We start from the raw sequence: 82538 nt of genomic DNA, 5'->3' as shown, positions 1-82538 counted from the left end.
GTGCTCTACGAATTCCTTTTGCATACCAATTATCTGCTTTGCGAAACATTTTGAAACGCTGATGAATAAAGATATCGTGTACCATAAAATAAGCGAGTCCGTAAGCAAAAATTCCAACACCAATTGGCAATCCTGCCCAAAAAATATCAAATTTCCATAGCAGGAAACATCCAATACTTACTACAGCATAAAAGATGAAGAAAGCATCGTTACGTTCAAACCAAGAATCGTGATCTTTATGATGGTGATCTTTGTGTAATGACCATAAAAAACCATGCATTACATACTTATGCGTTGCCCACGCCATAAACTCCATCATACAAAATGTGCCTAAAAATACGGCTATCCAAATAAGGGTTGTCATGTTTAAAATTTATATCAAGTTTAACTGATAATTTACATATGATTTTGCTAATAACGCCATTTTTTGATAATTAGGAATACGAATTCTCGCATTTTTTATCTTAACAGAAGGCGTTCTTTTTAGCTTTTTCAATAATTTAAAATAATACTTATATGCAGTAAATACGCCAAACTTCGCTTCAATTGGTAATTTAGAAATTCCTTCCAAGCCAAGTTTAAAATCGTGCTCAATTTCTGCAATAATTTTTTGTTTTGATGCTTCATCTAAATTTTTCAAATCAGCATCTGGGAAATAGGTACGATCTAAATCTTCAAAATCAGCTTTTAAATCGCGTAAAAAGTTTACTTTCTGAAAAGCAGAACCTAACGACATCGCTGATGATTTTAATTCTTCATATTTTTCCACATCACCTTTTACAAACACTTTTAAACACATTAAACCAACTACATCTGCCGAACCATAAATGTATTCGTTGTATTCTTCTTGTGTTAAATATACTTTTTTGTCTAGATCTTGACGCATACTTTTCATAAAAGCATCGATCAAATGTTTTGGAATTTCATATTTATGAACCGTGTATTGAAACGCATTCAAAATAGGATTCAGACTTATTTTATTCGCCATAGCACAATCCAAATCGGCTTGAAATTTATCTAAAAGATATTCTTTATCAAAATCGTGGAAAGAATCTACAATTTCATCTGCAAAACGAACAAATCCATAAATATTATAAATGTCTTGTCGTATAGATGGTGATAACATTTTGGTAGCAAGTGCAAAAGACGTACTATACGACTTTGTAACGACCGTGCTACACTTGTATGAAACAGAATCAAATAGTGCTTTCATGTGTGTTCGGTTGGTGTTTGGTGATTAATTCGGCTACTAATTTCCCAGAAATCAATGCTGGAGGAACTCCAGGTCCGGGAACTGTCAATTGTCCTGTAAAATATAAGTTTGACACCTTTTTACTTTTCAAATTGGGTCTTAAAAATGCAGTTTGAAGTAGCGTATTTGCCATTCCATAAGCATTTCCTTTATAAGAATTATATTCTTTTATAAAGTCATTTACACAAAAAGACTCTTTAAAGATAATATGATTTGTGATATTTTGCTGTGTTATTTCCTGAAATCTGTCCATAATGATGTCAAAATATTGCTCACGGAGTGCTGGCGTGTCTTCCAAACCAGGAGCAATTGGAATCAAGAAGAAGCCGCCTTCTTTTCCTTCGGGTGCTGCCGCAGGATCGGTCATGGAAGGAAAGTTGGCATAAAATAACGGTTCTTTTGGCCAAGAAGCTTCGTCATATATTTCGTGCGCGTGTACATCAAAATCGACATCAAAAAATAATGTGTGATGCGATACGTTTTCAATCTTCTTATCAAAACCAACATAAAAAAGTAGGGAAGAAGGCGCAAATGTTTTCTTTTCCCAATAATTTTCAGAGTATTGGCGGTATTTTGGATCTAGCAAAGTTTCGGAATGATGGTAATCTGCTCCAGAAAGCACAATATCAGCTTCATATTCGTTCGTTTCAGTAATAACTTTGGTCGCTGTTTTCCCTTGAACGTCTATTTTTTGAACATTTTCATTCGTTTTAATGGTTACGCCTAATCGTTTTGCTAAGGTTTCCATTCCTTGAATAATGCTATACATTCCTCCATCGGGATGCCAAGTTCCCAATCCGAAATCGGCATAATTCATGAAGCTATAAAAAGAAGGAGTATCGCTAGGTTTTGCTCCTAAAAATAGTACAGGGAATTCTAATATTTTAATCAACCGGTCGTTTTTAAATTCTTTTCGCACATCGCGTTTGATGTTGCTAAAAAACTGACCAATTTTTTTAATGGTTTTCGCATTGACTAATTCCAAAGGAGAAACTCCAGGTTTGTATACCAAATCTTTGATAGCCACATTGTAATTATCTTCTGCATTGGCAATAAACTTTCTGAGTTTAATACTGCTTCCTTTTTCTTCTTCTTCAAATGCGGTACAAATTTTTTCCAATGTATCTTCTATACGAATAGAATCATCTTTTCCGAAATATACTTCGTACGCTGGATTTAATTTTTCTAAATGATAAAAATCGGAAGGTTTGGTGTTGAAGTCGCTAAAAAAACGTTCAAATACATCTGGCATCCAATACCATGACGGACCTAAATCGAAGGTAAAACCGTCTCTTTTTAATTGTCTGGCTCTCCCGCCAACGGTGGAATTTTTTTCAAGAATAGTTACGTCGTAACCCGCTTGTGCTAAATAACAAGAAGCTGATAAGGATGAAAATCCAGAACCTATAATTATAGTTTTTAATTTCATTGTTTAACAAATGTAGTGAAAAGTTAAACAAAAATAAAATCGAATCTTAGATTTCTTCAACTAATTCAATTATAGACTTAAAAACACGAAGATTTTTATGGTTTTTCTTGTTTTTTACATGTCTAGCTTGATATCCTAAAAGCCATAAATAGTTGTTATCGAAGCCTACTTTATCACTAAATTCCTGAAGATAATCTTCTATTTTATCTTCTGGTGGTGTGACTGTAAAGTAAGAAATAAAATGCAATTCTGGAAAAAAGTTATTGATATTTGTCAAACTATCAATTGGAATTGTTTGCCCAAGATAAATAGTATGATATCCTTTTAACTGTAATTCGTAATTTAAATACAGCAATCCAATTTCGTGAATTTCATTTTCGGGTAAGAACAAAACAAAGGTTTTTGTTTTATTTGGTTTTTCTAATGACTGAATACGTTCGGTGTTTAAAATGATTTTTTGCTTCACTAAACTAGAGATAAAATGCTCATGCGCAGGATTTATCGTTTGCGTATGCCATAAAACTCCTAATTCATTTAAGAGTGGAATAAACGTATCATAGAAAATTTCACGAAAAGATTTTTCCGCAAGTAATTTGTTGTAAGTATTGTAAAATAAACTGTAATCAAAATTCAGCATTGAGAGTTTGAAAGAATTCAATGCTTGGTTGTGAATATTTTTTTCAGTTGCAATCTCACGAACTAAGATGTGAATTTTGTCTTCAGGTATTTCAGCAATCTTAGAAATTTTATAACCATTCTTATAAAGTAAGGTTATATTGAGTAGCTTTTGTAAGCTTTTTATATCGTAAGTTCTTATATTTGTGTTAGTTCTGTCTGGCGCTAGTAAATTATATCTTTTTTCCCATATGCGTATTGTGTGCGCTTTGACTCCTGACAGATTTTCTAAATCTTTAATACTAAATTTCGTCTTTACACATTCCATCTGTTTAATCTTTTTCTCTAGACAATAAACAAAAATAACATTTTTTATCTACTTAACTCAATGTATTTTCATTTTTCTGCTAATAAGAATCGTTAAAAATAAAGAAAAGCTACCATTGCTGATAGCTTTCCAAAGAATTGCAATGTTTTATTTAACACTTAACTAACGAATTACATCTGTATAATTGTGAATAAATGTTGCACACAGCAGGCTGAACTGTAAGTGCTATCGTACAGTTTCCGATAGGTCTAGCACAGGTTTGTGTAAAAAAGTCTGTTTTATCAGATCCACCGACAATGGTTTGATTTAAAGAAGAAACGGTTTTCTTTTTAAGACTTAGTGAGGTTAATTTTCTTTTTTTCATGATTAAAAATTTATGTTGATTAATAATATTAAAGATAACAAGAGAAAAAACATCTTAAAACAAAAATGAGTCGCTATTTATAAATAACGACTCATTTCTCTTACAATCTCTCGCGGTTTTTTCTAGAACGGAGAGCAATCATTAGACATACAATTGATAATTCCACAAGTATGTACTGGCGAATCACATCCTGTATTACAAATATTTAATACAGAAACTTTAATTGGAGCTTCTTTACCACCTTTTAATGCAGAGATTGATTTTTTGTTTAAGTTCAGATTTTTTAAGTGCTTTTTTTTCATGGTTGTGAATTTTAGTTAAATTTATGAATTCAATTTAAGAAAAAAAGCTGTTTCTAAGAAAAATGAGTAGTTATTATTTATAAATTGCGACTAAGGGTTGTAAGTGAAATAACCTAAAGAAACACTACAATTACTTAGTTTTTTGCTGTTGAAAGATGATGCCTTTTAATTTGTCTAAGAATCGGATCAAAATAAAAAATAGCAACGCTCCAAAAAGTCCGCTTAGAAAGAAAAGTGCAATATCAAAAAAGAAATCACTTCGGTAACTTTTCATGTATAGATTAGCATATGCATCAAAATTTAAGAATGTAAATACCCAAGAAGCACCAAAAAGAGCGGAAATAACTAATGCCTTTAAGAATACAAGAATATATTTAAAATAATACTGCATGAAGTAAAAGTAAAAAATTAATTTTTCTTGTGATAAACAAATGTCTAAAGATTGTTTTTTAAGTAATTTTTAAATTTTGATTATCTGTTTGTTAATTTTTAATTAACTGATTTTTAGTGGATTAACGTATTTTTAAATGAAAAGTATTAAAAAAATATAAAAAAGTTTTTTCAACACATTTTTTTACTATGTTTGCTCTGTAAATGAGTTCATAAAAAGAACGCATTGCCTATATAAATGAATCTTTTTTTCAGATTTGGGCTCAGGAGAATAAAGAAGTCTACTCCGAAAGTAGTCTTACGAATAAGACACCAAATTTTCAGGCTGACTTCTGAAATTGCACATATATTCAGGCGTTTATATAAACGTACTTTGATACCATTTTTGACAATACTCACTTATTACATATTTATAACATAAACTGTTAATACACAGTAAAAGATACCAGTTTAATAAATCAACTTAAAAATAAAAACTATGAAACCCGTAGTAAACAATTTAAAACGCGTTATTGTTGACTTTAAAAAATTGACTCCAGAAATTTTAGGACTCTTAGTAGAAAAATATCCTTTTGGTTATGACACAGAGCACATCGTAAGGTTTAAAAATGCCAAAGGCGAATCTGTAGAAGCTGTAGAGGTCATCTCGGGCGATACCAAATACTTAGTGAAAGTTAGTGTAAAGCTTGAATTAACAATGGAAAATTACGACGAAGATGATTATGAAGACTTCGATGATAACGATCCGAATGCAGTACAACCGCCAAGTCAGTTAGATGAAGATTATTAAAAAAACAACTATTAACAACAAATTTATTCTATAAAATCAGTGAACGAAACAACATTAAAAATAATAGGAAGTGAAGAATGGTGTGCATTCAATGCATTAAAAATTCCTGCGGTAAAAGCACGTGTAGATTCTGGTGCTAAAACATCTTCAATTCAGGCAAACAACATCAAGTTAATTCAGAAAGGTAATGAAGAATGGATTTCTTTTGAAGTAAATCCGATTCAAGAAAATCGTAGCATCGTTGTAAAATGTGAAGCTAAGATTTTTGACAAACGTATGGTAAAAAGTTCTAGTGGAATTTCTGAAGAACGCTTTGTCATCAAAACGCCTGTAACCATTGGAGAAGATACTTTTGAAATTGAACTCACACTTGCCAATCGTGATGCAATGGAGTTTAGAATGCTATTAGGGCGTGAAGCATTGATGAATCGTTATGTGATAAATCCTTCAAAAGCGCTCATGGAGCAAAATTTTTCGGTCACTGATATTCAAGAAAAATACAAACATTTAATCAAGGAAAAATCAGGCTTAAAAATTGCTGTTTTGGCGAGCAATCCCAACTTGTTTAGCAATAAACGAATCATGGAAGCAGGAATTGCTAGAGGACACGAAATGGTCTTTTTGAATGTGGAGCAAGCCTATATGAAATTTGATGCCAAAGAACCACAAATTCGTTATCGCGGTGGAAATATTGTAGGTATTTTTGACGCGATTGTTCCTAGAATCAAACCATCAGTTACCTTTTATGCTTGCGCTTTAATCCGTCAATTTGATGCCATGGGCGCGTACTGTTTAAATTCTGCGGAAGCGATCACACAATCGAGAGATAAATTGCTTGCCACACAATTATTTGCAAAACACGATTTGCGTATTCCCATCACAGGATTTGCAAATTCGCCATTAGATACAAAAGATTTGATAAAAATGGTCAATGGAGCGCCACTCATTATCAAATTACTCGAAAGTACGCAAGGAAAAGGTGTGGTTTTGGCAGAAACGACAAAGGCAGCAGAAAGTGTAATCAATGCTTTTAAAAGTGTAAAAACGAACATATTGGTGCAAGAGTTCATTAAAGAAGCCAACGGACAAGATATTCGTTGTTTTGTAGTGAACGGAAAAGTAGTGGCTTCCATGCAACGACAAGCAGCAAAAGGAGAATTTAGAGCAAACATTCATCAAGGTGGAAAAGCTTCAAAAATTAAAATTACTTCGGAAGAACGCAAACTCGCCATCAAAGCTGCCAAAATATTGGATTTGCCTGTGGCTGGCGTTGATATCATTCGTTCAAACAAAGGTCCGTTGTTGCTTGAAGTGAATTCTTCTCCAGGCTTGGAAGGAATTGAAGGCGCAACAGGCTTAGACATTGCCAACATTATGATTGAAGCTATTGAAAAAAAGTTGAAATTTAAGCGTAATTAGCAAATTTGAATTAAAAAATAACATACAAAGCGGGCAAATTAGCTCGCTTTTTTAGTTTGTCACTATTTTGAATTATGAAGTTTTGTAATTTCTGATATATTTGTCTTCACACTAAAACAACCAAAACTTATGGTAAAACTTGAAAAAATACTTGGAGTAATTATTAGTAGCATCATGATGTTAATGTTACTCTTTTTACTTCCTTTAGGAGCATTGTTACTGACACTTTCAGTATTAATCCTAATATTGCTTCATTCCGTTTTTGGGTTTGCATTGTTTAACAAAATTCCATTAAAAAACTTAGGAAAAAAGGAAGCGTACAAAGGTGTTTCTACTATGAGAATTATAGGAAGTATTGGAGCAGGATTTGCTTTAATGACGCTAGTTGTTGGAATATTATTTGTCTTTCTAAGATGGCCGTTCGGATATGTCAATCTCACTAATGGCTTGGTAATGGCGGGAATTGTATTGTTGATTTCCATCATAAAAATAGGAACTACCAAAAACGATGCTTCGTTTTACAAACGCATGATAATTCGTGTCGGTATTATTAGTTTTATTGGATTTTTGCTACGGTTTACACCAACGGAAACACTGTTTGAGTTGAAATGCCATGGTTGTCCTGAATCATATATTGAAGCTGAAAAAGCATTGATGAAAGATCCAGAAAATCCTGAATTAATCAAAAAGGCAGACGAAGAATCCGAAAAGTATTATCAACAGCAATAAATAGTATAAAAAGAAGCTATCTAAAAAGATAAATTGTATCAGTTGATTATAATTCTGATTTTAGATAGCTTCTTCGTTCTTTTTTATCCGCAACAACCTGTATCACAGTCATTATCCATAGAATCAGATATTGGTCCAAAAGGACATTTTACACCACAGGAAAAACGGGTTTCTCCACCTTTCAGTGCGTTGCCGTGTAAATCAGATATACGCTCTTTATTTAATTTTAACGTTTGTAAACTTCTTTTTTTCATAATTATAAATTTTAAGATTATGGTAGTAAATTAGTAGATTTTTGCAAAAAAGAAATACGGTAATACCTTACTTAACAAATGCTTAACGGTTGTTAAATTATGTTTGCAGACAGAAATATCTTAAAAAGCAATCACCATTGAAAAACAACCAAAAACACAATTTTTGAGTGATTTTATAAAGAAATGACTATTTCAACAGGATTATTTTACCAAAAAGTTTGATCTTAGCTTTTTATAAGTTTTGGAATAACTTTACGATGACAATACAAAGACGCGATATAATACATTATAAAGATGATAGTTCGTTTCTCTGTATAAATATATTAAGTCCGTATTTTGAAGAATTTCCTGAACGTTTGGTGCATTGCAGAGGCGCAACTACTTCATTATGGCGTGGTTATTTTGCAGAATATACCATAACAAAAGGAAGTTTATATATCACTTCTTTAAAAAGATATGTAGGTTTTGATCGAGAAAAGAGAGACTTTATTGAAGAAAGTACGCTTGATATTTCTTTTCCAGACACAAAAAAATGTAGTTTCTTTTCTGGTTGGATTGAAATAAATATCTATCCTGAAACTTTTGAAGATGGGAAAATCAAACTTTTAGAAATACAAAAAGGCGATGTTGTACAAGAAATGCTTTTAACTGAAGCCGAATTCAAAACATTGAAAGAAACCGAAACGTACAAAGAATTCGACAGCAAACATAGTTTTATGTGGTATTAAGAATAAACACCTAATTTTAAATTATTAATGTTGAATTTTGAATAAAAAAGATAGTTTCAAACAACAAACAACAAACAACAAACAACAAACAACAGATAAACAAAAAACAACAAAATGAAACACATCAAAGCAATACTTTTAGTCGTAACGATATTTAGTTTTTTATCATTTCAAACTACCGATTCAGTAGAAGGAAAGTGGGAATTGTTTAAACTTGAAGATGGTAGTGGCGAAGTAAGAGAAATGAGCGGACGCTGGATGGAATTTATAAAAGGCGGCACACTAAAAGGTGGAAATTCACTAGAAACTACCAACAGAACAGGAAATTGGTCGTACAATACTGAAACGAAAGAATTAACCATTGGATCTGAGCAAAATCTATCGGGAGAAGGAACTTTTAAAGTAAGTTGGATTGATGCAAAAACCTTTAGTCTTGAAGTGCAAAAAGGTAGAAAAGTATATCTAAGAAGAATTGAATAAGCATAAATCTGTGCCAATTTGGTACACATAAGTAACAAAATAATGAAAACGATCTTAGTCGTCAACGGAGAAAAGTATTGGAAAGACATTTTGCCTGCGTATAACGTAGTACAAAAATCGATTCAGCACACTTCTTGGATTCTCAAATCAGGAAAATTGCATGTAGCTGACGCGGAAAGCGTGGTGCAACCTGATGCCATTTTGTGGCGAGTTGGCGCTATAAAACCAACAGAACTTCAACGAACAGCGTTAAACCTCATCGAATTGGCAGGAATTCCTTGTGTAAATTCGCCAGCAACGTTAAAAATTGGTTACGATCGTTTGTCCATGCTAGCAACAATCAAAAGCTTGGGTTTGCCTGTCATCGATTTTAATGTCGTAACAAAATCTACACACTTAAAAAACATTAAAATTGACTTTCCTTTTGTGGTAAAAGTTGGGAATTACCACGGTGGTTACGGAAAAGTGTTGGTAGAAGATGCACAGAAATGGCAAGACATCAAAGATTTATTATTTGTGACAGAATATTACATAACTATTGAACCTTACATCAAATATGTACGCGATATTCGATACATTGCTATCAATGATAAAGTTTGGGCAATGTCGCGAAAAGGAAAGTTTTGGAAAGCAAATATTGAAACAACAGATTTTGAAGAATTTGCCCCAGAAGAATCTTTGGTAAACGATTTAAAACGCTTGCAAAACGCGATTAAAGCAGACATTATTGCCATTGATATTTTGGAAGAAGAAAACGGAAAACTTCACATTGTAGAATACAATGACATTCCAGGGTTATCAGGTTTCACAGACGAGCTAAAGTATGAATTGGCAGCTGTGCTAACGCGTGCATTGGAGCACTAGGAAACAAAGCGTTCCTTACAAAATTTCCAGTTATTTTAGGAAGTAACTATTCGAAACATGTCGAAGCAATTTAGTATGAAATTTTTTACCAAAAAAACAACACCAAAAACCCAAAAACCAACAGAGAAAAATGTTCACAGCAACAGTAAAAAGTAGGATAGGAGAAGATATTGCAATTATGGTGCGTCCAGACAATCATCCGTGGAATTACCTTTGTGAATGTGGTGATGCGATGGATATCACGGTAAAAGAATTTCAAAATGCAAACGCCATATTTATAAGTCACACGCATATTGACCATTTTGTGAATTTCGATTCTGTGATTCGTCACCAATTGGGAATTCAGCGACGTATTGTGATTTGTGGACCAGAAGGAATTGCCCAACAAGTACAATCAAAAATAAAAAGTTACACGTGGAATCTCATTCAGGAAGGCGCGATTTGCTATGAAATTAGGGAGATGGTTTCTGAGAATGAAATTGTAGTTTACGAAGTAAAACCGCCAATTTGGGAGTTAAAAAAGCTCAAAACTATTAGTGGAAACATCATTTTTGAAGAAAAAGATTTTTTTGTGAGCGCGATTTTGTTAGATCATAAAATTCCAACACTAGCATACAGATTTCAAGAATATGATACCGTGAAAATTGATATTCAGGGAAGTGGTTTTAAAGGTGGAAAATGGGTAAAAGAACTCAAAGATGCTTTTGAGCAAAATGATGGAGAAAAGATTATTCAGATGGAAGACAAAGCTTTTAAGGCAAATGAGTTGTTTCAATGGTTGCACGTACAAAAAGGTGATACTGTAGGAATTATTATGGATCATGCAGCAAACAAAGCGAATCATTCGAAAATCAAAGCGCATTTCGCGAAAGCGAGACAAGTATTTATCGAAAGTTTTTATAAAGATGAAGACAAAGAATTGGCAGTAGCAAACTTTCACAGTTACGCATCAATGTCAGGAAAAATTATGAAAGAAAGCAACGTACAAGAAGCAGTTCCTGTGCATTTTTCACGAAAATACAAAGAAGAAGACATTGCACAATTGATACATGAATTTAATGCTGCTTTGCAAGATTCATAACGTTCCCTAAATCAAAATGAGCGTTGACTCATTAAAAGTTTTATAGGATTGAAACGTGTAGTAATTTTATGTGTAAACTTGATAACTTATAAGTTTATGAAACATTACCCTATCATTTTATTGTTATGCTATGTTGGATTGAACGCACAAAATATTTCAAAAATCAACAAGGATTTAAAACTATCAAATTCGTTAACACATTCAACAGAAATTAGAATTTATCGTGGTGGCGGAATCACCAATTATAGTACGCTTTTTAGAATGTACAAGACAGACATGAATATTTGGAAAGCAGAATTTTATGAGCATTTTGATGAAGTTCTAGGGCATAGAGGAAAATTAGTCTTAAGAACGAAAAAGAAAAAAATAAGCTCAAAAAATGATATGGCGCTTGTGTATAAAAATTTGCTTCGCAGTTATATTTTAGAATTGCCAAGTATAGAAACTATTCAGTGGAAACTTAAAAAGAGAGGAGGAATAGAGCGAATAGTGTATAAGCATAAGGGAGAAAAATATGTTGAATATGAAACGGTATCTTCACAAATAGCATTTTTAGACGGACAAAAATATACAGTGCAAATACAAAGCAAAGCTTGGAAAAAGAAGCATGCATTTACGTATAATAATCCTGAAAGTCATTTGAAACATTTTCCAGAAATTGACGAAATTGTATACATGAATGAAATTTTAAGTACTATTAAAAATGAATTTGATATTTGGAAGGAATAAGAACTTTTGGAATAGTAAATTATTAAGGTGGTTTTAGTAAAAAAAACTTGGTTTGATACTTATCTTTTCCGCAGTATAGCATAAGTTTTTCGTTAAAAATTTTTGAAACCTTGGAGAAATGTTAATTCATGAACTCCATAACTGAAAATAGAGCATGGTGAACTAAAATTTAGAAAAACTCATGCGGTTTTAGTTTTTCCCTAAAAGAAAAACTAAAAATACCTCTGGAAAAGTTCCCTTTCTTTTGTTTCTTTTCTTTGGGTAAGCAAAGAAAACGAAAATAAAAAAATATAAATGTGTTCAGAAACAGAAGTCTTCTAAGCTTATTCTGAACTCAAATTGAATTAGTCATACTGAAATAGTAAATTATCAATTAAAAATAAATATTTATTGTTTATCAATAAAAAATTACCGTTATTTGATATGTAATTAAAAAACATGTTATGAACTTAAAAACGGAAAAACTACTCAAACTCATGCGATTTCTTGCATGGATTGCTTTTATAGGACTTTTAATTAAAGCAGGTGCAATCATCATGTCATTTGGCGTAAGTGTTCAAAATCCTGAAGCAGCTACCAATTTGTATCAAGGAATGGATTTGTCTCGCTACGCGAATGCGAGTTTTGCACATTATACGATCATTGTATTTTACTATATTTTATTGTACTTGTTGCAAGCGTATATTGCATTGTTTATTACGAAATTGTTGAGTGCGATCAATATCGAAAAACCGTTTACACAAACTGTGGTAGACTTGTTAAACAAGATTGGCTATACCATTCTTGCGGTGTGGATTTTGTCAATAATACACAATGCGCACGTTATCGGATTGGAAAAATATGCTGAAATTGACGCAGCACCTTTTGCAAATGAATATATTTTCTTAGCAGGAATTGTTTATGTATTAGCACAATTATTCAAAAGAGGTGTTGTGATGCAAACAGAAAACGAACTAACGGTATAAATATGGCAATTATAGTACACTTAGACGTCATGATGGCAAAACGTAAAATGTCGCTCAACGAACTTTCTGAAAGGGTAGAAGTGACACTTTCCAATTTATCAATCTTAAAAAATGGCAAAGCAAAAGCGGTTCGTTTTAGTACATTATCGGCAATTTGCAACGCTTTAGACTGTCAGCCTGGCGATATATTGGAATATGTTGAGTAACTTGTTGAAAATTTTAAAAGCATGACAGCCATCAATTATAATAAATGGGCATTTCACTTTTCTATTTGGATTGTGATTATTTTTATTGTTCAAACATACCTAACAATCGATTACAATGCATTTACATACAATGTAGAACGTTTTGTGCAAGTAATGGGATATTTAAGTATCATTTCGTTGGTTCTTTTTTTGCTTACGTTTATATTTCTGTTAGTAAGCATCATTAAAAAATTACCCAAAAACTATCAATTTTGGATTTCTTGGGCGGTTATTTCGCTTTATTTTATGCAGTTTGTTATTGCATTCATTACAATGTTTATTCAATCGTAAAAATAGACTTTATGATTTCACTAAAACAGCAGCATATTAGCAAAGGATTTCTCATCGCAGGTATTATGAATATCTTCGGTGTGTTGATCTTTTCAAGAGTTTTTACGAACGAAGTAATTTCTGAATACGACGCAATTGTCATGTCAAACTTTGGTTTATTGATGATTATCGTTTGGGGATTTGCTTATATTTCTGTGGCAAAAAATTATAAAAATGTTCCTTGGTTGATTGCTGTATTTGCGGTAGAAAAGCTAATTTATGGATACGTGTGGATTCAGTGGCTACTGAACAATAATCTTTCAGAAGTATATGAAAAAGACATGATGGCTGGCATTTTTTACACAATCTACGGAATAAATGATTGGCTTTTTTGTATCTTTTTTAGTGTTGTATTTTGGAAAGTATATACAAAAAAACTGCCTAAACAGTAAAATTATTTAGGCAGCTCAAAAATTAATTTTGTTTATTGATGATTGCATCCACGACAAGAATAATTGTCTGTTGTCATACAAGCATCGGAATCAAAAGTACACGTTTGCATTCCTGTACACGTCTGATTTACAGATTGTCCTGTACCACCAACAATAGTTGTAACTTTGAAGTTTGAAACTAATTTTTTGTTTAAATCTAATGATTTTACATTTTTCTTTTTCATAATTTTTCTTTTTTAAGCTATTTTTTTCTTGAAGTAAAATTACAAATTGTGCTATTCATTTTGTTATGGTTTTCGCATATAAAATTTACGTAAATAATTGTTTTTCAAATATTTAACTTATATTTAACATAAATAAATTAACAAATAAAGGCGGTTTTTTAAACATTTTGTTAAAAATTACAACTTCGGAACAGTTACAGTTCCGCCAATCCAACAATTCATGTCAATTTTTTCGCCGCCATTAAATCCTTTGTTAAATACTGCAGGTTTATCGGGCGCCAAGCTCATGTAACGCGCTATCCATTCGGTAGCTTCTTTCTTTGCGGAAGCATCTACACTTGCAGCTTTTCTCGCCATTTCGGCGGCTTTCCAATACACTGCTTTTTTGGTAAATTCATCAGTTCCGCAGGCATTTGCGCTTGTAGCGTACAATTTGGCGAGCTTCAAATATGATCTTCCTGAATTCGGATTCGCCTTTACAGCTGCCAAATAATATGTACGTGCTTTGGCTTTCTGTCCTTTTTTAGCGGCTTTGTCTCCTTCCTTATTCAATATTTTTGCTTTTTTAATTCTATCTGTTTCTAGAGCTAAATACGCATCTAAATAAGTTTTCGCTTTCGCGGAATTGCCTTTGCGAGCGTGAATCTTATGCAAATACAACTTGGAGTTTGCACTTGGTTCTAGCGCATCAATAGTTTCTACGAGTTCTATGAATAATGCATCATTTTTACATGCTTTTGCGTCCAATTTTCCAGCGGCTTTTCGCATCCATTGCAGATCACTTTTATGTGTTTGAAACTCCTTTTCATACATCGGAATCAGCGTTTCGCAAGTTGCTTCTTTTTCAATAATAATGTTCATATTTTTTGTAAACTGATCGATTCCTGAAATAGTTTTCGTTGCTCGATCTATTTTTTTCTGTTCTTTAGAAGTGTTTTGAATGTTGATAAGGCGTGTTTTTTCGGTAGCAAACTTCTTTGAAACAACTTCATACTTTTCTATCAGGTTTTCGAGAGAAACGCCATAATTCTCTGATTTGTACATTTTGTAATACAACTCAAAATAATGATATAAATGCCGTACGTGTTTAAAATTTGTTTTATCAGTAGTAAAAGCTTCGTGAAAGAGCTTGTATTGTGCTTCCGTAGTTCCAATCTCATGATTAATCATTAATGCGCCAATTCTTGGTAAAAACGTTCCTTTCTTAGTTTTTTCAGGATACAATTTCAATCGGTCTTCATACAAAGTAATCAGTTTTAGAGCGACCGTTTTCTTATCGGAAGCTTTCTTCAATTCATGTTTCAGCAATGTTTCGCCACGAGCGTAAATTCCGTAATGTAAAGTTGCACAATTTTCCCGCAGAAAAGCCAATTGCGGTTTGGCTTGTTCAAAGCGTTTTGTTTTAACATTTTCATCAAAAAGTGACAAAATTTCTTTGCAATTGTTTTGCGCTTTCGAGGTAACGCTCACAAACACACACAAAGTGGTAACGAGTAGTGTGGTCATTGTTTTCATAATTTCAATTTAATCGGTTTATCTATATAAACGCACAAAATTTGTACCGAAAACGAGATTCAATTGTATTCTACGACCAATAAAAAAATCTCAACATTGCTGCTGAGATTTTATATTTTATAAGTTGAAATAGATTTTTTGTTTAATTTCAATCTTTTCAATATTCTTTTATTAAAATGTGTTTTGATTCGATTAAAATTAAAATAGTTGCCAATTTAACAGGGTTTACTGCTTTGGTTTAGGATCTTGTAGGTCACAAACTATTCCGTCTTCACAATGAGTATTAATGCAAGTTCCTTCTGTTTGTGCACAAATTATTGGATTAACAATAGATATTAATGTACCACCTTTAATTGAAGAAGCGTTCAAGTTAGAAATAGATTTTTTGTTTAATTTCAACGTTTTTAAAGTTTTTCTTTTCATAAGAATATGTTTTAATTTCGATCAAAAAATTAAAAAAATAAATTGAGAATCTTTTACGGTAACTCCGTAATTCTTGTAAAAACAGTAAATTAAGGAATATTTTATATAAAATTCAGCACATGCTAAAACTCTATAAAACGGTAAACGGAAAATTGCATTATTGGGAAACTTGGGAAGATAGTCGTAAAACAGCAACTATTCATTGGGGAATTGTTGGCGACGAAGGTGAATTTAAGGAAATCACAGTTGGTTTTTTTTCAAGTCTTCAAAAATCGATTCAAAAACTCATCGATCAAAAAATAAAAGAAGGATATCACGAATTTGAAGATGATGCAAAAACTATACTCGAAATTGTGTATACGGTTGATGGTTTTGGCAGCGAAGCAGATTTGGATAAAAGATATCTTTTAGAAGAAAAACTAGATCAAATTTTAGGCTGGACAGGACTTGGGGAAGTTGATGGAGGAAGTATTGGTAGCGGAACAATGGAAGTCGCTTGCTTGGTTGTTGATGCTGAAATTGCCAAAAAAGTCATTCAAAAAGAATTAGAAAATACCGAATTCGCAGATTATACGCAGATTCAAGAAATGAAATAACTAATCTTTAGTGTGACATCTAAAGATTAGTTATCGTTAAAGATAAAAGATGTTTCTAAAAATCACTTTGACTTTCACTGTTTCCGCCGTCGCTTCCCACGCCACCTTGTAAAAATTGAGCATTTTCTGTTTCGTACTTTTTAAGATTTTCTAACATAATATTTGATTTTAACAATTAATAATTGCATCAAATAACTATCAATTGGCTACTGAAAACAAGCAATATTACCCTAAATCATCAAATTTAGGATGCTAAAAAAGCATGTCGCTACACTATTTGTAAACTTATCAATATTAATTCATTATTAAAACTTAATGTAGGTGTTAACTTATTGTAACCGTAGATAAAATACTATTTTTCCATACGTTTGCCTGATGATGTTTGGATAAGTTTGGAAAACCAAAAAAATATTCAACATGAAAAAAAGTAAATTTTTATTAATAGTTATGGTATTCTTTGCAATGTTTAGTTGTAGTACGGATACTATTGAAACTGTAGAGGAAAGTAGTGTCCTTGAAGATCAATCTGAATTGGTATTAAAAGAGATTATCAACTTAGGATTTTCTGAAAAAGATATCTTAGACATGGGTTCGTATTTCTTAGTTGGAGATGATATTATGTTTTCCAAAACTGGAAGACCACAACGCACGGATGATAATATGACGCCTAAGCAACGAAGAACAACCTATTTGGTAGACCATAATACAATTGGTGTTCGTATTGATCCTTCTTTACCTTCTAATTGGAAGACAGCCACTAGAGATGCAATGAATCATTGGAATGCAAATTCTGGTAGTTCTATATTCTTGTATGAAACTGATTACTATTGGCCGTATAACGGTGGATTTTTATTCAATCCTGAAATTGAAGTGATGAGCGACAGTTCTGATCCGTTACCAAGCAGTACAATTGCTGCAGCAGAATTTCCAACGTCTGACGGAATGCCAGGTTATAGAGTTCGAATCAATTTGGACTTTAATCCATGTACCTTAACCAATAATTTGCGTTTTTACAACATGATTCATGAATTAGGACACTGTTTGACATTTGCACATACCAATACTTCATTCGGAACTCACATTGCAGGAACACCTACGAGCGATTCTAATTCTGTAATGAATGGCGGAACAGCTTGTACGTTGAGCAGTGGACTTTCTACAGGTGATAGAACTGCTGTGGATACATTATATCCATTAGGAATCACTGCGCCAACTAATGTACAAGCATACCACGATGGCGATGAGGAACTTACAATGACTTGGAATGCTGTACCAGGCGCGATGAGTTATAAAATCTACAATAATATTAAAGAAACAGGAAAAACAGGTTGGTATCATTATCGTACCAGAACATCCAATAGTTATAGTAGAGAATTAAAACGTAAGTTTCGAAGCGGATATAAAATGATGGTCACTGCTGTTGATGCCAATGGTAACGAAAGTAAGATGACTGAAGCAAATTACAATTGGTAAAAATGATTGTAAAAATTTCTCTATAAAATTAAAATCCCAACATGATTTACATGTTGGGATTTTTGTTTTAAATATATTAAAAAAGTGTACCGAAGTTCACATTTTATTTGATGTAAAATCAAATTATTTAAAAGTAATTGTACGTATGGTAGTTGGACAATCACAAATTGACTCATAATGAGTTCCTCCTCCTTTAATCACAGGAGTGTCAAAATTAGAAACTAATTTTTTGTTAAGTGCTAACGATTTTAAATCTCTTTTTTTCATAATTAAATAATTTAAAGGTTTATAATGTATCAAAGTAAGCCATAAAGAATTATGAAAGCAAAAAATATATATCTTGATTTATATATTTCATGTAATACTTATTCAATTGATTTTAAATATATTAAAAAAAGCGAACCGAAGTTCGCTTTAATTAGAATTTATATCTTCATTTTGAAGAAGACTAAATAAATTGTTTAACGCATTAATTGCAATTAAGAACATTTGATTGACAAAGTCTAAGCCCACTATTATCAACACATGTACCAGGGTTTTTTGTATCAGGGTTTGGTGGCGGCACACAAAGCATATTACCGCTTTCTCCTCCAAATATCCTTGATTCTGAAACATCTAAATTAGAAATAGACTTTTTGTTAAGATTTAACGATTTAAGATTTCTTTTTTTCATGAGTAATCATTTTTTTTAATTAATAATATAGCTAAGAAACAAAAACAAAATGAAAATAATATTAAACAAAAGTTAAAGTAGTTTTATATATAAAAAATCCCAACATTGCTGTTGGGATTTTGCTTAAAAATAATTTCAGTACCGAAGATGGGAGTCGAACCCACACGCTCTAATGAACACATGGCCCTCAACCATGCCTGTCTACCAATTCCAGCACTTCGGTAAAATGTGCTTTGCAAAAATAAAAAAAGTTAAGCAATTGCTTAACTCCTTTTGTGACCTGGCTGGGGCTCGAACCCAGGACCCTCTCCTTAAAAGGGAGATGCTCTACCAACTGAGCTACCAGGTCATAAGACCTTTGTGGTATAATTTGTGACCTGGCTGGGGCTCGAACCCAGGACCCTCTCCTTAAAAGGGAGATGCTCTACCAACTGAGCTACCAGGTCATTCAAAAAGAATAATAATTAATTCCCTGAATGCGGGTGCAAATATAACATCATAATTTTATTTTTCAAGTGTTTTTTAATATAATTTCATCTTTTTTTTTCTGATTTTTGTAAGCACTTAAAAATAAATTAATTATAATACACAGATGACAATCGTACTTTTAGGATATATGGCAAGTGGAAAGAGTTCAGTTTCAAAATTGTTGGGAAAACTGTTAGCACTTCCTGTGATAGATTTAGATACTTATATTGAGATAAAAGAGGAAAAAACCATTGCAGAGATTTTTGAAACGAAAGGAGAAATCTATTTTAGAATGAAAGAGCACCAATATTTAAAAGAGGTTTTGGAAACTAAAGAAGCGATGATTTTATCTTTAGGTGGCGGAACACCTTGTTATGCGAATAATATGAATCTCATCCATGAATACACGAAAGATACATTTTATTTACAGACTTCCATTCCAGAGATTATCAATAGAGTGAAGGACGAAAAAGCAAAACGACCATTGATTCGAAACATTTCTGATGAAGATTTGCCAGAATTTATAGGAAAGCATTTGTTTGAACGAAATGTTTTCTACCAACAGGCAACACATCATATTTTTACAGATAATAAAACGATAGAAATATTGGTTGAAGAAATTAGAGAAAGTTTACACTAAATACGCAGTGTCATTTTCTTTCGCAAAAACAACATCAATGTGTTCTTGAATAGAAGTAGACAGTGAAATTCCTTTAAAATCTGCCTTTATAGGATATTTCTTGTGATTTCTATTTACCAATACTGCTGTTTTAAAATTCTTTAAAGGCACGTCTAAAAAGTGTCTTACACCATAAATGAGTGTTGTACCTGAGTTAAGTACATCATCAATTAAAACCAAAGGTTTGTTGGTATAGTCTTCTTTGGATAATGAAGTTGTGATGTTTTGCAACGGATTTTGCTTGTCAACCTTTACTTCGCACAACGTAATGGTAGCATCTGTAATTTTTTCTAATTCCACTTTGATTTTTTGAGCGAATATAAATCCGTTGTTGGCAATTCCTGCGATGATAATTTCTTCTTCATTTACATTCGATTCCAAAATTTGATACGCAATACGACGTGTTTTGTGCTGAATTTGTTGGTGATTTAATATAATATTTCCCGTTACGGTCATAAGTTCAAAATTTAAATAAACGACTACAGTGAAAACTTGTAAAGTAGCTGTGTTTGATTGCAGGGTAAAATTTAAGCTTTTATATGCTTGATAATGGAGTAAAATTAAGAATTACTTTCATCATCATCAAGATTATCATCTAGATATTCATCAATTTCCCGACGATCTTTCTTCGTTGGTCTTCCCATTCCTTTCTTTCGATAATGATCTTTTGAAAACTTCAATAATTCAAGATGTTCAAAGTTTTCTTTTGGAGTTGTATCTACTCGGTAAATATCAACTAATTTAGCGCCAACACGACTCGGCGGAATATCTAACACGGTTAAATGTCTTGTAATTTGATCTTTACGAACTTCTATTTTATCGGTTGCATATACATCTCGTGATGGTTTTACAGTAGCGCCATTTATCTTTACATGTCCCTTCTTACATGCAGTTGTTGCCATGTTTCGGGTTTTATAATAACGCACACACCAAAGGTATTTATCTATCCTCATACAAAATCTCTAAAAACTACGTTAAAGAATATACAAAAGTAGGATAAAATTGTATCTTGCAACCCAAAATTTAAAAACAATGATGAAGTTTGTAAAATTTACATTCCTAATGACAGTCGCGTTTGCCATTATTTTTTCGTGCAAAAGTGATGATGATGTCGCAACTTTTGCAGAATTGCGCGATAGAGCAGAACAACAAGTAGAAGATGATGCCGCGCTGATAGAATTTTTAAGCACACATTTTTATAATTATGATGATTTCGATTTAACGAATCCTGAAAGTGCCGCAAATGATAATTTTGTAATGGTTTTAGATACGATTGCAGGCGCAAATGCGGATAAAATTCCATTGATAGATCAAGTTGAAGTAAGAACAACTACGTATCTTGATGTTGATTACAAATATTATGTATTGAAACTTCGTGAAGGTGGCGGAAAAGAATACACTAGCTTTGATGCAGTTGAGTTGACGTACAGAGGACAATTGTTAAATTTGGATACTTTTGATGTTAGAATTACACAAGAAACAATTCCTTTAGTAGGTGCTACGGTAAGTACTGTAAGAGGTTTTCAATTAGGATTGCCTGAGTTTCATACGGCAGAAGATATCGTAGAAGGTTCTAATGGTTTCTTAGAAGCTAGAAACGGTGGAATAGGAGCGATCTTTATTCCATCAGGTTTGGGGTATTTTAGTGTATTACAACCTGGAATTCCTGCGTATTCTCCATTAATTTTCACTTTTAATGTATTTGATGCAGATTTTCTAGATACGGATGTTGACGGATTGTTGTCTTCTATGGAAGATTTAGATGGAGATAATGATGTGTTGGATGATGATACAGATGGTGATGGAATTGCAAATTTTAGAGATTCTGACGATGATGGCGATGGAACGATTACAGTAAATGAAGTTGTTCAAAATACGTATACATTAAATCCTGGCGATGCTGAACCTGTTTTGGCTTCTAATGAGTTTGAAAAAACACGTGATACCGATGATGATGGTGTAACAACAATAAGAACTGTTGTGTTGACAGATACTGATGGTGATGGTATACCAGATTATTTAGATGCAAACTAAAGCAAACTGAAATATAACTACTGAAAAGCACTTCGAAAGAGGTGCTTTTTTTGTGATTGGATTTCTTCTTTAGAAAGTATTTTAGCAGTTAGGAATCGTGTGTAATTTTCGCTTAAAAATAGTAAGTAACGTGAGTTCGACTTAACAAATCACTATATAGTTCATAATTCACTGAAAAATAACTAATTGTCAGTTCGAGCGCAGTCGAGAACACTATAAAAAATAAAATTTCGATTGAATCTCGATAGCTACGCTAGGTATCTTCAATTAAAATATATTTTAATTTCAATAATGCTCGATTTGACATTAAGTATAATCTGCTGACAATCAATTTTATAATGAAATAGTTATATCGAACTGACGTTAAATAACTTATGTATCAGAGACGTTTCAATAGTTTTAGAAAACACCTGATGCATCTGTTTTGATGTAGAAACTGTTCTAGTAAGATTCCCCGAAATGATTTTTGAAAATAGATCAATTCTCCCGAAAGGGAACAAAAAAAAGCACTTTCCGTAATGAGAAAAGTGCTTTTGTATTTTTTATTGAAATATAGTTTACAATCGTAATGAAAGACTGAAAATAAGTTGACTCGGTCTAGAATCTAAAGTTCCTATTTGCACATTATTTGAGTCTAAAATATTCGCTTCATTTTCTGTAAAACCTCTTTCATAGCGCACATCCAATCCGATATTTCCAAATTTTACCGCAGCTCCAAAGTTGAAACCAACCGTAATATCATTTTCTACATCTGAAATGGTTGCATCTTCCAAATCATTATCTAACGTGTACTGAAATGAAGGTCCGGCAAATACACTAAGCGGTCCGATAACGTCTAATCCTAATAACACAGGAACATCAATTTTTGACATGTCGTACGCGCTAGAGCCGTATTCACTTTTCGTTTTTGTGTAGACAACTTCTGGTCGTAAATACAATTTGCTAAAATTCAATTCGTAGTATGCACCAATGTGATAGCCAATTTTTGCATCACCGCTGTCTTCAATAATATTTTCTCCAGCCGTAACAATTTCACGCAATTCTCCGTTTGAGTTAAAATTCAATCCTGCTTTCACTCCAAACTGTGCAAAACACGTTGCAGAAGCCAACAGAAATACGAAACATAATAGGTTGTTTTTCATGATTTTAATGTTTTTGTTATACTAAAGAAACGATTTTATTTCAACATTTATTATTTTCTGCTAATTACTTTTTTCGTAGCTTTTACAATTGAAGCGGCATTTAAACCATATTTTTCCATCAATTGTGCTGGCGTTCCAGATTCCCCAAAGGTATCTTGTGTGGCAACAAATTCTTGTGGAGCAGGTGTGTTTAATGCGAGTGTACGTGCAACACTTTCGCCCAATCCTCCAAGGAAATTATGTTCTTCTGCAGTAACAACACAACCAGTTTTTCCAACTGAAGTTAAAATAGCTTCTTCGTCTAAGGGTTTAATGGTGTGAATATTGATTACTTCTGCAGAAATTCCTGCTGCTTCTAAAGTTTCAGCAGCTTGCAATGCTTCCCAAACCAAATGTCCTGTTGCCACAATTGTTACATCAGTTCCTTCGGTAAGTTGTACTGCTTTTCCAATTTCAAATTTTTGATCTTCTGGAGTAAAATTCGCTACTTTTGGACGACCGAAACGCAAATACACAGGTCCGTGATGTTCTGCGATTGCTAAAGTTGCCGCTTTGGTTTGGTTGTAATCACAGGTGTTAATTACTGTCATGCCTGGTAACATTTTCATCAAACCGATATCTTCTAAAATTTGGTGAGTTGCACCATCTTCACCTAATGTAATTCCTGCGTGTGAAGCACAAATTTTTACGTTTTTATCAGAATACGCAACCGATTGACGAATTTGATCGTATACACGACCTGTAGAAAAGTTAGCAAAAGTTCCTGTAAACGGAATCTTTCCACCAATCGTCATTCCTGCGGCAATTCCGATCATGTTAGCTTCTGCAATTCCAATTTGGAAAAAACGTTCTGGATGATTGTCTTTAAAAGCATTCATTTTCAATGATCCTGTTAAATCAGCACAGAGTGCTACGACATTTTCATTCGTTTTTCCAAGCTCAGTTAATCCGTCTCCAAACCCTGAACGTGTATCTTTATTTCCTGTATTTGTATATTTTTTCATCTTTAAATGCCCGAGAAATCGGGTAACTTTTTGTAGTTAAACTTAGTTTTTAGAACATTAGGAATTAATAATCGCCTAACGTTTCAGGGTTTTGCGCCAAGGCGCTTTCTAGTTGTTCGTCGTTTGGTGCTTTTCCGTGCCAAGCGTGTGTATGCATCATAAAATCAACACCATTCCCCATTTCCGTGTGTAATAGCACACAAACAGGTTTTCCTTTTCCAGTTCTTGATTTTGCTTCTGCTAATCCATCTTTAATCGCTTGAATATCGTTTCCGTTTTCAATGGCTAATACATCCCAACCAAAGGCTTCAAATTTTGCAGTAAGTGAGCCTAAAGGTAACACATCGTCTGTTGCGCCATCAATTTGCTTTTTGTTATAATCAATCGTAGCAATATAATTATCAACCTTATTTCCGGCAGCATACATTGCAGCTTCCCAAATTTGTCCTTCTTGCAATTCGCCATCACCATGTAAAGAATATACCAAGTGATTGTCTCCGTTTAATTTCTTTGTTAATGCTGTTCCAATAGCGACCGACATTCCTTGTCCAAGCGAACCAGAAGCAATACGAATTCCTGGCAAACCTTCATGCGTTGTTGGATGTCCTTGCAGACGAGAATCTAGCAAACGAAATGTGTTTAATTCTTCCACAGGGAAATAACCTCTACGTGCCAAAACGCTATAAATTACAGGGGAAATATGACCATTTGACAAAAAGAAAACATCTTCTTCTTTTCCGTCCATTGCGAAACCGTCATTCAGTTTCATTATATCATTATACAGTGTGACTAAAAATTCAGCACATCCTAAAGAACCTCCTGGATGCCCAGAATTTACTTTATGTACCATTCTCAAGATATCTCTACGAACTTGAGTGACTAAATTTTCTAATGATTTGTTATCAGACATTGTGTGTTTATTAGTAGTTTTTTAAAGTCCCAAAAGTAAGTTATAAAACGGCGTTAACAAAACAAGTTTGTAGGCTTTTATTAACGAAATGCTGTGAATAAACCTAAAAGTGAAAGATGATAGGTAAATAATTGAAAATGAATAGGTAATGACTTTGTTGAAACTAAAAAAAGTGAATAAGAAAAAAGAATCAACTGTGAATTCCCAAATTTTAATTTTTTATTAGTAAAATCATCAGTGAATCTTACCTATATTTGCCAACTGATGACGCCAAATGTATGTTGTATAAAAAATGATACTTTTACGGCTTTCGCCAGAAGTGTCTCTCGGAAACATACAAACAAAAAACAGGCAATAGCGACTCGATAATGAAATTTGAATTACAAGGAAAAGACCCATTAAGCAAGGCAAGAGCGGCAACGCTTACTACCGATCACGGAACGATTGAAACACCCATTTTTATGCCTGTGGGAACCATTGGAACCGTAAAAGGTGTGCACCAACGTGAACTAAAAGAAGACATCAATCCAGATATTATTTTAGGAAACACCTATCATTTATACTTACGTCCACAAACTGAAATTTTAGAAAAAGCAGGCGGATTGCATAAATTCATCAATTGGGATCGTAATATATTGACAGATTCTGGCGGATATCAAGTATATTCGCTTTCTGCCAACAGAAAAATAAAGGAAGAAGGTGTAAAATTCAAATCACATATTGACGGTTCGTATCATTTCTTTACACCAGAAAATGTCATGGAAATTCAACGTACTATTGGAGCTGATATCATTATGGCTTTTGACGAATGTACGCCATATCCGTGTGATTATCGTTATGCAAAGCGTTCGATGCACATGACACATCGTTGGCTAGATCGTTGCATTGCACATTTAGAAAAAACACCCTATAAATACGATTACAGTCAAACATTTTTTCCGATTGTTCAAGGAAGTACGTACAAAGACTTACGTAAACAATCAGCAGAATTCATTGCTTCTCGTGAAGCGGAAGGAAATGCCATTGGCGGATTATCTGTAGGAGAACCAGCCGAAGAAATGTATGCAATGACAGATGTTGTATGTTCCATTCTTCCAGAAGACAAACCACGTTATTTAATGGGCGTTGGAACACCTATCAATATTTTAGAAAACATCGCTTTAGGCGTCGATATGTTTGACTGTGTCATGCCAACACGTAATGCCAGAAACGGAATGTTATTTACGGCACACGGAACCATCAACATCAAAAATAAAAAATGGGCAGACGATTTTTCTCCAATTGATGAAATGGGCATTACTTATGTCGATTTGGAATATTCAAAAGCATATGTACGTCACTTATTTACAGTAAATGAGTTACTTGGAAAACAAATTGCAACCATTCACAATCTAGGATTTTACCTTTGGTTGGTTAGGGAAGCAAGAAAACATATATTAGCAGGAGATTTTGACGCTTGGAAAAATAAAATGGTCAAACAAATGGATAAACGTCTGTAACAAACAATACAAAGTGAGCAAATGAAAATACTAGATTGGTATATCATTAAAAAATATCTCTTAACGTTCTCTGTAATGTTATTACTATTTGTCCCAATTGGGATTATGGTAGATATTTCTGAAAATATTGATAAAATGTTGGCATCAAAAGCGCCAACAGACGAAATCGTTCTCTATTATGTAAACTTTGTCATTTACTTTGCCAATCTCTTATTTCCCATATTCTTATTTCTTTCGGTAATTTGGTTTACGTCTAAGCTTGCCAACGACACCGAAATTATCGCGATCTTAAGTTCGGGAGTTTCGTATTTACGTTTCTTACGACCATTTTTAGTAGCTGCATCCATTGTAGCAATTGTAGCTTTTGTCATGGGAATGTATATCGTTCCAAACGCTAGCAAAGGTTTTAACGAATTCCGATTCGAATACATCAAAAAAGGACGAAAAAAAGTACGTGACAATTTAGAAATCTACAAGCAAGTCACAGAAAACGATTTTATTTATCTAAAAAGTTTCAGTTTTGATAGCAAACGTGGAGACAACTTTACGCTAGAGCATTTTGAAGACAATGTATTGGAATACAAAATACAAGCTCGTAGTATAAAATATAATGAAGACGATAGTACATACACCTTGCGAGGTTTTAAAAAACGTATTGTTGGTGCTATGAATGATAGTCTTGTCAACCAACGAAAATTTGACACCATATTTCCGTTTGAAGTAGACGATTTAACGCCAGTAACCTACATGGCAGAAACGTTAAACTATCAGGAATTAGACAAATTTATAGCCAAAGAAAAACAATCAGGTTCGCCAAATGTTAACAAGCATTTATTAGTAAAATACAAACGTTGGAGTTTGCCAATTACGGCTTTTATCCTTACGATTATTGCAGTTGCAGTATCTTCTATGAAGCGTAGAGGCGGAATGGGATTCAATCTCGCTTTTGGTATTGCCATTGCTTTTATTTACATCTTTTTTGATAAAATATTCGGCACCATGGCAGAAAAATCTGGTTTCTCTCCTATGTTAGCGGTTTGGGTACCTAATCTTGTCTTTGGAGTATTAGCCTTATATTTACTCTACAATGCTAGGCGATAAACTCAAAAACTATTTGCATCTACACATATTGGTCTTTATTGCTGGTTTTACGGCAATATTGGGCAAACTTATCAGTATCAAAGCAATTCCGTTAGTTTGGTTTCGCATGTTACTTGCAGGAATACTCATGTTTGCATTTATCAAAATATCCAAAATCAAACTCAAAATAAGCCTGCAAACATTTTTCAAATTTGCAGTAGCGGGAATAGTAGTAGCATTGCATTGGATTACTTTTTTTGGAGCAATTGATGTTTCTAACGTTTCCATCACTTTGGTTATGTTTTCTACAGGTGCGTTTTTTGCTTCCTTCATAGAGCCTATAGTTTACAAGCGAAAAATAATTTGGTACGAAATTATCTTCGGAATCATTGTTATTATTGGCGTTTCAATCATTATCAAAACAGAATTCAAATACATCTACGGGATCATTTTAGGTGTTTCTTCGGCGTTTCTATCATCATTATTTGCAGTATTAAACGGAAAATTTGTTGAAAAACACGACGCATCTACCATTTCGTTTTACGAATTTATTTGTGGAGTTTTATTCATATCTGTCTATTTAGCGTTTGCCGCAGATGGTTTCCTAAAAGAAGATTTCTTCCTGTTAAGTCTAAACGATTGGATATACATTTTCATACTCGCATCGGTTTGTACAGCCTATGCTTTTATTGCATCTACACACATAATGAGATACATAAGTCCGTATACAGTCGTATTGACCTATAATTTAGAAATTATTTACGGAATTATTTTAGCCTTATTACTATTTCCGATAGACGAAAAAATGAGCACAGGATTTTACTCAGGAAGCTTGCTCGTAATTGCTACGGTACTCGCAAATGGAATCCTAAAAAACAGCAGAAAAAGAAAATCACAAGAAGGTATTGAAATATCCTAAATTAAAATTTTATATTTGTAAAGTGAAACAACTAAACACAACCTCAAAAGCATGGAATATTTAGATTTTGAGCTACCTATAAAAGAATTAGAAGAGCAACTGACAAAGTGTGTAGCGATCGGGCATGAAAGTGATATCGATGTTACTGAAACTTGTCAACAAATAGAAAAGAAGTTAGAAGATACCAAAAAAGATATCTACAAAAACCTATCGGCTTGGCAACGTGTACAACTATCACGTCATCCAAACAGACCATATACGCTAGATTATATCGAAGCACTTTGTGGCGATTCTTTCCTAGAATTACACGGTGATCGTAATGTAAAAGACGATAAAGCGATGATTGGTGGACTTGGTAAAATTGGCGATCAGTCATACATGTTTATCGGTCAGCAAAAAGGATACAACACAAAAACACGTCAATACCGAAACTTCGGAATGGCAAATCCAGAAGGATACAGAAAAGCATTGCGATTAATGAAATCCGCTGAAAAATTCGGAATTCCTGTCGTAACCTTAATTGATACTCCAGGAGCTTATCCAGGATTGGAAGCTGAAGAACGCGGACAAGGAGAAGCAATTGCGAGAAATATCCTAGAAATGACACGCTTAAAAGTGCCAATCATCACCGTAATAATTGGTGAAGGTGCTTCTGGTGGAGCCTTAGGAATCGGTGTTGGAGACAGCGTACTCATGTTAGAAAACTCGTGGTATTCAGTAATATCTCCAGAAAACTGTTCGTCAATCTTATGGCGTAGTTGGGAACATAAAGAAAAAGCAGCAGAAGCTTTAAAGTTAACCGCTACCGATGCAATGAAAATTAAAGTAATTGACGAAATTATCAAAGAACCTCTTGGTGGAGCACACACAGATCGCGAAGGAACATTTATTGCCGTTCGTGATGCCATTGTTGCAAACTATGACAAATTAAAAAACTTATCACAAGAAGATTTAGTCAGTTCTCGCATGGACAAATATTCTAAAATGGGAGAATTTAAAGGATAACCCTATACTACATAGGAACATTGTAAAATCCGAAGTGAAGACTTCGGATTTTTTTTCCGCTTATCAACAAAAAAAAGAACTTATCAACAATAATTTTGTTGAGATTCTAGTTTAAAATAAAAACCTCAAAGTAAAAGTATTTTTTACTTTCGCAGTCATGGAAAATGTAAACCCTAAGCAAACATATAAAACTGATAAAAGTAATCTAATAAGTCTTGAAAAAGGTAAATTACCACCGCAAGCTGTCGATTTAGAAGAAGTTGTACTTGGCGCAATGATGATTGACAAAAAAGGTGTCGATGAGGTCATTGATATCTTAAGTCCAGAAGCATTCTATAAAGAAGCCAACAAGCTTGTGTATGAGGCAATCTTTCAACTCTTTGAGAACTCTGAACCAATTGACTTATTAACGGTTTCGTCGCAATTGCGTAAAAATGCAAACCTCGAAATTGTGGGTGGCGATTTTTATCTTATCTCACTTACGCAGAAAGTATCTTCGTCTGCACATATCGAATTTCATGCACGTATCATCTTGCAGAAATTCATTCAACGTAGTTTGATTAAAATCTCAAACGAAATCATTGAAGATGCATATGACGAAACAACCGACGTATTTTCATTATTAGACAAAGCAGAATCACGATTATACGAAGTAACACAGGGAAACATTAAAAAATCGTCAGAAACGGCGCAAAGTTTGGTAATTCAAGCCAAAAAGAAAATTGAAGAAATCTCAAACAAAGAAGGTTTAAGTGGAATTCCAACAGGATTTACACAGCTAGACAAACTAACTTCTGGATGGCAACCAAGTGACTTAATTATTGTAGCGGCGCGTCCTGGTATGGGAAAAACAGCCTTAACCTTATCAATGGCTCGAAACATAGCTGTAGACCAAAATATTCCGGTAGCTTTCTTCTCGTTAGAGATGGCTTCCGTACAGTTAATCACACGTTTAATTTCTTCAGAAACAGGATTGTCTTCCGAAAAATTACGTACGGGAAAACTAGCAAAACACGAATGGGAACAACTCAATGTAAAAGTAAAAGGACTCGAAAAAGCACCTTTATTCATTGATGATACACCTTCCTTATCCATCTTTGATTTACGTGCAAAAGCAAGACGTTTGGCATCGCAACACGGCATCAAAATGATTATGATTGACTACTTGCAGTTAATGACCGCAGGAGGAAGTCAAAAAGGAGGAAACCGTGAACAGGAAATTTCGACCATTTCGCGTAACTTAAAAGCTTTGGCAAAAGAATTAAACGTTCCTGTAATTGCCTTATCACAGTTATCACGTGCGGTAGAAACGCGTGGAGGAAGCAAACGTCCATTACTTTCAGATTTACGTGAATCGGGAGCGATTGAGCAGGATGCAGATATTGTATCATTCATCTATCGTCCTGAATACTATAAAATTGAAGAATGGGATGATGAAGAACGCTCGCCAACAGATGGACAAGCCGAATTCATTGTTGCAAAACACAGAAATGGTGGTTTGGACAACATTCGACTCAAATTCTTAGGACATTTAGGTAAGTTTGACAACCTAGAAACCTTTGATTCGCCATTTGAATTCCATTCAAAAATGAACGACGCCGCAAACGATGACACGTTCAAAACAGAAAACTTGCCAAGTGCCGACGAAGCTTTTGGAAGTTCCATGAATGATGATTTTAATCCAGACGACAACGAAGTTCCGTTCTAGAGTAGAATTCCGTATTTTTGTAAAATACATGTCAAATCGAGCGCAGTCGAGATTCCTATGAATGTTACGTATCAAATACTTCTTGGTGTCTATGATAATGATCGAAGTGACAAAAACTAAATATACTCCATGAAATATGACTACATTATTGCTGGATCAGGTTGCGCAGGATTGAGCTTGCTTTACCGAATTTTAAAAGATTCGCAATTATGCAAAAAGCAAATATTAGTCATAGACAAAGCGCAAAAAAATAAAAACGATCGTACGTGGTGTTTTTGGGAAAAAGGACGTGGTTTGTTTGAAGAAGTTGTCACACATCAATGGGAAACGTTGGAGTTTCTATCAGACGATTTTCAGCGTAAATTTCACATGAAGGAGTATCGTTACAAAATGATTCTAGGAATTGACTTTTACAATCATGTGATCGGTTTTGCGAAACAATTTGACAATGTAACGTTCATTTCAGAAAATATTATTGCAATCACTTCTGTGGATGATTTTGCGGAAGTTTCCACTGAAAATGCAACGTACAAAGCAACATATGTATTCAATTCTACAAGTTTGTTTTACCCAAAAATGGACACTAAAAATTCATTATTACAACACTTTGAAGGTTGGGTCATCAAATCAAAAAAGCCAGTTTTTGAACCGAATGTTGGTCGATTGATGGATTTTACACTATCACAAGAACACGGTGCCACATTTATGTACGTTTTGCCAACGAGTGAAACGGAAGCGTTGGTAGAATATACATTATTTACAGAAAAAGTATTAAAAAAGGAACAATACAAAGCGGCGCTTAAAGCATATATCAAAGATGATTTACAAATTGATGATTACGAAATTATACATACGGAATTCGGTATCATTCCAATGTCTTTGGCAAAATTCTCTAGAAACGTTCCTAATGAAAAATGCATTATCAATCTTGGCACTGCGGGCGGATTTACGAAAGCGAGTAGTGGTTACACATTTCAATTCGTTCAAAAGCACACGGAAAACATCATCCATCTGTTAAAAAAAGGAAAGCATCCAAATCCACAATTAACATTTCGTGACAAGATGTTTCAATGGTATGACAGAACACTGTTAGAAGTCATTCTATCTGAAAAATTAGAAGGAAAAGAAATCTTTGCAACCATCTTTAAAAATCGTGAAATAGAAACGATTTTAGCGTTCTTAGGTAATGAAAGTTCGGTTTGGGAAGATATAAAAGTGATGCGTTGCTTGCCAATCATGCCGTTTTTGACTTCTGGAGTAAAACAGTTAAAATAACTTCACAAGTGAATACTATTTGAAAAATGATTCTAAAATCCGATTATCTGTTATAGAAACGATAATTTTTTTACTGAGGTATAATTTTTGCGTATCTTTCCGTAGTACAAAAAATTATGCAGTTGAAAATCAAAAATTTTATCACATTCATCGTGCTTTTGCTGTTTTCAGTGAGTAGTTACGCTTCATACATTCTGATTCCGATGGATTCAGATTCTCAAAAAGATCACTTAAAAGCCTACGGAATTACGTATTGGTCGTTGGAAAAAAAGGTCAAAGTCAAATGGTTGCTCAATTACCGTGGCGGATCATTTTTATTGCCAGCAATTGATGCTGTAGAAAAGGAATGTAAAATCCGCGGTGTTTCGTATGAAATTTTGTCAGATGCTAAAACAGCGACAATTTTAGAAGAAATAGCAAGTCCGAGTAAAAATCAGGAAGCGGTTATTCTGGAAAAAGCGCCTAAAGTCGCCGTATATTCTCCAAAAGGAAATGTGCCTTGGGACGATGCAGTGACGATGGTGTTGACCTATGCGGAAATCCCTTATGACGTAGTGTACGATGAAGAAGTGTTGGCAGACGATTTGATAAAATACGATTGGTTGCACTTGCACCATGAAGATTTTACGGGACAATACGGAAAATTTTACGGAATTTATCGTTCGGCGCCTTGGTATATTCGTGAGAAAAAAGATGCAGAAGCGTTGGCAAAAAAGCTTGGATATAGTAAAGTTTCGGAAGAAAAGCGTGATGTTGCTTTGAAAATTCGAGATTATGTCATTGGTGGCGGATTTATGTTTGCGATGTGTAGCGCAACTGATAGTTTTGATATTGCACTTGCCGCGGAAGGTGTAGATATTTGCGAACCGATGTTTGATGGCGATGTGTCGGATAGAAATTACCAAAATAAAATAGACTTCAACAAAACCTTTGCGTTTACAGACTTTACTTTAGAGCGAAGTCCAACAAAATATGAGTTTTCTTCGATTGATATGACTGCAAAACGAAGAATTGCCAAGGAAGCTGATTATTTCACGTTAATGGATTTCTCTGCAAAATGGGATCCGATTCCAACGATGTTATGTCAAAATCATACGGCTTTAGTAAAAGGTTTTATGGGACAAACGACAAGTTTTGATCGTTCTCAGATAAAACCATCCGTGCTAATTTTAGGCGAAAACAGAATCAACGGCGAAGGACGTTACATTCACGGAATCAAAGGAAAAGGATTTTTTACGTTTTATGGCGGACATGATCCTGAAGATTATCAACATAGAGTAGGAGATCCAAAAACGGAATTAGAGCTGCATCCAAATTCGCCCGGATATCGATTGATTCTCAACAATATTCTATTTCCAGCAGCAAAAAAGAAAAAGCAGAAAACGTGATTTATTCATAAATTTATGAGTTGATCGTTTTCGTGATATTTTGTGTAACTTTTTAATTTAATAATCATGTTAGAAAAATTTAAGAAATTTTCAATTCAACAACCAAATTCTGTAAAAGGCGGAAGTACAGCTACTGATGATTTAGCTAAGTGGCGAAAGAATTGAAGCAAAATAAAAAGAGGTCGTCTTAAAAGTATAAGTGTTTCGTCAAACCGAACCTTTCTACTGTCGCTCAAGACAGGCTTGGTTCAGTTTCTCATATAGATTGATAATCTGTATGAGAAGATTCTGGATCACGCCCAGAATGACGTTTCTATACGTTTTTTAGACGACCTCTTTTTTACAAAAATTGCTTAAAGTGATCTAGTACTGAACAATTCCACTATTTGGCGCAGATGGAAATACATTAATTCCTTGTGTTGTATATACTATGGTTGACCAAGAATTAACTCCGCCTGGCAAGTTTAAATCTACAGATTGCCCTTCTACAGTTACTGTGATTTTTTCTCCTGCTTGAAATGTATGTCCAGGAGATTGTGCTCCTTCAGTAGGAACACTAATGGTATTTCCGTTGATTTTTGCGTTTAAAGCTCCGCCTGAAATGTTTACTACATTAAAAAAATTATTTGCTGCCATGATATTATGTATTTAAAATTGACCTACTCTGTTTTAGGATTTTCGGTTTCTTCCTTTGTAGAATGAAAAACATAGTACTCTATTTTTCATTTGATTACATTACAAATATCTACAGAATATGACTGGAACATAAGGAAGCAATTACGTAATTTTATAAAACAAGTAATTCTCTTTTTTTCCACGGGAAATTACGGGGTTGACTTTATGATTGATTGATTTATAAATTCAAATCTAAAGGAGTTTGATATAATTAATTTCGATTTATCATAAAATATAGAAGAACAGTTAATTAGAATTTGTGGTTAACAAATATAATATCTCATTGATCGATTTTGCGCTGATAGGTTTTGTGATATAATAATTCACGCCAGCTTCTTCGGCTTTTTGTCTGGATTCAGGGAAAACATCCGCAGAACAGGCAACAATTGGAATTTTTTTCTTCTCCTTTTCTAACGCTCTAATAGCAATTGTGGCTTCCAAACCATCTAAAACTGGCATTTGTATGTCCATCAAAATCAAGTCGAAATCTTGCGATTTTACAATCTCAACAGCTTCCTGACCGTTTTCTACTATTGTAGTTTCGGCATCCCATTTTTTTAATAATTGCTTGATAAATAACTGATTCAACTTATTATCTTCCGCAACTAAAATTTTCTTATTTCGAAGATTGTGGTTAATATTTTGTGTATTTTGAAGTTCTAAGTCGCTTAAATCACTGACTTTATAATTCAAATCAAAATCAAAGGTTGTTCCAACATTTACTTCACTTTTTACCGTTAAATTTCCACCCAAAAGCGACACCAATTCTTTCGTAATACTCAGTCCTAAACCAGTTCCTTTTGGTTTTTGCTCACTGTGATAAGTTTGGTAGAAGCTTTCAAAAATACTGTTTAGGTTCTCTTTTGGAATTCCGTAACCAGAATCTTCAATCGTAAAGTACAATTGCAAAGTTTTATCTTCTAGTACTTTTGCAGTGATATTTACATTTATAAAACCTTTTTTGGTGAATTTAATCGCATTTCCAATCAAATTATTTAAAATTTGACTCAATCTGTATTGATCGCCCACTATATATTTAGGAATCGAATTGGTAATATTTATAGAAAAATCAAGTCCTTTTTCTTCTGCTTTTAGCCTAAAGCCTTTATTTAGATTGGAAATAAGTTCTGTAAAATTAAAATCAACCTTTTGTACATTAAGTTTTCCTGCTTCAATTTTAGAGAAATCGAGAATATCATTGACAATCATCAATAAGTTTTCTGTAGAAAACCGAATCGCTTCAATATTCTCATATTCTTTTTCTGTTCCTGTAAAATCTTTTCTATTAAATAATTCAGACAAGCCAAGAATCACATTCAAAGGTGTTCGAATTTCGTGACTCATATTTGATAAAAAAGTCGTTTTTGCTTTGGCAGATTTTTCAGCAATAACGCGAGCTTCTTCAATTCGGATCATGTTTCTGATATCTTTTGAAATGTCACGAATCACACAGAAAAAAAGCATTTTATTGTTTATATATATTGGATTTACTTTTAAGTTATAGTAAATTGTTTCTCCATTTTTATACACTTCAAACTCAAAAAAGTCTTGTGCTAATCCCGATGAAGTATTGCGTGAAAATGCATCAATAATTGTTTTTAATTTTTCAGAAAATTCTTTTGGTAAAAGCTTGTAAAAGTTGATTTGATTTTCATGCGCATTGATAAATTCTACCGCTTTTTTGTTAGATCGAATAATGATTCCATCAACATTAAAAATAATATTGGCATCCAACGAATTATGAATTACCGCAGCATATAGCTTTTCATTATTTTCAAGTTCTTTTTGAATTTGTGATTTCTGAAAAATCTCTTTACTCAATTTCGAATTGATATCTTCTAAGCTAGAGATTTGTGCTTTGAGCAAGCGATGTAATTGCCCTTTGCTTGGCAGATTGGTATTTTCAGTAACCAATAATTGTTCTGGAACTAAATTTACAATAATCGTAAAATTTTCCAGCAAATAATAATTGTTAAAAAGCTTATTATAAGCATTATTATAAATGCTCAACATGGCATTTGAGCCTAGATATTCCTTTATTTTCCTTTGAATATTACTTGAATATTCAGAGAGTTCTTTTAAGATTGAAGCTGCTTTTTGTTGCGTGATGATCTCAAAAGATAACGGCGTGTTGATTAATAAATCTTCTGCTTCTACTAAAAAGTTTGGATCAAAATCACCAAGCATTTCTCTAGATTTGACCAATACTTCCTTTAAGAATAATTGGGAGAGCAATACCTTTTGAGTGTCTTCACTTTCAATAAAAATAGTGTGTAATTCATCTTTCTCACACAATAGCGGATACGACTGTTTTATATTTCTACGAAACGTAAATTTATCAAGCTTTGCATCTAGTTGTGATGAAAGAAATTCTTCAATCTCCAAGTAAATACTCGGTAAATTTTCTAGCTTATGATCGCTTGACATAGTTTCGTAGACTTTCAATTTAGAGCTCAACTCATAATGCACATAGTATTTTTTGAGTTGTGATTTCAGGTCTTTTAAAAGTACAGAAATTGTATTTCTTATAGAAGCATCAAGGTTGCTAGATTCTTTCGGAGCAGAACGCTTTAAAATTTTGTTGAAATACGACATTTTATAGCTTGCTAACGTTTTGTTTTTGAGTGAATGTTCAAGACAAATATGCATCGGCGCAGAAAAGCCCGATAGGATGTTAAATTTCGATACTCTAGTAATACGTTAGCAGCATTAAAAATGCGTGCATGAGGTTGTATAGTAGTCATAAGCAATACAATAGGGAAATTGTAGGTTGCAATGTAGGGTAAATTGAAAAAAAATCAAAGTTCTGTAGAAATAATTGAATATTTTTTCTTTTTAGAGCTCTTTTTTGAAGAAATGTGCAAATAAACTGTAAAAATATGTGTAATACTAAATTTTACAAGAGCATATTTTTAAGGAGAATAGGAGTGAAGATATTTAGAAAGTAAAAGCATAAAAAAAACCGATACAATTTGTATCGGTTTTATAAGCGAAATATATATTATTTGACGATTTATTTTACTTTTTCAACGATTGCTTTGAAAGCTTCTGGGTGATTCATTGCTAAATCAGCTAAAACCTTACGGTTTAATTCGATGTTATTAGCTTTTACTTTCCCCATAAACTGAGAATATGACATACCGTTTAATCTAGCTCCCGCATTAATACGAGTAATCCATAATGCACGGAATGTTCTTTTCTTGTTTCTACGGTCTCTGTATGAGTAACTCATAGCTTTGTCAACCGCATTCTTTGCAACTGTCCAAACGTTTTTACGTCTTCCAAAGTAACCTTTGGCTTGTTTTAATACCTTTTTTCTTCGGGCTCTACGAGCAACCGCGTTTACTGATCTTGGCATACTTTTAAATGATTTTTTGTAGTAGGCGATTCGAAAATTCTGAATTATAAATTCTGAATTTTGAATTCTTTAATTGAGCCTAACTCCAGGGTTTATAAATTGTTTTTAACCGAAAGAACGGATTACTTTAAACGTAATTGTTCTTTAATACTATTAACGTCACTATCGTGTACTAATGTACTGTGCGTTAATGCTAGCTTACGCTTTTTAGACTTCTTTGTTAAGATGTGGCTTTTGTAAGCGTGCTTTCTTTTAATTTTACCAGTTCCAGTAAGCTTAAAACGCTTCTTTGCGCTGGATTTTGTTTTCATTTTAGGCATAATTCCTAATGTATTTAAATATTTCGCTTATTATTTTTAACTTGATTTCACGCAACAGATTTTTGTATCAGGCTGAGCGAAGTCGAAGCATTATTTCTTTTTTGGTGCGATGAACATAATCATTCGCTTTCCTTCAAGTTTAGGCATTTGTTCAACCTTACCGTATTCTTCAAGTTCTTGTGCTAATTTTAATAATAAAATTTGCCCTTGATCTTTGTAGATAATTGAACGTCCTTTAAAGAATACGTATGCCTTTAATTTTGCACCATCTTTAAGGAACTTGATTGCGTGTTTCTTTTTAAACTCATAATCGTGTTCATCTGTTTGAGGACCAAAACGAATTTCCTTAACAGTTACCTTTGATGCTTTGGCTTTTAATGATTTCTCACGTTTCTTCTGTTCGTAAAGGAACTTCTTATAATCCATTATTTTACAAACAGGTGGATTAGCTTTAGGTGAGATTTCAACTAAATCTAATTCTTGTTCATCTGCTATGGCAAGTGCTTTCCTTGTCGGATAAACACCAACTTCAACATTGTCTCCTACAAGTCGTACTTCTGGAGCGTTGATTTTTCTGTTAATTCTGTGTGGATCTTCCTTGATTTCTCGTCTAGGAGCTCTACTTCTTTTTCTTCGTATTGCTATGGTTCTAAAATTTTAAGTTAAACATTAAATGGTTGTAAGCTATTATTTATTTCTTCCTTCACCATGTCTGCAAATGCTTCCATAGTTAAAGTTCCGATATCGCCAACTCCATGTCTTCGTACAGAAACTGTGCCATCTTTTTCTTCTTGCTCACCAATGATAAGCATAAAAGGAACTTTGCTCATTTCTGCTTCCCGAATTTTTTTACCAACAGTCTCATTTCGATTGTCGATTTGGGCGCGAATTTCGTGATTTTCTAACAAAGTTAAAACTTTTTTCCCGTAATTCTCATATTTTTCACTAACAGGTAATAAAATTGCTTGTTCTGTCATTAGCCATAATGGGAAATTTCCGCCTGTATGTTCTAACAAAATAGCAATGAAACGTTCCATACTTCCAAAAGGTGCACGGTGAATCATTACAGGTCTGTGAAGCTCGTTATCACTGCCTTTGTAAGTTAAATCGAAACGTTCAGGCAAGTTGTAATCTACCTGAATTGTTCCTAATTGCCAGCTTCTTCCTAAGGCATCTTTTACCATAAAATCAAGCTTTGGTCCGTAAAAAGCAGCTTCTCCATATTCTATCACATAATTAAGCTCTTTTTCCTTTGCAGCATTGATAATCGCATTTTCAGCCTTTTCCCAGTTTTCTGTAGAACCAATATATTTTTCTGGTTTTTCAGGATCACGTAACGAAACTTGTGCCGTAAAATTATCAAAACCTAAAGATTCAAAAACATACATAACCAAGTCAATCACGTTTTTAAACTCCTGATCGAGTTGATCTGGCGTACAAAAAATATGTGCATCATCTTGCGTAAATCCTCTTACACGCGTTAATCCGTGCAATTCTCCACTTTGCTCATAACGATATACTGTTCCAAATTCTGCGTAACGTTTCGGTAAATCTTTATAACTAAATGGTTTCGTATTGTAAATTTCGCAATGATGCGGGCAGTTCATCGGTTTCAATAAAAATTCCTCATCTTCTTTAGGCGTATTTATTGCTTGAAAACTATCTTCTCCATATTTCGCGTAATGTCCAGAAGTTACATACAATTCTTTCTGTCCGATGTGCGGAGAAATGACCATTTCGTACCCAGCTTTTTGCTGTGCTTTTTTCAAGAAATTTTCTAGCTGAGAACGCAAAGCAGCTCCTTTTGGCAACCATAATGGCAATCCTTGACCTACTTTTTGTGAAAAGGTAAACAATTCTAATTCCTTACCAAGTTTTCTGTGATCGCGTTTTTTAGCTTCTTCAAGTAAGTGTAAATATTCTTTAAGTTCTTTCTGTTTTGGGAAAGAAACTCCGTAAATACGTGTTAATTGCTTGTTGTTTTCGTCACCTTTATAGTAAGCTCCAGCAACACTCATTACTTTTACAGCTTTTACAATTCCTGTATTCGGAATATGTCCACCACGACATAAATCGGTAAATGTGTCATGGTCACAAAATGTAATTGTACCATCTTCTAGACCTTCTACCAATTCAACTTTATAGTCGTTTCTATCTTTATAATAAGCTAATGCTTCCTCTTTTGTTGCTGAGCGCATTTTAAAATCGTGCTTTCCTCTCGCAATTTCAAGCATTTTATCTTCAATTGTCTTAAAATCTTTATCAGTAATGGTTTCATCTCCCATATCAACATCATAGTAGAAGCCATTATCAATCGCTGGACCAACCCATAATTTAGCATCTGGGTACAATTCCAGAATTGCTTGTGCTAAAATATGTGCGGAAGAATGCCAAAAAGCTTTCTTTCCTTCATCGTCTTTCCAGGTGTATAAAATAAGCGAACCATCTTCCGTAAGTGGCGTGGTTGTTTCTACGGTGACACCATTAAAGTTTGCAGAAATCACGTTTCTGGCAAAACCTTCACTAATATTCTTGGCAACATCCATGGGAGTTACACTCGAATCAAATTCTCTAACTGAGCCGTCTGGCAATGTAATTTTTATCATACAAAAATAAATATTAAGCTAACAAAGATAATACGAACCATACACCTGTACAATTTATATTTGGATTATATCTGATAAAAAATAAAACAGCTAAAAAAAGTGTATAACTTTCAAAAATAACTGTTGTAATAGCGAGCAGAGTGTTTTATTTTTGAAGCAATTATGGAGCAAGACATTCATCACTATATAAATCAGTTAAATGACGCACAACGAGCGCCTACACTTCACAAAGATGGCGCGTTAATGGTTATTGCTGGTGCAGGTTCTGGAAAAACGAGAGTACTTACGTATCGCATTGCATATTTAATGAGTCAAGGTATTGATGCATTTAATATTTTATCGCTGACATTTACCAACAAAGCAGCGCGAGAGATGAAAAATCGTATCGCTAATATTGTTGGTGGAAGTGAAGCAAAAAATCTATGGATGGGAACATTCCATTCTATTTTTGCCAAAATTTTACGCTTTGAAGCAGATAAGTTAGGGTATCCGAGCAATTTTACAATTTATGATACCCAAGATTCTGAACGTTTGATTCGTTCCATCATCAAAGAAATGCAACTTGATAAAGATATTTACAAGTACAAGCAAGTACGTTCGCGAATTTCTTCCTTTAAGAACAGTTTAATTACAGTAAGAGCGTATTTTAATAATGCCGATTTGGTAGAAGCTGATGCGATGGCAAAACGTCCGCGAATGGGCGAAATTTATAAAGAATATGTAGATCGCTGTTTTAAAGCTGGCGCGATGGATTTTGATGATTTGTTATTGAGAACCAACGAATTATTGAATCGTTTCCCAGATGTGTTAGCAAAATACCAGAATCGTTTTCGCTACATTTTGGTAGATGAGTACCAAGATACCAATCACTCACAGTATTTAATTGTAAAAGCCTTGGCAGATCGTTTTCAGAACATTTGTGTCGTAGGTGATGATTCACAAAGTATTTATGCATTTCGTGGCGCAAACATCAACAATATTCTGAATTTTCAGCAAGATTATGACAATGTAGCCATGTATCGCTTGGAACAGAATTACCGTTCTACCAAAAATATTGTAGAAGCTGCCAATTCTGTTATTGAACATAATAAAACACGTTTGGATAAAGTTGTTTGGACAGCAAACGATCCTGGCGGAAAAATAAAAGTCAATCGTAGTGTTACCGATGGAGAAGAAGGTCGTTTTGTAGCAGGTTCTATTTTTGAAACCAAAATGCGTGAACAATTGACTAATGGCGATTTTGCCATTTTGTATCGTACCAATGCACAATCGAGAGCAATGGAAGATGCATTGCGTAAACGTGATATTCCATATCGAATTTACGGTGGTTTGTCATTCTATCAACGAAAAGAAATCAAAGATGTTTTGGCATATTTACGTCTAGTTGTCAATCCGAAAGATGAAGAAAGTTTGAAACGTGTGATAAATTATCCTGCGCGTGGTATTGGACAAACTACGATTGATAAGTTGGTTGTCGCGGCAAAGCATTACGGACGTTCTATGTTTGAAGTGATGGAAAATATTTCTAAGATCGATCTGAAAATTAACAAAGGAACCAAAACAAAACTCGAAAACTTTGTGACGATGATTCGTAGTTTCCAAGTGATGAATGAAGGTGCAGATGCTTTTGAATTGACAAAACACATTACCAAAAAAACAGGTTTGGTGCAAGAGTTAAAGAAAGATGGAACGCCAGAAGGAATTGCCCGAATTGAAAATATTGAAGAATTACTGAACGGTATTAAAGATTTCGTTGAAGGACAAGTGGAAGTGGCAGATGCGACAGGTGCTTTGGCAGAATTTCTAGAAGATGTTGCGCTAGCTACCGATATGGATAATGATAAAGGTGACGACGATAGAGTTGCACTGATGACGATTCACTTAGCAAAAGGACTCGAATTTCCGTATGTATATATTGTGGGAATGGAAGAAGATTTGTTTCCATCGGGCATGAGTATGAATACGCGTAGTGAATTGGAAGAAGAACGTCGTTTGTTTTATGTGGCGCTGACAAGAGCCGAAAAACAGGCGTATTTGACGTATACGCAAAGTCGTTACCGTTGGGGAAAATTGGTTGATGCTGAACCGAGTCGTTTTATTGAAGAAATTGACGATAAATATTTAGACTACATCACGCCAATTGATAATTATCGTTTCAAACCTTTGATTGATAATGATATTTTTGGCGAAGTTGATAAGAGTAAGTTGCGTTTACAGAAACCAAAATCGGGTCGTCCGCCAGTTGTGGGAAGTCCGACACCAGAGCAAATTAGAAAGCTTCGAAAGATAAAACCAGAAGCTTCTCAAAGTTCGCCACCAAGCGGAAGTTTGTTAGATGAAAAATTGGTTCCTGGAACATTGGTGGAGCATACACGTTTTGGTCGTGGTGAAATTTTACGATTGGAAGGTGTTGGCGGTGATAAAAAAGCAGAAATAAAGTTTCAAGTTGGCGGCATTAAAAAATTGTTGTTGCGTTTTGCCAAACTTAAAGTATTGTAATAATCAGTTTCAAATAGGAAAGAGGTTGTTTTAGAAGTTAAACTTTCGACTGTCACTCAAGACAGGCTTGATCGGGTTTTCTATAATAATTGAAAATCAATATGATAAGATTCTGGATCAAGTCCAGAATGACGTTTCTAATAACTTTTAAAACAACCTCTTTTTACTCAGATAAAACTCTCAAATTTATTCGATAGCTTTCTTTCTTGGCATAATTCCGCCTACAATTTTACTTGAGTTTTTGATTTCGAACTTTTTTAATTTGTCTAACATAATAATTGATTTTAATATTAATATGAAAGTCAAGTTAAGTGATTGTGAATTAGAAACATAGTAACTCATCTGACAATTCCGTGAATTGTAGGAAAGAAAGCATTACATAAGTTCGTTCGGTTATGCAGAAGAAGTTAATTTCTGAATCATTCGTTTAAAAAACGGATAGTAAATGCGTCCCCACATTGGATTTTTATCAAAATAAAATGCTTCTTTCGTAGTAGCATCAATCACAACAGGAATGGTAAATGCTGCCCATTTTTTACCTGATTTTAGCTTTTTACAATAAACTTTGGCTTCTTCTGTAATATTTTCAGAAATTAAAATAGAAATCACTCCAACACCAGATTGTAAACCTCGTGGCCAACCACTGTAGTTTTTGCTAGAATATTCAAACGCTTCTTTTAAGTGAGCTTCAATGGTTTGCACGGTAATCGTTTCCTCTTTTACATCAGTTGCAACTATAAACGTATTCATTTGTGTTGCAAACCAGCTCCAGCGAAATTGTTTGTCATACCCAATAACTGTTGGTTGATGTAAAATAGCATCTTCAGAAAAGAAACTATTTTCCGTTTGTAAGCGACTTTTAATAAGTTCAAGATTCATATTGTATTATTCCTTTAAAAGTGTTTCCAAAAATTCAACTATTTCTTCAAATTCCGCATTTTAAAATCTCTAAAAGCATATACGATTTTACTGTTTTTAAACATTTATTTATCGAATTCGAAAAAATAGTATAGTATACTCATGAAAATTCAGCAGTTAGGCAAATGGAAGTCCAAGCCTAATCTTCTAACACCAACGATTCTGAATTGATACAAAAACGCAAACCACTTGGTTCGGGTCCGTCAGGGAATACATGTCCTAAATGGGCATCACAAGTACTGCAAGTAACTTCTACGCGAACCATACCATAGGAAGTATCTTTAATATAATCAATCACATTATCTTTTACAGGTTCTGTAAAGCTTGGCCATCCACTACTTGAATCGAATTTTAAATTTGAATCAAACAAAGGAGTTTTACAGCACACACAATTGTATACTCCAGGATCATAACGACTGCAATGTTCACCAGAAAATGGACTTTCTGTCCCTTTTAAACGTGTAATGCGGAATTGCTCAGGAGTTAACTGCGCTTTCCATTCCGCTTCTGTTTTTTCTACTCGCGTATCAGGTTTTTTATTACCGTTTGTGGCATAGTGAATAATATCTTTCCAAGTAAGCATAGTTTTTTCTTTTTGCAAAGATAAGGGTTTTTTAGGTGTTGGTTTTTAGCTCTTGGCTCTTAGCTTTTGGCTTTTTTTTATGTTATTTATAGTTGTTAGAACATTTCCACAGAAAACAAGTTCAAAATGATGCATTAAGTCAATAAGTTCAACAATTTATATTTTGAAACAAAACCGAAAATAAAGAATTTAACCAGTAACCAGTAACCAGTAACCAGTAACCAGTAACCAGTAATCAGTAATCAGTAATCAGTAATCAGTAATCAGTAATCAGTAATCAGTAATCAGTAATCAGTAATCAGTAATCAGTAATCAGTAATCAGTAATCAGTAATCAGTAAGCAGTAATCAGTAAGCAGTAATCAGTAAGCAGTAATCAGTAAGCAGTAATCAGTAAGCAGTAACCAGTAACCAATTAACATACATTTAAGGGATTCCAATTGCAGAGTTAAAAAGGAAATTAGTACTTTTGATTTTATTAAAAAAACCGAAAAACATGGAACAATTTAGACAAACATTGCCCGTAAGCGCTTTAGGAGAAGACGCAAGAGTGGCTTTTTACAAAAAATCATATACTTATTTAGCCTTTGCAGTATTATTATTTATCGTAGTAGAATACTTATTTTTGCAAGTACCATTTATTGTTGAAACAGGAATGCAAATGATGCAAGGTGGTTGGACATGGTTGGTAGTGTTAGGGATATTTATGTTTGCTACAAATTATGTAGAAACTGTCGCTATAAAATCAAAAGACAAAACGGTACATCATGCTATGTTGTTTGCATATGTTATACTTGAAGCCTTAATTTTTGTACCACTTATTTACATTGCGATACAAGTATCAGGAGCAAGAGAAAGTGATATTTTAACCCAAGCAGCCATCATGACGTTGGCTTTATTCGCTGGGTTGTCAATGGTTGCTTTTACCACTAAAAAAGATTTTTCATTTCTAAAATCAATCATAACCATTGGAAGTTTCTTAGCGTTAGGATTGATCGTTGCCGGAACCTTCTTTGGAGGTTTTGAATTAGGATTATGGTTTAGCGTTGGTATGGTCGTATTAGCATCAGCTTCTATCTTATACCAAACCTCAAACATGATTCACAAATACGAAGAAGATCAATATGTAGCCGCTTCTTTAGGACTGTTTGCTTCTTTGATGTTATTATTCTGGTATGTTGTGAGTATTTTTTTAAGTGAATAAATAATAGATATACTTTATATATTGAAAACCGCCTTGCAGTTGTTGTAAGGCGGTTTTTATATTAAGTTAACTCAGAATGTCACTTATTTAAAAGTACAATTTAACACGGATTATACACCAAATCGATACTCAAATACGTATCACCTTTTTGCAAACGATGTTCTGAATAAATATCTCCATTAGAATGATCGTAACTATTCCAAAGTTTTGATTTAATCTTAATTTTTTCATTTGCGTGTGTAGATTGTGCTGTTCCTTCCTTATGATCTTTTACAGTACAATTTGCATCTCTAAAAATTCCAGAAACATATACTTTTAAGTATGGTTTATGTTTTCTTCTGCTGGCGCGTACCCAACTGCCACCATCTTTTTTAAATGCATTTGAGGTACCTTCAATTCTACTAGAACCAAAGAAACCATTTGATACAATTAATTCTCCAACTAACAACCAACTGCTATCATTGGCAGTATCGGTAACAGTACCATTGGCTTCACTACAAGCAGATTCAACAATCACAGTTTTAGGATCTGACATGGTTTGGTAATCACCATTTAAATCATAAAAACCAATCGTTACAGTCGCATAAAATGTTCCTACACTGGTATACGTATGCCATAAAAGATCGCCACTATACGTACTATAATTACTTACTGTTGGTGTTGAACCATCGCCCCAATCTATTGTAATATTTGCAAACTCATACGCATATGTTGATGTACTTTCTATTGCACCTTCATCGTTTTTAATGGTTTCTGTAAGATTCATACCAAGTGCTTTATTAAATACATCACAATCTTCATTTTGTAAAATAGGATAGGAGTCGTATGCTAAGTTGTAATCAACATCTAGATGCATCATTGTGCCGAGACTTGTATTATCTGAAATCAGTTCAATCTCTTGATAATGCGTGGCTAAAATCGTAGCAGGCAAATCGTCTGTACCTTTTGGCGTACCGCGTAACTCATTTAAAATGCTTTGTTCGTTTTTATCAAAAGCAACGGCAATATCTTCCGAAAGATATACGTAGATTTTATTTCCTATTCCCAATTCGTGATATTCATTAAAAATAGATTTCTCCAATCCTTTAATAAAGGTATTTTCGAATATGGATACAATTTGCTGTTTAGAATATCCTTGATTATTAAAATTGTATTGCTGATTGAACGTTTTTCTAAAAGAAGTAAATCCGCTGTATTGCGCCTCAAACTGATCTAAAATTGTATCTATATCTAGATTGTTTGCATTTGGGTTTTCTTGTTCAGCATCTACCATATCGCCTAAAAACTCGTAATATTGGTCAATATGCGCCTGATCGTTAAAAAACAATATGCCATTGCTATCTACATACGGCATCTGTACGTTTGTTGATTGATTTTTTAATGCAACTGATGAATTATCTTCAAGTTTCACATCATCATCATGCGTACAAGAAGCAAGCATAATTAGAATGATGGCAAGTACATTAATTTTTAAATTTTTCATGATTTTTTAAATTAATTAGTTCCTTACTCTTTGTTTTAAATTGACTTTTCAGGTTTCCGTCAATAGATCGATCTGTAAGTATGGGTAACAACCCTAAAAACATTACCCACTTTTTTTAAATAATTTTTTGTTTGAAAGCTTGTTGCAGCACTGCGAGACAAAATAAAATGCGTTTGAAAGCTTCCTGCACCTCTGCGAGAACGTTTCCAACGTGTCGAAAAGCTTGTTGCAGCACTGCGAGACGGTTTTGTACTTCCCCGAAAGCTTGTTGCAGGTCTGCGAGAACGTTTCGGGCTTTCCCGAAAGCTTGTTGCACCTCTGCGAGAACGTTTCGGGACTTCCCGAAAGCTTGTTGCACGTCTGCGAGAACGTTTCGGGTTTTCCCGAAAGCTTCCTGCATTGCTGCGAGACGGTTTCGGGAGCTGTTTTATTGATAATTATGCAATGAAATGACTGAAAATTGTTAAAATATTACGAATTGTGTAAAATTGCTGTTTTTGAGGTGAAGTAGGATTGTATAGCTTTTTGATGCGTTACTGCCTACTTCTATTCGTTTGGTATAATAGAAGTAAAGTGACGTAATAGTTTTTGTATCATAGTATGTTTATGTTTTTTAATTATGGCTTTCCGTAAAGGTGTTCCGTATTTTTCAATTAGTATTGTAAGAATTAATTGTGTTCTAGATAAAGAATGCTAATCAAAAATTAGTATTTTTAATTTTTAATCAAGCAAACTACCGAAATCATTGAATAAAAAACAACTTTCAGAACGAGACATTTGTACCAAGTTTATCAATCCTGCATTGCAAAAGTCAGGATGGAATATGCGAACACAAGTGAGAGAAGAAGTATTTTTTACAGATGGGCGAATCATTGTTCAAGGAAACTTACATACTAGAGGACAACGAAAAAGAGCCGATTACATTCTGTATTATAAATCAAACATTCCAATTGCTATTATTGAGGCAAAAGATAACAAAAAGCCTGTGGGACATGGAATGCAGCAAGCATTAGAATATTCAGAAATTTTACAAATCCCTTTTGTCTTTACTTCCAATGGAGATTCTTTTGTGTTTCATGATAAAACCAAAACAACGGGCGTATTAGAACAAGAAATTTCCTTAGATAATTTTCCTTCACCTGAAACTTTATGGAAAAAGTATTTACAATATACTAAGATTGAAACGTCTGAAGCACAAGAAATAGTAGCAAAAGATTATTATGCGGATGATAGCGGAAAGACGCCACGCTATTACCAACAAAATGCTGTAAACAGAACTTTAGAGGCTATAGCAAAAGGACAGGATAAAATTCTGTTGGTCATGGCAACGGGAACAGGAAAAACATACACAGCTTTCAATATTATTTGGCGTTTGTGGAAAACAGGAGTTAAAAAAAGAATTTTGTTTTTGGCAGATAGAAATGCTTTATTAACACAAACAAGAAATGGCGATTTCTCTCCTTTCGGAAATGACATCATGCATATTATCAAGAATAGGAAGATTGATAAGTCCTATCAAATCTATTTTGCATTATATCAAGGATTGACTTCAAATGAGGAAGACAAAAACGCGTATAAAGAGTTTAGCAAAGATTTTTTTGATCTAATAGTTATAGATGAGTGTCATAGAGGTAGCGCCTCAGAAGCGTCAGCTTGGCGAGATGTATTAACCTATTTTAATTCGGCTACCCAAATTGGACTCACAGCCACACCAAAAGAAACCAAAGATGTTTCCAATATGGAATATTTTGGAGAGCCTGTGTATACGTATTCTTTAAAACAAGGAATTGATGATGGCTTTTTGGCGCCATATAAAGTAGTGCGTATTACAACCAGCGTTGATGATGGTTGGCGACCAACTAAAGGATTGTTGGATAAATACGGAAATGAAGTAAAAGACCGCATTTATAACTTAAAAGATTATGATAAGACGTTGGCAATTGACGAACGTACAGAAGTTGTAGCTAAGAAAATTACCGAATATTTAAAAGCAACAGACCGTTTTGCAAAAACCATTGTATTTTGTACTGATATCGATCATGCAAACAGAATGCGTCAAGCTTTAATAAATGAAAATGCAGACTTAGTTGCCAAACATTGGAACTATTGTGTAAAAATAACAGGCGATGATGAAGTTGGAAAACAAGAACTCGATAATTTTACTGATGTAGAAGAAACGTTTCCCGTAATTGCAACCACTTCTAAAATGTTGACCACCGGAATAGATACCAAAATGGTAAAGTTTATTGTACTAGAATCTAACATACAATCCGTTACAGAATTTAAACAAATTATTGGTCGTGGAACTCGAATACGAGAAGCTGAAGGCAAAGTGTTTTTTACGATTATGGACTTTAGAAAGGCAACAAACATATTTGCACGCCCCGATTTTGATGGTAATCCTGTGCAAATCTACGAACCAGCACCTGGAGAATCCGTAGTGCCGCCAGATGAAGGAGAAACAACTACACCTGATGATGATGCATCACCAACAAACCCAGATGATTTTAAACCCACAATACCTAATATTGATATTGATGATACGGAAGAAGAAATAAAAAAATATTATGTGAATGATATTCCTGTTTCGGTCGTAAATGAACGTGTTCAATATTACGGAAAAGATGGCAAGCTGATCACAGAATCGTTAAAAGATTACTCCAAAAAGAATTTGGGAAAAGAATTTGCTTCGCTTGATGATTTTATTCAAAAATGGAACGATGCTGAAAAGAAAGAAGAACTCATAAAAGAATTGGCAGAGCATGGTATATTACTAGAAGCGCTTCGCGAAGAAGTTGGGCGAGATTTGGATGATTTTGATCTCATCTGTCATATTGCTTTTGACCAACCAGCTTTAACGCGACAAGAACGAGCAAACAATGTTCGAAAGCGAAACTATTTTGCCAAATACAGCGAAACAGCACAAAAAGTTTTACATAGCTTGTTAGATAAATACGAACAAGAAGGTATTGCATCTATAGAAGACAATGCTATTTTAAAAGTTCAACCTTTAAATCAAATAGGATCTGCTGTAGAATTAGTACGCGCTTTTGGGAAAAAGAAAGATTTTGACCAAGCCATTAAAGATCTAGAAAACGAAATATATAATATTGCTTAATGGAACAAAGAATTGAAATAATAAATAATTGGAATTTACAAAAGGTATTCAACCAATTGGAAAATGGAAATATGAAAATTCCAAGGTTTCAACGTGGTTATGTATGGGAAAGAAGTAAAATAGTAAAACTTCTTAACAGTATTCAAAGCCAATATCCTATTGGTTCTTTTTTTGTTTGGGAAGCTGGTAAAGAGTATAAAAACTTTTGTCGTGAAATTAAAGATTTAAACTTACCAGAAGAACCAGAATCAAATTATTATAGTTTTATTTTAGACGGTCAGCAACGAATTACGTCACTCTATGTAGCTTTAAAAGGTAAAACAATCAACAAAACAGATTATTCTTCAATATGCTATAATGTTGAAAAAAAAATATTTCATATTCCGAGATTAAAGAATGAAAGTCATAACATTCCTGCTTGGAAACTTTTTCATACTCAAGAATATGGAAATATTTTAACTGATTACGCAATCCATGATAGAGAAAATGGAACAAAATACAGTGAAGTTTGGAGAGATTGCCAACAAATATTTTCAGATTATCCCATAAGTATTATAAAAACTTTAAAAATGGAACTTGATGAAGTCGTTACCATTTTTGAAAGAATAAATCAAGGAGGAAAAAGATTATCACTATTCGATTTAGTCCATGCCAGTGCTTGGTCGCCAAGCTTTGACCTTCGAGATAAGATTAAAACCTTTAATTCAGAACCCAATGTAAAAGCATTTGGAGGTGTTGAAAATGAAGTGTTTATTCAGTCCTTGTCACTAAATGCCTTTGGAGATTGTAAAAATAAAAATCAGTTAAATTTAACAGCTGAAATTTGTGAAGAATATTGGATAAAGACAACAGAGGCTATTAGGCTAAGTCTTGATTTTGTAAAAATTTTTGGTGTTAAATTTATAGGTTATCTACCTTACAATGCCTTTCTTCCCATTTTGCAGTTTTATTATTTTAAGTCTGGTAAAAAAAGTATTGCGACAAATCATTTTAATTATATTGAAAATTGGTTTTGGACAGCTACGTTTTCAGCACGTTTTTCGAGTTCAAGTTTAACAAAAATGAAAGATGATGCAGATTGGATAAGCAATTTGTCGCAAAACATTCTTGAAGAAAACGTATTTGGAGTTTCTTTAACTATTAAAGAACTTACAAAAGTAAATATGCAAACAAAATCTGTGATTAAAAATGGTGTTATTTGTTTAATGGCTCTTGAAAACCCTAAAGATTTTGACAATAGTATTTTAGTAACATTAGATAAATCAAATATTGCAAAATCAAACGGAAAAGAAAATCATCATTTTTTTCCGTATTCATTAAGAGATAAATTTGGCACAACCGTTAAAGGAATAAATGCACTATTAAATTTTGCCTTAATCTCTGGAAGATTGAATAGAAAAATATCTAATGATTTCCCTTCTGATTATTTAGCAGAATATGCAGCTCAAAACCAAAATTTAGAAGTAGATTTAGCGAGTCATTTTATTTCTTTAGCAGCATTAGAAGCAGCACAAAATAATAACTTTGAATTGTTTATTAATGAAAGAGCGAAAACAATATTGCCCAAAATTATTGAAAAAGTAAAAGTAGGTGAGTTTTCTGAATTAGATAATGAAATTATTGAAGAAAATATAGAGTAAAAAAATAAAGAGAATAACCATACATGAGTAACATTACAACCAACATAAAAGGCATACGCGATATCATGCGTAAAGACACAGGAGTCGATGGTGACGCACAACGCATTTCGCAAATGGTGTGGATGCTTTTTATGAAAATATTTGCCGATAAAGAAGAAGAATGGGAAATCACCATAGACAATTACGAGTCGCCAATACCAGAACACCTAAAATGGCAAAACTGGGCAGCAGACGATGAAGGACTCACAGGCGATCCCTTAATGGAGTTTATAGAAAACGAGTTGTTCCCTACCTTAAAAGAGTTGGATATTACCATAAGTCCACAAGCAAAAATTATACGTTCGGTTTTTGAAGATACCTATAACTACATGAAAAACGGAACACTGTTTCGTCAGGTTATCAATGTGATTAATGAAATTGATTTTAACAGTACTACAGAACGTCATCTATTCAACGATATCTACGAAACCATACTAAAAGACCTGCAATCGGCAGGTTCTTCTGGGGAATATTACACACCAAGAGCGGTAACACAGTTTATGGTAGATATGGTAAATCCGCAACTAGGAGAAAGCGTACTAGATCCTGCATGTGGTACAGGTGGATTCTTAACCTGTACAATTGATGCAGTCCGTAATCAAGTAAAAACACCAAAAGATAGAGACGTATTACAAAAATCGATACGTGGTATTGAGAAAAAACCATTGCCACACTTATTATGTACGACCAACTTAATGTTGCACGGTTTTGATTTGCCAGTAGTACGCAGAGACAATTTACTAAGCAAACCTTATGCAGATTGGGGCGCCAAAGACAAACTTGATATTATTTTGTCTAATCCACCTTTTGGAGGAGTTGAAGAAGATGGTACCGAAACCAATTTCCCTAAAAAATTTAGAACCAAAGAAACTGCCGATTTATTCTTAGCCTTAATCATTAAGCTTTTAAAAGACAAAGGACGTTGTGCCATTGTATTGCCAGATGGTACATTATTTGGCGAAGGCATGAAAACACGCCTAAAAGAAGAATTGTTACACAAATGCAACCTGCATACCATTGTACGTTTACCCAATGGCGTATTTAACCCTTACACAGGTATAAAAACCAACTTGTTGTTTTTTGAAAAAGGCACACCCACCAAAGAAGTTTGGTATTACGAACATCAATACCCAAAAGGTGCCAAAAGCTATAACAAAACCAAACCAATTAACATTAAAGAATTTGAGGTAGAAAAAAAATGGTGGCACCAACGTGTAGAAAATAAATTTGCTTGGAAAGTTTCTATAGACGAGATTAAAAAACGCAATTACAACCTAGATATCAAAAACCCACATCAAGAAGCCGATACTTTAGAAAGCCCAGAAATACTATTAGAAAAATTCAGAACTACGGAAACTAAAATTTCTAGCATACAAGACGAAATTATCAATGTATTAACTGAAGCTCTAAAGTAAAACCGCCTTTTCATTCCTGCGGAGGCAGGAATCTATTAACTATGAAACTACTACAACATTTTAAAGAACTAACCATTCGTCCTAAAAATGCTCAAGAACTAAAAGGGTTGATTTTACAATTGGCAATACAAGGAAAATTGACTGCGAATTGGAGAGCAGAAAATCCTGATATTGAACCTGCTTCAGAATTATTAGAAAAAATAATTAAAAACAAAGAGGATTTAGTTAAGTCAAAAATTGCTAGGAAAGAAATTGCTAAAAAGGAATTTTTAAAAGAAGAAGTAAGTTTTAAAATTCCTGAAACTTGGATTTCAAAAAACATAACTGAGTTTTATTATACAATTGGTGGGAAATCAAATCAAATCAAATCCAAAAATTATAATGAGAGAGGTAAATATCCAATTGTTTCACAAGGCAAAAATAAAATAGATGGTTATAGTGATGATGAAAGTAAATTATTAAAATTAGCCAAACCAGTCGTTGTATTTGGAGACCATACAAGACAAGTTAAATTTATTGATTTTGATTTCATCATTGGGGCAGATGGGACTAAAATACTTAACCCATATGATGGTATTGATTCACAGTTTTTTTATTTACATATTTCTTTTTTTGATTTATCTAATAAAGGTTATGCACGTCATTACAGTTTATTAAAATTAAAAGCATTTTGTCTACCACCACTAGAAGAACAAAAAGAAATCGTAAGAGTAGTAGAAACCCTGTTTAAAGAAGTAGAGCAATTAGAGCAATTAACGGTAAAACGTATTGGTTTAAAAGAAGATTTTGTAACCTCAGCATTACATCAACTCACTACCAAAAACGCCAACCAAGAATGGAAGTTTTTACAAGAACATTTTAAAAGTTTCTTTAATGAAACCACCAACATTAAAAAGTTACGAGAAACCGTTTTACAATTAGCCGTACAAGGAAAGCTCACAGCAAATTGGCGAGTAAATAATCCAGATACAGAAGATGCCAGCCAACTCCTTAAACAAATTCAAGAAGAAAAAGCACAACTCATTGCAGCCAAAAAAATAAAAAAGGAAAAAGTCTTACCACCAATTACCAAAGATGAAATTCCGTATGAAGTGCCTGAAGGTTGGGTTTGGGTAAATTTTGGAGATTTAGCAACCTTCATTAATGGTGATAGAGGTAAGAACTATCCAAATAAATCTGAATACGTAGATGAAGGAGTTGCATGGATAAATACAGGGCATATAAATCCAGACGGAACATTGTCGGAATCAAAGATGAACTATATAACTGAAGATAAATTCGACATTCTACGAGGGGGTAAAATTCAGGATGGAGATTTAGTGTATTGTCTACGTGGTGCAACATTTGGTAAAACAGCTTATGTTTCACCATTTAAGAAAGGCGCGATTGCTTCATCATTAATGATAATAAGGGCTTATATACAAGATTCCTCTGGTTTTATTTATCGGTTTTTAATTAGTCCTGAAGGGAAGAGACAACTATTACGTTTTGATAACGGTTCAGCACAACCAAATTTATCTGCAAATAAGGTTAAGTTATATGCATTTCCACTTCCACCACTAGAAGAACAAAAAGCCATCGTAGCAAAAGTAAATGCATTGATGGAGTTATGTGATAAACTCGAAGAAGAAGTACAACAAAGCCAAGCATATAGTACGCAGTTGATGCAGAGTTGTTTGCGGGAGGTTTTTGAAACAAGTTAAGAGCTATAATTATGGATGAATTATTAATAAAAGTACGTGACCAATTAGCAAAATGCAACCTAGCTAATGAAACTCGGTTAAACTTATTAAACAGGAACAGTCCTAACGAGTGTCTTGTTTGTTTCTTATTAGTGTCAGATAAATTTAAAAATTTAGAGGAATTATTAGAAGCTATTACAAATTGTCTTTCTACGATGTCAGTTTCATTAAGTGCAATTAATAATAGCCGAGTTATTATTCATCCAATGTAATCTGTTTCAAAAAACAATATACCATTCAAAAAAAAACAGTTGAGGTTTGAGTAAACAAGAAAAAACAATACAGGCAGAAATAAAGAAGGTTACTGATGTATTGAGTCAAAACCTACAAATACCAGGTTTTCAACGCCCTTATCGTTGGACAGAAAAAAATGTACTGCAACTATTAGAAGATATTTATGGGAGTTGGAAACAAGTAAAAAGTGCTTATAGAATTGGGAGTGTTATTCTGTATGAAGATAAAAAAAAGCCAGAAAGTGGTTTTCAAATTATTGATGGACAACAACGCATTACTACATTAATACTAATTTTACGTCAGTTAGCATCTGAGCAGGCAATTACTTTATCAGAAAATTTAAAATTTAACCATAGTGATTCTGAAAAATGCATTCTCAAAAATAATGATTTTATTGTGTATTGGTTAGCAGAAAATATTGCACAAGAAAAAGCAGACTTTTTAAACTACATCAATAAGTTTTGTGAGTTTGTAGAAGTACGAGTTAGCAAACTATCAGAATCTTTTCAAATGTTTGATTCGCAAAACAGTCGTGGTAAAAGCTTAGAAGCTTATAATCTTTTAAAAGCCTATCATATTAGAGCTATGGAAGATGAGCAAGCTACGAATGAAGATAAAATGGAAAGTGATCGACGTTGGGAAAATGCGACGCGATTTGTAATCGATCCATTAAATACGAAACACAAACCACAAGATGTTTTAAAACAGTTGTTTAATGAGCAATTGTATAGAACTAGAATCTGGAGCAAAAAGCAAGCAGCTTTTGGTTTTAGTAAAAATGAAATAGCAGAATTTAAAGGACACACCATTAAAGTGAAGGAAGAAATGGAATATCCATTTCACAACAGCAATTTACTACATGCAGTTGCTTTAAACTATTTTAATGGATTACAAGTGCAAGTAAAGGGCATAAAATCTCGTTTTAACCAAAAGCATCTTTCTAATGTGAACGATTTTGTTTCTATCAATCAACCCATAATCAATGGGAAGTCTTTTTTTGACTATATAGAATCTTATGTAGAGATTTACAAGCAACTTTTCATTCATAAAGCAACTCCTTATTTTTTAAAAGAATTTAAAAATTTTTATCAGAAACAATGTTTTTATAAAAATAGTTATAGAACAGGCGACCAATATTTAAGAGAGCTTTATAAATCACTAATTATCTTACTTTTTGATAAATACGGTGAAAAAGGTGTACATAAATACTATAAAGAACTATACGCTGTTGTATATCGCTTGCGCTTAGAAAAACAGCAAGTAAAATATGCTGCTGTGGCAAAATATCCTTCAGATACAGCAATTTTTTCAATCATAGCACAAAGTAAAAACTATTTTGAATTAAGACCCATAACAGAACTAGCAAAAAAAGACATTGTTTGTGTAAAAGTAGAAGATATTATAATTTCTTTTTTTGATGAATTTAAGGTTGATATCGATTATTCAAAATTAAAATCTTAACAGTCATGGAGGTAAAAGATTTAAATAAAAGTATTCGCGAAATATTTCAGTCCAACTACATAGTGCCTTTATATCAAAGAAACTATGCTTGGACAGATAATGAAATACACCAATTGCTCAGAGACATTTATGAGAACTACTCTAAAAATCCAGAAAGCTTTTACTTTATAGGAACATTAGTTGTTTTAAAAAGAAAAAATGGAGACTTTGAAGTAATAGATGGGCAACAACGGTTAACGACACTTTCACTAATAGCAAAAAAATTAGATGTAACACTTAAAACCTCTAAGCTACAATACGATTCTAGACCAGAAGTAGAAAGTTTTTTAAGTACATATTACCAAAGAGGAGCAGTCGCAACGACGACCACAAATCATTTGGTATCACATTTTAATGAGGCCATTGAATATATTGAAAACGTAGACTTAAAAGCAAAAGATCCTACAGAAATACTTCGCTTTAATGATTACTTAACAAAAGATGCTATAAAAGGTTTTAAAGACTATTTTTTCAATCAAGTGCAATTGGTAAAAGTTGAAATTCCTTCCGATATTGATGTTGCTCATTACTTTGAAGTGATGAATAATAGAGGAGAACAACTAGAAGAACACGAAATAGTAAAGGCAAGGCTTTTAGATAAGATACAGGGCAAAAAAAGGAGCTCTGTTCAATTTGCTAAAATATGGGATGCTTGTTCACAAATGAATACACCTATACAGCGTTTATTTAAAAAAGATAGAACCTGTTTTTTTGGGAAAAATTACAATGGTTATGATTTTGAAACAGATGAAGAAGAATTAGAAAATAAAGAGGATGATGGCTCAATTAGTATTAGTGCTATTCTTTCTGGTACATCTATCTTGGAAGAAGAAGACAATTTAAAATTTGATAAAAATGAAGATTTTGAAGCAATCATTGATTTCCCTAACTTTTTAATGCATGTTTTAAAGCTTTATTTTTTAGATAAAGAAAAAGATGTTCCTTTAAATGGCGATGAGTTATTAAAATGGTTTGAAGATTTAGAAGATGAAATAGATCCACTAACGTTTATTGATTTTCTGTTGTATTACAGAGTTGTTTTTGATCGTTTTATAGTAAAGGTTATTGAAGACGAAAAATCTGAAGATAATACGAAATGGATTTTGCAAAAACCAAAAATGTATTATTATAAAAAAAATAAAAAAAAATACAGAAGACTGCAATACATAAACAGTTTTGATGACTTACAAGAACCTATAATTAAGTGTCTTTCAATGTTGCAAGTTACCTTTAGAACAAAGAAATATAAAAATTATTTACAAGAAATTTTAAGTTGGTTTGATGATGCTGATGATTTAGAAATTAAGCCTAAAGATTATTTAAACAAATTAAATAGTTTAGTAATTCAACTATTTAATGAAAACAGAAATTATGATAAACTAATAAAAAAACTACCTTATAGTGAAGGTACGAGAACTCCACATTTCTTGTTTAATTTTATAGATTACTTATATTGGACAGAGAACAAAGAAAAATTTCACTTTGAGTTTAAGTATCGAAATTCTGTGGAACATCATTTACCACAATCTCATTCAAATTATGAAAACGAAGATGTATTGGATTGTTTAGGGAATTTATGTTTAGTGAGTAAAAGTGGAAATTCTAAAATGAATGATGAGTCTCCCAAAGGAAAAGCAGATATAAAAGGGAAGTTTTACAGGAGTAATTTACCAGCTAAACAACTGGTCATGTATAATAAAACGAACAAAGAACACAAGTGGGAAAGAGAACAGATTCTAAATCACTATTATGATATTTTGGAATTGCTAAATAGGAAAGAAGAAATATTAACTCTTTAAAAACATAATCTGTTAGAAAGAAGGAAAGCTATAATTTAGTATTTAGTGCTTCTTTTGTTAAAAAACTTAAGAGTCAATTTAAAATAGATTCGATATAATTTATACTTTAACTCAATGCCAAAACCAAAAGGACAAAAAAATACCAAAAACAAAGCCAAACACGCCAAACTGCTACAACGCAAACTCAACAAACAGCGCGCAGACAAAGAAGCCACAAAAGCACGACGAAAAGCGATTGTACAAAAAGCGAATCAAATTAAAAATGATGAATTATAAATTCAGAATGTAAAAGTATTTTTGAATAACGAATAACGAATAACGAATAACGAATACTGAATTCTTTGAATCGTCACTACGAGGAGTTTACGACGTGGTAGTCCGTTTATCGTAGTATAAGTTTTGAACTTTGAAGCAGCAGATTACCACGTCACTAGCGTTCCTCGTAATGACGTACCAAACAAACAAATTGACAAAAAGACAAATAGTGAAGTGAACAAATTGACAAACAATGACGTTTATAAGTATATGAGTTTATACTTTGATGTAATCAGGGAGTTAACAACGCAACCGACAACAGAGCAAAGCGACCAACTGACAATACACAACTTTTAAATTACGTAATTCTACGCTTTTCATATAAAAAACATTTGGCTACATTTGATACACTAACCATTTCAAAAAATAAAACATGAGCAATTCAAACCAAGATGTTTTAAACAGTATCATTAAAAATATGTTACCGAAAATTAATTCGGAAATTCAAGGAACCATAAAGAGTAATCATCTAGATCCTTGGGGACAAATTGCGCATAGAGTAAACTCGCCTGGTAATATCAATTTGGGAATTTGTCATGCCAGAGTTGAGACTAATTTTAATATCATTAACATGGTAGGTTTGAGTTCTTTTCACATAGATCAGTTGCAAATTACAGCAGCACATCAAGGAGCCAATCCAAATGAGCTCGTAGGTACTGTTGCCATGACAGCTTCATTAACAAGTAATCTTTCTGCTCATATTGGTGGTGAGTTCCAAGCTAGGTGTGAATATTTGCACCGCTCAACGGGAATTAACGGTTCAGCGAATGTAACTGCGGTAAAAGCGCAATCAACAGGTTCATTTACTGCTAGTATTGATGGAGAAAAGGTGTGTTTAGAGGCTATAATGCTTAGTCCGCCAGTAATCAACTATGGAAATGTCAATGTACATGTTGGTGGATTAGGAGCTTTTAGTGAATTTACAGTGCCTTTAGAAGAAATGACTATGGCAATTTTTAAAGGACAAGTACGGGAAGCAATTTCTAGTGCTGTATCACCCATTATCAATCAAACATTAAAGACAATAGTTCCACAATGTCAGAATGTATAATTGCTTAATTTTGTATTTGTATTTTGAATGTTAAATGCTAAATTTTAAATTAGATCAAAAAACATCCAATAACTCTGTAAACTCACTCAAAAATTCGTGAAAAACACACAAGAGTAAACACAAAATAATTTGTGAATTCGTGACAAAAAACAATAGCTTTAGAAGAAGAAAGTTCTATTAAAGAACTAAAAGGAGTTATGAGTAAAATAAATCCAAACTTCTAAAAGCTCAATGCAAACAAAAAACAAAAAGTTCAGCAGTCTATAAATGTACGAGTTTAGACTATAAAACAACTGACAACTAACAACAAACCAATGGAACTCATAGATATCCTAGACGAACAAGGAAAACCTACAGGCGAAATCCTTCCAAAACGAGAAGTGCATCGATACGGACATTTTCATGCGTCTACACATTTGTGGTTGTATACCAAAACAGGAAAAGTAGTTTTGCAATTGCGTGCGGCGATCAAACCGAACTTTCCAAACTGTTGGGACGTTTCTGTGGCAGGACATATCAGTAGTGGAGAAGATGCTTTGCAAACCGCCGTCCGTGAAGCGCAAGAAGAACTTGGAATCACAGTTCAATCAGAAAAACTACTACAAATAGGACATTTCCGAATCGATTATCAACACGCAGAAGATTACCACGATCGGGAATTCATTACCATCTTTGCCTGCGAAATTCCAGACGAACCTTTGCAAGTAACACTCCAAGAAGAAGAGGTGGCAGACGTCACTTTACTTCCGCTAGCACAAATAGAAGCAGAGTTAGCAGATACGGAACTCGCTAAAAAATACGTTCCGTTTAACAAAGCCTACGCGAAAGAAGTATTTGAAAAACTAAATGATTTATTTGAGTAGTATGGAGATATTAGAATTGAGTATTGAGTATTGAGTATTTAGTATTGAGAAGTTTCTATAGTCAACCTTTTTAATTGAAGACCTCAAAGGAATTGGTTTATTTGTAAATAGAGTTAGAAACAACCTTGAATTATTGAATTTTTAAATCTTTCAATTGTGATGAGCGAAGCTAAAAAATTAGGCATTAGCTTTTGGGTATTAGGTATTAGTCAAGTTCTAAGAGTAATTGTAAATTCTAACAAAAAAAAAAATCTTATTAAGAGCGATAGCAATCTCAGAATTTTTTAATCAAACTTTTAGTTGAAGACCTCAAAGGAATTGATTTATTTATAAATAGTGTTAGAAACAACCTTGAATTATTGAATTTTTAAATCTTTCAATTTTGATGAGCAAAGCGAGTCTAATTAATGTGGCAATTTGAAAATTTGGAAATGTATCAATTAGTTTCAAACAACACTCAAATTTTTCTTAAAAACACATTTAAAATTTTAAACTCAGCATTTAGCATTTTTATATAAAATCAAATAATGCTATCAGAAACGACTTTGAATCATTAAATTTTTGAATGTTTCAATTGAGCAAAGCGAAAGCGAAAGCAAAAGCAAAAGTAGGCTGAACGGAGTCGAGTAGGCTGAGCGGAGTCGAAGCCTACGATCCACCAACTTCCAACTCATATACTTCCAAATAAAAAAACGGAACAGCCGCTAACAAATGGTCAAATATATCGCCCATAATGTATTCGTAGTTTTTCCAGACTTTATCCTGACTAAACGCATAAATTTCTAACGGAATTCCCTGCGGAGTTTGTGCTAACTGACGACTCATAATCGTCATCTCTTTATTAATTGCTGGATGCGTTTCTAGATACGATTCTACATACTTCCGAAACACACCAATATTAGTCATATTTCGTCCATTAATCAACAAAGACTTATCTACAGCGCGTTTTCCATTATATTTCTCAATATCTTCTTGACGTTGCACCAAATAATCTGAAATCAATTGTATCTTTTTCAAACTTTCAATTTCTTCATCGCTGAGGTAATGAATGCTTGTTGTTTTAATAATAATAGAACGTTTAATTCGTCTTCCGCCAGAATCGTTCATTCCACGCCAATTTTTAAAAGAATCAGAAATCAACGCGTATGTTGGAATTGTTGTGATGGTTTTATCAAAATTCTGAACTTTTACGGTAGCCAAATTAATCTCAATCACATCGCCATCGGCACCATAATTCTCCATCGTAATCCAATCGCCAATACGAACCATATCATTTACAGCTACCTGAATACTTGCTACAAAACCGAGAATTGTATCTCTGAAAATCAGTAGAATAACGGCAGATAATGCTCCCAAAGTGGTTACAAAGGCAACAATAGATTTTCCCGTAAGGATAGAAAAACTTAGAATAATACCCACAGTCCACACAAAAATCATAAAGACCTGAATATAACTATCTATAGGTTTGTCTTTAAAAGCGTTTAAAGTCTTCAGAAAATCGCGAAGTGAATTTAAAATACTACGAATTACACGTATCACTAAAATTACCAAGAAAATATCTATAGCAGTCAAAAAACCACGTTGAAAATCAGGGAAATCTACAAACAAAAAAGGCGATATTTGTTCTATAAAAAACACAGGAATCAAGTGTGCTACATTTTGCGGCAGTTTGTTCTTAATCAGAAAATCATCAAAATTATTCTTCGTTTTTGGGGCAATTCGATAGGCTAACGCAATCAAAACACGTCTAATAACATAATCAATCACAAAAGCAATAATTCCTACAGCAATACAATTCACAATCAAATTAAGATACATTGCGGTTGTAGGATCGTATTCTTTTGCAATCAAAAAATCATTTACCAAACAAAATAATTCTTGTACATCCATTAACTATAAATTTTCAGGCAAAGGTAAAGTTTCCAAGTCAAATCATCGAAAAATCTACTACTTTCCTAACATTAGATACATTTTCGTTTCACACAATTTGGAATAAAGTCAAAAAATAGCCTTATTTTTACATTACAACAAAACCGAAATAGTAATTGCGAACCCTTATACATGTACTTTTATTAATATTCCTTTCTAGCTTTTCTTTTGCACAAGAATTGCCACCTATCATTAATTATACGCCCAAAATTTACAATGCCGACAATCAAAATTGGATGATTACGCAGTCGGATGAAGCGTATATTTATGTGGCAAATAATAAAGGATTGCTTGAATATGATGGCGCACATTGGAAACTCTACAAGTCGCCAAATGAGACCATTATGCGTTCGGTAAAAGTAATTGGAAATCGTGTATATACTGGTTGTTACATGAACTTTGGCTATTGGGAACGTAGTGAAACAGGAACTTTAGTATATACATCATTAACCGATCTGTTGAAGATCGATATGAAAGAAGACGAGCAATTTTGGGAAATCATTCAGTTGGACAAATGGGTGCTTTTTCAGTCTTTAGATAGAATCTACATTTATCACACGGAACAAAATACCGTGAACATCATCAAAGCTTCACGCACCATTACCAAACTCTTTAAAATTCAAGGTGAATTGCTATTTCAAGTTCTCGAAGAAGGTTTGTATACGATTGAAGATGGAGAAAAAAAGTTGTTGAGCGACAATGCAATTCTTCGCAACAGTAGAATAGCAGGGATATTCCCAAAAGGCAATCAGAAACTTATGGTAACTAGAGACAATGGTTGGTTTTTGTTTGATAAAAACGGATTGACAGGCATACAACAACCGTATCAAAAAGAATACAGTGAAAAAAGTATATACACGAGTATTCAACTCAGTGATGGAAGTTTTGTATTAGGAACCATTGCTAATGGAATTTATCATATTTCGGCTGAAGGCGAATTACAATATCAAATTAACAAAGTAAATGGTTTGGGCGACAATACCGCGCTTTCGCTTTTTGAAGACAATGATGGCAATGTGTGGATTGGCTTGGACAACGGAATTAATTGCATCAACATAAAAGAACCTTTCAAATACTATGCAGATCAGCGCGGACGTTTAGGAACCATTTACGCTTCTGTAACGCACAACGGTTACACGTATTTAGGAACCAATCAAGGATTATTTTACAAAGCTAATCATAATGACAACTTTACTTTCATCGAAGGTACTAAAGGACAAGTATGGAGTTTACGCATTATGAATGATGAATTGTTTTGCGGACATGATTCAGGAACATTTCTCATCAAAGAAGGTACACAACAACGCATTGCTAATATTGCAGGAACTTGGGATATTAAAGAAATTCCAGGAAAAGAAAACATGTTGCTTCAAGGAAATTATGACGGATTGTACGTGTTGACAAAAGAAAACAATGTATGGCGCATGGCGTACAAATTAAAAGGATTCAACATTTCATCAAAACACTTTGAATGGGCAACACCTACAAAAATCTTGGTAAACCACGAATATAAAGGTGTATATGAACTTACGCTGGATGAAAACTACCAAGAAGTTGTTCAATATAAAAAGAACGAAACCATACAAAAAAGTGCCAATACGAGTCTTATTCAATTTGACGAAACTATCTATCAAGCGAATAAAAATGGTATTTACGGGTATGATGTTGCCACAGAAAGTTTTCAGAAAGATACCATTCTCAGTAGTATTTTTAATAAAGATGAATATACTTCTGGAAGATTGGTTGTAGATAAAGTCGGCTATTTATGGGCATTTACCAAAAATTACGTTAACTATGTTACCAAAGAAAAGTTAGACGGAAACTTCAAAATACAACGCATTGCCATTCCGCAATCTTTGCGTAAGGAAATGAAAGGATATGAAAACATTGCGCATCTTTCAGGGAAAAACTATCTTTTAGGAACTTCAGATGGATATATTATTATCAATTTGTCTGAAATACACAACAAAGAATATGAAATCAGTATCAATCATATTGCCAATCATACACTTTTAGGAGGAGTTCAGGAAATTGCTTTGACAAATGAAGGCGAATTTGACGCAAAAGAAAATTTTCTCGAATTCAAATACAGTATTCCAGCATACAATAAATACGAAGTTGCAGAATACTCCTATAAACTAGAAGGCATATATGACGAATGGAGTGAGTGGAGCACACGTGCAAAAGCAAGCTTCGAAAATTTATCTCACGGAACGTATACATTCAAAGTAAGAGCGCGCATCAACAATCAAATTACATCAAATACAGCGAGTTACACATTTACCATCAACAGACCTTGGTATCTGTCAAATTTGGCAATATTCATCTATATAATATTGACTATTTTACTCTTTACAGGACTCAACAGTTTTTACAAAAGTTATTACAAAAAACAACGAGAACGCTTACTAGAAAAGAAAACGCGTGAATTGGCTTTAAAAGAATTAGAGGCACAAAAAGAAATCATTCAGCTAAAAAACAAACAACTAAACACAGATATTGAAGCTAAAAATCGTGAATTGGCAATTGCTACCATGAACATGATAAAAAAGAATGAAACGCTAAACAGTATCAAACAAGAACTGCAAAAACAAAAAACCGATGCGCAAGGTGTAAAACCTGTAATACGATTGATAGATAAAAACATCAACAACGCCGAAGATTGGAAATTCTTTGAAGAAGCCTTTAATCATGCAGACAAAGATTTCTTTAAAAAAGTAAAAGAATTGCATCCGCAACTTACGGCAAACGATTTACGATTATGTGCATACTTGCGTTTAAATCTTTCTTCTAAAGAAATTGCTCCATTGCTAAACATCTCGGTACGAAGTGTAGAAATAAAACGCTATCGTCTGCGTAAAAAAATTAGTTTGGCAAGAGAAATCAACCTAAATGATTATTTCTTAAATCTGTAAGCTGAATTTTTCTCTAAAAAACAAGTCTCAAAAACAGAATAATACTAGATCTTCTATAAATATCTTTTTAATTTTTTTGAAGAATTGCCAAGCTAGTATAAAAAGTTTCTATGAAGGTTAATGATTATTTAACCAAGCATATAATTTGAGGTATGCATGGTTTTATAAATTTGCAAACTACTACGCAAATATAGTTGAGCAATTAGTAATTTTAAAGACTACATTTTTTATCAATTTTTTAACACTAAAAGTTAGAATATGATAAATAAGTATAAAAAAAGTACCTAAAAGCGGTACAGCATCACACAAAAACACTACAACATTACCACAACAATAACGTTATAGTGCCCAATAACTCACTACATCACTCGCTTTTTTAAATTACTTACAATCACTTCAATCCTACACCATTGTTAGGTTTTTATTGAGAAATTCATAATATTTCCTATGTTTTTTTGAGATGTATGTTTTTTGTATAGGTATTTTTTAGGGATTCGTTAACAATTTATAAATACATTGTTGCTGCTTAAAAAAAACCAATAATATGAACCGCTATTTAATCATGCTTTCTCTCATCCTTTCTTCCGTTTGGAGTTATGGACAAAATTTAGAGATAAGAGGAAAAGTATTGGAAGAAGGATCTAACATGCCACTTCCAGGAGTTAATGTACTCATTAAAAATTCCAGTCAAGGAACTGCGACAGACTTCGATGGTCTGTTTACTTTAAAAAATGTACCAACAGGAAGTAGGCTTGTATTTACATCACTTGGATACGCAACACAAGAAGTCGTAGTAACCTCAAGCAAAGAATTAACCATTACAATGTCAGAAGATTCAGAATCGTTAGAATCGGTAATCGTAATTGGTTATGGTACGCAAAAAAAGAAGGAAGTTACTGGAGCCGTAAGTATTTTGGATGCTGAATCTATTGAAAAACTCAATCCAGTACGAGTAGAACAAGCATTACAAGGACAAGTTGCAGGTGTAAATGTAACTTCTAACTCTGGTTCGCCAGGTAGCGGATCTAACATTCGAATTCGTGGTATTACAACCAATGGAGACAATGCTCCTTTAATATTAGTAGACGGAAACCGAATCACAGATTTATCAGTATTAAATCCAAACGATATCAAATCGATCAACGTACTAAAAGATGCTACGGCTGGTATATATGGTGTACAAGCTGCAAATGGTGTCATACTTATTACAACAAAATCAGGTAGAAAAAACACCGAATTAAAATTTCAATTTGATTCCTACACAGGATTTCAAACCACGAGCAAAAAAATAGACTTACTCACTGCACCAGATTTTGCACGTTATGTAAACGATGCAGCAGATGCAACTGAGTTTTTCGTATTTCCTCCAGAAGGAACAGATTGGCAAGATGAAGTATTTGAAAATGCAGCAATCAGTAGCATCAACTTTAGTGGAAATGGCGGTACTGAAAAAGCGGCTTACGGATTTGGTATTTCATATCTCAATCAAGATGGTATTGTAGGTGGAAGCAAAAACAACTTCGAACGATTAACCGCAAGAATCAACTTCCAATACGACATACTAGAAAACTTAAAACTAACGGCAAACGGTTTGCACACCATTTCAGAAAAGCAAAACCTACAAGAGGGCGGAATTGGTGCAGTACTATACAACGCAGTAAACATCAACCCAACACTAGCGGTAAGAGATGAAAATGGTGCTTTTTCACTAGCAAACGATATTTCACAAATTGAAATCATCAACCCACTAGCACAAATAGAAAATACATTCAATACAAGTAGAGTCTCAAAATTTAGTGCTGTAGTTGGATTAGATTATACCTTTTTAAAGAACTTCAAAGCAAGTTCAAAATTTCAAATAAATCATGCCAATGTGCGTGACGATGTTTTCAGACCAGAAGTATTTTATGGTAACGGAAAAGCTGCCAACTTTGGAGACATTACAGATGATAACATCACAAACTTTGTAGTTGATTTTGGAGCAGATTATGATGATTTTACTTGGGATAACTACATTTCATACAACAACACGTTCAATGACGCGCACGACCTTACAGTGCTTTTAGGAACATCACTATACAGAAACAAAGGATTTTTCTACGGTTTCACGGGAATGACGGAAACAGGAACCAATCAACCAGGTCAATCTGTTACCGATGTAGGAATGACTGCAGAACCACGCTTCAATGCAGCGGCAATAGAAAATGGAGCAGAATGGTTTGACGTGCGTTTATCGTCACTATTCTCAAGATTACAATACAGCTACAAAGAAAAATACTTGCTATCATTAGTATTGCGTAGAGATGTATCGTCTCAATTTTCTCCTGTAGATGATAACAATGTTGGGTACTTTCCATCGGGTTCTTTAGGATGGAATGTCTCTGAAGAATCATTTCTACAAGAAGTATCTTGGTTGAACAATTTAAAACTAAGAGCGAGTTATGGAATCATCGGAAACGACAGAATTCCAAGCTTTGCCTTTATAACGCGATTGAATGGTCAGGCTACCATTGATCCAGGAAACATCAATCAAATCAGTGGTTTAGTATTTGGTAGTGCGCCAGGAGAACTTGGAAATCCAAATCTAAAATGGGAAGAACAAGAAACAGCAAACCTTGGTATGGACGTACGATTATTTGATAACAAACTAAACTTTTCTGCCGATATTTATCGAAAAGAAACAAAAGACTTACTCATACGTCCGCAAGCTTCAGCAGTATTGGGAACAACAGCGCCAGGATCTGCATCTCCAATCGTAAATGCAGGAACAGTAAGAAATCAAGGTTTTGAATTTGTAATCGGATACAATGATAGTTTTTCAGATGATTTTAAATTTAATGTAAGCTTTAATCTTACAACAATTGCAAATGAAGTTGTATCTTTAAATGGTAGAATTCCACCTGTAGGTGGTGAGTTCGGAGTAGGATTAGGAATTACAGACGTAACGCGTATGGTTCCAGGATTACCATTAGGACACTACTACGGATATCAAACAGATGGTCTATACCAAACACAAGCGGAAATAGACGCACTAAATGCAACGGCTCCATCAGGTACATACAGCACGGTAGGAGACATTGTTCCTGGAGACTTAAAATTTGTTGATATCAATGGCGATGGAGAAATAACGCCAGAAGACAGAACAAATCTTGGAGATCCAATCCCAAATGTAACTATGGGACTTAATATTGGGTTTTCGTACAAAAACATAGATTTCAGTGCCAATGCCTTTGCATCGCTAGGAAACGAAATGGTAAGAGATTATGAGCGTAAAGACTTATATGCAAACAGAGGCGTTTACATGTTAGAACGCTGGCAAGGTTCTGGTACAAGCAACTTTGTACCAAGAGCAAGCTCAGGAGCTTCTATAAATACAGATATATTCTCAGATTTCTTTGTGGAAGATGCTTCGTTCTTACGATTACAAAATGTGCAAGTTGGTTACACATTTGGTGACAACTTTATCTCTAGTTTAGGAATTGACAAACTAAGAGTATACGTATCAGGAAACAACTTACTCACAATAACAGATTACTTAGGTTATGATCCTTCAGCAAATACGGGTGCACCTCTTGGAGGAGCTATCGATAAAGGCTTTTACCCAGTTGCATCATCATATTTATTAGGAATTAATTTAAACTTTTAATTGTCATGAAAAGAATAGTATTAATAGTATTAACCATTACATGCATCCAATTTATGGGATGTAGTGATGACTTTGTAGAAGTTGAGCCTGCAGGATCAAATGCAGACAACTATTTCAACTCGCAAGAAGATTATGAAAATGCATTAATTGGAGCATATGACTTGCTACAAGCAACATTTTGGAATGTGTTGGTAGGAATCATTGCTTCTGATGACTATGCGGCTGGAGGAGATCCATTTAACTATGACCAACCTACACTACAAAACATCAACTTAATGATACAAACACCTTCCGATGAAAATCAATTAAGAGATATTTGGGGTTTAATGTATGCAGGATTAAACAGAGCAAACTATGTCTTAGAATTCAAAGACAAAACCGACTTTCCAGGACGAGAACAACTCATAGCAGAAGCGTATTTTTTAAGAGCATATTTTACATTTGAATTAGTAAAGCACTTCGGAAATATTCCTCTAAAAACTGAAGATCGTGGAGGTGTTTTAAGAATAGTAAACGAACGCGTAATTGCAGAAGATGAATTTGGAATGACAAGAGTGGCAGACATCGCTACTGCATATCAAATCATTGAAGAAGACCTAAAAGAAGCAATTGCAAATTTACCAGTTACTCACGATTTGCCATACAGAGCAACCAAAGGCGCAGCACAAGCATTACTTGGTAAAGTATATCTATACCACGGAACATACGATGCATCAAAATTTTCAGATGCAGCCATCGTATTAAATCAAGTAATCTCTGGAAATCAATACAGCTTAACAACTGGTGCAGACTATTCTGTATTATTTGAAGGAGCGGGAGAAAACGGTTCTGAATCTGTATTTGAAATTCAATACACAGGTGTAGAAGGTGCAAGTTGGTCATGTATCACGTGTAGTCAAGGAACATACTTCCCAAAATTCTGCGGACCAAGATCACCATATGACAATCCAGAATTTGACGCTGGTTGGGGATTCTGCTTGCCTTCACAAGACTTATACGACTTATTTGATGACAATGATATGAGAAGAAACGTTACTTTCTATGACTTAAGAGATGCACAAGACACATACTCGCAAGGTAGAGACGACACAGGACTCTTTAACAGAAAATATATGCCAAGAAAAGGAGATAGAAACCTTTCATCAGATCCATTAAACTATCCGCAAAACTACCGCTCAATTCGCTATGCAGATGTATTACTAATGGCAGCTGAGGCTGAAGCGCAAAGCGGAGGTGCAAATGCAGAAAACTATCTAAATGCAGTAAGAGCTAGAGCGTACGGAGACAACAGTCACGATTACACTGGAAGCGAAGGCGACTTACTAGAAGCAATCTACAACGAAAGAAGAAAAGAACTAGCAGGAGAAGGACATCGTTTCTTCGATCTAGTTAGAACAAATAAAGCTGCCAATACTATTGATGGTTTTCAAGTAAATAAAAATGAAGTTTTCCCAATTCCACTTATCGAATTACAACTAGCAAATGCTATGGAACGTTGGGGACAAAACCCAGGATACTAAAAAAAATGTTAAACACTAAAAGTAAAGAAATGAAAATATTTAAAGGCGGATTGTTAATACTGTTGGTATTTGTACTTGGTATTACAGTTTCATGTGAAAAAGATGATGACCTAAACATCATTGCAGGCTTAAACTTTGTAACTGCGAAATTAAACCCTCAAGGAAATCAAGTAGGAGTATTACCTTCTACAACTCCACCAGATGGTAGAATACTTTACACAGTAGACTTTGGAAACCCAGATGCCAATGATGATGTAATGCAAACTAGCGGACCAATGGTCATATACACATACCCAGAAGAAACAGCTACGTATACAATTACGGTAACTGCTTCCTTACCAGGTAGAGACGATGTTACAATTACGAAAGATTACACTGTTGTTGTCATTCCAGATGCGCCAGAACCAAGTGACAATCCATTAGTAGGAACATGGAGACTTGCGCCAGAAGCAGGAGCGTTAGGTGTAGGTCCTGCGCAAGATGATGTATCGTGGTGGTCAAACTCAGTAGACGACGTAGCAACAAGAGCTTGTTTATTTGATGATGAATACATATTTAATGCAGATGGAAGTTTCCAAAACGTATTAGGAGCAGATACTTGGTTAGAAGCTTGGCAAGGAACAGATCCTGAAGCATGTGGAACACCAGTATTTCCACATGACGGTACGGCATCTGCAACATATGACTACAATGCCGCGGCAGGAACAATAACAATCAACGGAACAGGAGCTTTCTTAGGATTAGCAAAAGTGAATAATGATGGAGAATTAACGGCACCAGGTGATGCACCAAGTTCAATTACCTACATCGCAACTCTTGTAGATGAAAATACTTTAGAATTGGACATTGCTTTCGGTACAACAGGTTTTTGGTCATTCAAATTAGTAAAAGAAGCACCACCAACACCATCTGTATTAGAAGGTACATGGAGACTAGCACCAGAATCTGGAGCATTAGGAGTAGGACCAGCATTAAACGATGTGTCGTGGTGGTCTAGTTCATCAGCAGACGTAACCACAAGAGCTTGTTTATTTGATGATGCTTACGTATTCAATGCAGACGGAACTTTCCAAAACGTATTAGGAGCTGATACTTGGTTAGAAGCTTGGCAAGGAACAGATCCTGAAGCATGTGGTACACCAGTATTTCCACATGATGGAACAGCCGCAGCAACTTACACATACGATGCCACTGCAGGAACGTTAACACTCAACGGAACAGGAGCATTCTTAGGATTAGCCAAAGTAAACAATGATGGAGAATTAACTTCTCCAGGCGACGCACCAAGTTCAATTACATACCTAGCAGAACTATCAAGTGATGGAAACACATTAGAATTAGACATCGAATTTGGTGGAATCGGATATTGGTCATTCAAACTTGTAAAAGATGTAGTTCCTACAGGAATTCAAGGCTCATGGAAACTAGCACCAGAAGCAGGAGCATTAGGAGTTGGTCCAAATTTAGACGATGTATCATGGTGGTCTAGTTCATCTGATGATGTAAACACTAGAGACTGTCTATTTGATGATGAATACGTATTCAATGCAGATGGAACTTTCCAAAACATCTTAGGAGCTAGTACTTGGGTAGAAGCATGGCAAGGAAACGACCCAGAAGGTTGTGCAGCCCCAGTTTTTCCTCACGATGGAACTTCTGCAGCTACATACACCTATGATGAAGGAGCAGGAACAATTACTATCAATGGCACAGGAGCATTCTTAGGATTGGCCAAAGTAAACAACGATGGCGAATTAGCTTCACCAAATGATGCAGTAAGCTCAATTACATACATAGCAAATTTATCAAGTGATGGTAACACACTAGAACTAGATATAGCCTTTGGTACTACAGGATATTGGTCTTTTAAATTAGTAAGACAATAATACTAAAACAAAACCCTCAATGCGCTAATAATAAAGCGTTGAGGGTTTGTTTTTTATCAAAACATATTTCAGAAGCGCGATGCAACCAGTAATCACATTGCTCTTAAAATACTGACCAATTAAAAATTACAAAATGAAAAAACACTTCATAAAACTACTATTCTTCTTTATAGTTTCTTCGGTTTTTGCGCAAGGAAAAATCTATATAGAAAATGATAAAGAAGGATCAAAACTTATTGTAAATGAAAAACCATTTATGATTAACGGTATGAATTGGGGATACGTTCCCATAGGAACCAATTATTCATACAGCCTCTGGAAACAGTCGGATGACGTTATTAAAGCTGCTCTTGATGCAGAAATGAGCTTGCTAAAAAACATGAATGTAAATGCCATAAGACAATACACTGGAGTTCCTGCAAAATGGATTCAATACATATATGAAAATTACGGTATCTATACCATGCTTAATCACTCATTCGGTCGTTATGGACTTACCATAGATGGCGCTTGGGTGGCAGTGACTGATTATTCAGATCCAAAAACACAAGAAATATTAATGGCAGAAGTCACAAAAATGGCTGAGGAGTATAAAAATACTCCTGGATTATTAATGTACATGTTAGGAAACGAAAATAACTACGGACTATTTTGGGCAGGTGCAGAAACAGAAGATTTTCCAGATGAAGAAGATCAAAAAAAAGCAGTTGGTGAAAATAGAGGAAGACCAATGTATAAGCTAATGAATGATGCAATTGTAAAAATGAAGACAATTGATTCTTCTCATCCAATGGCAATATGTAATGGTGATTTGCTATTTGTAGAAATAATTGCAGAGGAGTGCAAAGATGTTGATATATACGCAACAAATATGTATCGTGGAAAATCGTTTGGAGATGCTTTTGAGCGTGTCAAAAAAGAATTGGGGATGCCTATCATGTTCTCAGAGTTTGGTTCAGATGCCTTTAACGCTATAACAAATTCAGAAGATCAAAAGATGCAAGCATTTTTCATGGTTGAAAATTGGAAAGAAATATATGAAAATGCTTCAGGATTAGGGAAAACAGGAAACTCAATCGGAGGATTTACCTTTCAATTTAGTGACGGATGGTGGAAATTCGGTCAAACCAAAAATCTAGATGTTCATGACACAAATGCCTCTTGGTCAAACGGAGGATACTATTTAGATCACCAGCCTGGAGAAAACAACATGAACGAAGAATGGTTTGGAATCTGTGCCAAAGGTCCAACGAATTCTAGAGGACTTTTTACAGAATATCCTAGAGCCGCATATTACGCATTAAAAGAAGTACATCAATTAAATCCTTATGAACAAGGTGTAAATGCTGAATTTGTTGAAAATTATTTCAAAAATGTAAACCTCATGGATGCTGTATTAAAAGCACGAGGAGATAAAGCAGCATTAAACGGCGGAAGTAGTCAAAAAATACGAATCAGCGAATTAAGAGCAGAATTTACAACATTCAACACAGGTGGAAGCTTAATCACAACACCAGAAACACCAGATCCAGATGCCAATGTGTATCCTAACCAATTAGGTTTCGATCATATGGAATCATATTACATTGGTGTAGAAGGAAATCCTGCGCCAGGAATGAGAGCAGAAGTAAAACTAAACGTTCTTGGAAATGTTGCAGAAAATCCAATTGACGAAATTTTCTATGAAAATGTTGGACGACCAATTACTGTAGTTGGTGTTGATGGCGGAAACGAAACAAATATCCAAGTCAACGACTTCAATAGATTGCGTGTATATCAAGCAGAATTTGAATGGAATCATAAAAAATTCGATCTAAGAGGATTCTACCGTACAGGACACTATCACTGGGCATACGAAGGCGATTTCTTCAACCTATATCCAGAAGCAAACTATGGTCCAAACTTAGACATATACAACGGAGAAATACTAGGAGTAGAATTTGATGCAAAAGGAGACTTAGAAGGTTTCAAAGCAGCTTTTGGTCCACAATTATGGTGGGGAGCCAATCCTACAATGCTTTTCAAATACTCTAGAAACATTAAAGGATGGGATGTAACAGGAATCTATCACCGAGATGTAGAAACAGACTTAGAGTTTGACGAAAGTGGTAGACGTGTACTAGATGCAAACCAAGTGCGAAGTGGTATCATTCCAGCATGGCCAACAGAAAGAGCCACGCTAGTATTAGAAAAAGAATTTGGAAAATTTGGTATCACACTCGGAGGAATTTGGGCAGGTAGCCCACTAAACGGAAGTACATTTCAAATGTATGAAGAAGTTAATGATGTTGTAGTAACAGACAAAGTTCAAGCAAGTGACAATTGGGGAGCAAAAGCCAAAATTGAGTACCAAGGAGGACGATTCAACTGGTACGCACAAGGTTCGTACATGGGATTAGTTGCCAATTCAGGAGTAGATCAAACCAGAACATTCACAGGATGGAGACTAAAAGATTCAGGAAGTGGAAACATGACAAACGTACTCTCAGGATTTACATACTTAGTGGGAGACTTACAAATTGCACCAAACTTCTTATACCAAAAACCATTAGTTGATCCGATGCCAAACGGAGTATTTGCACCAGGAAGACTAAGAAACGTAATTGACGATCCATTTGCAGTACGCGGTGGAAACAGAGAAATGTACGGATACGAAATGTTACTAACCTACGATCCAACTCCAGGTTCATGGATGTATGAATGGGATAATGACAGAGCAGAAGATGCCAAACTTGCCGTAAGTGCAGGATTTGTTTACAGACGTTTGCCTACAACGCAAGATGCGCACATTGGTTTCTTAGCAAATCGTTCATTCTTTGCATTTAGTCAATCTGCTCCAGCTGAAGACCTATGGGAAGCACACACAAGAATCGTTTCAAAACTAAGTCCAGAACTTGGTGTCATCGGTAACTTCTACTACGGAAACGGACAAGCAAATGGTGATTCGCAAAGAACAATTGATCGTTTCGGTGGAGACGTTAGAATGTTATACAAAAACTTCAAAATTACTTCGCAAGTAAAATTGAACGATTGGGGACCATTTGATTACCACCGTGATTTCAACCTAACATATCCAGTACAATTGATGCTTGATGTATCTACAACACTAGGAAAACCAGATTGGTTCATCCTTCCAAGTACACGTATCGGAATCAGAGGAACATGGCGTTCTATGGACGAAAACTCACCGCGTTACTCACCAAATCAAGCCGCAGAATTTTCGAACGAACCAATAGTAAGTCCAGTAGGATTTCCAAACGGTAGAGAATGGGAGATAAGAACATACATACACATTAACATCGGCAAATAAAAACTATGATTATGAAAAAAATAAACTTAAAATACACTATTGTTCTTCCACTTTTAGGGTTGATGTTTTTAGTGATAGTAAGTTGTGAAAGAGGCTTCTCTGATGATGTAGAATTGGCCACTTTTCCAAATACCGCTGAAATATTTACAGATACACCTGTAGGACTTACGGATGAATTTTTCATTTCCTTTGATCCTGCTGGAGGTGCAAACACAAACGGTTTCGGAACAGACAATAACGAAGCCTATGAAGGAACGACATCTATCCGAATTGATGTACCCGCACCAAACGATCCAGATGGAGGATTTATCGGCGGAATTTTTAGAGATCGTGGCGAAGGTAGAGACTTAACAGGTTACGATGCGCTAACTTTTTGGGCAAAAGGTTCTACAACGGCAACTATAGGACTATTTGGTTTTGGAACAGATTTTATAGAAGACAAGCACGCAGTAGCATTAGCAGACACTCAACTATCAACAGATTGGAAAAAATATATCATTCCAATTCCTGATCCTTCAAAACTTGTACAAGAAAAAGGAATGTTCATCTTCTCCGCAGGAACAGAAAGTACTGGTGGAGCAGGATATACTTTTTGGATAGATGAAATTCGTTTTGAAAGACTTGGAACAATTGGACAACCAAGACCAGAAATATTAGGCGGACAAGATCAAACAGCACAATCTAACGTAGATACAACTGTTCCAATCATAGGTTTAAAATACACAGCAAACCTATCTAACGGACAAGATGTAACTGTGACGGCAGCATCAGCATACTTCGATTTTGAAAGTTCCAATCCTTTTGTAGCTTCTGTAAATGAACAAGGTTTGGTAACCGTTGTAGGACCAGGAGAAATTGATCCTGTGACAGGAATGGTAGACAATACTTCGGTAATCACAGCAAGTGTCGCGGGGCAACTAGCAGAAGGTTCACTAACCATTGAAGCGGTAAACATTGATGTCATCTCTATCTTTAGTGATGTATTTGCCAATGTTGCGGTAGACAATTACAACGGATTCTACGAACCTTTTCAAACCACACTTGGTGGTGCGGTAGACGAAGGAGGAAACAATGTGATAACGTACACAAATTTCAACTTTGTAGCCATTGAATTCTACGGTAGAGACGGAAGCGATGTACCACCTGTAGACGCGACAGAAATGACACACTTACACATAGACATAAGAGTAAACGAAATAGTTGATGCATCAGATTATATCAACATATCATTGCACAACAACTTCACGCAAGCTTCTGAAGTATCAGGTACATTTCCAATCTCTGGAACTCAATTAGCAAGCAACGAATGGGTAGAATTTGACATTCCATTATCCAGTTTTGCAGGACTCACCGCAAGAGATGCCATTGGTATGATGTTATTTGTGTCAGATGGTACAATTGCTAATGTATCTCTAGACAATATCTATTTCTATGCTGAAAATTAAAAAAACAAAGAATATGAATTTTATATCTAAAATCAAGACAACATACATGCAATCATTTGCTGCACTCATCCTCTTAATTGTCATAGGCGGAATGGCAGTAAGTTGTAATCCTGATGAAACACAGGAAGTAACAACGCTGACAAACATTGTCTTACGAGACGATTTTGATGTTGATGGCGCTCCCAACTCAGCAATATGGACGTATGACATTGGAACTGGAAACAATGGTTGGGGAAACAATGAACTACAATACTATACTGACAGACCAGAAAATGTAGTTGTAGAAAACGGAATGCTAAAAATAACAGCATTGCAAGAAAGCTTTGAAGGATCTGGTTATACATCTGCAAGAATCAATACCAAAGGATTGTACGCTAAAAAATACGGACGATTTGAAGCACGTATCAAATTACCTTGGGGACAAGGTCTTTGGCCAGCTTTCTGGTTGCTAGGTAATAACATAGATACTGTTTCTTGGCCACAATGTGGAGAAATAGACATCATGGAGTATAGAGGACAATTGCCGACAATTACAACAGGATCGGTTCACGGACCTGGATACTTTGCTGGAAATGCAATCTCTAAAGAATACGAATTGATTGATGACAGATTTGACACAGGATTCCACGTTTTCGGAATAGAATGGGGACCAAACTACATCAACTATTATGTGGACGATGTGTTATACAACCAAATCACACCAGAAGATGTAACAGGTGAATGGGTTTTTGACCATGAATTTTTCATCATCATGAATCTTGCCGTTGGCGGTTCATATGTTGGTTCACCAAACGCAGACACAGTATTTCCACAAACCATGTTAGTCGATTACGTACGCGTATATCAATAACAACTATCACACTCAAAACTAAATAAATACACTCCTAAAAAATAAACAGAGGAGCAAAAGACCATTAATGATTAAAGAACCAATCCTAGATCAAGATATTTTATCAATCATGTCTCAAATAGAAACTACACATATAGATAACGAACTTTTTTACAAAATTTCCAACAGCGATCACTTACGACCATTTTTTATGAGTATCGTAAGTGATTCTAACCATTGGATGTTTATAGCAAGCAATGGCGGATTGACAGCAGGACGTAAAAATTCAGAATTTTCATTATTTCCATATTACACAGACGATAAAATAACGGAGTCTGCTGAAATTACAGGAAGTAAATCGATCTTTCAAATCACAAAAAATGATAAAAATCATCTGTGGGAACCATTCTCAGAACGATATGAAGGAAAATATCAAGTAACGCGTAATCTCTATAAAAACAATTACGGTAACAAAGTAATGTTTGAAGAAATCAATCACGATTTAGAACTTACGTTTCGTTATCAGTGGAATTCAAGTGATGAATTTGGTTTTGTAAAAAAAGCAAACATCACTAACAATTCAACAGAAAGAGTATACATTAACTTACTCGATGGACTTCAAAATATCTTGCCTTACGGCGTAGGTTCAGATTTACAAAACGCTAGTAGTAACCTAGTAGATGCGTACAAACGTTCAGAACTCGAAGGACGTACAGGTTTAGGAATCTTTGCACTAAGTGCGATTATTGTAGACAAAGCCGAACCAAGTGAAGCGCTAAAAGCCAATGTAGCTTGGTCGTTAGGATTTGACAATGCAAAATACTTACTATCATCATTACAACTAAAAGCGTTTCGCAAACAGCTTCCTATTCAACAAGAAGTAGACGTAAAAGCAGAAAAAGGAGCATATTTCATCAATGCAGCACTACACCTTGAAGCTTCAAAAAGCAAAGAATGGTATACCATTGCAAACGTAAATCAAGATCATAGTGATATTGCAGCCTTATCTTATCGTATTAAAAATGAATTAAATCTTGTCACAAGAATTCAAAACAGTATTCAGGAAGGAACAGAAAAACTCATTCAATTAAATGCTGCTTCTGATGGAATTCAGTTATCGGCAGACAAATTTCGTGATACACGTCACTTCTCCAACACGCTATTTAACATTATGCGTGGCGGAATCTTCGATAACAACTATCAAATAGAAAAGTGGGATTTTAAAAACTATCTCGCAAAAGCGAACAAAAAAGTCGCAAAAACTTCAGAAGACATTATCAAGGCATTGCCAGAACAATTTACGCTGGCAGACATACAAAAAATTGCGTACAAAAGTGACGATAAAAATTTCAGACGTCTCTGCATAGAATACATGCCACTAAAATTTAGTCGTCGTCACGGAGATCCAAGTCGTCCTTGGAACAAATTCTCCATCAACACACGAAGCGAAATCGATGGATCTAAAATATTAGATTATGAAGGAAACTGGCGCGATATCTTCCAAAATTGGGAAGCGCTGGCACATTCATATCCTGAATTCATTGAAAGCATGATTCACAAATTTCTCAACGCTACTACGTTTGATGGATACAATCCATATCGTGTCACCAAAGATGGTTTTGACTGGGAAACAATTGAGCCAGACGATCCTTGGTCGTACATTGGTTATTGGGGCGATCACCAAATCATCTATCTACAAAAATTCTTGGAAATCATAGAAAATCACAAACCTGGAAAGCTCGAAAGCTTCTTTGACAAAGACTTATTTGTATATGCAAATGTTCCTTACAGAATAAAACAATATGCAGACTTGCTCAAAAATCCAAAAGATACCATTGAATTTGACGAAGCATTAGATCATAAAATTCGCCAACAACGTGAAGAACTCGGAGCAGATGGCGCATTACTTCGCGATGAAAACAAATTCATTGTAAAAGTAAACTTCATCGAAAAAATACTGGCAACAACACTAGCAAAACTCTCAAACTTTATTCCCGAAGGTGGAATTTGGATGAACACGCAACGTCCAGAATGGAATGATGCCAACAACGCACTTGTAGGTAACGGAGTGTCAATGGTAACGCTTTACTACTTGCGCCGTTTCTTGAAATTTTTTGAAACTGTTTTTGATAAAACAAACATTGAAACAGTTGAAATTTCGAATGAATTAGCAACGTTTTTCAATAAAATCTCGAGCACGTTCAGCGAAAACAAAAACCTATTACAAGGAAAAATAAACGATCAAGACCGTAGAAAAATACTAGATGGTTTGGGCGAAGCAGGAAGCGCATACAGAGAACAAATCTATGACAATGCATTTTCAGGTAACAAAACAAACATTGCCATCAGCGACATCAAAGCATTTGTAACCACAAGTTTAGCCTATTTAGAACATTCAATAGAAGCCAATAAGCGGGAAGACAATCTATACCACGCATACAATCTAATGACGGTGGAAGACAACGGCGATGTTTCTATCTCGTACCTCAACGAAATGCTAGAAGGACAAGTTGCCGTATTAAGTTCAGGATATGTCGCATCTGCGGAAGCATTAGCAGTATTAGATGGACTCAAAGCGAGCAAACTATTCCGACCAGATCAATACAGTTACTTACTCTATCCAAACAAAGAATTAAAAGGATTCATACAACGCAATAACATTCCGCAAGAAGCTGTTGCCCAATCAAAACTATTGCAAAAACTGCTTAATGAAGGAAATCAAAGTATACTCTCAAAAGATATAAATGGAGACTATCACTTCAACGGAAACTTTAAAAATGCAGGAGATCTTTCAGAAGCATTAAACAAATTAAAAGAAACGGCATACAGCGAGTTGGTTCAATCGGAAGAAGAACACATTTTAGACACGTTTGAAAACGTATTCAATCACAAAGAATTTACAGGTCGTTCAGGAACTTTCTACGGTTATGAAGGTTTAGGATCCATCTATTGGCATATGGTTTCAAAATTGCAACTAGCAGTATTAGAATGCTGTCTCAAAGCAATTCGCGAACACCAAAGCGATGAAATCATTGGTCGATTACTAGAGCATTATTACGAAATCAACGAAGGAATTGGCGTGCACAAATCGCCTTCGCTATATGGCGCATTTCCAACCGATCCATATTCGCATACGCCCGCAGGAAAAGGCGCACAGCAACCTGGAATGACAGGACAAGTAAAAGAAGACATCTTAAGTCGCTTTGGCGAATTGGGCGTCTTTGTAGAAAATGGAAAACTATTCTTTGATCCTTGTATGTTACGTCAGGACGAATTTTTGCAAAATGATAGTACGTTCAATTACATCAACATTGCCAAACAAGCAAAAAAACTCGCTGTACAAAAAGGATCGTTGTGTTTTACCTATTGTCAAGTGCCAATTATTTATAGTGTCGCTTCTGCAGAAGCGTTAACGGTGCAATTCACGGATGGAAGTACAAAAGCGTTCAGCAACTTAAGTTTAGATGCAGCTACGAGTCAAAAAATATTCAAACGTACAGGCGAAGTAACTCAAATAAACGTACACGTTACAAAACAACACTTAAAATAATAACAAGTACAATCATGAGAATAGCAAAACACATATCAAAAATCATATTGGGAATGTTATTGGTGCTTTCTTGTGAAAATTCGCAAAAAAACAAAGCGTCTTCAAAACCTCAAATACAAAAAGAAGTGACAGCGAAAGATATACTAGGAAACAAAAACTATCAGGCAATCTCATATGGTGGCTATCGTGCCAAAACACGTGATATACAACCAACACTAAATGAGTTAAAAGAAGATATGAAGATTCTCCATGCGATGGGCATTCGAGTTTTGCGTACATACAATGTACAACTACCACACGCAGCCAACGTTTTAAAAGCAATCAGGGAACTGAAAAACGAAGACACAAATTTTGAGATGTATGTCATGTTGGGCGCGTGGATTGATTGTAAAAATGCTTGGACAGATCAAGTACCCGATCACAATCAGGAAAGTGAACAAAACGAA

Annotated in this window: 72 protein-coding genes and 3 tRNA genes (1 of these 75 only partly in view); 43 read left to right on the top strand and 32 right to left on the bottom strand. The window is 34.2% G+C overall.

Translation table 11 applies throughout. The features are described from left to right. The 7 genes from KAOT1_RS06640 to KAOT1_RS06615 all read right to left on the bottom strand — a co-directional run. Positions 1-364, bottom strand: a 364-nt coding sequence (locus KAOT1_RS06640; protein WP_007093981.1) for a sterol desaturase family protein, incomplete at its 3' end; no start/stop codon positions are given. A gap of 9 nt (positions 365-373) precedes the next feature. Further along, positions 374-1213 (bottom strand): phytoene/squalene synthase family protein, encoded by an 840-nt coding sequence (locus KAOT1_RS06635; protein WP_007093980.1) that lies wholly within the window; start codon positions 1211-1213, stop codon positions 374-376. Then, positions 1197-2681, bottom strand: a complete 1485-nt coding sequence (locus tag KAOT1_RS06630) for a phytoene desaturase family protein (RefSeq protein ID WP_007093979.1) — start codon at positions 2679-2681, stop codon at positions 1197-1199. The genes KAOT1_RS06635 and KAOT1_RS06630 overlap by 17 nt, the downstream gene beginning before the upstream one ends. Positions 2682-2727: 46 nt before the next feature. After that, positions 2728-3624: a MerR family transcriptional regulator gene (locus tag KAOT1_RS06625; protein WP_007093978.1), complete on the bottom strand. Its 897-nt coding sequence runs from the start codon at positions 3622-3624 to the stop codon at positions 2728-2730. Between the two features lie 151 nt (positions 3625-3775). Further along, positions 3776-3988 (bottom strand): hypothetical protein, encoded by a 213-nt coding sequence (locus KAOT1_RS22790; protein ID WP_157560070.1) that lies wholly within the window; start codon positions 3986-3988, stop codon positions 3776-3778. 122 nt (positions 3989-4110) lie between these two features. Further along, positions 4111-4290: a hypothetical protein gene (locus KAOT1_RS06620; protein WP_007093977.1), complete on the bottom strand. Its 180-nt coding sequence runs from the start codon at positions 4288-4290 to the stop codon at positions 4111-4113. Positions 4291-4420: 130 nt separating this feature from the next. After that, complete coding sequence (locus tag KAOT1_RS06615) at positions 4421-4681, bottom strand: hypothetical protein (RefSeq protein WP_007093976.1); 261 nt, start codon at positions 4679-4681, stop codon at positions 4421-4423. A gap of 477 nt (positions 4682-5158) precedes the next feature. Between KAOT1_RS06615 and KAOT1_RS06610 the strand changes: the two genes are divergently transcribed. From KAOT1_RS06610 to KAOT1_RS06600, 3 genes are all read left to right on the top strand, one after another. Next, positions 5159-5470 (top strand): hypothetical protein, encoded by a 312-nt coding sequence (locus tag KAOT1_RS06610; protein ID WP_007093975.1) that lies wholly within the window; start codon positions 5159-5161, stop codon positions 5468-5470. A gap of 39 nt (positions 5471-5509) precedes the next feature. Next, on the top strand, positions 5510-6889 hold the full coding sequence (gene rimK / locus KAOT1_RS06605; RefSeq protein ID WP_007093974.1) for a 30S ribosomal protein S6--L-glutamate ligase: 1380 nt from the start codon (positions 5510-5512) through the stop codon (positions 6887-6889). A gap of 129 nt (positions 6890-7018) precedes the next feature. Continuing rightward, entirely contained in the window at positions 7019-7618 is a 600-nt protein-coding gene (locus tag KAOT1_RS06600; protein WP_007093973.1) for a hypothetical protein, read from the top strand. Between the two features lie 83 nt (positions 7619-7701). On the opposite strand, the gene KAOT1_RS22785 is transcribed toward KAOT1_RS06600, so the two are convergent. Continuing rightward, positions 7702-7872, bottom strand: a complete 171-nt coding sequence (locus KAOT1_RS22785; RefSeq protein WP_007093972.1) for a hypothetical protein — start codon at positions 7870-7872, stop codon at positions 7702-7704. A 257-nt stretch (positions 7873-8129) separates the two neighbouring features. Between KAOT1_RS22785 and KAOT1_RS06595 the strand changes: the two genes are divergently transcribed. The 9 genes from KAOT1_RS06595 (at position 8130) to KAOT1_RS06555 (ending at position 13686) form a co-directional block, all read left to right on the top strand. Then, positions 8130-8600: a hypothetical protein gene (locus tag KAOT1_RS06595; protein ID WP_007093971.1), complete on the top strand. Its 471-nt coding sequence runs from the start codon at positions 8130-8132 to the stop codon at positions 8598-8600. A 114-nt stretch (positions 8601-8714) separates the two neighbouring features. After that, positions 8715-9080: a hypothetical protein gene (locus KAOT1_RS06590; RefSeq protein WP_007093969.1), complete on the top strand. Its 366-nt coding sequence runs from the start codon at positions 8715-8717 to the stop codon at positions 9078-9080. Between the two features lie 42 nt (positions 9081-9122). Beyond that, entirely contained in the window at positions 9123-9944 is an 822-nt protein-coding gene (locus KAOT1_RS06585) for an ATP-grasp domain-containing protein (RefSeq protein WP_007093968.1), read from the top strand. Positions 9945-10074: 130 nt separating this feature from the next. Beyond that, positions 10075-11025 carry an MBL fold metallo-hydrolase gene (locus KAOT1_RS06580; RefSeq protein ID WP_007093967.1) on the top strand — a complete coding sequence of 317 codons (951 nt, stop codon included), beginning with the start codon at positions 10075-10077 and terminating at the stop codon, positions 11023-11025. A 96-nt stretch (positions 11026-11121) separates the two neighbouring features. Further along, a complete protein-coding gene (locus KAOT1_RS06575; protein ID WP_007093966.1) occupies positions 11122-11754 on the top strand; it encodes a hypothetical protein in 633 nt (210 codons plus the stop codon). A gap of 443 nt (positions 11755-12197) precedes the next feature. Further along, positions 12198-12719: a DUF2975 domain-containing protein gene (locus KAOT1_RS06570; RefSeq protein ID WP_007093965.1), complete on the top strand. Its 522-nt coding sequence runs from the start codon at positions 12198-12200 to the stop codon at positions 12717-12719. 2 nt (positions 12720-12721) lie between these two features. After that, positions 12722-12925, top strand: a complete 204-nt coding sequence (locus KAOT1_RS06565) for a helix-turn-helix domain-containing protein (protein WP_007093964.1) — start codon at positions 12722-12724, stop codon at positions 12923-12925. Positions 12926-12946: 21 nt separating this feature from the next. Further along, positions 12947-13255: a hypothetical protein gene (locus KAOT1_RS06560; RefSeq protein WP_007093963.1), complete on the top strand. Its 309-nt coding sequence runs from the start codon at positions 12947-12949 to the stop codon at positions 13253-13255. A gap of 11 nt (positions 13256-13266) precedes the next feature. Beyond that, positions 13267-13686, top strand: coding sequence for a hypothetical protein (locus KAOT1_RS06555; protein WP_007093962.1), 420 nt, complete (start codon positions 13267-13269; stop codon positions 13684-13686). Positions 13687-13718: 32 nt separating this feature from the next. Here the strand turns inward: KAOT1_RS06555 and KAOT1_RS06550 are convergent, their stop codons facing one another. From KAOT1_RS06550 to KAOT1_RS06540, 3 genes are all read right to left on the bottom strand, one after another. Continuing rightward, positions 13719-13910, bottom strand: coding sequence for a hypothetical protein (locus KAOT1_RS06550; protein WP_007093961.1), 192 nt, complete (start codon positions 13908-13910; stop codon positions 13719-13721). A gap of 177 nt (positions 13911-14087) precedes the next feature. Next, the gene (locus tag KAOT1_RS06545) at positions 14088-15416 is read right to left on the bottom strand and encodes a hypothetical protein (protein ID WP_157560069.1); all 1329 of its coding nucleotides are present in this window, start codon (positions 15414-15416) and stop codon (positions 14088-14090) included. Positions 15417-15650: 234 nt separating this feature from the next. Then, the gene (locus KAOT1_RS06540; RefSeq protein ID WP_007093959.1) at positions 15651-15848 is read right to left on the bottom strand and encodes a hypothetical protein; all 198 of its coding nucleotides are present in this window, start codon (positions 15846-15848) and stop codon (positions 15651-15653) included. A gap of 119 nt (positions 15849-15967) precedes the next feature. Between KAOT1_RS06540 and KAOT1_RS06535 the strand changes: the two genes are divergently transcribed. Next, positions 15968-16444, top strand: coding sequence for a hypothetical protein (locus KAOT1_RS06535; protein WP_007093958.1), 477 nt, complete (start codon positions 15968-15970; stop codon positions 16442-16444). 417 nt (positions 16445-16861) lie between these two features. Continuing rightward, positions 16862-17917, top strand: coding sequence for a zinc metalloprotease (locus tag KAOT1_RS06530; RefSeq protein ID WP_007093956.1), 1056 nt, complete (start codon positions 16862-16864; stop codon positions 17915-17917). 123 nt (positions 17918-18040) lie between these two features. Here the strand turns inward: KAOT1_RS06530 and KAOT1_RS22780 are convergent, their stop codons facing one another. From KAOT1_RS22780 to KAOT1_RS06515, 5 genes are all read right to left on the bottom strand, one after another. Further along, positions 18041-18184, bottom strand: coding sequence for a hypothetical protein (locus KAOT1_RS22780; RefSeq protein ID WP_007093955.1), 144 nt, complete (start codon positions 18182-18184; stop codon positions 18041-18043). A gap of 202 nt (positions 18185-18386) precedes the next feature. Beyond that, positions 18387-18590 carry a hypothetical protein gene (locus KAOT1_RS22775; protein WP_007093954.1) on the bottom strand — a complete coding sequence of 68 codons (204 nt, stop codon included), beginning with the start codon at positions 18588-18590 and terminating at the stop codon, positions 18387-18389. Positions 18591-18729: 139 nt separating this feature from the next. Next, positions 18730-18813, bottom strand: a tRNA-Leu gene (locus KAOT1_RS06525). A 53-nt stretch (positions 18814-18866) separates the two neighbouring features. Continuing rightward, positions 18867-18939: transfer RNA gene (locus KAOT1_RS06520), tRNA-Lys, on the bottom strand. 24 nt (positions 18940-18963) lie between these two features. After that, positions 18964-19036, bottom strand: a tRNA-Lys gene (locus KAOT1_RS06515). 146 nt (positions 19037-19182) lie between these two features. Between KAOT1_RS06515 and KAOT1_RS06510 the strand changes: the two genes are divergently transcribed. Further along, positions 19183-19698 (top strand): shikimate kinase, encoded by a 516-nt coding sequence (locus tag KAOT1_RS06510; RefSeq protein ID WP_007093953.1) that lies wholly within the window; start codon positions 19183-19185, stop codon positions 19696-19698. On the opposite strand, the gene KAOT1_RS06505 is transcribed toward KAOT1_RS06510, so the two are convergent. Next, positions 19690-20193 (bottom strand): phosphoribosyltransferase family protein, encoded by a 504-nt coding sequence (locus tag KAOT1_RS06505; RefSeq protein ID WP_007093952.1) that lies wholly within the window; start codon positions 20191-20193, stop codon positions 19690-19692. The two genes, KAOT1_RS06510 and KAOT1_RS06505, sit on opposite strands and share 9 nt — an antisense overlap. 104 nt (positions 20194-20297) lie before the next feature. Continuing rightward, positions 20298-20690: an RNA-binding S4 domain-containing protein gene (locus KAOT1_RS06500; protein WP_040559372.1), complete on the bottom strand. Its 393-nt coding sequence runs from the start codon at positions 20688-20690 to the stop codon at positions 20298-20300. Between the two features lie 79 nt (positions 20691-20769). Between KAOT1_RS06500 and KAOT1_RS06495 the strand changes: the two genes are divergently transcribed. Next, a complete protein-coding gene (locus KAOT1_RS06495) occupies positions 20770-21771 on the top strand; it encodes an FKBP-type peptidyl-prolyl cis-trans isomerase (protein ID WP_157560067.1) in 1002 nt (333 codons plus the stop codon). A 557-nt stretch (positions 21772-22328) separates the two neighbouring features. Here the strand turns inward: KAOT1_RS06495 and KAOT1_RS06490 are convergent. The 3 genes from KAOT1_RS06490 to KAOT1_RS06480 form a co-directional block, all read right to left on the bottom strand. Beyond that, positions 22329-22913 (bottom strand): outer membrane beta-barrel protein, encoded by a 585-nt coding sequence (locus KAOT1_RS06490; protein WP_007093949.1) that lies wholly within the window; start codon positions 22911-22913, stop codon positions 22329-22331. Between the two features lie 50 nt (positions 22914-22963). Then, positions 22964-23917 carry a transketolase family protein gene (locus KAOT1_RS06485; RefSeq protein ID WP_007093948.1) on the bottom strand — a complete coding sequence of 318 codons (954 nt, stop codon included), beginning with the start codon at positions 23915-23917 and terminating at the stop codon, positions 22964-22966. 64 nt (positions 23918-23981) lie between these two features. Continuing rightward, the gene (locus KAOT1_RS06480; RefSeq protein WP_007093947.1) at positions 23982-24827 is read right to left on the bottom strand and encodes a transketolase; all 846 of its coding nucleotides are present in this window, start codon (positions 24825-24827) and stop codon (positions 23982-23984) included. A gap of 368 nt (positions 24828-25195) precedes the next feature. On the opposite strand from KAOT1_RS06480, the gene tgt reads away from it, so the two are divergent. The 7 genes from tgt to KAOT1_RS06445 all read left to right on the top strand — a co-directional run bounded on the left by tgt (position 25196) and on the right by KAOT1_RS06445 (position 33701). Then, positions 25196-26326, top strand: a complete 1131-nt coding sequence (gene tgt / locus KAOT1_RS06475) for a tRNA guanosine(34) transglycosylase Tgt (RefSeq protein WP_007093946.1) — start codon at positions 25196-25198, stop codon at positions 26324-26326. Positions 26327-26347: 21 nt separating this feature from the next. Then, positions 26348-27427, top strand: a complete 1080-nt coding sequence (locus KAOT1_RS06470) for an LptF/LptG family permease (RefSeq protein ID WP_007093945.1) — start codon at positions 26348-26350, stop codon at positions 27425-27427. Next, the gene (locus KAOT1_RS06465; RefSeq protein ID WP_007093944.1) at positions 27414-28325 is read left to right on the top strand and encodes a DMT family transporter; all 912 of its coding nucleotides are present in this window, start codon (positions 27414-27416) and stop codon (positions 28323-28325) included. Before KAOT1_RS06470 ends, KAOT1_RS06465 begins: the two co-directional genes overlap by 14 nt. Positions 28326-28376: 51 nt before the next feature. Continuing rightward, a complete protein-coding gene (locus KAOT1_RS06460; RefSeq protein WP_007093943.1) occupies positions 28377-29330 on the top strand; it encodes an acetyl-CoA carboxylase carboxyltransferase subunit alpha in 954 nt (317 codons plus the stop codon). A 157-nt stretch (positions 29331-29487) separates the two neighbouring features. Next, entirely contained in the window at positions 29488-31038 is a 1551-nt protein-coding gene (gene dnaB / locus KAOT1_RS06455; protein ID WP_007093942.1) for a replicative DNA helicase, read from the top strand. 129 nt (positions 31039-31167) lie between these two features. Next, complete coding sequence (locus tag KAOT1_RS06450) at positions 31168-32313, top strand: lycopene cyclase family protein (protein ID WP_007093941.1); 1146 nt, start codon at positions 31168-31170, stop codon at positions 32311-32313. 116 nt (positions 32314-32429) lie between these two features. Then, positions 32430-33701 (top strand): hypothetical protein, encoded by a 1272-nt coding sequence (locus KAOT1_RS06445; protein ID WP_007093940.1) that lies wholly within the window; start codon positions 32430-32432, stop codon positions 33699-33701. Between the two features lie 363 nt (positions 33702-34064). Here the strand turns inward: KAOT1_RS06445 and KAOT1_RS06440 are convergent, their stop codons facing one another. The 6 genes from KAOT1_RS06440 to thrS all read right to left on the bottom strand — a co-directional run bounded on the left by KAOT1_RS06440 (position 34065) and on the right by thrS (position 40660). Then, positions 34065-34337 (bottom strand): hypothetical protein, encoded by a 273-nt coding sequence (locus tag KAOT1_RS06440; RefSeq protein WP_007093938.1) that lies wholly within the window; start codon positions 34335-34337, stop codon positions 34065-34067. Between the two features lie 285 nt (positions 34338-34622). Further along, positions 34623-36971 (bottom strand): ATP-binding protein, encoded by a 2349-nt coding sequence (locus KAOT1_RS21935; protein ID WP_007093937.1) that lies wholly within the window; start codon positions 36969-36971, stop codon positions 34623-34625. A 418-nt stretch (positions 36972-37389) separates the two neighbouring features. After that, on the bottom strand, positions 37390-37734 hold the full coding sequence (gene rplT / locus KAOT1_RS06430; protein ID WP_007093936.1) for a 50S ribosomal protein L20: 345 nt from the start codon (positions 37732-37734) through the stop codon (positions 37390-37392). A gap of 122 nt (positions 37735-37856) precedes the next feature. After that, positions 37857-38054: a 50S ribosomal protein L35 gene (rpmI, locus tag KAOT1_RS06425; RefSeq protein WP_007093935.1), complete on the bottom strand. Its 198-nt coding sequence runs from the start codon at positions 38052-38054 to the stop codon at positions 37857-37859. Between the two features lie 90 nt (positions 38055-38144). Next, on the bottom strand, positions 38145-38657 hold the full coding sequence (gene infC, locus KAOT1_RS06420; protein ID WP_083777293.1) for a translation initiation factor IF-3: 513 nt from the start codon (positions 38655-38657) through the stop codon (positions 38145-38147). A gap of 59 nt (positions 38658-38716) precedes the next feature. After that, positions 38717-40660: a threonine--tRNA ligase gene (gene thrS, locus KAOT1_RS06415; protein WP_007093933.1), complete on the bottom strand. Its 1944-nt coding sequence runs from the start codon at positions 40658-40660 to the stop codon at positions 38717-38719. Between the two features lie 162 nt (positions 40661-40822). On the opposite strand from thrS, the gene KAOT1_RS06410 reads away from it, so the two are divergent. Further along, a complete protein-coding gene (locus tag KAOT1_RS06410; protein ID WP_007093932.1) occupies positions 40823-43159 on the top strand; it encodes an ATP-dependent helicase in 2337 nt (778 codons plus the stop codon). Between the two features lie 393 nt (positions 43160-43552). On the opposite strand, the gene KAOT1_RS06405 is transcribed toward KAOT1_RS06410, so the two are convergent. Both KAOT1_RS06405 and msrB read right to left on the bottom strand, forming a co-directional pair. Further along, positions 43553-44038 (bottom strand): hypothetical protein, encoded by a 486-nt coding sequence (locus KAOT1_RS06405; protein ID WP_007093930.1) that lies wholly within the window; start codon positions 44036-44038, stop codon positions 43553-43555. Between the two features lie 178 nt (positions 44039-44216). Beyond that, a complete protein-coding gene (gene msrB / locus KAOT1_RS06400; RefSeq protein ID WP_040559367.1) occupies positions 44217-44660 on the bottom strand; it encodes a peptide-methionine (R)-S-oxide reductase MsrB in 444 nt (147 codons plus the stop codon). A gap of 495 nt (positions 44661-45155) precedes the next feature. Here msrB and KAOT1_RS06395 point away from each other — a divergent pair, with 495 nt between their 5' ends. After that, a complete protein-coding gene (locus KAOT1_RS06395) occupies positions 45156-45863 on the top strand; it encodes a Bax inhibitor-1/YccA family protein (RefSeq protein ID WP_007093928.1) in 708 nt (235 codons plus the stop codon). Positions 45864-45963: 100 nt separating this feature from the next. Here KAOT1_RS06395 and KAOT1_RS06390 read toward each other — a convergent pair whose 3' ends face one another. Next, positions 45964-47346 carry a hypothetical protein gene (locus tag KAOT1_RS06390; RefSeq protein WP_007093927.1) on the bottom strand — a complete coding sequence of 461 codons (1383 nt, stop codon included), beginning with the start codon at positions 47344-47346 and terminating at the stop codon, positions 45964-45966. Positions 47347-47461: 115 nt separating this feature from the next. Then, positions 47462-47746: a hypothetical protein gene (locus KAOT1_RS06385; protein WP_007093925.1), complete on the bottom strand. Its 285-nt coding sequence runs from the start codon at positions 47744-47746 to the stop codon at positions 47462-47464. Positions 47747-48091: 345 nt separating this feature from the next. Here KAOT1_RS06385 and hsdR point away from each other — a divergent pair, with 345 nt between their 5' ends. The 9 genes from hsdR (at position 48092) to KAOT1_RS06335 (ending at position 61062) form a co-directional block, all read left to right on the top strand. Then, positions 48092-50464: an EcoAI/FtnUII family type I restriction enzme subunit R gene (hsdR, locus tag KAOT1_RS06380; RefSeq protein WP_007093924.1), complete on the top strand. Its 2373-nt coding sequence runs from the start codon at positions 48092-48094 to the stop codon at positions 50462-50464. Continuing rightward, positions 50464-52104 carry a GmrSD restriction endonuclease domain-containing protein gene (locus tag KAOT1_RS06375; RefSeq protein WP_007093923.1) on the top strand — a complete coding sequence of 547 codons (1641 nt, stop codon included), beginning with the start codon at positions 50464-50466 and terminating at the stop codon, positions 52102-52104. Before hsdR ends, KAOT1_RS06375 begins: the two co-directional genes overlap by 1 nt. A 23-nt stretch (positions 52105-52127) precedes the next feature. After that, a complete protein-coding gene (locus tag KAOT1_RS06370) occupies positions 52128-53558 on the top strand; it encodes an HsdM family class I SAM-dependent methyltransferase (protein WP_007093922.1) in 1431 nt (476 codons plus the stop codon). 41 nt (positions 53559-53599) lie between these two features. Next, complete coding sequence (locus KAOT1_RS06365; RefSeq protein WP_007093921.1) at positions 53600-55261, top strand: restriction endonuclease subunit S; 1662 nt, start codon at positions 53600-53602, stop codon at positions 55259-55261. A 297-nt stretch (positions 55262-55558) separates the two neighbouring features. Then, entirely contained in the window at positions 55559-56995 is a 1437-nt protein-coding gene (locus tag KAOT1_RS06355) for a DUF262 domain-containing protein (protein ID WP_007093920.1), read from the top strand. Positions 56996-57000: 5 nt separating this feature from the next. Next, positions 57001-58833: a DUF262 domain-containing protein gene (locus KAOT1_RS06350; protein WP_007093919.1), complete on the top strand. Its 1833-nt coding sequence runs from the start codon at positions 57001-57003 to the stop codon at positions 58831-58833. Between the two features lie 114 nt (positions 58834-58947). Continuing rightward, positions 58948-59109: a hypothetical protein gene (locus tag KAOT1_RS23330; RefSeq protein WP_007093918.1), complete on the top strand. Its 162-nt coding sequence runs from the start codon at positions 58948-58950 to the stop codon at positions 59107-59109. Between the two features lie 412 nt (positions 59110-59521). Next, positions 59522-60199 (top strand): hypothetical protein, encoded by a 678-nt coding sequence (locus KAOT1_RS06340; RefSeq protein ID WP_007093917.1) that lies wholly within the window; start codon positions 59522-59524, stop codon positions 60197-60199. 314 nt (positions 60200-60513) lie between these two features. After that, entirely contained in the window at positions 60514-61062 is a 549-nt protein-coding gene (locus KAOT1_RS06335) for an NUDIX hydrolase (RefSeq protein WP_007093916.1), read from the top strand. A gap of 648 nt (positions 61063-61710) precedes the next feature. On the opposite strand, the gene KAOT1_RS06330 is transcribed toward KAOT1_RS06335, so the two are convergent. Further along, the gene (locus KAOT1_RS06330) at positions 61711-62952 is read right to left on the bottom strand and encodes a mechanosensitive ion channel family protein (protein WP_007093915.1); all 1242 of its coding nucleotides are present in this window, start codon (positions 62950-62952) and stop codon (positions 61711-61713) included. A gap of 155 nt (positions 62953-63107) precedes the next feature. On the opposite strand from KAOT1_RS06330, the gene KAOT1_RS06325 reads away from it, so the two are divergent. The 9 genes from KAOT1_RS06325 to KAOT1_RS06285 form a co-directional block, all read left to right on the top strand. Continuing rightward, positions 63108-65906 carry a triple tyrosine motif-containing protein gene (locus tag KAOT1_RS06325; protein ID WP_007093914.1) on the top strand — a complete coding sequence of 933 codons (2799 nt, stop codon included), beginning with the start codon at positions 63108-63110 and terminating at the stop codon, positions 65904-65906. Between the two features lie 544 nt (positions 65907-66450). Continuing rightward, positions 66451-69552 (top strand): SusC/RagA family TonB-linked outer membrane protein, encoded by a 3102-nt coding sequence (locus KAOT1_RS06320; RefSeq protein WP_007093913.1) that lies wholly within the window; start codon positions 66451-66453, stop codon positions 69550-69552. 5 nt (positions 69553-69557) lie between these two features. Then, complete coding sequence (locus KAOT1_RS06315; RefSeq protein ID WP_040559361.1) at positions 69558-71072, top strand: RagB/SusD family nutrient uptake outer membrane protein; 1515 nt, start codon at positions 69558-69560, stop codon at positions 71070-71072. Between the two features lie 29 nt (positions 71073-71101). After that, a complete protein-coding gene (locus KAOT1_RS06310; protein ID WP_157560065.1) occupies positions 71102-72958 on the top strand; it encodes a hypothetical protein in 1857 nt (618 codons plus the stop codon). A 133-nt stretch (positions 72959-73091) separates the two neighbouring features. Beyond that, positions 73092-76268 (top strand): glycoside hydrolase family 2 TIM barrel-domain containing protein, encoded by a 3177-nt coding sequence (locus KAOT1_RS06305; RefSeq protein WP_007093910.1) that lies wholly within the window; start codon positions 73092-73094, stop codon positions 76266-76268. A gap of 11 nt (positions 76269-76279) precedes the next feature. After that, entirely contained in the window at positions 76280-77713 is a 1434-nt protein-coding gene (locus KAOT1_RS06300; RefSeq protein WP_007093909.1) for a hypothetical protein, read from the top strand. Between the two features lie 46 nt (positions 77714-77759). Beyond that, positions 77760-78563: a glycoside hydrolase family 16 protein gene (locus tag KAOT1_RS06295; protein ID WP_050765306.1), complete on the top strand. Its 804-nt coding sequence runs from the start codon at positions 77760-77762 to the stop codon at positions 78561-78563. Between the two features lie 67 nt (positions 78564-78630). Then, positions 78631-82092, top strand: a complete 3462-nt coding sequence (locus KAOT1_RS06290; protein ID WP_007093907.1) for a hypothetical protein — start codon at positions 78631-78633, stop codon at positions 82090-82092. A gap of 14 nt (positions 82093-82106) precedes the next feature. Then, positions 82107-82538 carry the 5' portion of a glycosyl hydrolase family 17 protein gene (locus KAOT1_RS06285; protein ID WP_040559360.1) on the top strand. 858 nt of this gene lie beyond the right edge of the window, so only the first 432 of its 1290 coding nucleotides appear in the window; the start codon lies at positions 82107-82109; its stop codon lies beyond the right edge, outside the window.

Source organism: Kordia algicida OT-1 (assembly GCF_000154725.1).
GTDB classification, from domain to species: domain Bacteria; phylum Bacteroidota; class Bacteroidia; order Flavobacteriales; family Flavobacteriaceae; genus Kordia; species Kordia algicida.
Note: the sequence above shows the minus strand (reverse complement) of the source record. Positions and strands in the feature narration are given on the sequence as shown.

Excerpts from the sequence above, each read along its gene's own strand:
- KAOT1_RS06635 (WP_007093980.1), bottom strand. The coding sequence starts at position 1,213 with ATGAAAGCACTATTTGATTCTGTTTCATACAAGTGTAGCACGGTCGTT.
- KAOT1_RS06630 (WP_007093979.1), bottom strand. The coding sequence starts at position 2,681 with ATGAAATTAAAAACTATAATTATAGGTTCTGGATTTTCATCCTTATCA.
- KAOT1_RS06625 (WP_007093978.1), bottom strand. The coding sequence starts at position 3,624 with ATGGAATGTGTAAAGACGAAATTTAGTATTAAAGATTTAGAAAATCTG.
- KAOT1_RS22790 (WP_157560070.1), bottom strand. The coding sequence starts at position 3,988 with ATGAAAAAAAGAAAATTAACCTCACTAAGTCTTAAAAAGAAAACCGTT.
- KAOT1_RS06620 (WP_007093977.1), bottom strand. The coding sequence starts at position 4,290 with ATGAAAAAAAAGCACTTAAAAAATCTGAACTTAAACAAAAAATCAATC.
- KAOT1_RS06615 (WP_007093976.1), bottom strand. The coding sequence starts at position 4,681 with ATGCAGTATTATTTTAAATATATTCTTGTATTCTTAAAGGCATTAGTT.
- KAOT1_RS06610 (WP_007093975.1), top strand. The coding sequence starts at position 5,159 with ATGAAACCCGTAGTAAACAATTTAAAACGCGTTATTGTTGACTTTAAA.
- KAOT1_RS06600 (WP_007093973.1), top strand. The coding sequence starts at position 7,019 with ATGGTAAAACTTGAAAAAATACTTGGAGTAATTATTAGTAGCATCATG.
- KAOT1_RS22785 (WP_007093972.1), bottom strand. The coding sequence starts at position 7,872 with ATGAAAAAAAGAAGTTTACAAACGTTAAAATTAAATAAAGAGCGTATA.
- KAOT1_RS06595 (WP_007093971.1), top strand. The coding sequence starts at position 8,130 with ATGACAATACAAAGACGCGATATAATACATTATAAAGATGATAGTTCG.
- KAOT1_RS06590 (WP_007093969.1), top strand. The coding sequence starts at position 8,715 with ATGAAACACATCAAAGCAATACTTTTAGTCGTAACGATATTTAGTTTT.
- KAOT1_RS06585 (WP_007093968.1), top strand. The coding sequence starts at position 9,123 with ATGAAAACGATCTTAGTCGTCAACGGAGAAAAGTATTGGAAAGACATT.
- KAOT1_RS06580 (WP_007093967.1), top strand. The coding sequence starts at position 10,075 with ATGTTCACAGCAACAGTAAAAAGTAGGATAGGAGAAGATATTGCAATT.
- KAOT1_RS06575 (WP_007093966.1), top strand. The coding sequence starts at position 11,122 with ATGAAACATTACCCTATCATTTTATTGTTATGCTATGTTGGATTGAAC.
- KAOT1_RS06570 (WP_007093965.1), top strand. The coding sequence starts at position 12,198 with ATGAACTTAAAAACGGAAAAACTACTCAAACTCATGCGATTTCTTGCA.
- KAOT1_RS06565 (WP_007093964.1), top strand. The coding sequence starts at position 12,722 with ATGGCAATTATAGTACACTTAGACGTCATGATGGCAAAACGTAAAATG.
- KAOT1_RS06560 (WP_007093963.1), top strand. The coding sequence starts at position 12,947 with ATGACAGCCATCAATTATAATAAATGGGCATTTCACTTTTCTATTTGG.
- KAOT1_RS06555 (WP_007093962.1), top strand. The coding sequence starts at position 13,267 with ATGATTTCACTAAAACAGCAGCATATTAGCAAAGGATTTCTCATCGCA.
- KAOT1_RS06550 (WP_007093961.1), bottom strand. The coding sequence starts at position 13,910 with ATGAAAAAGAAAAATGTAAAATCATTAGATTTAAACAAAAAATTAGTT.
- KAOT1_RS06545 (WP_157560069.1), bottom strand. The coding sequence starts at position 15,416 with ATGACCACACTACTCGTTACCACTTTGTGTGTGTTTGTGAGCGTTACC.
- KAOT1_RS06540 (WP_007093959.1), bottom strand. The coding sequence starts at position 15,848 with ATGAAAAGAAAAACTTTAAAAACGTTGAAATTAAACAAAAAATCTATT.
- KAOT1_RS06535 (WP_007093958.1), top strand. The coding sequence starts at position 15,968 with ATGCTAAAACTCTATAAAACGGTAAACGGAAAATTGCATTATTGGGAA.
- KAOT1_RS06530 (WP_007093956.1), top strand. The coding sequence starts at position 16,862 with ATGAAAAAAAGTAAATTTTTATTAATAGTTATGGTATTCTTTGCAATG.
- KAOT1_RS22780 (WP_007093955.1), bottom strand. The coding sequence starts at position 18,184 with ATGAAAAAAAGAGATTTAAAATCGTTAGCACTTAACAAAAAATTAGTT.
- KAOT1_RS22775 (WP_007093954.1), bottom strand. The coding sequence starts at position 18,590 with ATGAAAAAAAGAAATCTTAAATCGTTAAATCTTAACAAAAAGTCTATT.
- KAOT1_RS06510 (WP_007093953.1), top strand. The coding sequence starts at position 19,183 with ATGACAATCGTACTTTTAGGATATATGGCAAGTGGAAAGAGTTCAGTT.
- KAOT1_RS06505 (WP_007093952.1), bottom strand. The coding sequence starts at position 20,193 with ATGACCGTAACGGGAAATATTATATTAAATCACCAACAAATTCAGCAC.
- KAOT1_RS06500 (WP_040559372.1), bottom strand. The coding sequence starts at position 20,690 with ATGAGGATAGATAAATACCTTTGGTGTGTGCGTTATTATAAAACCCGA.
- KAOT1_RS06495 (WP_157560067.1), top strand. The coding sequence starts at position 20,770 with ATGATGAAGTTTGTAAAATTTACATTCCTAATGACAGTCGCGTTTGCC.
- KAOT1_RS06490 (WP_007093949.1), bottom strand. The coding sequence starts at position 22,913 with ATGAAAAACAACCTATTATGTTTCGTATTTCTGTTGGCTTCTGCAACG.
- KAOT1_RS06485 (WP_007093948.1), bottom strand. The coding sequence starts at position 23,917 with ATGAAAAAATATACAAATACAGGAAATAAAGATACACGTTCAGGGTTT.
- KAOT1_RS06480 (WP_007093947.1), bottom strand. The coding sequence starts at position 24,827 with ATGTCTGATAACAAATCATTAGAAAATTTAGTCACTCAAGTTCGTAGA.
- tgt (WP_007093946.1), top strand. The coding sequence starts at position 25,196 with ATGAAATTTGAATTACAAGGAAAAGACCCATTAAGCAAGGCAAGAGCG.
- KAOT1_RS06470 (WP_007093945.1), top strand. The coding sequence starts at position 26,348 with ATGAAAATACTAGATTGGTATATCATTAAAAAATATCTCTTAACGTTC.
- KAOT1_RS06465 (WP_007093944.1), top strand. The coding sequence starts at position 27,414 with ATGCTAGGCGATAAACTCAAAAACTATTTGCATCTACACATATTGGTC.
- KAOT1_RS06460 (WP_007093943.1), top strand. The coding sequence starts at position 28,377 with ATGGAATATTTAGATTTTGAGCTACCTATAAAAGAATTAGAAGAGCAA.
- dnaB (WP_007093942.1), top strand. The coding sequence starts at position 29,488 with ATGGAAAATGTAAACCCTAAGCAAACATATAAAACTGATAAAAGTAAT.
- KAOT1_RS06450 (WP_007093941.1), top strand. The coding sequence starts at position 31,168 with ATGAAATATGACTACATTATTGCTGGATCAGGTTGCGCAGGATTGAGC.
- KAOT1_RS06445 (WP_007093940.1), top strand. The coding sequence starts at position 32,430 with ATGCAGTTGAAAATCAAAAATTTTATCACATTCATCGTGCTTTTGCTG.
- KAOT1_RS06440 (WP_007093938.1), bottom strand. The coding sequence starts at position 34,337 with ATGGCAGCAAATAATTTTTTTAATGTAGTAAACATTTCAGGCGGAGCT.
- KAOT1_RS21935 (WP_007093937.1), bottom strand. The coding sequence starts at position 36,971 with ATGTCGTATTTCAACAAAATTTTAAAGCGTTCTGCTCCGAAAGAATCT.
- rplT (WP_007093936.1), bottom strand. The coding sequence starts at position 37,734 with ATGCCAAGATCAGTAAACGCGGTTGCTCGTAGAGCCCGAAGAAAAAAG.
- rpmI (WP_007093935.1), bottom strand. The coding sequence starts at position 38,054 with ATGCCTAAAATGAAAACAAAATCCAGCGCAAAGAAGCGTTTTAAGCTT.
- thrS (WP_007093933.1), bottom strand. The coding sequence starts at position 40,660 with ATGATAAAAATTACATTGCCAGACGGCTCAGTTAGAGAATTTGATTCG.
- KAOT1_RS06410 (WP_007093932.1), top strand. The coding sequence starts at position 40,823 with ATGGAGCAAGACATTCATCACTATATAAATCAGTTAAATGACGCACAA.
- KAOT1_RS06405 (WP_007093930.1), bottom strand. The coding sequence starts at position 44,038 with ATGAATCTTGAACTTATTAAAAGTCGCTTACAAACGGAAAATAGTTTC.
- msrB (WP_040559367.1), bottom strand. The coding sequence starts at position 44,660 with ATGCTTACTTGGAAAGATATTATTCACTATGCCACAAACGGTAATAAA.
- KAOT1_RS06395 (WP_007093928.1), top strand. The coding sequence starts at position 45,156 with ATGGAACAATTTAGACAAACATTGCCCGTAAGCGCTTTAGGAGAAGAC.
- KAOT1_RS06390 (WP_007093927.1), bottom strand. The coding sequence starts at position 47,346 with ATGAAAAATTTAAAAATTAATGTACTTGCCATCATTCTAATTATGCTT.
- KAOT1_RS06385 (WP_007093925.1), bottom strand. The coding sequence starts at position 47,746 with ATGCAGGAAGCTTTCGGGAAAACCCGAAACGTTCTCGCAGACGTGCAA.
- KAOT1_RS06375 (WP_007093923.1), top strand. The coding sequence starts at position 50,464 with ATGGAACAAAGAATTGAAATAATAAATAATTGGAATTTACAAAAGGTA.
- KAOT1_RS06370 (WP_007093922.1), top strand. The coding sequence starts at position 52,128 with ATGAGTAACATTACAACCAACATAAAAGGCATACGCGATATCATGCGT.
- KAOT1_RS06365 (WP_007093921.1), top strand. The coding sequence starts at position 53,600 with ATGAAACTACTACAACATTTTAAAGAACTAACCATTCGTCCTAAAAAT.
- KAOT1_RS06350 (WP_007093919.1), top strand. The coding sequence starts at position 57,001 with ATGGAGGTAAAAGATTTAAATAAAAGTATTCGCGAAATATTTCAGTCC.
- KAOT1_RS23330 (WP_007093918.1), top strand. The coding sequence starts at position 58,948 with ATGCCAAAACCAAAAGGACAAAAAAATACCAAAAACAAAGCCAAACAC.
- KAOT1_RS06340 (WP_007093917.1), top strand. The coding sequence starts at position 59,522 with ATGAGCAATTCAAACCAAGATGTTTTAAACAGTATCATTAAAAATATG.
- KAOT1_RS06335 (WP_007093916.1), top strand. The coding sequence starts at position 60,514 with ATGGAACTCATAGATATCCTAGACGAACAAGGAAAACCTACAGGCGAA.
- KAOT1_RS06330 (WP_007093915.1), bottom strand. The coding sequence starts at position 62,952 with ATGGATGTACAAGAATTATTTTGTTTGGTAAATGATTTTTTGATTGCA.
- KAOT1_RS06320 (WP_007093913.1), top strand. The coding sequence starts at position 66,451 with ATGAACCGCTATTTAATCATGCTTTCTCTCATCCTTTCTTCCGTTTGG.
- KAOT1_RS06315 (WP_040559361.1), top strand. The coding sequence starts at position 69,558 with ATGAAAAGAATAGTATTAATAGTATTAACCATTACATGCATCCAATTT.
- KAOT1_RS06310 (WP_157560065.1), top strand. The coding sequence starts at position 71,102 with ATGAAAATATTTAAAGGCGGATTGTTAATACTGTTGGTATTTGTACTT.
- KAOT1_RS06305 (WP_007093910.1), top strand. The coding sequence starts at position 73,092 with ATGAAAAAACACTTCATAAAACTACTATTCTTCTTTATAGTTTCTTCG.
- KAOT1_RS06300 (WP_007093909.1), top strand. The coding sequence starts at position 76,280 with ATGAAAAAAATAAACTTAAAATACACTATTGTTCTTCCACTTTTAGGG.
- KAOT1_RS06295 (WP_050765306.1), top strand. The coding sequence starts at position 77,760 with ATGCAATCATTTGCTGCACTCATCCTCTTAATTGTCATAGGCGGAATG.
- KAOT1_RS06290 (WP_007093907.1), top strand. The coding sequence starts at position 78,631 with ATGATTAAAGAACCAATCCTAGATCAAGATATTTTATCAATCATGTCT.